Below are 115,343 nucleotides of genomic sequence, written 5' to 3'. Positions count from 1 at the left end.
TCAACGCCACGGTGACGGCCTGATGCTCGCTTGGGCTCAGGTGCAGTGGGGTGGGCCAGAGCAGGTTATCCACCGCCGGGGTCGCGCGCGGTACAGTACAAATACTTTCTTTTAATACAGTACAGGCGGCGTTCGGATTCCGAACGGTGCCGGAAACGCTGGTGTTCAAGCCTGGTTCGGATTCCGAACGAAGGTCTGCACGATTCCGAACGCGGTGATCGCCACCCCGTTCGGAGTCGCGTAACGCGTCAGCGGTTGCCCGATCCAATCCTTGCTGTGTCCAATGTTCGCCCCAACTGTCGAGCCGCGTCGGTAACCGATCCCGATCGATATTCGTGTCCTGGCGGACCTCCTCCACTACGTGCTGGGCGACAATACGCACCGCTTTGGTGGCATGAGCGAGGGCATGTCCGACCAGCTCCAGGTAATCCTGATCCAGTTCCATGGCCTCTGCGGGGGTTAACGGCTCATCGTGTAGAACATACAGAGAACCTTGATGACGTCCGCTGATCTGATCGCGGGCGCGACTCACCAAGCTGAGCCAGCGGGTCAGTCTGAGCATCGTCAAGACGCGGGCGATGGTTTCACGGGAAGCTGATGCACCGTAGGGCACGCTCGAAAGGTACGGCTGCAAATCTTCATAGCGCGGCGTGACCACGCCCTGGCCTTGCAACATGAGTCGAAATACTTGCCAGGCATTACGTTCCAACGGCGTCAACCGACTATCCAGCAGCAGTCGACGCGGCACGACTTCGTGTGATTGACCACTGAACAGAAAACCAGCTTGCAGAGCCTGGTAAGAGGGCTGTTCAGTGGTAGGGCGTGCTGGCCAGCGTTCACTCAGCTGTTGGGTGCATTGCTGCAGGACACGCTGCCAGCGACTGGAAGGGGCGGTGTTCATATTTCGTTGATGTAATGGTCGATCTGCTGCCACACGATGGTCAAGCTGATCTGTTGTTCTTCGGCCAGCATCATCATGGCGTCGAGCTGATCCTCGATACCGTCCTGCGCGCGTAGCTGGCACCATCGCTGCCAGAGCGCATGTTCCTGGGCTTCGCTCAAATGCTGAGGACGGCCCTTACGGGTTTCTATCTTGAGCAGGCGTCGACGCAGGGCGGTTTCCGAATGCGCCAAGCCGAAGCAGCGATACATGATGGTGCTGCTGGCGCCCAGCTTGAGCGCTCGATTGATCAGCCGTTCGTTCTGCTCGTCGCGTTCGGCTTGCTCGATCAACCGATGTAGCACCGGCGAGTCAATCTTGACCTCAACCCAAGGTACGGTGGCATGGGCCAGGCGCGACAGCGTGGTGGGCGGTAAGGATTGCAACAGGTAGATGTCGTCCTCACCCAAGCCGAGTGCTTTGCAGCGTTGCAGGTTACCCAGGCGCAACTCGTGAAGGACCTGGGTCAGCATGGCCTGGTTGAGCACATTGAAGGATAAGCTCATGGCAATTCCTTCGGTGAGTTGACTTCATGGGGAAGCGTTAAGTCGATCAGGCGACGGGCTAGGCGGATCAGGCGATACAGTTTGATGAGCAAGCCGTCGGGCAGTCGCTCCAGTCCCACATCCACGGCGGGACGATCTGTCAGCGGGAGTTGGTAGACCCCCAACAACAACTGGCCGAACAGGGCTGAGGGCAGTTGCTTGCGGTCCTCCCAGTTAACGTCGTCTTGAGCGCGTAGCAGGGCCAGGAGCAGTAGGTGAACGCCGGTCGCGCGAGGCGCTGCAAGATCAAGTGGCTCGATGTTGAGGGCAAAACCCAAGCCATGCGTCTGATCGATGATGCTCTCGGGATGTCCGGCATAGGTCGCCATTTCCCGCGCCAGTCCGGCAATGGCTAAACGCAGTTCTTCGGGGCTATCCAGTGTGGGTGCGATGATCCAGATGTCGTCGATCGCGCATGCCTCGACGGTCGGTGCTGTATCGATTGAGATCTCGCGCTCGATCTGTTCACGAATCTGTTGAACACGTGACGGAGGGCTGACCTCTGAAACGACATTCGTTTCGTGCGGTGTGAGCCGTTCCTCTCGCGCTGTTTCGGTCAGGGACTTGGTCTCAGTTGATTTGGGATGCTGCTCGGAGGAGAGAGGTTCTGCCGCGGCTTCATTAACGCTCGGCAGAGGGGTGTTCTCTGAGGGCGTGGTGATGACAATGCCAGGCGTCGAGATGACTCGTTGGGTATCGCTCAGCTCCAGGGCCAACATACGGTAGGACTGTCCGAGTAAACGGCTCATGCGTTCAAGCAGTTCATCCTGGAGCTGCTCAAGATCGAATGACTCGGGGTCGGTGTCAAAGTCGCCCAGGGTATCGAGCCAAAACTCGGCGAACGCAACAGTGACGGTTGGATAATGGTTCCATGTTCGTTCGGCCTGGCTTCGCAGACCGATTAGTCGTTCGATCTGTGGTTTACCCAATCCGGCATACAGGGTTTGTGGAATGGCGGGCAGTACGTGTTCAAGGGTGTCCAACATACGGCTGATGTGTGATTGCGAAATCGGATAGCCTCCAGCGGCAAGACGTCGTGCCAGCTCACGTTGTGATAGCACAGCTCCCTCTCGTTCGAGCATGGCTTTGAGTTTGGCTACCGCCAGAGCCCGTTCGATGAACGTGAGTTGGCCATGTAGATCGCTTTCAGCCAGATGGCCGAGTAGGGCGGTGATTTCATTGCTCCAAGGCCGGAACAGGCAATGAATGCGAAAGAAGCGCTCGTCGCGGGTTTCCTGCCACAGCTCGCCGAGAATCGCCAATCGCGTATTACCGCCGTTGCGGATGATGAAATAGGTCTCTCCGGGGCGGCGGGTAATCGGTGGCGGTTGATCCAGCCCGCGTTCACGGATCGAAGCTTTGATATCGTCGTATAGAGGATTACGGATGAAGCGCGGGTTGTGTTCGTACGGCCGCAACTGCTCCAGCGTCACCAACATAGGCGTGTCAGCAAGTGGATCGGACAGCCGCTCCAGTTCTGAAGCTCGAGGAAAATGGTCCTGATGCAGCTTGTCGGTGACTTCCTCCTGACTGAGCTTTTTCATCTGAATAACCTCAGTTAACGGCGGTTGTGCAAATGATCACCGACCTCGAACTTGACGATCTCGGCAGTCCCTGAACCTTCGAAGTGTCGGGAAAGTTCTGCGAGGAACCAGTTCATGGCCGAACGCCCACCCTGCAGGCGAAAGACCACAGTGCAGTACTCCTCACAAGGTCGGTGGTGGGGTTGAATGGAGGGTGGAACGATGATGGGCAGTTGATCCAACATCAGAAGACTCCTAGCCAAACATGGTTGGTCTCAAGGTCGATCAAACTCAATGACGGGGTGAGAAATGCCAGTTGGGTGATTTGTCTCATTGAACATCCGCGCATCTGTTCACCGTAGATATCGCCTCGCGCCATTCCGGAAACAACTCAATGGCCAGCGCTTGCATAGTTTCCAATGCTGGTGGCGAGCGTCGTTCGCGTGACCGGCGCGTCTCGATTCGGTGGACTGGTAGGCCGAGGGAGGCGGCATTGAGATACGCCACTCGGTCTGGAACTATGGTTTCTAGAACCGAGATGTTGGTAGCCCCAGCGAAGGTCTCGCGCAGGCCTCGGATGATCATTCGCGTGTCTACTCGGATGCTATTTACCTGGTTCAGCAGCAGTCGCAACGGTGGCGGCGTAATACCCAGGTGACGAAATGATTCGAGATCACTGAACAGCCTCAAAGTGCCGCGGCGTAGTTCGCGGGCGGCTAGCATTTCCGGTGAGATGGGGGAGAGGGCGATATCGCAGGCGAGGATGGCCATCTCTACTAGCACGCTACGTGCGCCTTGGGTGTCGATCAAAAGCAGGTCATAACGGGGGCGAAAATCGTCGAGCAAATTGCGCAGCCGTAATCTCCCGTCAGGGGCGTGCAGCAGTAATGTACTCAACTGGCCCTGAGCGTCGTTGGAGATGATGAGGTCGAGCCCTGCAATCACGGTCCTGGAAATAATCTGTGCAGGCGTTGTTAACTTGAGTGCAATGAGCTCGTGAGCGCCAGCAACAGCTTTCTGGCTCAAGGCGTAATAGCTGGAGAGGGTGGGTTGGCTATCCAGATCGAGCAGTAGAACACGTAGACCAGCATCCGCCAGCAGACCGCCGAGATTGGCGGCTACTGTGGTTTTGCCTACGCCACCTTTGGTGGACACCACTGATACCACGCGCATGGCATCAGGCCTGCTGCGCCAAACGTTCATTGATCCATTGCTCGATCTCCAGCGAGTCCCAGCCAACTGCGCGCAGCCCAATGCGTTTGGCTTGAGGGAATTTACCTTCCTTCATCAAGTTGTAGATGTGCGCGCGCTTGAAGCCGGTTTTACGCTCCACCTCCTCACGCCGCATGATGTGACGTTCGAGCGGCGGTTGGAGCAAGTCTGCAATAGGTGAAAGCTGATTGGACATGATGGTCACTCCTCGCGTCGATTGGCGCGTAGTGGGAAGTGACCTGAATTGAATAGCAGAAACGGTAGAGAGTCATTGCACTGCAATTGGGATGATTGCGGTGCAATGGGACTCAGCGCTTCGAGAGACTTCGTTTGGCAGCAGCGAATTTTTCATCCAAGGTGCGCTTGGAAATGCCAGACAGGTTTTTATGGTGAGCGGTCAGCGCGTCGACAATGGCAGCTTGGGATCTGAAAACTGAATGAGGTTTTCCCGAGGGGGAGTGATCTAGGAAAAGGCTGACCATTGCACCGATGATGTGGAGGTACGCGGTTTCGCTCCGGTCGCTAACCTTACTATTGGTCTTGAGCAGGTGATGTATGTTCTCCTTTTCCAATCCGATACTTTCAAGTTCATTTAACAACTGCTGATAGGCTATTTCTATATTTTTTAACTGTAGTTGCAAGGCGTCCCGATCACATTGTAAGGTTAAATATGCACCTATACTTATAGTATTCTGCTGCTTGAGTGAGCCTTCAAAAAGAAACGCCGGTCGCTGGTCAGGATAGTATCGCGACATCCAGAACCTAAGATCAGTATGACGCACGGTTATTTGGTTGCAGTCAATGGGTGTTCCAGTTGCGACTGGCACGCCGAAGCAACCGTAGGCGAGTTCTCCATGTTGAATCCCATCCAAAATTTTTTCGGTATTTGCATGCAAACATGGCCACTGTGGGAAGGCGATTTTGAGCATGGTGGTGCAATGCCGCCCTGCCTCAAGAATTTCCCTCTCGAAGGCCATTAAGTTACACCAACGTAAGGCCGCATCAATGGGCCGATAAAAAATCTTCGCGTTGGGATGGCAGCTTCGAGTTGCGTACATAACAGTTTCTCCTCCTTGAAATCCGTTGCTCCTGAAGAGTTTATTTTTGAGTGTTTTCTTGAAAAATTTAGGCTTACTAAATTTAGGGGGCATCCAAACGAGCTTTGATGGAACCAACGGCATTAACTGCTGCGCGAGCTTAATTCAGATCGGCTGAAAAAAAATGACAAAAAGTTGATGATTTCCGCCAATTTTTTTGCTGATTGACCTTTGGAGGCTCTTACGTAGTTGATAATTTCTCTGTTGTCAAACGATCAACCTATATTTTCATGCTCTGAAAGTGAGTTGAAGCAGTTGAACACCTAGAGCAGTTATCAATCGTCATAACGGTCTTACTGCGTCCGTTTTCGCTCAGCCGCTAATAACAGCCTGACGCCGGAAGAGTTTGATATACAAACCTTTTCCTCGTTTGGCGAGGCTGCAGGTGCCAAAGTATTTGGCGGGTATTAGGGAAATGTTATCGGCGTATACTACGCCGATCGAGAAACCTAATAGTGAGGAAACCTTTTAAGGAGTCATCCAACGGCTAATATTTCTTGCATGACTGACGGCGGATCAGATCAAAGGCGGCGGGATTGGAGACTGAATATTTTTACATTTGGGACGAGAAAACTTGACTCTCACTGGTTCGCTACTTTCATACGGCGAGAGTAATAAGAAAGGCCGAATTGCTGGGCGTGATAAAAGTCTGGAGGCCTATTCAGTAAAAACTTCAGATGAACGTAAATGTTCCCTGTAGGCCGGTGCTGCGGGCAAAACTGTATTAGCCTTCTGCGTTCTACGCGTGGTCGCGTCTCTAAATCTTGAAAGGATAATTGATACAGCATTTACTTCTTCGTAGTTGCAAAAGAAAATCTGGAATGGAAGAGGTTGGGCTCCTGTTGATAGGGGCACGTATTGGGAGGCTTTGGCTTGGCAGTTCTCTTTTTCGTAGACGGAAAAATTCGTGGTTTAATCTCAGTGAGAACTTCTAAGTACCGTAACAGTGAGCGAGACCTATCGACACTGGTGCGTGAGGCTACTGGAAAGATAGAGCGTCTTTCTTCTTCGGGTATTAGAACAATCAAGTTTCTTTGTTTGGATTCAAGAATTCGCCAGCATTAGGTTTGTTTCAGCTTGCTTTAAAGAAAAATACGATATTTTATAAGCGTAAGAAAGAATTTATTATTAGACTCCTAATAATTTAGATTCATTCGTCGTGCTTAGAGTGTGTTCGGTGTTTTCGCTGCGTGTTCGGCTTTTTCTTGTTGGCAGTTGGAGGAGGGGCTGATCAGTTTGGCTGAAATCGTCAACGTTTTGTCTCTTTTTAATTTGAGCGTTCAGTTACAGTATTTCGTAAGTAGATGCGCTGCTTGACGCATTAGTTTGTTGGCTGTGGGGAATGTCTAAAAAAGGTTTTGGTTATAGGGTGTCGTCTTTATTTTTTTGACGGGTTCGGAGTTGACTATATGTCGGGCGCCATAAAAAGTGTCATGGAGTTTGAGGAGGAAATGGATGGCACTTTTAATTCTGCAGTTATAGGTTTTCTTGATCTCCTGGAATATCACCACCAGAGCTCTGCAAGGTGGGGGTTGAGGGGGCAGGAGTTACAAATGGTTGGCTGATTGAGTGTTGCTGGATTGATAAAAAGTTCAAGGATGATCATGTTCAACTAATACAATTACAGGGGCTTATGAACCATGGACCAGTCACTCAAACTCTTGCGGTATCCACTCGCGGCCTTTGCCGTGCTGGTGATGAGCGCTTGCGGTAAAGCCCCGGAAACCGCCGCCAGCATGCAGGCCGCCAAAGTCAGCGTGGCCAAGGTGCTGGAACAACCGGTGAATGAATGGGACGAATTCACCGGGCGCCTCGAAGCCCCGGAAACCGTTGAAATCCGACCACGGGTTTCCGGTCAGATCGATCAAGTGGCCTTCACCGAAGGCGCCCTGGTGAAAAAGGGCGATTTGTTGTTCCAGATCGACCCACGTCCATTCCAGGCTGAAGTGCGCCGCCTTGAAGCCCTAGTCGCCCAAGGCCGAGCCAACGCCACCCGCAGTGAAAACGAAGCTCAGCGCGGTGAGCGTCTGCGCACCAGCAACGCGATCTCCGCCGAACTGGCTGACTCGCGCACCAGTGCGTCCCAGGAAGCCCGCGCCGCCGTTGGCGCAGTCCAGGCGCAACTGGACCTGGCCAAACTCAACCTGAGCTTCACCCGCGTCACCTCGCCGATCAGTGGCCGCGTCAGCCGTGCGGAAATCACCGCCGGCAACTTGGTCACCGCCGATACCACGGCCCTGACCAGCGTGGTTTCCACCGACAAGGTCTACGCCTACTTCGATGCCGACGAGCGTGTCTTCCTCAAATACACCCAGCTCGCGCGCCAAGGCCAACGCGGTGCCACCACCCCGGTGTACCTCGGCCTGTCCAATGAAGACGGCAACCCGCACTTGGGCCAGATGAACTTTGTCGACAACCAGGTCAACCCGAAAACCGGCACCATCCGCGGCCGTGCGGTGTTCGACAACAGCGACGGCACCTACACCCCAGGTCTCTATGCTCGCCTGAAGCTAGTGGGCAGCGGCACCTACTCCGCCGTGCTGATCAACGACGAAGCCGTGGGTACCGATCTGGGCAAGAAGTTCGTGCTGGTGATGGATGCCGACAACAACTCCGTGTACCGCTCCGTCGAACTGGGGCCGAAGATCGAAGGTTTGCGCATCGTGCGCAGCGGCCTTAACAAGGGCGACACCATTATCGTCAAAGGCTTGCAGCGGGTGCGTCCAGGTTCGCCGGTCACCCCTGAAGTCATCCCCATGGCCAGCAAAGAAGCCCTTGCCGCTCTGGCACTACAACGACAAGCACTGGAAGCCAACAACTTGCCTCAGGTCAAATCCGCCAAAAGTGCGCCTGGTACAGCAGCGATACTGACCAACACTGCGACTCCACGCGGCTAAGAGACTACAACTCCGATGAATTTCTCCCAATTCTTCATTTCACGGCCGATTTTCGCCGCGGTGCTTTCGCTGCTGATTTTGATCGCCGGCGCAATTTCGCTGTTCCAACTGCCGATCAGCGAATACCCGGAAGTGGTTCCGCCCACCGTAGTGGTACGCGCCAACTTCCCTGGGGCCAACCCCAAAGTCATTGGTGAAACCGTGGCGGCTCCGCTGGAGCAGGCCATCACCGGCGTTGAGAACATGCTGTACATGTCCTCACAGTCGACCGCCGACGGCAAGCTGACCCTGACCATCACCTTCGCCCTGGGCACCGACCTGGACAACGCTCAGGTGCAGGTACAAAACCGTGTAACACGGACCCAGCCGAAACTGCCTGAGGAAGTGAGTCGCATCGGTATCACTGTGGACAAGGCCTCCCCGAACCTGACCATGGTGGTGCACTTGACCTCGCCGGACAAACGCTACGACATGCTCTACCTGTCCAACTACGCGATTCTCAACATCAAGGATGAGTTGGCCCGCCTTAGCGGTGTGGGTGATGTGCAGTTGTTCGGCATGGGCGACTACTCCCTGCGCGTCTGGTTGGACCCGAACAAGATCGCGTCGCGTAACCTGACCGCTACCGATGTGGTGACCGCCATTCGCGAGCAGAACCGTCAAGTGGCCGCTGGTGCCTTGGGCGCCCAACCAGCCCCGAACGCGACCGCCTTCCAGTTGTCGGTCAATACCCAGGGCCGTCTGGTCACTGAAGAAGAGTTTGAGAATGTCATCATTCGTTCCGGCGATAACGGTGAAATCACTCGGCTGAAGGACATTGCGCGGGTCGAGCTGGGCTCCAGCCAATACGCGTTGCGCTCCTTGCTTAACAACCAGCCGGCGGTGGGATTGCCGATCTTCCAGCGTCCTGGCTCCAATGCGATCCAGATATCAAACGACGTTCGTGAAAAAATGGCTGAGTTGAAGAAAAACTTTCCGCAAGGTATGGATTTCGCCATCGCCTACGATCCAACCGTCTTCGTGCGTGGCTCTATCGAGGCGGTGGTCCACACTCTGTTTGAAGCCTTGATTCTAGTGGTGCTGGTGGTGATCCTTTTTCTGCAAACCTGGCGCGCCTCGATCATTCCGTTGGTGGCCGTGCCGGTGTCGCTGATTGGTACCTTTGCGGTCATGCACATGTTCGGTTTCTCGCTTAACGCGCTGTCATTGTTCGGTTTGGTACTCGCTATCGGTATCGTGGTGGACGACGCCATCGTGGTGGTGGAGAACGTTGAGCGCAACATTGAGCTGGGCCTGGAGCCCCTCCCGGCCACTCAAAAGGCCATGAGCGAAGTCACTGGTCCGATCATTGCCACGGCACTGGTGCTGTGTGCGGTGTTCATTCCAGCGGCCTTTATAAGCGGCTTGACCGGGCAGTTTTACAAACAGTTCGCCCTGACCATTGCGATTTCCACGGTGATTTCGGCGTTCAACTCGCTGACCTTGTCCCCTGCTCTGGCCGCCGTGTTGCTGCGTAGCCATAACACGCCGAAGGATCGTGTCTCAAAAGCGCTCGACAAACTGTTTGGTGGCTGGTTATTCCGTCCGTTCAATCGCTTTTTCGAGAAAGCCAGCCATGGCTACGTCGGCGCCGTGGCGCGTGTAATCCGCAGCAGCGGTATTGCCTTGGTGCTGTACGCGGGGCTGATGGTCCTAACCTTCTTTGGTTTTTCCAACACCCCGACCGGTTTCGTACCTGGCCAGGACAAGCAATACCTCGTGGCCTTCGCTCAACTGCCGGATGCGGCGAGCCTTGATCGCACCGAAGACGTGATCAAGCGCATGTCCGACATTGCCTTGAAACAGCCGGGAGTGGAAAGCACCGCGGCGCTCCCAGGCTTGTCGATCAACGGCTTCACCAACAGCACGAACAACGGTGTGATATTTGTCACCTTGAAGCCGTTCGACGAGCGTAAAGACCCAAGCATGTCCGCCGGCGCGATTGCCGGTGCGTTGAACGGAAAATTCGGCGAAATCCAGGAAGCCTACATGGCGATCTTCCCGCCGCCGCCGGTACAGGGCCTGGGCACCATTGGCGGGTTCCGCCTGCAGATCGAAGACCGGGGCAACCTGGGCTACGACGAGCTGTACAAAGAAACCATGAACATCATCAACAAAAGCCACGGCGTGCCGGAACTGGCTGGGCTGTTCACCAGCTACACGGTGAACGTGCCTCAGGTCGATGCCGCCATCGACCGCGAAAAAGCCAAGACCCACGGCGTGGCCGTCAGCGACATCTTCGACACCCTGCAGATCTACCTAGGTTCGCTGTATGCCAACGACTTCAACCGCTTCGGTCGCACTTACCAGGTCAACGTCCAGGCCGAGCAACAGTTCCGCCTCGAAGCCGAACAGATCGGCCAGCTGAAAGTGCGCAACAACAAAGGCGAGATGATCCCCCTGGCGACCTTTATCAAGGTCAGCGACACCTCGGGCCCGGACCGCGTGATGCACTACAACGGCTTTATCACAGCTGAAATCAACGGCGCCGCCGCGCCCGGCTACAGCTCTGGCCAGGCCGAAAAAGCCATTGAGAAACTGCTCAAGGAGGAACTGCCCAACGGCATGACCTACGAGTGGACCGACCTGACCTACCAGCAGATTCTCTCGGGCAATACCGCGCTGTTCGTGTTCCCGCTCTGCGTATTGCTGGCGTTCCTGGTACTCGCCGCCCAGTACGAAAGCTGGAGCCTGCCACTGGCGGTGATCCTGATCGTGCCGATGACCCTGCTCTCGGCCATTACCGGGGTGATCCTGTCGGGGGGTGACAACAACATCTTCACCCAGATCGGCTTGATCGTACTGGTGGGCCTGGCGTGTAAGAACGCGATTCTGATCGTCGAGTTTGCCAAGGACAAACAAGAGGAAGGCCTCGACCCGCTGGCTGCGGTGCTGGAAGCCTGCCGCCTGCGTCTGCGGCCGATCCTGATGACCTCGTTTGCCTTCATCATGGGTGTGGTGCCCCTGGTGTTCTCCAGCGGTGCCGGTGCTGAAATGCGACACGCCATGGGTGTCGCGGTGTTCTCCGGGATGCTCGGGGTGACCTTCTTCGGCCTGCTGCTGACCCCGGTGTTCTACGTCCTGATCCGCAACTATGTGCAACGCGGTGAGGCTCGCAAAGCCGCTCGCGCCCCGAAGTTGGAGGCGCAACAATGAGCCTGAAAGTCTTCCTCCCGAGTCTGTTGGCCGTGGCGCTTAGCGCCTGCGCCGTGGGCCCGGACTACAAGCCCCAGAACCTGGAGGCGGTCCATATCACGGCCGCCACCGATGGCGCCGCCGGGCAAAAGAATTTTGACCAGGCACGCTTTGAAGGCATCTGGTGGCAGCAATTTGAGGACCCGATCCTCAACCAACTGGTGACCCAGTCGTTGCAGGGCAACCGCGAACTGCGGGTCGCCTTTGCCCGGCTGCGGGCGGCCCGGGCAATTCACGATGACGCCAGCAATGACGCCATGCCCACCATCACCAGCCGCGCCAGCAGTGACCAGGCCAAGGGCCAGATCCCAGGGCAAAGCACCCAGCGCGTGAAAAGTGAACGTTACGACCTGGGCCTGGACATGGCCTGGGAGCTGGACCTGTTTGGGCGTATCCAGCGCAACCTAGAAGCCAGCGATGCCGACCAGCAGGCTGCCGATGCCGACCTCTACCAACTGCAAGTCAGCCTGATTGCCGAACTGGTGGACGCCTACGGCCAACTGCGCGGCGCCCAACTGCGGGAAAAAATCGCCCTGGCCAACCTGAACAACCAGCAGGAGTCACGCAAGATCACCGAAAGCCTGCGTGATGCCGGGGTCGGCGATCAACTCGACGTGGTGCGCGCCGATGCGCGCCTGGCCTCGGTTGAAGCCAGTGTGCCGCAACTGCAAGCCGAACAGGCACGTCAGCGCAACCGCATTGCTACCCTGCTCGGCGAACGCCCGGACACACTCACGGTGGACCTGAGCCCGGCGCAATTGCCTGCAATTGCCAAGGCCTTACCGATTGGTGACCCGGGCGAACTGCTGCAACGGCGCCCGGACATTTTGAGCGCCGAACGCAAACTGGCCGCCGCCACTGCGCGCATCGGCGTGGCCAAGGCCGACCTGTTCCCTCGGGTCAGTCTCAGCGGCTTCCTCGGCTTTACCGCCGGGCGCGGTTCGCAGATCGGTTCCTCGGCTGCCAACGCCTGGGCGCTGGGGCCAAGCATCACTTGGGCCGCGTTTGACCTGGGCAGCGTGCGGGCCCGCTTGCGCGGCGCCGATGCTGAGGCGGATGGCGCCCTGGCGACCTACGAACAGCAAGTGCTGCTGGCCCTGGAAGAGTCAGAAAACGCCTTCAGCGACTACGGCAAACGCCAGCAACGGCTGATCTCGTTGATTCGCCAAAGTGAATCAAGCCGCGCCGCCGCCGACCTGGCCGACATTCGCTACCGCGAAGGCAGGGTGGATTTCCTGGTGCTGCTCGACGCCCAGCGCGAACGCCTGGCGGCTGAAGACTCCCAGGCCCAGGCCGAAGTCGATCTGTACCGCGGCATTGTCGCGATCTACAAGGCGCTGGGTGGCGGATGGTCACCGGAAACAGTCGCCAGCAAGTAACCAACAGAGCTCCTTTGGTTGGCCGCATCCAACCAATGTTTTGCCCCGTGCCCTATTCGGTAGCGGGGCTTTTTTTGGTTCTTCACGGAATCCCGAGAAACACAGAAACAAGAACGCCGATTTGATTGATGATGTTCGTGCGAGCAAACACATCTAAAAAACCGGCGTTCTTATGCACGATATTAATACGTTCGTTCCTTTTCGGGAGGGCTTTTCTGTTGTCACGATCAAGCCTGATGGCGACGCGATTCAGAACGACCTGATTCCCCACGCCACCCGTTTCCCTTCCTGTAGCGGCGGCCAAAAACGCTGTTCAACCACGCCTGAGTATTGCGAGCGAACTGTCCCGGATTTACCAATTCTCGGGCGGACGCTGCGCCTCAGCCTGTTACTCAGGCGTGTTGGCTGTCGTGACTGCGGTAAACGTATGGAGGCCGTCAGTTGGCTGGACCGCTATGCCCGCATGACGCGGCGTTTGGCCGAGGCGGTCATTCAAGCCTGCGAGCGCCTTCCCACACTGCACGTGGCTCAACTGTTTCGGCTGCACTGGGGCACCGTTCGGTTGCTGTAGCGTCGAGCCTTGCAAGCGGCGTTGAGCGTTTTGCCAAAGGCGACCGCGACGTCTGGTGATGGACGAATTCGCCCTGTTCAAAGGTCATCGTTACGCCAGCGTGGTCCTGGATGCGGATACACGACGCGTGCTGTGGGGCGGTGAAGGCCGCAGCCGAGCAGTGGTCAGGCCTTTCTTCGAGCAACTGGGGCAAGAGGGTTGCGCTCGAATAGAAGCGGTGGCGATGGACATGAACACCGCTTTTGACCTGGAGGTTCGTCAGCAATGTCCTAACGCGCGAGTGGCCTACGATCTGTTCCATGTGGTGGCCAAAAATATGGCCGAGAGGTGATTGATCGGGTTCGCGTCGACGAGGCTAACCGGTTGCGTCACGACAAGCCTGTCCGCAAGGTCATCAAGGAGGCGCGGTGGCTGTTGCTGCGCAATCCGCAGAACTGGAAAACGCCGAAACAACAGGTCCGACTGGAGGATCTGCTGGCGGCTAACCAAGCGTTGATGACGGTCTATTTGATGAAGGCTGAACTCAAAACACTCTGGACGCCGAGTACTGCATGCGGTTGGCGATCGGCCTTGAAGCAATGGCTGCGCCATGCGCACGAAAGCGAAATACCAGCTCTGGTCCAGTTCGCCAAATGGCTAAAGGGTTACTGGCGGAGACTGGTGAGCCGGGTTCGTTGGCCGATGCACACCGTTCAGTTGGAAGGAATAAACAATCGAATAAAGGTCATCAAGCAGATGGCGTACGGTTACCGGGATAGCGAATTCTTTTTCATGAAAATTAAGAGCGTCTTTCCCGGTAATCCTTGAAGAACCTGATATTAGGGTGGAGGCCACATCACGACTACTTTTTGCAGCGCACGCGCAGGCTTGAGCGGATGTACTGCTTGGCCACCAAACTGGGCAGTTCAGAGGCGGCTTCAAGCGCCACACTTACTTCGACATCCAGTCGATCACTGCCTTGTAATCCTCAGCAGTGCAGTTCATGCACAGGCCACGCGCCGGCATGGCGTTGAACCCTTCGGTCACATGCTTGACCAGTACATCATTGCCTTGCTCCAGGCGCTTTTTCCAGGCCACCTTATCGCCTTTTTTCGGCGCCATAGGCAGTTGGCCGCTGTGACACATCGTGCAGGAGCGATTGAAGACCGCCTCAGGATCCTGTGCAGCATGGGTAGTAGAAAATGCGAATACCAAGGCCGCAGCCAATATTTTTTTCACGGTTGACCTCAACGAGTATTTTTATAATAAGAAAGCCCGCACTCGAAGTGGCGCATGCCCTCCGTGGCGTATGAAACGTGCTGCCGCTTGCTCTCACGGCAGCCGCGATCCAAGTCTATTGAGAGGCTTTGAACAGCCAAAGTGCGACGTTCTGCCGCAGCGTGTGGATGGGGCTTGAATACCATTGAGTTTGGGCGGCGATGCTTTTATATGTGGCAGATTGTCGCAGCCTCGCCCGTCATCGGCTGCGTGCTAAATTTTAGGATGACGCGATGATTTCTCTTGGCAGGGTTAGAGTCTTGTTATCAAACGCCTGTGCCCTGAAAAGGGATAGGCGTTTTTTTGTGGTGCGCCAGGCATGGCGCATCGCGCCTTGACTGGGCTGTTGGCGCTCGCCTCTGCGAGTAGTTCCACAGCCCAGAATTCTGAAGTGCGTGCGCGACTCATTGATTGCGCTGTGCAAGCATGTCTACGTGGTGAGTCCTGATGTCCAAACCGGGAAACCCAGCGCCAGGTGCGCTGCAAGCTTTAATCAGAAGACTGCATTTTTATATTGGTTTTTTAGTCGGTCCGTTTTTGCTGGTGGCGGCGGTCAGCGGCGTGCTGTATGCCCTCACACCGCAAATCGAAAGCCGCCTTTACGACCATGCTCTTCATACCGAGTCCCAAGGGCCGTCCTTGAGCCTCGCGCAAATAGTCCAGTCAGCTCAGGTAGTGGTGGGGCCTTCAGTGGCGGTGACAGCGGTGCGCCCTGCCCCTGCTCAGGGCGATACTGCGCGCGTGTTAGTTGCGATGCCTGAGCTGGGGCCTTCCGAATACCGTGCGATATTCGTTGATCCCGTCAGTGGGCAGGTGCGTGGCGACATGAAGGTGTATGGCACCAGTGGCGTGCTGCCACTGCGGACCTGGATCGATCAGTTCCATCGTGGGCTGATGCTGGGTGATATCGGCCGCATTTATAGCGAACTGGCAGCCTCCTGGTTGTGGGTCGCCGCACTAGGCGGTTTGCTGCTGTGGTTCGCACAACACCGCAAAAAGATGCCTGCAACGAGGCCAGCGAAAAAAGGCCTGCGTCAGCTTCATGCAACGCTTGGACTTTGCCTGCTGCTGGGGCTGCTGTTCTTCTCGGCGACCGGGTTGACCTGGTCCCAGTGGGCGGGCGACAACATCGGCATACTGAGAGCCTACTGGGGTTGGTCCACTCCCAGCGTGTCTACCACGCTGGGGCAGACTCACGCGACGAACAGGCCGTCGGATGAACATGCAGGACACCACATGGCCGGCGTGACGATGCTCACATCGACCCTGGACCTCTCTCTGTTTGATACGGTGCTGGCCAAGGCGCACGCTGAGGGGATTGATGCCGCCCGAGTCGAAATACGCCCGTCCTCGGCACCGGACAAAGCCTGGACCGTCACCGAGATTGACCGCCGTTGGCCAACCCAGGTCGACGCCGTGGCGATTGACGCCGCCACCCTGGCCGTCGTCGACAAGGTTGTGTTTGCCCAGTACCCACTGGCAGCCAAGCTGACCCGCTGGGGCATCGATGCCCACATGGGCGTGTTGTTCGGGCTGGCGAATCAGTTGGTGTTGATTGTGTTCGCCACTGGGCTGGTGGTGCTGGTCGTCATGGGTTACCTGATGTGGTGGCGCCGTCGGCCTACACGAGCACTGAGCGGGGGGAGGGCTGCCACGCTGCTCAGCGCTTGGCGTACGTTGAGCCGCGGCGCGCAAGTCGCGGTAGTCAGCGTCGCGCTGTTGCTGGGTGTCGCACTGCCTGTATTGGGTTCCAGCCTGTTGGTGCTGGTCGCTTGGGATGCATGGCTGACCGTCATGCGCAGCCCGGTCGCGCTTGCTGAAGACAAGGTCTGACCGCACCGTGATCGCCTGATGGGAAACCGCCGCCGGATTGGAGCATGGCTGAGTCTGTTCGCCATGTTGAGATCTATATCGGTTCGCTGAAGAAGGTAATGATCCAGATGGCTGTAGATTTCACGAGGAGTGCAGAAACACTTGCTGGTATGACGAAAGGTTGAATCTCCAAGACTTACTGCGCGTTCCATTTCAGGGGCGCGCCGTGAGCATTCATTCACGGCGAATGTTATGAGTCAGCGTCCAGTGAACACACGTTTGCTTTCTGGCATTCGAGAGTATGGTGCCGGTCTGTGTTGAGTAGGCATTACTCCGTTCAATGTTAGGGTGCCGATGCCACCATCGAATGGCTATCTCTTCACCGCGACTACTCTGACTCAAGCGTTACAAATTTACCGGATGCGTTAAATTTTTAGGTCAGTCTTCGCATCAACTCCAGCTTTCCAGGCTGAAGACCATGAACATCAGACCCAAGGAATCAAAACGATCACTGCAATGGGAAGTGCTAGTGCTGCAAGCAAAGTTTGACTGGCAATTATCCCCGCCATGAGAGGTGCGTCTCCACCTAGCTGTCTCGCCATGATGTAGGACGACGAGGCTGTAGGCAGTGCCTGGAAGAGCAATGCCGCTATTGCTGCTTTGCCGTCTAATCCAAACACATGACATGCGCACAGCGTGGTTAGTGGCATGATCATGAACTTGACCACCGATGAATATGCGACGGGCCGAATCCAGCTGCGCACAGAGCCCAGCTCAAGTGCTGCCCCTACACACAGTAAGCCCAGTGGTAAGGATGCCTGCCCTAAAGCCTTAATCATCGGCTCAATGCCGGCAGGCAGGCCCAATCCTAGTGCCTGAAGCAGTATCCCTGCGAAACAGGCGAGTACCAGTGGGTTCAGTGCCAACTGCTTGGCAACATTGCCCGCAGACATCCTGCCACCTGTGCCATAACGCGCGAACACCAGTACGCACAGAATGTTCACGGTCGGCACTATGGCCGCATTGGCTACGGCAGCCAGAGCGATGCCCTGAGCACCGAACAAGCCGGCCACCACTGAGACGCCCACGTAGTTATTAAAACGCACCCCTCCCTGGAAGACGGAAGTGAACGCTGCGTCGTTACCCTTAATGATCCCACGGGCGCCGACCATCAGCAGTGCGACCATGATCGTCGAGAGTACAAGCGCCATGATCATCCCTTGGACTGGCACGTTGTCCAATTTGGCGGTCGCCAGACCATGCAAAAATAGCGCGGGTAGGAGAACGTAGTAGCCTAGGCGCTCTGCCTGTGCCCAGAAACTGTCTTCTAGAAACCGACTGCGCTTGAGCCAGGCGCCCATGGCAATCAGCAGGACAATAGGCGCGAGGGCAATCAAAAGTTCGGCAGTCACGAGTACGCCTCGAGCGCACGAACCAACCGTTTACACCCTTCAACTAGCGTAGCTTCGTCAGTTGCAAAAGAAAGCCGAAGGTGGCCAGGCAGCCCAAAAGCACTTCCGGGAACCGTTGCGACGCCGACTTCGAGCAGATCAAGCGCGAGAGTTTGATCGTCTACACCCGTTTTGATCTGAGGAAGTAAATAAAATGCACCCTCTGGGCACGATACCTCCAGTTTATCGCTCGACCGGAGGACATGAAGTGCAGCATCTCGGCGCTGACGATAGATCGCATTGCGCTCAGCAAGAAAGTTTCGTGGCCCTTCAAGTGCTGCGACCGCAGCGAGTTGGCTCAAGGTGCTGGTCTGCGTGCAGTTTTGAGATTGTACGGTAGTGATCGCCGAAATCAGCGACCTCGAGCCGCACCCCCAACCTACACGCCAACCTGTCATAGCATAGGCTTTAGATACGCCATCGACGATGAGGATACGTTCTGCCAGGTCTGGCGCTACCGATGCCAATGTCAGATAAGGGTCTTGGGTGAATCGAATTTCCGCGTAGATATCGTCTGACAGCACCATCACATCTGGGTAATGGCGCAGAACTTCAGCCATCGCTTGCAACTCGGTCTCAGAGTACAAAGAGCCGGAAGGATTACCAGGTGCATTGAGAACTACCCACTTTGGCAATTTAGCCAGGCGCAGACCTGCTGCCAAGTGCTCCGCTGTCAATCTGAATCCTTCCGAAGCGGTAGTCGGAAGAATGATCGGTTGCGCACCGCACATCTTGATCATGGCGGGATAGCTGGCCCAGTAAGGGGCGGGGACAATAACGTCATTACCGGGCTTAAGGGTCGCTTGGAAGGCGTTAAAGATGATCTGTTTTGCGCCACACCCAACCGCGATTTGATCATCACCGAAATCTAATCCTCGGTCTTCACGTGCCCGCATACGGATAGCCTTGCGAAGCGGCTCAATACCGTTTGATGGGGAGTAGGTTAGACGGGCGCCTAGCGCTAGGTGCGCTGCATCCAGCACGTGCTCAGGCGCATTGAAATCAGGTTCGCCAAGCGTTAAGTCAATAATATCCCGCCCCTCAGCGCGCATGGTGGTAGCGCGTTTGGCCATGAGTAGAATGGGTGACTGGAAAGCACTGGTTGGAGTTTCGTTGCCGTGCATGATGCCCTTCGAAATACGATTGGATGGGCACTACGATAAGGAATCGATACCTAAAGTAAAAACGATATAAAATTCATGTTTCGACAAGTTTTACTCATTAGTCGTTACATGGGGGCGTGCTTTTTGACAGCCTCCGCCAGGGCCGCTGCCAGCCGACCTAATGGCCTTTCTTCTTGCTCCAAAAGCACAACACAACGCGTTTTTTGCGGTGATCCGAATGGCTGGACTTCCAGGTGTTTGAGTTGTTCGAGGTTCTGGCTGGAAAGTGGAACCACTGACACCCCCAGACCACTGGCAACCATCTGGATGATCGCATCCTGACTGTCTAACTCCATACTGGTTTGCACGCGAAGGCGCAGCCGACGAAGCTCCCGGTCAATGGTACGCCCGGCCCATGCCCTGCGGTCAAAGCGGATAAACGGTAGTTGCTGAAGTAGCTGTCTAAAATCTAAACCTGCGCATGAGCCCGGAGCAATGATCCAAAAGCCTTCTTCGTAGAGTGTTGTACTAACCAAACCGTAAGGGTGCGGTTTCACAGGTTCTGTGGTGAGTGCGACATCCAACTCACCAGCCTCTACGCGCGTGGCCAATTCGGCAGACATGCCTGAGGCTACGTTTATGCGTAGATGTGGGTGCTCGGCAGCTAGCGCGGCCAGGGCCAAAGGCAACGCACTGGCCAGTGCAGTCTGGATGGCACCAATTTTCAGTCGACCCCGCAGCTCGTGATCACCTCCAATGTCCGAAGCAATGCTGTCGTAAAGTGCAACGATCTCGCGCGCCCGCTCCACCGCTAAGTGGCCTGCGTCGGTTAATACGGGCAATCGACGCGAGCGGTCAAACAACGAAGCGTTGAACTCCTCTTCAAGTGACTTTATGTGCAGGCTCACTGCTGATTGTGTGAGATGAACTGTGTCTGCGGCTCGCGCAAATGAACCGTGCTGAGCGATAGCAATTAAGGTACGAAGCGCGCGTAATGACATAGTGATCTCTCATGTGTTGCGGCCGGCAAGCACACCTCAGCGGCAGGAGCTCGTTGGTAAGCTTATTGGAGCGTTCCAAGCATGGCTGTTCGTTTTGCTACATTGTCCAGCAGGTATCATCCAGCCACCCAGCAAGTTTGCGTCCATGTGAGGTATGGGATTGAGGGCCACGTCACGAATGATGATCTAATCTGCTAGCAGTCATTCTCCTTGATCAGCGACCTGTTGTCGCATAGCACGGCAACAAGGCCAGCGTGACACCGCCAAGTACGACGGCTGATATCATCAATAGGTACTGCGATATCGGCTCGTTCAAAATTCGTACGCCTGCCAACAACACAATGATTGGAACGCTTAACTGAAGAGTGGCGGCTTGCTGGGAACTAATATGTCTGACGATGCGGTACCACAGCGCAGTGAAGATCTTCAGACGATGGGGTTTGAGGTCGGAAGCCGCCCAAAGCTGTCGAACCTGCCACGTGCTGACCCCAGCATATTTGGCCATCAAGCGAACGCTCCAATGTGTGGCCTCTTTAGGGACGCGCTTGGTCGTTAGCCTGAGAGTTTCGTTGATTTTTTCCGGCCACAAGCTTGAATGGTTGACCGCTGCGCGGCAGATTCTCCAGTCCCTCAATTCCGGCTTCCAGATAGCGCTTTCGCCACTTAAATACCGTCGGCCGTGTGACCTGCACCTGCTCGATGACGGCCTTGGGTGTCATTCCATCACCCAACAGAAGTAGGATGCGAGTCTGCTCAACAAGGGCCGTTCCCAGGGTACTCATCCTCATCCAATCTTGCAGGGTAATGAGATCGGAAGGCGTTAAAGCGAAGGGAGAATCTGGCCGAGGCATATGTATAACCAATCCATGACATTCGGCGCTTAGGATATCGTGGCTTGTAGGAAAATAAATTAACCGCTCAGGACACTAGAGTTTTAGCACATGGGTATGTGCGACATTGACGCTGGCACAGTGGACGACTATCTTTCGCTCGGCGTCATCGGTCGCATCGATGCAATGTATTCAGAGCACGGCAGTATTTAAAGTAAGACTCCATCTAGGTGATTTTATTTTTGTGTAAGCAAAGTCGCTGCCACGCAAAGTGACTTAGGGCGCTATTGGTTTTTTACGATGCACCACATCTACTCTGTGGGTATTTTGCTCAAGCGCTGGTCGAGTACTTCAAGGGCTTGTTGTTGGATTTCTCTCTGTTGTCGTATTTCGGCGACGATTTCCTGCTCACGCTTATTTTTTGTCCACAAGGGTGTTAGTGAGCGTTTAATGTTGGAGTCAACCGTTCCCAAGTAATGCCCGCCTGGTGTGTAGAATTCCAGTGATAGAAACGACTCCGGCTCTGACGCGCGGTTATTGATAAGCCGCGTTTTTATATCCAATTTTGCGATGAGTGGCGAGTCGCTGCGTGAAGCTTGTTCAATTGATTGATAGTTATGCACTTCGCCGAAGCGTTTTTTAAGTGCCCGGGTGACGCCGTTTAAACTCAAAGCAGGATCTGAGGTCTCTACATATGCTTGGCGTATGGAATCCATGTAAAAACGAGCGGTCCAGCTATTTTTATAATGGTTGTTGTAGGTGCTCAATTGTCTGATCGTTTCAGTTGCTGAATCAGAGATGATAAGGGCGATAGGGCCGTGCGGTAATTTTGTTGGGGGCGAAGATTTATGGTCAGCTTCTTCGTAATGTTGTGTTTTTGCACAGCCTGAAATAACAAAAAATAAGATTGCCGACAACATCGGCTTCAGTAGGTTGAGTGGCTTCTTTGAGCGTGGAGCGCGCAGATAGTTATATGAGATACACATGGCAGTACTCAAATATTGATATGGGGTGAAATGGCTGAAGGATGCATCTATTTGCAAGTCGCTGCCCGGAGGCTATTTTTTACGGTTACGCTGACGCAGCGCAGCTTAATGTTGCGGTATTTGAAACCTCTCCGAAAGATAGTCTGGAACACCTGGATGCTAGGAGTTTGAGAAGAACCTGCAATGACTTGGAGGAGAAATGAGCTAGCATGGAGGCTGCATCATACCAAACTAACTCTATCAACCACTCGCCGGAGCTTGGGTTCTTTTTAAATGTGCCGCCAGCACAACGAGGAGAATTCTTTTTAATGTTATTCAAGAGCAACAGTATTTCAAGATGTAGGCTCTCATCCATTTGAGTTTCAAGCTCAATGATGCTGCGTACTAATTTTGCCATGGTGAAGTTCTCTGAGGAATTACTCGCGCAGAATGAGTGTCTAACCAGATTAATGATATGACATGAGATCAACTCGGAATCTTTTGCGAGTTGTATGAAGACTTCACTCGTTGGGTGTGCATTTTTCAGGCTGTAAAATAACTATAAAATAATCTGGGTTCTTAGGAATGCCAAAACGTTGATCATTTCCGCCATTTTTGACGATTTTTATGTTTGGCCTATTCTTTGCTATGCGTAACGGTTTCGCTACTACTGATCAGTCGGCCTTCAAGGTTTTGACCTCAGAGCCTGCGACAATCTGCCTCAGTCATCGAGTTAGGCGTTGTTGCACCCTGTCATACGGGTGAATGCTTTTTGGTGTGGCAAGTTGTCGCAGTGCAGCACGTCGATAGGTGAGTGCTACCTTTGTGCATGACAGGCGATTTCTCTTGGCAGGGTTAAATCGGTGTCATCAGGCGCCAAGGCTTGAAAAAGCCTTGGCGCTTGTTCTCATGTTCGAAGTTCATGATTTGGGCTAGGTGCGCAGACTAATACCACCTGAACTGTGCGTCTTACCTTACTGTGGTGACGTCTTGCCTTATGAAAATCGCGCGCAATGAACGCTCTCTCGTCGCATGGATTCTCTATGGATGCGTCCTGTTCAGCGCGTTCACCTGCGCCATCAGTCATGGTCAGATGGCCGGGTTGCAACTCGCTGGCCTTGATGGCCCGTCTTGTTCCATGGGTGGCAACTTCGACGCGGATGCTCAGTTTGATGATTCCGGCCTAGTCACGCCGATCATCGCCACGGACTCCATTTGTGTGCTGGTTAGCCTGTTCAGTGCCATTATTCTCGCCGCGTTTTTTTGTCTATGGGACTTACTTGTTACCAACCAGACACGGCCTCTTCCCAACGTGCAACTCTCGCGACTAAATCGGTATTGCTGGCCTGCGGCAAATCCTCGCGCATCCCCTTGGGACTTCCCTCGCTCTGAAATTACCCGTCCAGTTTGGCTGTTATGCCAAGCAGCGTGCGGATTTATCGGATAAAAAATCTGGAAGTTCTCTATGTTTCGCATGACTACTCTTACGCTGCTCGTCGGTAGCAGCACCCTTGCGTGGGCGCAAGATGACGCCCTGAAACTGCCTGCCGTCAACATATCCGCTGTTGCTGCCGAGTCCAAAGAGGCAACCGCTCTTAGTCTGGACAAGACCATCGACAGCGGTTCGCGCCTCAACCTGAGTGCACGCGAGAACCCCGCATCAGTTAGCGTGGCCGGCCGTCAGACAATGGAGCGCATTGGGGCGCGCAACTTTCAGGACGCGGCCAATGCGTTGCCTGGGGTGAATGCTTCTGCACCACCCGGCTGGGGAGGTTATGTCGCCTATCGTGGTTTTAATGGTGGGCAGATCGGCCAGCTATTTAACGGTATCAATCTGCAATCTGGCGGCGCGGTCCGTCCTGTCGGCGCTTGGATCTATGATCGAGTAGAGCTGCTAGGCGGGCCCTCGTCCTTTCTCAATGGTAGCGGGGCAGTGGGCGGCAGCCTGAACTTCATTACAAGGCTGGCCAGCCGGGATAAGGATAGTGTCGAGGGGCGGATGAGCTATTCGCGTTATGACACCTGGGAAACTGCGATTGGCGTTAATCAAGCCCTCAATCAGGGAGATGGGCCTCGGCACTATGCGCGCCTTGACTACAGCCGCACTCACACCAATGGCTACATCGATCGTCAGGAGAACGGAGCCGGTAATCTCGCGTTTTCGCTGTTGAGCGACGTCAACGACCAGCTATCCCACACACTCGCCATTGAGTATCTGGAAGAGCAGGAAGACAGTCCGTATTGGGGGGCGCCGGTGTTGCAACCGCTGACTGGCAAGCTGCATATCGATAAACACAACCGCTTCAACAATTACAACGTTGATGATGGGCGTTACGAACAACGTACTCGCTGGCTGCGCTCAATCACCAACTACCGTCTGGATGATGCCACCCAACTGCGCAATACCTACTATCACTACGATGGCCAGCGCGATTATCGAAACCTGGAGGCGTATCGCTACAATAGCGACAACACTGCCGTGTCTCGTTCTGGCGCCTACCGCCAGCGACATGACCAAGAGGTAAACGGTAATCGCCTGGAATTGACGCATACAGGTGAGTTGTTCGGCCAGGCCAGTGACTGGTCCTTCGGCTTGGAATACAGCCGCAATAAACAGTTCATCTATCCGCTGTCTATCAATAGCCAGTTCGGGGCGGCTGTAGATCCGAATGGCTTCGATCCAGGTAACTTTCTCGACATTCCAGGCATGGATACCCCCCGTACCAAGAGCCGTAGTACCTGGACGGACACTTCGTCGACATTTGTGGAAAACCGCACGCGGCTGACCGATCGCCTGGCGCTGGTTACTGCGTTGCGCTACGACCATATCGATTTCGAAGTGATTGATCATACGGCTCGAAATACGCTGAATCGCCGGTGGGACGCCTTCACCGGTCGGGCCGGATTAGTCTATGACGTGAGCGATACCGCCAGCGTCTACACCCAATACAGCACGTCCGCCGAACCGCCAGGCGGAACACTGACCAGCGCCAGCATCGGCCAAGTCGGTAACTTTGACTTGAGCACAGGCCGACAGGTCGAGGTGGGTAGCAAACTCGACTTTCTCGAGGGGCGTGGATCGGCCACGGCAGCGGCCTATCGGATCGTGCGCAAGAACATCTCCGTGCCATCTTCCACCCTGCAGAACACCACGGAGCAGGCCGGTCAACAGACCTCCACCGGTATCGAGTTGGCGGCATCGTTCAAGGTAACGCCGCAGTTACTGGCTGCCGGCAACTTCGCCTGGGTGCGTGCCGAATACGACGAGTTCAATGAAACCGTTGGCGGGGTGGTGCATTCACGTAAGGGCAAGAACCCGGTGAACATTCCGGACCGTGTCGCGAACTTCTGGCTGACCTACGATTTGACTCCGGCGTGGCAAGTCGGGGCTGATGCGCGCTACGTCTCTTCGGTCTACGCCAACACGGCCAACACCATGTGGGTGCCGTCTTACACCGTTTACGGACTGTCCATCAAGCACGACCTTGACGCTCATACCGAGCTGAGCGCGCGCCTGCGCAACCTCACTGATGAGACCTACGCGCGCTTCATTCATCAGACCAACACTCAGTATTACCTGGGTGAGCCACGCAGCCTAGAAGTGGCTGTGCAGTGGCGTTACTGATGATGCTTAGTTGTGCTCCATTGCTCTCACAGAAAAACATGATGCCCGTACATCCTTGTACGGTTCGTCCTATTCGCTCTCGCGCGATGCTGTCTTGCTTGTTGTTGCTCATGCCTCTGGGTTCCCTGAAAGCGGCAGATGCCGTGGGTGGAGTGACCCCGCAAATCGAGCTCGATCCTCTGGACATAGTGGGCAACAGGGACAATGTTCAGACGGGTCAGACGGACGCTCGCGAGAGGCTGGAGGGCCGAGCTGCCAGCACTGCTGTTATCGATGCCCAGAGTTACCGTAATGGACGCGCTACTACGGTAGTTGATGTCCTGGGCTTTGCGCCGGGTGTTTTGGCTCAGAGTCGTCATGGCGATGAGGCGCGATTTTCCATGCGAGGCTCGGGGATTCAGCGTGGCTTTCTGATGCGTGGTATTCAGCTTTACCAGGATGGCATCCCACTAAACCACACCGATGGCAGCGGCGACTTCCAGTCAATAGAGCCTCTTGCAGCAAAGTACATCGAAGTATGGCGGGGCTCTAGCGGTTTGGAGTACGGCTCCAATGCCCTTGGAGGCGCGGTGAACTTCGTATCACCTACCGGACCAGATCATGGGCCTCTGCAGTTGCGTACCCAGATGGGTGCCTACGATCAACGTCGCAATCAGGTGGCAGTTGCCGGAGCCGGTGACGTCTTCGATGGTTTTCTGAGCATCACCGACAGCCATCAGGATGGTTATCGCGAGCAGTCCGCAACGGACTCCACGCGTTACTTCGGCAATATTGGTATGCAGATTTCCCAGAACCTGGAAGCGCGGCTGTTCCTGACCCACCTCGAGAGCAAGATGGAAATGCCGGGGAGCATCAGCAAAACAGCACTGCGCAACGACCCCCGTTCTGCAGGTGCCAATTACGAGCGCCTGAATGCACACAACGACTACCGCCTTGATCGAGCAGCACTGAAACTGAGCTGGAAGGCCTCTGAACACACCGAGGTCGAGACGTCGTTTTATGTCGCGGATCGCGAGCGCGATCATGCGATGACCTTTGCGGTTCTGCAGCAGGATCTTATCGATACGGGAATGAGCCTCAGGATGACCACTGAGTTCGGCCAGGCAGGTCTGACACGCAAGCTGACATTGGGCGCTTCTTACTCACGTCTTGAAGGCGAAGAGGATCGCTTCACCAATCCTAACGGTAAGCCAGGTGTTCTGACCCGCCAGAGCGATCTCGATGCTAACGAGAGCACGCTTTATGGTCAGTTTAAGTATGGACTGAGCAGCCACTGGGCCGTCGAAGTCGGCGCGCAGGTTGTGCAGGCTGAGCGCAAAACGACCTTCACGGGATTGCCCGCAATCAGCTACGACGAACGTTACGAGGGCATGAGTCCGAAGATAGGTGTGCTGTTTGAACCTGACGACGACACACAGTGGTTCATGAGCGTGAGTCGTGGCTATGAAGCGCCCCCTTTTGGCGAAATCACGGTCAACACCCAGCCCCTTGCTGAAGATCAGGAGTCGACTACCTGGGAGTTCGGATACCGCCACCGACGTGGTGATCTGCAGCTCGATGCCGTGATTTACCGATCCTGGATCGACCGAGAGTTGTTGTCACTGACCGATAGCCAGGGCAATGCACTGGGCACGGTCAACGCAGACAGGACCATTCATCAGGGCCTCGAGCTGTACGCCAATATACCCCTGGCCGAGCAATGGTCGTTGCGCATGAATTACCTCTTCAACGACTTCAGGTTCGATGGCGATTCGGTGTACGGCGATAACCACCTGGCTGGAATCCCTCGTCAGTTTATGCGCGCGGAAGTGCGCTGGTCGCCGTCCTCATGGCTTTATCTCGCGCCTGCTTTTGAGTGGTTGCCAGGCAAGACATACATCGATCACGCCAACACCTTATCAGCCAGAGGGTACAGCCTGCTCAACATGACGGTAGGTGGTGCACTGGGCAGGCAAACCAGTTGGTTCGTAGAAGGGCGAAATCTTGCTGACCGCAACTACGCCGCGACAACAGCTGTGCAGGCCAATGTGCGGGGCGTGGACGGTGCTTATTACTTCCCCGGCGATGGCCGTAGCGTCTATTTAGGCCTCGAGTGGCGTCTATGACCGCTTCATGCTGAACCGATCTACAACTCATTCATCCTCCGCAGGGCAGTAGTACTGAACGGCGCCTGCTTAAACAAATAGGTAATCCCATGTCCCTCGCAAAATCCCTGTTGGTCCTCTCATTCCTGTCGCTTGCCCAGATCGCTCATGCGCACGAATTCCAGGCCGGCGACATTGAAATCATTCACCCGTGGTCACGCGAACTCCCGCCGGTGGCCCCAACAGCTGCTGCGTATTTCATCCTCAAGAATCAGGGTAGTGAAGCTGATCGCCTAGTCACTGTCAGTACCCGCGTCGCTGGAAAAGCGGAGCTGCACGAGCATGTGCATGCTGACGGTGCTATGAAGATGCAGCAGGTGATGAGCGTAGAAGTTCCTGCTGGCGGTGAGGTGAGATTCGAGCCGATGGGTTATCACGTGATGCTGCTTGACGTGAAGCAGCAAGCCAAAGCGGGTGATCACTTCCCCCTCACGTTGACCTTCGAAAAGGCAGGCGCGGTTGAAGTCGATGTCGTCGTACAGAAGGACGCTCCGACAGAGCAGCGGTCTCACCAGGGCCATGGCGAAGGCCATCGACAGTGAGGTCCACGGCGATCAGGAGAACTCTCGTTACAGAGCTTATCTCGAGTTCGCCTTACATTGGAGGAATATTGATGCGTCGCTTGCTGATGTTTTTCACCGCTGCATGTGTAGCCGGGGCAGGGGTTGCCTATTGGGCACTCAAGGAAGTGCCATTGGATGATTCGGCACTGGCCAGTGCCGGCATCGTGCTGATGCCTAGCCCACGTGAGCTCCCGGATGTTCAATTGGCCACCGCGGATGGGCAGTCTTTCGGTCCAAAATTCTTCGCGGGGAAATGGACGATGGTGCTGTTCGGCTACACCTTTTGTCCGGACATCTGTCCTACAGCTTTGAGTGAGCTGAGACAGGTCTATCTGGCTCTACCCTCTGAGTCGCGTGAGCTCATGGGGGTGACGATGGTCAGCGTTGATCCGCATCGGGATACCCCTGAGCGTACCCAGCAATACGTGACCTATTTCGATCCGAGTTTCACCGCGATGACGGGAGAGCTCGCGGCGGTACAGCAGGCCTCGAGTGTCATCGGCTTGCCCTTCGTGCCCGGAGACACCAGTCAGCCCAACTACCCCGTTGTGCATACCGGTAACCTGGCGCTGATAGACCCAGAGGGCAGGCAGGTCGGGTTCGTCAGAGGGCCGCTCAAGGTCGATCAACTCATTAAAATACTGCCTGGGTTTTTCGAACAAAGTCTCTGAGTGCTGGCCGATCAATACGGCACGTAGTGATCAGTCGATTGTATCTAGCGGTATGAGTAATGGGGGATCGGAAAGCGCTAAGGCTTCTTAGCGACCAGAAAACCCAATGTCGCTCGGCATGTTGGTGCCAAGGCAATTCTGCGGGACCGGCCAATCGTTCAACCAGGGCGTGCTACCGCCCTGGCGCTTCAAAAGAGTGGGCGGTCAAGCAGAGATTTCGGCGAGCCACTGATCCACGGTGCGAGGCGTTAAGGCCAATTGGACTTGAGCGCTGGTGCCTGCTGTGATCGCATTCGCGGCAGCATTTGCTTGAGCTTCATAGGCGGCAACAACTCCAGCCGCAGCGTCTGTTCCGAACAGGGGCGCAATCATTTCGCCGAAGGCCTGCGGCGTCACGCTGCTGAACGCTACCGTACGTTTCAGGTACCGTTCGAAGCCTTGAGCCAGTTGCTCTCCAGTGATCGCTGGCGACTGACCTACACCGACCAAGCCTGTAACCGTTGTGTCCGTGAACAGCCTTTCCACGACCTCAGCAACATCCAGGTGTGAACACCAGGACACCGGGTACTCCGCTCGGATGGGGTAGCGAAGAACACCTTCTGATTTCACAGCACCCAAGACGAGAGGGTTGAGTAGGTTTTCAAGAAATAAACGTGGCGCAATCACTGCAAATGACACACCTGATTCTTGGACACCTCGAATCAGTTCCGCGATAGCACTGCCCGGTGGGTTTTGCAGTGGAGAGTCAGGATCATCCACCACCCAGCCACTGGTTGAGATGACTACTCTGCCAGGCTTAGTTTGTTTGATGGCTTCTACAATGTTTTGCGCATGAATGAGACGTTCTGCCTCGGCCGCTACAGGCAGATGAATGAAAACACCCGTGGCATCTTTGTAAGCCGCAATCAGGGAGGCTACTGATGCGTTGTCAACCTTAACGCTAGGCATACCGTTGACAGAGCCCGTGTTGCGAGCAGCGGCGATCGCATTATGGCCGGAGTCAATCAGGCGTTTTAGAAGCGGGGCGCCTTGTGCGCCGTTGGCGCCATGAACAATATAGCGACTCATTCACTTACCTCTTTGTGATGTGATAACGAGAACCCAAGGTCCAGCACCACGGCCGGTTACGTCAAATTCACTATTGGAAGATTCTTTGGCATGAAGCAAAAAAATAGTCCTTGCTGTGGTGTCGCTCGTTTTCTTGCCTTGCTCGAGGGGCCATGGGCCACCTTGATTGTGAGAGAGTTACTGGGCGGACCACTGCGGTTTACCCAACTAAAACAAGCGTTGCCGGGAATCAGTGCTCATACACTGACGCACCGCTTAAAAGGCTTCGAACGCCACAAATTAGTGACACGCACTGCCTACGCAGAAACGCCTCCTCGGGTCGTGTATGAGCTCACTCCCCTAGGGCAAGAGTTACGTGACGTGCTAGAAGCATTGCGCAGGTGGGGGGACTTGGTTCCTGATGAAATTCCTCTCGAAAATGATCCCGAGCATTCGCCTGCGGATACTGAGGCGATTAAACCAAGACGGTCGCTGAAGAGGTGATCACCTTCCTATTGCATCGCCCAGCAACGCTCTTTGGCAGCTGCCTGCATTCCTGCAGCCGGTGGCAATGGCGTCTGACTCAGTTTCGATTGGTGCCTTTGCACTGACGGCCTTACCACCGTTTCCGGTCGGACGTGCTCTGTGTCCATACGCGATCGCCGTTCTCCTCACCATTGCAGATATCAAAGAATGTGGAAATGGCAGCGCCAGGCCAATGCTCCCAGCAGGAGCACTGGCCGACGCGCTTCGAGCCTTGCAGGCGGTCATGAAGGTGACAAGGCGACCCTTTGGATTGCGGTGCGCATACGGTCCAGAGCGTCTTGAAGTACGAAGCGGGGGCATGCGACATTCAGTCGAATATATCCTTCACCGTTATCGACGAACATTTCTCCCCCCTCAACGATGACACCGGCGCGCTCAAGGAAGAAACGGGTCAGATTTGCCGAATCAGGGAAATAGGCGCGTACATCCAGCCATGCCAGGTAAGTCGCTTCAGGAACCACCAGGCGGGCTTCAGGAAGATGTTCTCGTACATAGTCGGCTAACAACTCGAAGTTGCCGTCCAGGTAAGCACATAAATCCTCGAGCCAGGCTTCACCATCGCGGTACGCACCGATAGCGGCAGCCAGGCTGACCGGATTGATGAAGGGATAGTGCAGATCGTTCCAAAGCGCACTTAGCGCTGGATCGGGAATGATTATGCTGGCAATCATCATGCCCGCGAGATTGAACGTCTTGCTCACTGCCATGCAGGTAATGATGTCGCGGCTTTCAGGAAACAGCTTGGCCAACGGCGTGTGCGTGCACCCATGACGCAGGAGGTCGCAGTGGATCTCATCCGAGATGATTTTTACATCATTTGCCAGACAGATCTCTGTCATCCGTACCAGTTCGGCGTCTGTCCAAAGCCGGCCGGTTGGGTTGTGCGGATGGCATAGAAAGAACACCTTGACCGCTGGATCGGATGCATTCTTTTCGAAATCTACGAAGTCCACCTCGTAACGCCCGCCCTGCGCAACGAGCGGTGACGTAATAAAGGTTCGGCCGCTTTTAACGGCTGCATGCTTGAAGTACCCATAGGAGGGGCTCAAAGTCAGAACCTTGTCATCAGGACCACACAGATAGTGAACAAGGGCAAATAACGCAGGTATGACGCCGAGCGAAACCACCATCTGCTCACGTGGAAAACTCCAGCCATAGCGCCGCTCGCACCAGCCGCTAAATGCGTCATAGAGCTGGTCGTCGAGGTTCATCGTATAGCCGAAGATCGGGTGCCTGAGCCGATCTGCCATTGCGTCCAGGGCCGCCTGCGGAACCGCAAACTGCATATCCGCGACCCACATCTGGATGATGTCTTCCGGTGCATGATCCAGTGTAAGTGGTTCGCTACCGGGGCTAAACAGATACCTTCCATAGCCGTCGACGGCCAAGGCGTTTGTCCCGTCACGTGGCAACAAAATATCGAAATTATGGCGCATCAAATTAGTCCTCTTATGTGATGCGGGATCTGAGCCTGACGGTTGTAGCCGAAGGCATCGAAACCGAGTTGCATTGCCATCTGACGCGTTGCTGAGGAACTGGCTGGGTCAAACATGACCTCACCAGAGCCTTTGCCCAGCAAATTCCTAATCCGGGTGGAAGTGCTGCAGGGCTTTCCTGCCCGATAGTGGTATAGGCACAGCTCATGATCTGTCGCGGGCGGACCTCATCAAAAGCGTCACCTGAAAGCCTTGGTAATCGCCTGGCGTTCACTTCCTGGCGTGCATTTGCCCGCTTCGGCGAGCACCCAGTCACGAAAGTCCCGTACCTTGGGCAGCTCGCCCAACTCGGTCCGATAAACGACGTAGTAGGCCTGCGTTAGCGGACACTCCAAGCCCTTTTCAGCGAAGGGACGGATCAGGCGCCCGGCAGCTAAGTCGTCTCCCACCATCACGCTGCGAGCCAGGGCAAGACCTTGACCTTCTGCAGCTGCCTGTAACACAGCAGCCGAGTTGTTGACCCTCAGTCCATGATTCGTAGGAATGTGGTTGTATCCAGAGGCATCCAGCCACATTCGCCAGGTGGGGTAATCAGGGTTATTGGCCATGGTGAGGTCGTGAATAAGCGTGCAGGCTCCCAATGACTCAGGCGCCAACATTCCCTGCTGGAGAAGGGGAAAGTCAGGCGAGCAAACAGGAAATATCACTTCATCCATCAAGTGGACGGCTGTCAGGCCATTCCATTTACCAGCCCCGTAGCGCACCCCGATATCGACATGCTCAGTCTGAAAATCGATTGCGCGCGAGTTGGTGTCCAGCAGGACATTGATAGTGGGAAAAGCCTGTTGAAATCGCTCAATGCGTGGCAGCAGCCACTTCGACGCAAAGGCGGGACTTACCGTTACGGTCAACTCAGCGTGTGCGCCTGCGTCTCTCAGGCGGTCCAGCCCCATGCTCAAGCGATCAAATCCTTCCCGTATGTCCGGCAACGCGGTGCGGGCCGCATCGGTGAGCAAGAGCCGCGTAGCGCCACTGCCTAATCGGGTGAACAGTGGCACCCCCAGCCAGGATTCCAACGCTCGTACTTGCTGTCCGACTGCTGCGGGCGTGACGTTCAGTTCGGTTGCCGCAGCAGAAAAGCTCTGATGCCTGGCTGCCGCTTCGAAAGCGCGAAGCGCGTTGAGGTGGAGAGTGGCATTCATTGATAGTTTTTCTTTCTCAAGGATAAAGGTTATCTGCGTTGATATGGCGCAATACCTAGCTAAAGATACGCACCAACAACGCCCGGCCGCAAACAGAAAGTATCAGGTTCCGATCATTTGCAAAGGGCTGCTTTCATACAACATCTTTAGCACTCGGCCAGAGCCGGGGAGAGGGAATGAAAAATTTTTCCAACAAGGTAGCGATCATTACTGGTGGCAGTTCCGGTATCGGAAAAGAGGTTGCCAAGCGTCTGGTCGATGCGGGGGCAGCAGTCGTCATCGGAGGTCGTGACCCTGCAAAGCTTCTCGACGCAGGTCGTGAGATCGACCCGTCTGGAAAGCGGGTGCGCATGTTAGCCGCAGATATCGCCGAACCCGCTAGTGCACAGGCCCTCGTCGAGTTGGCGGTAGAGGATTTCGGCGGGCTGGACATCCTTGTCAGCAACGCCGGTGTTTTCAATCCCAAGCCGTTTCTGGACGTTAGCCCTCAAGAGTACGACTGGTTTCTCGACACGATCTTGAAGGGCAAATTTTTCATGGCGCAGGCCGCTGCCAAGGCCATGCTGACGCGCGGGGGCGGTGCCATCGTACAGACCGGTTCGTTATGGGCAATCCAGGCCATCGGCGCCACGCCGTCTGCCGCGTATTCGGCTGCCAACGCCGGGGTGCATGCGTTAACTCGCAATCTCGCTATCGAGCTGGCCGGATCGAAAATTCGCATCAACACAGTCGCGCCGGCTGTGGTTGAGACCCCGGTTTACGGCACGTTCATGACCGCTGAAGAGGTCAAGGCAGTGCTGCCGACATTCAACGCTTTCCATCCACTGGGCCGCAACGGGCAGCCTTCCGATGTTGCTAAAGCGATCTTATTTCTTGCCTCTGACGAGGCAGCGTGGATTACCGGCACCGTTTTGCCGGTCGATGGCGGCGTCACTGCCGGCCGCAACTGAGAGGGGACAACCAAATGAATGACTGGAACAAGTACTCAACCGAGCTGATGCAAAACGTTGGTCAGTTTGCCAAGCTCGCACCGGACACCATGCGCGGCCTCAATACAATCGGTAGCACACCCGCCAAGCATCTGGAGCCGAAGATTCATGAGCTGATCGCCCTGTCTGTAGCGATAAGCACGCGTTGTGACGGCTGCATTGCCGTACATGTGCAGGCTGCGCTGAAACACGGCGCGACCCGTGAGGAAATCGCCGAGGCACTGAGCGTGGCCATCGCGCTGAATGCTGGCGCCGCTCTGGTCTATACGGCGCGCGTCTTTGATGCGGTTTCGGCCTTCGAAAAGCCATGATCAGAGTGCGTTGAGGGCGAGACCCTCAGCGGGCTTTCCGTTACCGAGGTCGAGACGATCAACCTGACAAGCTGTGTTGGTCGTCCCGTCCATGTCTGCAAATGAACAACGGTCAGTCCTTGCGATTAGCCAAAGGCGAGAACGCTGCGATTCACTGGCTCGTAACTAAAGCAATCCCTGCTCGGCAAGAGGCGCCGTGCCTTTGCCTGTCACGAAAGTGGTCCAGCGAGCAGGCATTGATGAGTGCCAAGGTTTTTCAGGTCACAGCTGTCCGAGCGTTCTCGGATAGCCAGGACGTAACGTCCCAAATCGAAGTGAAATCAGGCCGCCATTTCTGCTTGGCGCGAGCCATCACGTGGTCAGCAGAGTCGATGAATTTGCATGGAAGCGGCAACGACGCCGTCTCGAAATCGCATGGAGCACGGGCTGGCCCTAAGAATAAATCTCCAGCTTTCTGACCCTTAACAGCAGTTGGAGCAACGTATGAATACATGGTTCGGCAATATCAGTATCACCAAAAAACTGGCGTTGGGGTTTGGCCTCGTGTTGCTGTTGACTTCCGCTCTGGCCATCGTTGGGTGGACCAGTTTGGGCAGCGTCGTGCAGCGCAGTGAGCGTATGACAGACGTCGCTAAACTGACGGCGGCCCTGACCAACTTGCGCGTCGCGCGTCTGGAATTCCTCGTTGCCGAAGGCGCAGCAGCAGAGGGCGAGGTACTACAGCAGCGGATCAGGCAACTCATCCAGGGCCAGCAGGACATGCTGCCCCAATTTCGCAACCCTGAGAACCAGCGTTTGCTCAAGCAGCAGATTGAACGGGTCGAGAATTATCAGCAGTTGTTCGACAGGACTACGACGGCCTATGCCGCCGCTCATGACACGCGTACCGAGATGGTCGAGCTGGCAGGTCGCGCAGGTGAACTGATTGACCGCATCCGGGACGAGTTATCGCGCAGTGCCGTTGGCGACGAGACAGGCTTTGCCCGTTATCAGGCCATTTCGCGCATCAAGGACGACGTGCAGACCCTTCGTTTCCGTGTGGTCAATTACACAAACGGCGCCAACGAGCGTACGGAGCTGGCGCTCAACCAGCAGATTCAACGCGTCGATCAGGCGCTCGATGGCCTGACAACCGTTTTTGCCAGCGCTTACCGCGAGCAGATCCAGCAACTCGAGAGCAGCGTTGCGACCTATCGCAGTTTGTTGACTACGTTCCGGTCAAACACGGGAGAGCTGGCAACGTTGCGTGAGGCGATGACCGTCCAGGCGAGGGAGCTTGATAAAGTCGGTGACTCAATGCTGAAAATGCAGCAGGCGCTGCGTGATGAAGACAGCAGCTACGCCATGCGGATGATGATCGCCGCTACCTTTCTGGCGCTGCTGGTCGGCGTTCTCGCCGCCTGGTTAATCACCCGCCAGATCGCTCGTCCGCTGAAGGAAACCCTAGAGGCGGTGGAGCGCATCGCCAATGGTGATCTCACCCAAACGCTGCAGGTCAACCGCCGTGACGAACTTGGTGTGATGCAGCAGGGCATACAGCGTATGGGCAGCACATTGCGCGAGCTAATCGGTGGCATCCGTGATGGCGTCACGCAAATCGCCAGCGCAGCTGAAGAGCTCTCGGCCGTGACCGAGCAGACCAGCGCAGGGGTCAACGGACAGAAGGTGGAGACTGATCAGGTGGCCACTGCCATGCAGGAAATGTCCGCCACGGTTCAGGAGGTGGCGCGCAACGCCTCTGATGCATCTCAAGCGGCGTCCGATGCAGATCGAGAAGCCGGCCAGGGTGATCGCGTCGTAGCCGAAGCGATTGCGCAGATCGAGCGCCTGGCGGCAGAAGTCATGCGTTCTACCGAAGCGATGACCGAGCTGCAAAATGAAAGCAACAAGATCGGCGGCGTAATGGATGTGATCAAGGCCGTCGCTGAGCAGACCAACTTGCTGGCGCTCAACGCGGCCATTGAGGCGGCGCGCGCCGGTGAGGCAGGTCGTGGTTTCGCCGTGGTGGCAGACGAAGTGCGCGGATTGGCCCAGCGTACGCAGAAGTCGACCGAGGAAATCGAAGTGCTTGTGGCCGGCTTGCAGAAGGGCACTCAGCAGGTGGCCACCATCCTGCACGGCAGTCGCGAGCTGACTGACAGCAGCGTGGCGCTGACCCGCAAGGCCGGCGATGCGCTGGGGGTGATCACCCGCAAGGTATCCAACATCCAGGCGATGAACCTGCAGATCGCCGCTGCTGCTGAGCAGCAGGGTGCGGTTGCAGAGGAAATCAGCCGTAGTGTGGTGCATGTACGGGACATTTCCGAGCAGACCGCTGAGGCGAGTGAAGAGACCGCAGCGTCGAGCATCGAGCTGGCGCGTCTCGGCAACCAGCTGCAGATGATGGTCAGTCACTTTCGCGTGTAATGCCTAGCGGGTGCGTTTTGGCCTTTCTCGGGCTCATACCGGAGCGAGTAACCTGCGGCCCGCTCTAGCCCCAACTGTGCATGTCACACCGTCAGCAAAAAAGGGGGGCGAAGTCACCAGCCATCGTCCTCTGCCGCCAAAACAAACACGGCCTCATTCACCACAGCCGATGATCACTTGGGCATTGAGCAAGGACTGTAAATCTCGAGCACATCGACTTCATCCTTGAGGACTCGAGTGGCATAACCCGCCAGAATTACAGTCGTCTTCTCGACCTTTTCACCGGTTGGACGCTGGAAATTCACGTCAGGGCCATCGAAGCTTTGTTGACCGTTGCTGTGTAGGTATTCGAAAAGACGCGCTTTGAAACGGGTATTAATTTCGTCTCGGTCGGCCTGCAGCGGACCCAGCATTAAAGCTTCGTTCTTGGTGAAAGCGAAGAAAATGCCGTCCGCAGCTCCGCCTCCCGGGACGGTCGAACAGACCACATCGTCAGACTTGAGGGTGCGCGCTGCGACGTATCTTCCCTCGACCAAGTGAGCCATTACCAAGCCGTCAGGGGTCACGACGCCAACTCCTTTTTCAGGCTGGCAACCAGGGACGCTACCGTAGGGGTGGACACACCAGTTCATGCGGGAAGAGTCCACGATAGTCGTCAGCTTCAAGTCCTGCCTGATCTTTTCCTGTGCCTCCGGCGTATCGTGACGCACGCTGGCGCAAGCAGTTACGAGCGTGGCAACCATCAGCGAAATCAATGCTCGCATCATGGCTTGCCCTCAGAGCATGGACTAAACACTTCTCGCACTTCCGTGCCTACCACGATGGGAATCGGGCCGCTCGGAGCGGAGATGTTATGAACGCTGTAATCCTTCTTGCCGGTTTCCCGGGTGAAGGTGGCAGCGTCACCGGTCAGGTAGGGTTGGCCGTTGCTCAGCAGCATTTTGAGAGCCTTGGCCCGGTACCCGGGATTGTTCACTGGCAGCGATCTGTGCACTTCGGTGTAGGGGATCACGGACACGGCCAACTGATCTTTGAAGATGTAGAAGTTCTGCCCGTCGTGATCACCGATGCATCTGACATCCTCGGTTTTGATGATGTCCTTTTGCACGTAGGCACCTTTTTCATAGTCCACGAGAATCAGGCTGTCGCTTGCACAACATTTCGGCTGAAGGCACTCGAACAACCTCCACTTGCTGAATGGTCTCAACTGTCCCGTCCAAAAATATGTAATCGATAGCACGGTGCTTCGGCGTCCCCTCATACCGCTATCTATCCTAGGGAAGTTCCGCTGCGAACATCCGGGAAGTCCGCGAGCTTCCTAACCATTTAAGCTGATCTGCCTAAACAACAGTATGAGCGAAGAGGGTTTGAGCCTCTCTTGCCGCACCCAGCCTGATCTATGATTAGATCGGCATCATGGCTCCTGCTGATTCAAGGCGATTGATCATATCCAGAAAAACCTACCGAAGGGTAGGCTTCTATAAAAAATCTCCATTTAACAACATGATAGATGCAGGTTAAAATCAAAGCTTGCAAGGCTACCATGTGGATGGTAGGTTTTTGGCATGGCAGCTTTTATCTAATTTCTTGCCTTAAAAGCGGTGATTTATCGTGCCATGAGATTGAGCGTGAAAGTTTTTAAAGAAAAAGGTCTCGGCTTTCCGATGTTTTCTAAAAGCGGAAAATCCTCGATTTTAATAAATAAAAACAATAATGGAGAAGCTCATGTTTGATCTACTAAATGATCTCCTGTGGAGCAAAGTGCTGCTGGTGTTGCTAGTCACAGTCGGCATCGGTTTCACTATCGCTTCGCGATTTGTCCAGTTCCGCTATTTTGGTCGGATGTTCCGGATACTTGGTCAGGCCTTCAAGCGCGAAAAGCACGACCATCTCAGCTCCATCCAAGCGCTGCTGCTTTCCGTAGCCGGCCGGGTCGGTGCCGGCAATATCGCCGGCGTCGCTGTGGCTATCACTTTGGGTGGGCCGGGCGCGATCTTTTGGATGTGGGTGGTTGGTCTGATGGGTATGGCCACCAGTCTTTTGGAGTGCACTCTGGCTCAGACTTATAAGCAGGCAGAAGGCAATGGCATCTATGTTGGTGGGCCTGCTTACTATATAACCAAGGGGCTGGGGCCTCGTTGGCGCTGGTTGGCGAGCTCGTTTGCCGCTCTGCTGTTGGTAACATTCGGACTTGCTTTCAACGGCCTGCAGTCATACGCAGCTGCAACCTCTATCGAAGATGCTTTCGGCGTACCTGCATTAGTTTCTGGTGTGGCTCTAGCTGCGATGGCCGGCTTGATTCTCTTTGGGGGCATCAAGCGTATAGTGCGAACTTCCGAAGTGCTGGTCCCCATCATGGCCCTTAGTTACCTGCTGGTTACTCTAGTTGTGATAGGTATGAATTTCGAAAAGGTCCCCGGGACAATCTCACTGATCTTCTACAGCGCTTTCGGTCTTGAGCCTGCAGTTGGCGGCGGCATAGGTGCGGCTATTATGATGGGCCTTAAGCGCGGCCTCTTTTCCAATGAGGCGGGCCTGGGTAGCGGCCCCAACGTAGCGGCATTGGCCTACGTGCCGCACCCGGTCACTCAGGGCATCGTGCAGGCTTTCTCGGTTTTTATCGACACCTTGGTCATCTGCTCGTGCACTGCCTTCCTGATCCTGCTCAGTGATGTTTATGTGCCGGGCGTTGAAAGTGGCGTCGATGCCGCAGCCCTTACCCAGGCGGCCATGGCGACTCATGTCGGGGAATGGGGGAGAACCTTCGTTAGCTTGGTTTTGCTAATGTTTGTCTTCAGTTCCATTCCTTATAATTATTACTTGGGTGAAACCAGCCTCCATTATTTCTTCCGCAACAACCGTAAGTTGGTCAATGCATATCGCGTGGTAGTGGTGGTTTTGGTGTTCTGGGGAGCGACTAACGATTTGGCTACGGTGTTTGGCTTTGCTGATATGACCATGGCTCTGCTGGCGCTTGCGAACCTAATCGCGCTTATCCTTCTGTTTAAGCCTGGCCTGCGCATCTTGAAGGACTATGACGCTCAGGTTCGCCAAGGTGTTGACTCGCCGGTCTTCGATGCAAGGCAGCATCCCGAGCTTGATCTAGATCTTCATGCGTGGGAGCTAGAGCCCGAGGATCGTGAGCGCCTGATTATCCGCCGTACAGATGAAATTAGGCCCACGTGTTGATGGTTATGTCACGGATCGTTCAGTTTCTATTTTGGCTGTGCTTTTCGTTACGTGCCGTGCTGTCTCTGCGGCTTTCTAATGTTCCGGTGGAACTAACACTGTGCATTTTTTACCGCCAGTCACTGGAGCATGGAGACAATTTGTGTCGAAGGCTGTCCATGCGAAGGTATTAGGTTTGCGCAAAATAAAAAGTGATTCTGGTAAGGTCGGAAGGGCTAGCTTATAGATGGGGGGTTATTTTGCCGTGGTCTATCATCTCGGAGTTGAACTGTTGCCTTAGGAAGACTAATATGGAGTCACTAAAAATTCCAGGTAAGCTTTATGAGTACGCGCTCCGACCTTTTAAGCTCTGCTGAATTACTGTTGTGCACCAAGGGCTATGCAGCGTTTAGCTATGCCGATCTGGCTGATGAAATTGGCATAAAGAAAGCGAGTATTCATCATCACTTCCCTACAAAGGAAAGGCTTGGGGTCGCTGTTGTTGAGACTTACCTATTCAGATTTGATAAGAATTTGGAGTTGATAAACGAGAAAAATCTTGATGTAGTGGCTCGTCTGAAAGCATTTGCCGAGCTTTTTGTCGATAGCTCGGTAAATGGAAGGCTACCACTTTGCGGTGCACTCGCAGCTGAGTTATCTGCCCTACCAGACAGTCTTAGAGAGCTAACCAAAAAGTTTTTCCAGATGCATATTTCATGGTTAGAAGCTAACTTGGTAATCGGTCAGTCTCAAAGAGTTGTCCGGGAAGATCTTAACCCGCAAGAGGTTTCGAGAGCGATCTTGAGCTCGCTTGAGGGCGGCAGTTTTGTCTCTTGGGCGCTTAGCGACAAGGTAGTTGATCAGTCTGGGTTTAGTTTGATTTTGCAAAATATCATCGTTTCTTAATTTACACTTAGTATTTCAGCTGCCAGGCGTGCATTTCACTTGTTTGGCCGCTTCACGCATGGCTGATTTTTGAGTGGATATTTATACCCGCACACATGCAGTGAGCGATTTTTTTAAATCCACCTGCTGGTGTTAAGGCAGGCGCCTCCCAGCGAGGTGAGTACGGCGCTTGCCAAGATTTGTTGATTCCACGCCATGTTTTATGGCCTGTCCGCTTCACTAAACCTGTCCCCAAATCAAGCGACGTATCTCCGATCCGGCTAGCCACATTTGGGCGGTCTTTACGTGCGGATGGGGGGCGGGCACCGTTTCTACTGCGATGTCGTCATCGGCTTGCCTACGTGTTCACGCATCGCTCTCGTGATGTACGCGTACAGAGCCAAGACTCAACAGCATCGCTGTTAATATTGCGCACATGCGTGGTTGCAATTGACCAATACAGGGCCTGCGATGGTGCTTCTGCGCTTCAGTAGGTTGCGGAGGGGGGATGCCGCTATCTGTGATGGAAGCCAGCGTCGATAACTCTGCTTTTGATGAGCTTTTCTTTACAGTCTCAGCCGGCTAATAAAATTCCCAGTGGAAATTATTCCGCCGCTTTGTTCGCGTAGGCGGTAGCTGCCTCAATTGTGAGTGCGTACGTACCTGTTTCGATGCGGGAAAGTGATTTTCGGAAACCTGTTGCACGCAAACCTACTAGTTGGTAGGATTCTGCATGGTTTCTATTCACGCCCCATGCTAATCAACAGAGGATCTTCATGATGACTGATAAACTGAATGGTATTGATGTAGTCGCCCTGCGGCAGTTTGCCGAAGTTGTTGGCAGTGACGCGAGCAAGCGTCACGCGAGCTTTAATGTCAAAACCCAGTGGCAAGGCCAGACTCGCTCCGTGACGAAAGTCAATCGCTACAATCTGGCAGGTGAAACCTACTCCCGTGATTTCGAAATTGTCGCCGATGAGCCAAATGAGTTGCTGGGCCAAAACTCGGCACCGAACCCCCAAGAGCTTCTAATGGCTGCGCTCAATGCCTGTCTGTCGGTTGGATATGCGGCTAATGCCTCCTTGATGGGTATTAAGATCCACAGTCTGGAAATTGAGACAGACGGTACTCTCGATCTGCGTGGTTTCTTGGGGCTCGATGAGAGCGTCAACCCAGGTTACGACAAGGTAAGCTTTGTCGTCCGCTTACACACCGACGCTACTCGTGAACGTGTTGAGGAATTGCACAGCAATGTGCTCAAGACCTCGGTGAACTTTGCCAACTTTTCGAAAGCCATCCGTATGGTGCCAACCCTCGAGGTTCGTGCGGACTGATTTTCGTTAGGTTAATCCACGCCCCCCTCAAGAGCGCCAGTTGATATGATCTCTGGCGCTGCTGCTTTCTCAAATCCAGCTGATTGGAATATGAGACGGCGATTATTTAAAAGGACAGTCGCTTTCAGACTTCTTGCGTCAGCGGCGCAGTTTTTTGCGTCCTATTAACACAGAGTGATTTATGCGCAGTAATCCGAAAGAATTTGTAGTTGATATTTGGTCTGACTACGTTTGCCCGTGGTGTTGGGTCGCTAAGCGTCGTTTTGAAAGTGCACTTGAGAGCTTCCCTTACAAAGACAGTGTTCGAGTTAATATTAGAGCGTACCGTCTTGCCCCTAATCATGCTCCTGAGCCTATGATAGACGCTCTCAAGCGTAAATTGGGCAGTCCAACCTCTGCTGTAAACATGATGAATACAGTGCAGCAATATGGCCAGTCTTTTGGGCTTGATTACTGTTTTGAAACCATGTTGTTTGGCGATACTGCAGATGCGCACATATTGGTCAAAGCGGTTGATGATGGGGAGGTAAAGAATAGCTTGGTAGAAGCGCTCTATCAGCAAAGCACCACGCGAGGCAAGTCTCTATTTAATCGAGATAGCTTAGAGTCCATAGCAAAATCCGCAGGGGTATCTGACGAGTCGATTCGATTCGCCTGGTCATCCACGCAGTTGAGACTGCTGGTGCAAGAAGACGAGCGTTCAGTCGCCCAAACCGGTTCGGGTGTTCCATTTTTTGTATTCAACAAGGAGTTTTCTATGTCGGGTGCTCAGCGTTCTGAGGATTTCCTCGAAGCACTGAATAAAATGTATTTTGGAAAAAAAGGTGAGGAGCAACTCCTCACTGGCCAAGCTTGCGGTATTGATGGACGTAGTTGACGGCGACCGGCTGCTCTCAGCCCAGGGTGTGGGGAGGGATGCGGTCGCTAATTGTTTCCAGATGTGGCTAAAGTTTCCTGCGGCGGGTCGATAGCTACGGTACCACGTCGGTCATCTGCCAAATCTGGAAGCTCTTATGCGCCTTGGAAACCTCAATCTCGCTCCACGGGCTGCCCTGTTTTTTCGCGCTGATCATCGGGCTTGTTTTCGTTCTCGGTGCAGTCGCCGTGGTGCAGATGGATAAACTGCGAGATATCGAAAAGGATGTTGAACTCAACTGGATGGTCAGCATTCGCCAGACGGCCATGATGAATTCAGGTGCGCTTCGGCTAAGGCTTGAGACCCAGCGCGCGCTTGCCGACCCGCAAAGTGTCCAGAGAACCATTGAGAGTTTCCCTGGTTACCGTAAGACATTTACCGACGCCGTTGCGGATTACGAGTCCTTTGTTGCGAATGAGCAGGATCGCAAGCTGTACACAGCCGTTAGAGCCAGCGCTGATGCGTACTCCAAACAGTTGGATCTTTTGGAGCCCATGATGAGGGCTGGCGAGATATCTTCAGCGATCAGCCTTGTTAAGTACCGGCATTCGTCCACTGACGAATCAGATGGAAGCACAGATCAACGAACTTGCTGATTTCAATAATCAGGGTGCAGCTCAGGCAGGAGATATGGCGACCAACATTTACTCCTCAGGAATGTGGCTGATTTTTGGGATCATTGCCGGTGTGTTCGTGCTGACAATCGGCTTGGCAACGCTTCTGACAAAAAGCATTACCTCACCCATAAGCGACGCGCTGTCCGTTGCCGAGCGGATCGCCGGTAGCGACCTGTCTAAAGAAGTCAGGGTGAGCGGTACGGATGAAGCAGGCCGACTGCTCAAAGCGCTTGCGCAAATGCAGCAGAATCTTCGCAGTACGATCGTGCAGATTTCCGATTCATCCACGCAGCTGGCTTCAGCTGCTGAGGAAATGACAGCGGTTACCGAAGAATCGAGCCGCGGCCTGGTTTCTCAGAACGACGAAGTCAACCAAGCCGCTACGGCGGTGACGGAAATGAGTGCGGCCGTCGACGAGGTTGCGCGTAACGCAGAATCTGCCTCAGAAGAGTCAAAACGCACACAGGGCTTCACCCAGGCCGGGCTTGAACGCGTAGCTCAGACCCTGAAAGCCATTCAGCGACTGAATGGTAACGTTGAAAATACCAGCGAACAAATCCAGGGCTTGTCGGATCGGGCACAGAGTATCTCCAAAGTGGTCGAGGTGATTCGGGCCATTGCCGAACAGACCAATCTGCTGGCGTTGAATGCCGCAATCGAGGCAGCGCGAGCAGGTGAGCAGGGGCGCGGGTTTGCCGTGGTGGCTGACGAGGTGAGGGCGCTGGCTCACCGAACTCAGGTGTCGACTCAGGAAATCGAGCAGATGATCGCGGCCATTCAGAACGATTCCGAGCAAGCCGTGCAAGCGATGAATACCAGCCGGGATTTGGCGACCCAGTCGCTCGATGTCGCACAGGAAGCCAGCAGCTCACTGGACCAGATTGCCAATGCAATCACGCAGATCAATGAACGTAATCTGCTGATCGCAACGGCCTCAGAAGAGCAATCTCATGTGGTGCGCGAAGTGGACCAAAACCTCCTGCGCATTCGCGATCTCGCGTCGCAAAGTTCTGCGGGCGCGAGCCAGACCGCCAGCGCTTGTGGCGAAATGTCGAAGCTGGCCATCAATCTCAACATGCTGGTGAATCGTTTCGTGGCCCAACCGTTTTCAGCACAGATCACAGACCTGGGTTGGGGCTGGATGGACTGCCAGTCCCTTCCTACCCCCAATCTTGCCGAGTCATTCCCACGTCTAATTATGAAGGGCTGCTGAATTGTCGCGGCACGATCTTGGCGCCGCATTTTTTTGCGGCGATGTCGAGGTAATGATCGCGGGTGGCCAGGGGAGTATGAGCAACGCGCCTTATCTGCGTCGGGGGCGCTCGAGCTCGCCTGCGTTCACACCACGCGCAATTACGCGAGACCGTGCTGCACGGATGCCGTCTTACAATGCGACACGGACATGTTGAAGCACGGTTGCCGTTCTGAACTGAGGCGGCTTTGCAGGGTCTGCCGTTGCACGCCACGCAAAGGTAAACCCTATGACCACCCTCGACGCCGACCGTCAGCGCCTGGAACGATACGACGCCCAGGCTGACCAGTACCTGCTTGCGACCATCACCGATGAATACTACGCCTCACAGGTCGAGTTGGACGACGGCCAGATCGCCTGGCGCTCCACGTTGCGGCATGACCGCCTGTACCGCGTTGTAGACAACGCGGGTCACGTGCATTATCACTTCGAAGAGATCTCGCCAGAGCAGGATGGCGAATTCCAGTTGGTCAGTTTGATAGCCGAAGGCGGGCGGGGCGCAGAGTTCTCCGAATTGGTGATGTTCGGCAAGCGCCTGCTGACGTTCGACGACCGCACCGGCCTGGTGTGCGAGATCCGTGAGCAAAACCAACTGATCCCTCGACAGATCCTCATGACCGGCAGCGGTGATGAACGCTTCAAGGGCTTCAAGAGCGAGTGGGCCACGCTATGGGGGGATCGTCTGGTCGTCGGCAGCCACGGCAAACGCCCTGAAGAGGAATGGGTCAAGGTGGTCTCTCGCGATTGTGGCGTGCAGAGCATCGACTGGCAGGATCGCTACGCAATGATCCGCGAGGCATTGGGTGTCGGCGAGCATGGGTATGTGATTCATGAGGCCGCGGAATGGCATCCCTATCGACGCCAGTGGTTGTTCTTCCCGCGCAAGGTCTCTAGCGAGCCTTTCGACGAGTGCATCGACGGACGCGAGCGGGGCAGTAATAAGCTGGTGATCGCCAGCGAGGATTTCAGCGACATTCAGGTGCTGGAAATCGGCAAGTGCGTGCCCGAAAGCGGCATTTCCTCGTTCAAACTGGTCCCCGGCCACCCGGACGAGTGCATCGGCCTCAAGAGTGTGGAAATTGGCGACCGTACCGAGAGCTACCTGTTCTGCTTCAACCTCGACGGCCAGATCCTCACGGACGATCTGTTCATCGGGAATTGCAAGTGCGAGGGGGTAGAGTTCCTCTAGCCACAACGCTCGCTAGAGGCCGCATGTAGGCGTTTCAACCTGCTCCGGTGCGCTGCTGGCTGGCCTTCGCTCGGCGCGACTCAATCCGTTTGGCGTACAGCGTGCCGGCCATGGTAGTACCGGAACCCTGTCTTAATGTGGCCTGTTTGGCCGATCCGCATTTCGTAAAAGCTTAGAAGCCTTCTTTGCTGCCGTGCCGGTTGGTCAGTGGCGCCTCGCAGACTCGACCATGGGATACTCACCTTCGGCTTCATCCCCCCGTGATTGGAAGCATTAACTACGGTTATTTCAGTGCTAAAAAAATGCTGAAATTAAAATTTCTGTTTATATAAGCATCTGAAAATAAAGGGAAATTATGAGGGTTTTTCCCGTCATCGGTGGGGCGATGCGGGCTGAGAGTTGGGTCTCTGGATGCATCGGGCCATAGCCGAGCGAGTCGATGTGCATGTCTGGTTTACGCAGGCTAATCGGGCTGCGGTCGGAAAAAACCATGGGGATCTCGGTGTATTCGACCCGCACGCTACCTTCAGGCAAGTAGCCTGCTATCGCAGGCATCCTGCAGTTGCCCGCCGTAGGTGGGCTCTGGCACCACGCCACCACGCTGTAACTGGTAGGCGTCCGTGGCGCTGGGCTTGATCGAGAGCCGGACCAACATCGATACCGCGGGGCCGTTGGCACCGGTCGGTGGGTGGCCGCGTCCATCCTAGATGTGGCAGCTCTAACAGGTGTCGGTATTGAACAGCGGGCCCAGGCCGTCACGTGCGTTCTGTTGCGTGGACGCAACCTTCCAGGGATTGCGGAAAAAGCCGTTACCGACAAAAAAATCCATTCGCCTAAGGGGCGACAGGTTGGCAGAGGGCATGGAAAACCCATTACTATCTGTTTTGGCAACACTGGTCGAACCGCCAGAGAGCTTTTCACCAGGCTCCGGGGTGGCGAACTCCTCTCACGGCTGGCAGCCGCTTAGGGCGATCCACAATGCACACGCCAGCAGGCCACCGCTGGAGGCACGCCAGGGTTTTTGAGTGGTTGGCGAAGCTGTTGGGAAAGTATGCCAAAGATGCCTTTTGAGCATTGCTTAAGACCGGGCCGCAGGAGGGGCCGTAAGTCTAACGACGCTATTTATTCTTAATAACCTGCGACATTCTGGCACACCTGTAATGTGCCGCTCGCGAGCGTTGGCTCTGTTGTCGGGGTGTGGCAGGTTGTCGCAGGATGGGTTCCCCTGATAGGGCGCCGCCCCTGATGGCCGATGCTTTGTGTAGCAGTTTACGCGACCCTAATCGCGCTTCAATCCACGTGCTGTTCGGTGTTAGAGTCGCCGCCATGAAACTGACCCGCTCAGACCGCTCGCTCATTGCATGGACGTTATATTTTTGCGTCCTGTTCAATGTGTTCGCCTGCGGGTTGGCTCATGGGCAGATGATGGGCCTGGAGCTCAATGGTGTAGGCGGGCAGTTCTGCTCGTCCCTAGGCAGCCCTGCACCGGCATCGAAAACGGATCTCACCGATCTGTCCGTCAGTGGTTGGTCAGGTAGTTTTTCCTGTCCGATCTGCTCGGCCGTGACCTTAAGCATTGCCTTGCTGTTTTGTCTTGGCTGGTTACTGCGCATTGGCCAAGTACGCCGGCCTGACCGCGAACAACGCTGCAAAGCCCCCCCTCGTTATTCCTGGCCCTCTGCCAACCCTCGTGCATCCCCTCTGATCTGACCTATGTAAACGGTTAGCTGTAATTAGCTAAACACCGCTTGTTTGCTGCCGCCCGTTTTTTACTCTTGCTATGCAGGTGTGAGCGGGCAGTCGCTATTCAATAGTGATTATTCAGAGCGTTGCCGTATGCCTTTCTTGTGTTGCCTGCTGACAGTGCGCCTTGGCGCAATGTGTTATATGAGCGGGCTGGCCTGATGCGCTGGGGTGGAATGAGTCGCGCCAGCCATCAGAATGCCTGGGTCGCAGCGTTCTTGGCGATTGTACTCAAACTCATGGCGCTGCCGATGGCCAGCGCCTTTGGCACTCTGAGCCTGGAGCAGTTGCTGACGGGCAGCTTTTGCTCGTCGGGTGGAGTGCAGCAAGTCTCGCTCACGCTGGAAAAAAAAGAGCCATCGCTCTCCGCCAAGGCGGATCAAGCCCATTGCTGTTGCTCCCAGTCCGTCGGTGCAGTACCGATTCCGGCGCAAGCGCTCGCGGTGCCAGAATTTATCGCCGCGTTCGTGTTGCGGCCGACCGAACCCTTGCGCTGGCTATCGCCCCGAAGCCGCTGGCCATCGATCAACCCTAGAGCCTCTCCAGTACCTTACGTATGACCGCGTTTATCTAAGCCCTCTCTTGCCGGTGGTAGCGCAGGCATCGTCGATGCATTCCGGGGGCTCCACGGTTAAAGGTGACATTGGAGAAGCACAAAAATGGCTCATGTATGTGAAAGTCTGAATCGCCTGTTAATGCCAGGTTTTGCAGCGCCTGATGACTTAAAACGCAATTCGACACGAACAGCGAAACCGATTAGCTGGAGGTCGCTATGCGCGTGCTAGCCGTTCCATCCGGTGTGTCTCGATTGCTTAGCAAATCTTCGCGGCTACGCACTCAGGGCGAGCTTTTACTGCCCTTTCCGGATTACCCCGGCAACGCGCGCAGCTTTGTGCACCTCGATACCAGGCTGCTGCCTTACTGGCATACCTTGTTCGATGTGTGCCCGGGCTTACTCAAGCTCGATCCGCCCGACGGCCTGAATATATTTCGCGGTTTCATGACCTGGGCCTATCGCAATCACCCACCGCTGAACTGGACCTATTACTTGAGCGTGTGTCGCTGGCTGCTGGGCTCCAAGTATCAGGCACGGATTAATGAGGAGCATATCGAGGCCTTTATGAGTGCTGCCGCGGCACGCTGGGTCAACAGCGATGACAGCCAGGCACGAGGGTTGGTACTGGCCTGGCAAGACTCGCCTGAGAGGGTGTTCGATTGGAAGTTGGCGCCGCGTCTTGTGGCCGGGTATGAATCTGATCTGGAGGAGCTTCCGCCAGTACCTTGGGACTTTGCCTGGTGCCCTTTAACCGGAAAAGGCGGTGTCGGGTTTCGCCGGTGGTTGCCGATTCCGTGATGGAACGTACCCTGGGAATCCGTCCGCCGAGACTGGTGATCTGCGACAAAACACCACGTCTGATCAGGCCTTTATACAAGCGCCGCCAGGCGCGTGGATCGGACCGAAGAGAGAGGTTTGTGCGTCCGTTTGTCGCAGTTGTTGCCTGCAGGCTGCCCACATAAAGTGTGCGGGCTTTGAGCGGAGGCAGACACTTCCACGGTAGCTTGAGGCTTCGCAATTTGACCAGTGCACGTTCTGGTTGCTCCGCCCTCTGCCCAGGGGGCTTTTTTTTTTCTGAAAAACCAGGTCATCACTCCAGGGTTAACCCTGGCTCTTATGAAATGACCGGCTTGCCTTGTGCGCATCACAAGGGCAGGTGATTGGGTCCAGCAGACAGGGGATACATGATGTTCAAGGATTCACTGAGCAAGGAAATCACCGTCATCTTGGTGATCAAGCTGTTCATAATTTTACTCATCAAGTTCATCTGGTTTGCGCACCCCACACTTCCAGCCCTCGATACCCAACCCATCGTTGACCGTGTGTTGGGCTCTGGTGAAAAACCATCTGAAGGAGAGCCTAGATGATCTCGGAAAGCGTTGTTGATCTATCGCGCTTGCAATTTGCAATGACCGCGCTCTATCACTTTCTATTTGTGCCGCTGACGCTGGGGTTATCAGTGATCCTGGCAATTATGGAGTCGGTCTACGTAATGACCGGAAAAGAAGTCTACAAAGACATGGTTAAGTTCTGGGGCAAGTTGTTTGGTATCAACTTTGCCCTCGGCGTGACCACTGGCCTGACTATGGAGTTTCAGTTCGGCACTAACTGGGCGTATTACTCACATTACGTCGGGGATATTTTCGGAGCGCCACTCGCTATTGAGGGCTTGATGGCGTTCTTTCTCGAGTCGACGTTTATCGGCTTGTTTTTCTTCGGCTGGGATCGGCTGTCGCGACGTCAACACCTGGCGGTAACTTGGTTGGTGGCACTGGGCTCAAATCTATCGGCGTTGTGGATTCTGATTGCCAACGGTTGGATGCAAAACCCAGTGGGGGCCGAATTCAACATTGAAACCATGCGCATGGAGTTAGTGAGTTTCAGCGCACTGCTGTTCAACCCTGTGGCCCAGGTCAAGTTTGTACACACCGTGGCTTCGGGTTATGTCACGGGCGCTGTGTTCGTGTTGGCCATCTCTAGCTTTTATTTGCTGAAAAAGCGCGATCAGGGTTTTGCCCGGCGTTCATTTGCAATTGCATCGGCGTTTGGCCTAGCGGCTATTGCATCGGTGATAGTGCTCGGCGATGAGTCTGGTTACGAGATCGGTGATGTGCAAAAAACCAAGCTGGCGGCCATTGAAGCCGAATGGCACACCGAACCTGCACCGGCAGCGTTCACCTTGTTCGGGCTACCCAACCGCGAAACCATGCAAACAGACTACGCGGTAAAAGTACCGTATCTGTTGGGGCTCATTGCTACCCGCTCGCTGGATAAACAGGTCACCGGTATCAGCGATTTGTTGGTGCAGCACGAGGTGCGGATTCGTAACGGCATGATCGCTTACCGATTGTTGGAACAAGTTCGTGGTGGCGACAAGTCAGCAACCACCTTGGCTGCGTTTGACGCGGTCAAGCAGGACCTGGGTTACGGCCTGCTGCTGAAGAAATACACCACCCGTGTGGTGGATGCCAATGCTGAACAGATTCGGCAGGCAGCGCAGGACACCATCCCTAATGTGTTCAGCCTGTTCTGGAGTTTTCGCCTGATGGTTCTCTCTGGCGTGCTGATGCTGGGCCTGTTTGTCTGCGCGTTCTGGGCTTCGGCGCGCAAAAACGAAGAGCGCAAACCCTGGTTGCTGAAGTGGGCCCTGTGGAGTCTGCCGCTGCCATGGGTAGCGACTCAGACCGGCTGGTTTGTGGCTGAGCACGGTCGGCAACCCTGGTCGATTGCCGAAGTGCTGCCGACCCATTTGTCCGCCTCCAGCGTGCCCAGTTCGGATGTCTGGGGCTCGCTGCTGGCGCTGGTGGCGTTCTACAGCGTGCTGCTGGTTATCGAAATGTATCTGATGATCAAGTTTGCCCGGCTTGGCCCAAGTAGTTTGCACACGGGGCGCTACCACTTTGAACAGACGCTGATCCCACAGCCTGCCCACGCTTGAGGAAATAAGCATGTTTGATTACGAAACACTGAAGCTGATCTGGTGGGTACTGATAGGCGTGCTGCTGATCGGCTTTGCCCTCACCGACGGTTTTGATCTGGGCGCTGCCGCACTCATGCCCTATGTGGGCAGGAGCGACGACGAGCGGCGCGTAATTATCAATACCATTGCACCGCATTGGGATGGCAACCAGGTGTGGTTCGTCACGGCAGGCGGGGCGTTGTTCGCCGCTTGGCCCATGGTGTACGCCACCGCATTTTCTGGTTTTTACTGGGCGTTGCTGTTGGTGTTGTTCGCTCTTTTCGTACGGCCCGTGGGGTTCGATTACCGCAGCAAGCTACAAAACCCCCGCTGGCGCGCCTGTTGGGATTGGGCCCTGTGTACAGGGGCGATCGTGCCTTCGCTGGTGTTCGGCGTGGCGTTTGGCAACCTGTTTCTGGGGGTGCCGTTTCACTTCGATGGCGACTTGCGGTTAACGTTCCAAGGCAATTTCTGGCATTTACTCAGCCCCTTTGCGTTGCTCTGCGGAGTGGTCAGCCTGAGCATGTTGTGCCTGCATGGCGGTACTTGGTTGATGATGCGTACCGAGGAGGCTTTGGCGCAGCGGGCCCGACGGGCCGTGCAATGGGTGTTGCTGGTTTATGTGGCGAGCTTTATCGCGGCCGGCATCTGGCTAGCTGTTGGCAATATTGAGGGGTTTGCCATTCGCTCAGCGCTTGATCCGGGAGCGGTTCTCAATCCCCTGGGGAAAACCGTTGAACAGAGCAATCATGGTTGGTTGGTCAATTATTCGCGGTATCCGTTGACTCAACTGGCGCCTGTTATTTCTTTGCTGGGCGCTGCGTTGGCCTTTGTTGCCGCGGCGGCGCGTCGTTCCGGGCTTGCCTTTCTCGGCTCCGCCCTGGTAGTGGTCGGCACCCTGTGCACCGCCGGTTTTGCCCTGTTCCCGTTTATCCTGCCGTCCAGCCTGGATCTAACTTCGAGCCTGACGGTATGGGATGCGGTGTCGAGTCAAAAAACACTGGGCATCATGTTGGTGGCCGCGAGCATTTTTGTGCCCTTGATCCTCTGCTACACGCTGTGGGGTTACTTCAAAATGTGGGGCACCCTCAACGCTGATGACATCAAAGCCAATGAACATGGCCTTTACTGAGCCGCAGAGGAGACGACTGTTATGTGGTATTTCGCTTGGATTCTCGGTGTATTGCTGGCCTGCAGCGCGGGAATCATCAGCGCATTGTGGTTGGAAAACTACATGGACTTGGACGCGGAGCCCGAGGCCGATGCCTGACCTGAACGGATGGACACAGCATGGCGCCTGCCGGGTTGTGTCCTTGGCGCTGGCGGCGCCGATGGGGCTGTTACTGCTGATTCATCCGGGCTCTATGGTCGGGCCCGATGGGCGTTACAGCCATGGCGTGCTTATGCTGCTGATGCTGGGGATTTGCACGGGGTTTGTGCACGGCGTAGGTTTCAGCGTCACGTCGCATTGGGCGCGCTGGCTGACCTATCCGCTACTAAGTTGGTTCTTGTTGGTCGGGGGCTACCTGATGCTGCTGCAGGTGCAATAGCTGACCGCAGCTTCCTGCCTAAACCGCCTCACACGCCTGTCCGGGGTTAATCTGCAACCGTAGGGCAGGTCTTCAGGTGAGTAGGGTAGGTGGCGTTAATGGCCCCAAATCTGGGTCGATTCAGTCAGTTGCTCCGAGAGTGGTTTTCATGCGGATATCTCGATCAATGGATAGGCTTGGCCTCCAGAGTGGTAAACAACAACATTCCGGCCAGCATCGCCAACATGAACACGATTGCTTGCCAGCGGCCTGCCAGAAGTATGACCATCGCAGGGCCAGGGCAAATGCCTGCCAATCCCCGCCCGTGCCAAACAGCAGGTTGCCGCCAATCAAGCGCGGGTCCAACTTACGTTCGGTTGGTAACTGTATTGTTCTTCCCAGCAACGAACGAAATTGTTGGCGTGCCCAGGTAAACGGGCCTATGGCGACGGCAATCGCACCTATCATGACTAGCCCCAGTGAGGGGTCCCAGGCGCCAGACAAATCCAGGAATGCCAGTACTTTTCCTGGGTTGACCATGCCAGCCAAAAGCAGGCCAACGCCGAACAGCAGGCCAGCGATGAAGGAAGATACTTTGATCATGTTCATCCCTCCAGCACATGACGCAGGACGTACACCGTCATGAAGCCGCTGAGCATGAAACACGCAGTGGCAACCATTGAGCGCGGCGAAAGGCGCGATATACCGCAGACTCCATGTCCACTCGTACATCCTGAACCATACCGTGTTCCCATCCCGACCAATACGCCGGCGACGGTGAGTTCGAACCCTCCACCTTGGAACTCGATTAGTGGCAACGTGACAAACAGGCCCCATAGCAGTGGCGCGGCGAGCAGGCCAAAAAGAAACAATGCCTTCTCACTCTTTCCTTCGCTATGACGTTGCAGAAGGCTGCCAATCAGACCGCTGATGCCTGCGATCCGCCCATTGGCGACCGCCCACAGGCCGGCTGCCAGGCCAATCAAAGCGCCGCCGGCAAGGGATGACCAAGGTGTGAAGTGAACCCAGTCAATTGTCACTAGGTTGTTCCGCGCAAGACTGTTGATGCGGGTTTTGGAGCCTTATTAGGGCAGCAGGGTTGCTGATGCGAGGTATGCTCCCACTCGCGCAGACAAAACTGGTACAGGACGATCAAACGATCCGGATTGGTGAAGACCTTTCAAGAATCGGCTGGTGGTATAAAAAACAAGCGCCCCGAAGCAGTAGGGGCGCCTGTTCGGCTCACTCTCGGTGCGTTATCACACCTTCTGCCTAAGGCCCTTGGCGATGTGTCTAATCGCCTGAACATTCAGATGAAGCACAAACTGAGTCTCATGAGCTTATGCCGAGAGGTACTCGTCTACCGCTTTAACGGTGGCGTAGCCGAACTCAAATGCTGCCATCATCGTCGCATGCGCATAAGCTGCGGGCACGGTCACGCCGCCAAAGGTAAGATCCAGGGTGGCGCAAGCGTCATGCAGTACGGTTACTGGATAGCCCATGTCTGCTGCAGCGCGTACCACCGCGTCGATGCACATGTGGCTCATTGCACCTATGACGACGATTTCTTGGACATTCAAAGTATCCAACTGCTGTTTGAGATCAGTATCTCTGAATGCGTTGATGTGTTTTTTTACAATCACGGGTTCTTGAGCATCAGAGGCGACAGCTGCCTGAGTTTCTGCTCCAGTAGTTCCCTTGGCGAAGAATGGAGCCCCCTCATCATCGGATTCATGCCGTATGTGAAAAACTGGAATACCTTCATTTCGCGCGTGACTGATCACCCGGCTAGCATTCGCCACAGCCGCTTCGATGCCGGTCAAAGGCAATTTGCCAGTGGGCAGGTATTCGTTTTGCAGATCAACTACTACAAGACCTTGTTTCATGATCGATCTCCAATTAACTTATCAAAGTGATGCTGTCCTGAAGGCTGAAACGGCTTTTGGGTCAGCAGGCTGTCTTCTGCCATGGCGCAGCGGGGTTTGAATCAGAATTCCAGTGAGGCGCCGTCTTCTGGAATATCGACGCGAGTCTCTATACCTTGCTTCTTGACATAGGTGCGCAACTCTTCACGTGTCAGGGACATGTGATTGACTGCGTCCATGTGTACCGCGACGATTTTCGCGTTTTTCGCGGCCTGTGAAGCGCGTAGAACGTCTTCCTCACCCATGATGATTGCACCCTCGAACCCGTCCACTTTTGCTTTCCCTGCGTTGAGCACGATGACTTCAGGGTGATATTTCTCAATGGTCTGGTCTACTTCTTTACGCCAAATAGTGTCACCGGCAAGGTAGAGGGTCTTGTAGCCTGGAGCCTGAAACACAACGCCCATGGCTTCGCCCAGAAGCTTTGCGAGCGGGGGCGCAGCATACATTTCGTCTGTGCCATGCTGACCACCGGCTTTGGTGATTTTGACGCCACCGAATTCAGCTTCATCCGTCAGCACGTGCACATTTTTAAAACCTTGGGAGCGAATCAGCTGCGCATCCTTTTCGTGCTGAGTGAACAAAGGGATGTCTTTAGGTAGCGCTTTTTGTGCGGCATCGTCCCAATGGTCAAGATGGGTGTGAGTGACGATGACTGCGTCGACCCCTGCGATCACTTTAGTGGGCGACTCAGTTAGATCGACCAGGGGATTACGCAGGTTGCTACGGTAAGTATTTTCAAACCCTGGGTAGGTTCCCTTTTCGGCCAGCATCGGGTCGATCAGGAAGGTCGTGCCGCCGTAGGAGATTTTCACCGTTGCGTTACGAACTTGCTGCAAGTCTACTTTATGGGAGGCGTCCGCTGCGTTGGGGGTGTTTGAACCAGCACATGCTGATGTGGCTGCCATAGTGCAAGCAATGCTAAGGGCAAAAGGAAGAGTTCTAAATTTCATCGGATTAATCCATCTGATAGATCGAGGACTCTATTCTTGCCGAATGCTCTGGGGCCTGACAGTGGCCTGAATGACATATTTCGATATAATTGGGCCAAGCGACCAGGGGTTTTAAGGGATGTGGAGGAGGGTGATGTATGCCTTTCTTCGATGAGAGTTCGTACGCCTGAGCGATCGACCATAATCCCAGTAGGCGATAGATATGAGCCAAAACAGGGCTAATCCGAGGTTGCCTGATGCCATCCATACGCGTTGCTGTTCTAGCTTTTAACGGCGTAAGCCTGTTCCACCTTTCTGTGCCGGGTGTGGTGCTGGGTGCGGTTCAATCCGCACCAAGTGAACCTCAATACGAGGTCAGTTACTGCGCAGAAGTACCGGGAATGGTGAATAGCGACCAAGGCATCGGGCTTGCGGTAACTCAAGGTCTGGAGCTGATGGAGGTGTCTGACGTAATCATCATTCCCGCGTGGGGCGATCAATCGGTCGCTGCATCTGCACGACTCGTGAGCGCTTTGCAAGTCGCCAATGCCCAAGGCAAGCTCATCGTTGGCTTATGTTTAGGCGCATTTGTGCTCGGAGATGCCGGGCTACTTGATGGGAAAGAAGCAACCACTCACTGGTCGGCTCGTGATGAGTTCGCGCGACGTTTTCCTGAGGTTCGCTTCAGGCCCGAGGTGCTCTATGTCAGCGCCGACAATATTATGACCTCTGCAGGAACCGTGGCGGCAATCGATTGTTGCCTGCATCTGATCCGCCAACGACTCGGTGCGGATGTGGCGAATCGCACCGCGAAGGTGCTGGTGACCCCTCCACATAGGCAGGGAGGCCAGGCGCAGTACGTTGAGCGTCCTGTGCCGCAGCTGTCCAGCGAGACTCATTTATCTGAAGTACTGGCGTGGGCTCGAATGAACCTGAGCAATGACCTGTCGCTCGACGTGCTGGCGGACATGGCGAAAATGAGTAGACGCACGTTTACTCGGCGCTTCAGGGAAGCAACTGGCAGTACCGTCACAAAATGGTTGAACGCAGAGCGCGTTGTCAGAGCACAAGAACTGCTGGAAACGACGGACTTACCTATCGAATGTGTTGCCGATGAGGCAGGTTTTGGAACGCCCTTATCGCTAAGGCAGCAGTTCGGCATTAATCTCGGTACGTCACCTTCTGAGTATCGACGAACGTTTTTTCGCGAAATGAATCCGGGTCGGGAGGTGAACACGAGTAAATGAGGTATCGACTGCTTATCGTTGTGAGTTAAACCGTGCACGATATTCCTTGGGGGTAACAGCGAATTTTTTTATGAAACTCCTTATGAAAGTCGACTCATTGCCCAGTCCGCAGCTTTGGGCTACTTTTTTGAGCGGGCTGTTGGATGTGGCGAGTAAATGCCGTGCGGCTTCCAGGCGGAGCAGTTCAACCGTCTTGCTGGGAGTTTTCCCAGTGTTTTCACTGTATTTGCGTGTGAATGTTCTCTCGCTCATGTTCATGAAATTCGCTAGCGCAGGAATTGACAGGTCAGCATTAAGGTTGTTGTTTATCCAAGCGTGAAGATCTGAAAACTGGCTACTTTTTGATTGCAACGTCAAGGATGAACTGAATTGATTTTGATCTCCAGGACGCTTTAAAAATACTATCAGATGACGTGCGATTTCCAGTGCAGCAGAGTGTCCGAGGTCTTCTTCAACTATTGACAGCGCCAAGTCAATTCCAGAAGTGACACCGGCCGACGTCCATATGTTTCCATCATTAATAAATATAGGGCCGCGCCTGATCTTAATTAAGGGGAAGTTATGCTCAAGCTCATCATATGAAGACCAATGTGTAGTGGCTTCTCGATCATCTAGCTTTCCGGCAGCCGCTAGTGCGAACACCCCCGTACAAACTGAAACCAAGCGGGTAGCTTTGTCAGCATGGTTTACAAAATGTGAAAAAAACTTCGGATCCTTGCAAAACTTATGAATGCCGGGCCCGCCGGGCACGATCAAGGTATGCGCTGATAGCGTTTCCGGTTGTAACGTTTCGGCGCTAACTGAAAAGCTTGAAAGAATTTCATTAGTCGGGTTTAACGCATGAATAGAGATCGAATACGGCTTCTGATCAGGGGGCGAAAGATGATTAGCTGCGATAAACACATCCAATGGGCCAGCCAAATCCAATAGGCTTACCTGAGGGTACGTAATAAATTGTATGGATTTAGCAAGCATATTCGATTATCCCTAAAGACCATTGGCTGAGATTCTGATCATTTTGGCTGAAATCGTCAATGTTTTGTCGTTTCGTATTTAGCATTTCGGTTATCTTACTTTCTTAAACTCATAGCGAGTAGCGCAAGTCAGAATGTTCAGTATTGGCTTAGGTGCAAGTGCTGCCTCAGTAGAATTTTTTATGGGCCTTGCCGTCTTTTCTGCTCTCATGTATGGAGTTGACGTTATGTCAGGTCTTATAAGAAACGTGATGGAATTCGAAACCAGAATGGACCTTTTTCTTAAGGCTGAAATATCGGTATTGCTCAGCTTGATAGAGTACCAATCTCGTGGTTGTGCAAGATGTTAGTTGAGAAAGGCTGAGGGATTCAATGGCTGGATGGTTGAGTGCAATTGGTCGGATGAAGAATCAATGCGCACTCATTTTCAATCGGCGCCATCGCAAGACTTGATATGGGTTATAGCGTGCAGATCGCGCAGCATTAGATTTCAGTCATGGTTGGCGCTGTTGCCGGGGCCTATCAAGCCCCGGCAGGTGGTTTAATCAAAAATCCACGCTAACGCCTGTATATACCGCACGCCCATCACCTGGTGAGTGGAGAGAGGCTCGAGCTCCGTCCGGGTCGTACCAGGCATATTCGTAGTAACGGTTGGTGAGGTTTTTCAATTGCAGGTCAACGCTAACGGCCTCAGTCACTTGGTACGTAGCGCCGAGGTTCATCAGAACATAGCCGCCGTAAGTACCCTTGGTGTTCTCACGTTCCAGGTAATAGCTGGTCTGGCCGTTCATCCATGCCGTCAACTGCAGCGCCGGGGTAACCTTGTGGCTCACACCTGCGCTGTACAGATGATGTGGGATATGGTCGATTTCCTGGCCTTTACTGTTGGGCAGAGACGAGCTTGGCTGGAGTATTTTCGAATACTGCCAGGAGTAGGCCAGCCAGATATCTGTGCGCTCATCTGGGCGTAGGTTCAACTGCAGGTCATAACCCCAGCGCCGGGTTTCGCCGACGTTATCCGACTCGCCACTGGGGTCGTTTAGGCGCCGACTGACTTCACCGCTCGCTTCTTGTTGCCAGTAGGCTACACGGCCGTCGACCCAGTCCGCCGGTGTGAACTTAATTCCCGTTTCCCAACCTTCGTTGATGGACGGTGCAAGGTCCGTATCCCTCGGTGGAATCTTATAGGCCGCAGCACCGGTACCCACCTGGAACGTGCGCCCCCAGTTTGCGTAGATGCTGGCCACGTCCCACGGGGAATACACCACGCTGAGCTTGGGTTGTTTGATTAACCCATAGTCATTGATGTCGTAGTCTAGGCCAGTCATTTCATTGGTGAAATCGCCCTGGATCTTGTCGACGCGATACGCCGGGATGATTTTGAGCGATTCAAACGGTTTGATCTCTGCCTGGACGTAAGCACCGTAGGTGTCGAAATCAAATTGCTGGTCACGGGTTTGAGCTTGGCGTGCGCGGTCCTTGGTTCGGTAACGTTCGCTTTGGTTTTGTTGGCGTTGGATGTCTGCGCCACCTTCCAAAGCGAAGTTGTACAGCCAGCTCACTTCGGGGCGCCAAGTCAGGGAGGTGAGAGCGCCATATTGGGTTTCGTAAGCGTCACGCTCCTGTTGAGAACTGGTGCGCCAGTATTGCGTCCAGCGCCGGTCATCAAAGGTGTTGAGGTAGGTTTTTGCAGACCAAGCGAGTGTCTCGGACACTTCGGTATCGAAGTGCACGCTGACCTGGTTCATCCGCCGAGTGCCTTTGTCGGTGGCGTTATAGCTGTTGGTCATGGATGGGTGGTGGCGAGCATCCTCTTCACTGAGATAACCAGGCTCCTGCGCCTCGGTTTCATAGTGACGCGCGATCAGGCCGATGCGATAGCTGTTGTCGTCCGGGGTATAGAACCATTTTCCGGACATCGAAAATTTGTCAGCCTCGGAGTGATCGCGGTAACCGCCGGATTTTTGGTAGGCGAAGAAGTAGTTCTGTGTCCAGTTGCTGCTTTCGATGCCGGCGGCGAGCTGAGTTTCCCGCGTGTTGTAGCTGCCATAGCGAATTCGCGCCTTGCGGTAATCACCCCCTGTACGTGTGAGCATATTGACATTGCCGGCGATATTGTTAAGGCCATAGCGGGCATCGCTGGTACCGCGTACCACCTCGATACTGTCCAGCTCCATCGGAAAAATCATGTCCATAAACGGCATATTGCCGTCATTGCTGTTGCTGGGAATGCCATCGATCAACAACTTGACCGCGTTAACTTCGCCTTCACCATTAAAACCGCGAAAGGAAATTTTGCCCGAGGTGGTGCCTTGATTGAATTCGGTGAGCATCACCCCGGGAGCCCGACTGAACAGTTCCCAGCTGTAGTTGACCGGCATTTTTTCCAGCATGTCCGCGCCAAGAATATCCACTGAGCTGAGCACACTGCTGGTGCTCAGCGGACCACTGCCCGCGCTGTTGCCCTGCACTGTCACGGTGCCCAGGGTCAGTATCGAGTCTTCTGATTTTTTGGCTTCAGCCAATGCTGAGGGCAATGGATTGAGGGCGAAAAGACTAACTGACAGTAGGGGCCATATAGAGATAGAGCGGGACATGGGTTTACGCTTTGCGCTAGGCAAAATTAGGGGAGAAGGCATGACATACATTTCCTGAAACCGAAACACTTTAAGGACGTTTAACCAGCCACCCCAGTTACGTGAGATTTTCGTTAGCTCACGTACAAGGCAACTCGCTTATTAGAATGCTTTTAGGTATTAAGAATTATTGTGTTCAAGACTAAGTTAAATATAGTTCAAAAAAGTCTGCCAAGTGGATAACTATTTTGACATCCAGTTAATCACGGCTTGATAATCTTCCGCGCTGCAATCCATGCAAAGGCCACGAGGCGGCATAGCACCAAAGCCTTCTGTTACGTGTTTCACAAGTGTGTCCATGCCTTTATCCAAGCGTGGTTTCCAGGCAGTCTGATCGCCTTTTTTCGGAGCCATGGCTAATTGGCCACTGTGGCACATCATACAACTACGCTTGAATACGGCTTCGGGCTCCTGAGCGGCTTCTAAAGAACCAAGTAGGAAAAAACAGGCAGCAGCGATATTTTTTTTCATGATTCACCTATTATTTTGTATGTTTAGGTGTTGGCGGAACTAGCAAAATTTATTCATGACACCATTTCCCGAGTAGCATAATGAGCTGGCAGCTAGGCACCAAGTGCGACAGTTTGACGCAGCTTGTGGATAGAGGCGGGCGACCATCTTCAAATAAAAGCTGCAAGTGTGAGGGCGGTAGGCTGCGCTTATCCGGGCAAGCGTATGTGCGTGTCAAACTGTCGCAGTTTCGGCGTTGGAACTCAGGCTATAGAGTCTGGTCGTCTGCCTCTGGACGCCCCAATGACCGAAAAGACGCCTCTCATGACCAGCCCGTTAGGTTTCATTTGCCGTCACCCTCTGCGACACATGCCGCCTGCCTTGCCGTAGGTTTTTGCTTGCATAACAGCGCCTACGCGCAACCTGACGCAGTATGTGATCCTTCGCTTCGGTCGCGGAGCTGGACCTTTGAGTCGATCAACGTTTCCGGTAATGAGGAAAGCTATACCACGCCAAGTTCTGCTTCGGCCACGCGGACCGAAACTCCCTTGATCGAAGTTCCGCAATCGGTGCAAGTCGTTACTCGTGCGATGCTCATGGAGCAGGGCAGTCATTCGCTTGCCGACGCACTGGTAGACGTTTCGGATGTAAGAGCAACCAAGCCTCAAGAAGCACTTTTCACGCAGCCAATCGTGCGCGGTTTTCCGGCGGAGATTTACATGAATGGGCTGCCGGCTTTCGGCGGCACGGCGGCGAGCATCGATCCAACCAGCCTCATCGGCACCGAGCGTATCGAGGTGCTCAAAGGCCCAACATCAGCTTTTTATGTTGGTGGCATCGGCGCGACGTTGGGAAGCTTGATCAACGTGATTTCGAAACGTCCCGAGGCCGCGCCAAGTGCGTTTGTTTCGATGCGCACCGGCAGCTTCGGCACGGTAAACCCTTCGCTGGATCTCAACACACCTATTGGCGACAAGGTCGCGGCGCGGATAGCAGCCGACTATCAGGGAAACGACAGCTGGATTGATCACGTCAATGCCCATCAGTGGTCGGTACAACCCAGCATCGCGTTCCAACTCACGCCAGAGACTGAACTATTACTGCGTGGCCAGTACGAGGATCGCAGCCAGCTCGAATTTTCCGGACTGCCAGCCGCCCAGGCATTGAGTGGTCAGATTGATCGCAACGCGTTCCCACGCTCGACCAGAGGGCTGCCTCACACTACCATCGAGAATCGAACCACCACCGCCGAACTCAAGCATGAGCCTAGCGACGACACGCGAATGACCGTCACCGCCCAGTATAACGAAGGCAAAATGCGCGACAACGGTGCCTTCATATTTCCTGAGCTTCTTGGGGCGAATCCTGCGACACCCACGGTGTACCCAATATTCAAGCTTTACCTGCCAACAAAAATCCGGGAGAGCGTGCTGGATACCAACCTGGGCTCCAGATTCGAAGCGTTGGGTGGCACCCACGAACTGTTGGTGGGCGCCAGCTATGACCGTACCGACTTCACCTCAGGTGTTTCCAATGCCGAGCTAATCGGCGAGCTTGACCTGGCCAGTCCCATTTATGGGCTTTCTTACGGCGCGACGCCAGAAGCGATTGTGACCCAGACCAACCGCTACGAGACGAAAGCCCTCTATCTTAAGGATCAGGCGACCTATGGCCGCTTCCACCTGTTAGGGTCATTGCGTCTCACCCAGCTCAACCTTAAGCAACAAGAGCAGGGCGTTGATACCTCCTATCACCGTGTGACACCACGGCTGGAATCACCTATGACCTGACCCAAAGCCTTGCACGCTATGCCGCATATTCCACCGGTTTGAGGGGGGCGTTCAACTTCAACGGCCGGGAGACACCTAAGCCTGAGCTTTCTCGCAATTATGAGGCTGGCGTCAAACTGGCCTTCAAAGATCTTGGCCTAACCGGCACTCTCGCAGCGTTCGAGCAGAGACGCCGCAACGTTTCCACCCCTTATCCCGATCCTACAAACACGATCTTGGGGTAGTACAGAGCGGTGAGCAACGCGCTCGCGGAATAGAAGCAGACATGGTCTGGGAGCCGATTCCGGCTCTTTCACTGCTGGCCAACTACGCCTACACCCAGGCTGAAGTGACAGACGACAATTCGATTCTGGTCGGTGACGGATTGCCGCGCGTTTCTCGACACAGCGGTCGGCTCGCAGCGCGCTATCGGATACTTGATGGCGCCGCAAAGGGGCTGGGATTTGGTGCCGGCGTCACTGCGCTCAGCGCACGGAAGCTAATTCTGGCGAATACAGTCTCTGTCCCGGAGTACGCGCTGTTTGATGCACAGGCTTCCTACGATTTCGACCGTTACACGCTCTCCGTCTCGGCAGTCAATCTGACGGGTCGAAAGGTCTTTGAGACTTATCAATACCTTGGATCCCCAGTGGTATTGCCGACCCAACCACGCTCAGCTTATTTGACGCTGACCGCCAGTTTTTTAGGAATTCATCATGATCGATAATCAACGTCGCAACCTAGTCATCGGTGCGCTCCTTGCACCCCTGGCCGCAAGCATCACCCCAGAGCGTCGGCTGCCGAAAAGCCCATGCATGACGACAAGATGCCTGATATGGGCCCCGACATGGCTAATGTGCCATGGATGGAAGAAGAGCAAATCGCAATGCTGGTTTATTTAGGCATGACGGAGATGGATCTTGTCGGGCCGCACTGCATGCTTGGTTCGCTCATGGGGGCCAAGATCTACATTGTCGCTAAATCTCTGGATCCAGTAACCAGTGATGCAGGATTAACGGTTATACCGACAGACACTTCGACACATGTCCTCGCTACCTGACTGTGTTGTTCACTCCAGGCGGCACGGATGGCACCTTGGCAGCGGCTTCTGATGCTGAAACACTGGTCTTCATGGCTGATCGTGGTTCACGTGCGAAATACGTGACCAGTGTCTGCTCTGGTTCGTTGATCCTTGGTGCTCCGGGGCTACTAAAGGGCTTTAAGGCAACTTCGCACTGGTCGTGCCGGGATGCTCTGGCCGGGTTTGGTGCAATTCCAACCGAAGCGCGTGTTGTACGCGACCGTAACAGGATTACGGGCGCTGGGGTGACGGCAGAGCTGGATTTTGGTCTGAGCATGGTTGCTGAGCTGCGCGATCAGACCTATGCCGAGTGTGCTCAACTGATGAGCGAATATGACCTAGATCCTCCGTTCAACGCGGGTTCTATGAAAACTGCTCCAGCGTATGTAAAGACTGCCATGGTTGACCTGGTTGCAGATTTCACGAAAAAAGCGGGTGTACTCGCGGGCCTCACGAAGGGCTGAAGTCCACAGACTCAAAGCGCTCCATCGCATGGGTGCGCCGTCGGCGTTCATTTCACAGCATGTGTTTCGCGACGAGTCGGTACTTCAGTAAGCTTCCACGCGCAGACCAACTGGAGTTGGATTCCGGACGTAAAGGCTCAAACAATTCGTGCCAGCAATGTCGTGGCGTGCCTGATACCTTTTTCACGGAAAATACTGCCGAGGTTGAGCCCTTCGGCATGGATAAAGGTGATGTCATGTATCCCAATAAACAACAGGATCTGACGTAGGTACGGCTCTTGGTGATCCGAACTGTCATCAGCATGAATTCCGCCTCGGGCAGTTAGGACGAAGGCGCGCTTGCCGATTAATAAACCTTGAGGGCGTGCGGGAGTGTATTTGAACGTCACGCCAGCACGGATCACATGGTCTAGCCAAGCTTTAAGCGTGCTGGGGATAGTGAAGTTATACATCGGTGAGGCTATAACTAACACGTCGGCGGCCATGAGTTCGTTGGTCAGTTCGTTGGATCGTTCCAAGCAGATCTGCTCTTTTTCGCTGCGCTGTTCGGCAGGCTTCATCCAGCCACCGATCAAGTTTGCGTCCATATGGGGTATAGAATTAAGGGCCACGTCACGAATAATGATCTGATCCGTTGGATGGGCAGTTTGCCACTGGTTGATAAATTGTTGGGTCAGTTGGCGAGAAATCGACCCCTGTTGGCGGGCGCTGCTTTCGATGATTAGAACACAGGACATGATTTTTGTTCTCTATCGGCTTGAGTCGATATGGTCGAGATTAGTCGTTTCCACATCCTATAAAAGCGCAAAAAACGGCTGTTAATTATCTAGAAATTCGTTTGACAGTTGTCCAGGCTGAGCGGATCCAAGAGCCATTCACCTGGCGATTAACGACCTGTTGCCCAAGAGCTCGGCAAGAATGCTAGCGCGACACCACCCAGTACGACCCCGGATATTATCAATAGGTGCGTAAGCGTCTGCCGAACACATCTTGCACCAGCCCGTTTGGTGTAGACGGACGCTCGAAACACCCTGTCGAGACTATCGCGCTATTCGGTTTCAATGGCAGCTTGCTCCCCTATGCTCTTGACTAGTCTAGGAGCAGCAACCAGAGCGAGCCCCAGCAGCGGGTTCGAACAGTGACTCAATAATCGTACAGTCTGGAGTGTTCGAGCCTAGGCATGTTGACTCACACGTGCCTGCCATTGAGAGCAGCTCTATCCGGATCTGCTGGAGCTTAGCTACCTTAGATTCCACTTCTGCCAAGTGCTTCTTGACCACCGACAACGCATCAGCACACGGACGATCAGCATCTGCCGCGAGCGCAATGAGTTCGCGGATATCGTCGAGTGGAAAGCCCAGTTCACGATTCTGCCTGATGAAGATGAGTCGTGACCGATGCTTTTCGGTATAGATTCGATGCCGCCCTGTCGACCGTAAGGCCGGAGGGAGAAGGCCTATTTTCTCGTAGTAGCGAATCGTTTCAATGTGGCAACCCGTTGATTTCGACAGCGCTCCGATACCCCACATGCAAACTCCCCAAGCATTTTCTTGAACCTGTAGTAGCTACAGATATTAACCTGCTCAATCGAAAAATGATTTCACGCGTTTTAAGGGCATTCCGTGGACAGAGAACAGCTAGAGAAGAACCAGATTCCCGTTTACTTCGTCGCGGTCATTGTCGCGGCTATCGGAGGCCTGCTCGCACCTGATGCCTCTCAAGCGTTAGGTGCGTTGGTGACACCAGCCATCGCTGTGCTGATGTACGCCATGTTTCTACAGATCCCATTCCTGGATCTTCGCAAAGGGCTTGCAAACAAGCGTTTCATGACCGCGCTGCTGACCGCCAATTTCGTCGCCATCCCCCTGTTGGTTTGGGCGTTGACGATGGGCCTAGCCGACCACCCGGCGATATTGGTGGGCGCACTATTGGTCTTGCTGACGCCTTGTATCGATTATGTTGTTGTGTTTACCCATATCGGTAAGGGCGACTCCAAACTGACTCTGGCGGCAACACCATTACTACTCGTGCTTCAGCTTGTGCTACTACCCTTCTATCTAGCCTTCATGGTGAGTAATGACTCGGCGGTGGTTATATCGGTCGGCCCATTTGTTGAGGCCTTCGTAGTGCTGATCGCTTTACCCTTGGTCTTGGCAGTAGCAACAGCTGCCGGGGCAAAGGGGTCACGCGTCGTTGAGGGCTGGAACAATGTATGGGCTTGGATGCCTGTGCCAGCTATGGCGGCTGTATTGGTCGTAGTGATCGGCTCTCAGATTTCAACGGTGGTCAGAGACATGGACAAACTGCTGCCTGTTATTCCCGTCTACATTGGTTTCATGCTCTTGGCACCCGTGGTGGGTGCGCTGGTGGCTCGGGCGTTTAAGTTACCGGCTAGCACGGCAAGATCAGTCGCTTTCAGCAGCTCGACACGAAACTCATTGGTAGTTCTACCATTGGCATTGGCCTTGCCCGAGGAAATCAGAGGGCTCGCTGCGGCAGCAGTCATTACTCAAACTCTGATTGAGTTGGTCAGCGAACTAATTTACATCCGAGCAATTCCTGCTTTGGTGTGGCGCAAAATGTAGATGCCAGGGAAGACATAGGCACAAAACACCCTGCGCGATTAAACAGGTGCCCACCTGTGCGGCAGCAGCTTATTAAGCTCACTCGCGCGCTGCGTCGGCAGGCGCGTGAGAACATCCTTTAGATAGGTGTACGGATCATGGCCATTCAGCCGCGCTGACTGGATCAAGCTCATGATCGCCGCAGCCCGTTTTCCGCTGCGTAGCGACCCGGCGAAGAGCCAGTTCTTGCGCCCAAGAGCCCATGGCCGCATCTGGTTCTCCGCCCAATTATTAGCAATGGGAACCGCCCCGTCATCGAGGTAGCTCGACAGCGCTGCCCAGCGTTTAAGGCTGTAATCGAGTGCTCTGCTGATAGCCGAACCTTCGGGCACAAGATCACGCTGCGCATTCATCCAAGCATGCAGCCTATCCATCACCGGTACGGCTTTTTCTTGCCGTATTCGACGGCGTAAATCCGGCTCCAGGTCTCTAACTTCTCTTTCGATTTCGTACAACAACTGGATATAGCGCAGGGCTTGCTCGGCGAGCGTGCTTTTATTCGTAGCGTGCAGTTCAAAGAACTTACGCCGTGCATGGGCCATGCAGCCGATCTCGGTCACGCCGAGTTCAAAGCTAGCCTTGTAGCCGCCAAAATCGTCGCAGACCAACTTGCCATTCCAGTCCTGAAGGAAGTTGCGAGCATGCTCTCCGGCGCGACTGGGGCTGAGGTCATAAACCACCGCTGCCACATCCGAGAACTGGCTGGTAGCGTAGGCCCACACTTAGGAGCGGTGGGTTTTCTTTGTTCCCGGCATGAGCATCTGCACCGGTGTTTCATCTGCGTGGATGATTTGTTGCCCAAGCACTACTTCGCGCAGCGCATCGACCAGCGGCTGCAACTGAACTCCGGTCACGCCAACCCATTGAGCCAAGGTTAAACGTGGAATCGCCAGGCCCGCTCGACCGAAGATCGATTCCTGACGGTAAAGCGGCAGATGGTCAGCAAACTTGGCGATCATGACGTGTGCGAGCAGGCCCGAAGTCGGGATGCCCTTATCAATGACCTGCGCCGGAACCGGTGCCTGGGTCAGCGTTTCGCAGTTATCGCAGACCCACTTGCCACGCACATGGCGTTCGACGGTGAACACGCCGGGCGTGTAGTCCAGCTTCTCGCTGACGTCCTCACCGATGCGCTTGAGGGCGCAACCGCATGGCAGTGAGTGTTGCCCGGTTCGTAATGGATCAACGTTCGCGGAAATTCTGCCGGCAATGCCGTGCGCTTGGGCTTTTGCTTTTCCTCGGTCGCATCTGGTGCTATCTGCAACGCCTGAAGCTCGGCCTCAATCGCCGCGATATCAGTATCGATCAGGTCATCTAGCAGGCTGGCCTGTTCAGGAATCATCTGCTCGCTGCGCTTGGCAAACTTCAAATGCTTGAGCTGGACGATCTCATGGGTCAGTTTCTTAATGACTGTTTGATCACGATTGATTTTCTTGCCCATAGTGTCGACTTGCGAGAGCAACTGCGCTGCGAGGACGCGCAGTTGATTGGGCGACAGTTGGTCGAGATTGGGCGAAGAAGTCATGCGTCGGGCTTTGCCAGAGCAGGCGTTTCGCGACGATAGACCGATAGGCTAATGGCAGCCGTTAAAGCAGTGTGATCGAGCCTTCAGAATCTGCGCGTTGCCATGGCAGCCCCAGCACCAACGCTTGAAGTTGCGCGGCATCCAGTTCCATCTCAGAACCATGGCGGATGCTAGGCCAGTGGAACTTGCCTTGGTTTAACCGGCGCGCCGCCAGCCATATTCAGAAGCCGTCATGCACCAGCACTTTCATGCGATTGGCGCGGCGGTTCGCGAACAGATAAGCGCAGTGCGGCTGCGCCGCACCGAACACCGCGATCACCTTGGCTAGCGCCGTTTCGGTGCCTGCGCGCATGTCCATCGGTTCGGTGGCCAGCCAGATGGAGTCGATGTGAATCATCGCAGAATATCTCGAAGAAAAGTCGCGCAGGCGTCGGGATTTTGGGAAGAAGCGCTGGCGGTATGAGTTTGGGCGAAATAGCCCAGGCTGTAGATTTGCCTCGCTCAACGGTGCAACGCATCGTAGGCGCGCTCGAAGAGCAGGGAATGATTCGTACTGAAGGCGCTGGAGGAATCAGCCTTGGCGTGGGTTTGTTGAGGCTTGTTGCGAACGCCCATGTCGACCGCATGACCGTCGTCCGCCCTTGGCTGCATAAGCTGAGCGAGAAGGTTCAAGAGACGGTTGTCTGTGTACCACCAAGTACCGATCCATAGATGTCTACAGCAGTCTATGAATCACCTCAAGAAGCCCGCCTCGTGCGGGCTTTTTTGTATCTGGACTTCCAAGCTGATCCACCTACATCCTTCACATCCTGTATGCCTCCATGTATGCTTCAATAAAAAATTGAACTGGAGGCATACACGAATGAGGCGCAGCGATATTAAACGCCGTCCTCTCTCCGATACCGCACTAGTCAATCTTGCTCCTGAAGCGGGGGCCTATCGCGAGCTAGACAGCTCGGGGTTGTATTTCAGAGTAAAGCCTAACGGGCAGAAATCGTGGGAGTTGCGCTATAAGAAGCCCGACGGCAAATGGTCGTGGCTTGGGCTTGGGGGGTACCCACAAGTCAGCGGCGCCCTTGCCCGGGAAAAGGCTGCCGAATTGAGATCGGATGCAGCAGAAGGCAAAAATCCAATAGCCGCCAAGAAAGCTAGAAAAGCTGCAGAAGTAGCAGCAACAAACGAAACCTTTGAAGCGTTGGCTCGTGAATGGCATACGTCTTGGCTGGGTGGCTGGGATGTCGGCACAGCTAAGAGAGTCCTTGGAGCCTTGGAACGCCACGTGTTCCCCATTGTCGGAAAACGTCCGTATGCCTCCATCATGTCGATGGAATGGATGGAGCTTTTGAGAGGGCTCGAACGTCAGGAAATCCTGGAGCAGATGAGTCGCGTAAGGGCTTACTGCAAAGACATCTACGACCTGGCTCGCATAACCGGCAGGGCGATGAACAATCCCTTAGAGGGTGTTCATAAGTTTCTATCATCGGGAAAGGCCGAGAACTACGCGCATGTTTCTCTGGAGGAACTTCCCGCACTGCTCAGAGCAATACGATCATACCCTCACGCCAAAGATGTTCAGCTTGGCCTCCAACTGCTTACTCTCATGGCTGTCCGCCCCAGCGAGCTTCGAGAGGCATACTGGGCTGAGTTCGACTTTGACAAACGACTTTGGACTGTCCCCATTGAACGCAAAGGCCGTAAAAAAGGGCGTGAACACCTTGTACCACTCTGCAAGCAGGCACTAAGCGCTCTTACTGAACTACGGAAAATCACGGGAGCGTACCCATTGCTATTCCCTGGTCGAAGCGATCGAACCAAGCCTCGCAGCGATACCGTTTTTCTGATGGCGCTAAGGCGCCTTGGTTACGAAGGACGACAGACCGGGCATGGCTTCCGTCATATTGCAAGCACCGTACTCAACGAGCACGGTTTCCCAGCGGACCACATTGAAGCCCAGCTCAGTCACAAGCCGCCAGGTGTCCGAGGGATCTATAACAAGGCTCAGTATCTGGAGCAACGTACGACGATGATGCAGTGGTACGCCGATCATCTCGACGGACTTGAAACAGGAAATATTAGAGCCGTATAAATCTACGGTCTCTTAGCTTCTTGCCCAATGAAGAGCGTCCGCAGCGCGTCCTGATAGGTTTAGCTTGAAGTCCGCCATTTAGGTTGCGGGATGCCACAGCTTGTTGAGCACTTAACCGAACGTTGATAAGCGAACGTCGTCAACATTCAAGAGCAAATTTCGCCTACAGGTGTAAACATTCATTTAGCGTGAGAACCGGATCATTGTTGAACATTGCGATAGAGCATCAGTCGAGCAGTTTCATGTAGCCCCTGGGTCAACCCACTCAAGCGACGAAACACCTCAGGATGTTGCGCGGCCACATCCTCTCGCGGCGTCTTTGAGACCAGGTCATGCAGAGTCGGTGAGCTGCCGTCGTGTTGCATCTGCAACAGGAAGTGTTGGGTTACGCCGCCGATGATCGGGAACGTCCCCTCACGCAAGACCAGAGGCACTACGCGTTCGCCTTCCGGAGCAGGCTGCTGGATATCCCGGCCCATGGCGCCATTCGTGAACGGCACACCTGCCATACCCGCAACGGTCGGCAACAGATCCGCCAGGCCCACTGCCTGTTCGATCACCCTAGGTGCCAGGCCCGGCGCGTGGATCAACAACGGCACGTTGTTGCTTTCCAGCCCCAGCTGTTCAAAGGCAGGCGCCATGTGCGGGATCTGGCTGATGCGCGTGTTGTGGTCGCCGAAGAACACAAAAATGCTGTTGTCGTAGTAACCACCGGCCTTGGCGATTTCCATCAAACGGCCGATGTTGTAGTCGAGCAGGCGCACTGCGTTGTATTGCTCGACACTGCGCGAACCGGCTGCCTGGACTTGCTCCAGGGTCACGTTCGCCACCTGGAAACCGTCGTTGTCTTTGGGAATCGTGAAGGGTCGATGGTTGCCGGAGGTTTGCAGGTAGGCGAAGAACGGCTGGTCCTTGGGCATCCTGCTCAACAGTTCGTCACCTTCCTTGAACAGGTCCAAGTCTGAAATGCCCCACACATCCACCCGTGGCGATTGCCAGTCGCTTTCTTCAAACAGCTGCACGTCGTCGATGCTCTGGCGGATCAGCGCGTTGATGTTCGCCCAGCCGGCGTTGCCGCCGATCATGTAGAACTTCTGATAGCCTTCGAATGCGTTGATCAGCGTGTGTTGCCGGGTGATCAGCGGATTGCGCGTGGCAGTCTCCTGGCGGGTGACGTCGGGCACGCCGGTGATGCTGGCCCAGACAGTCTTGGCGGTGCCGGTGACCGGTACGTAGAAGTGCTTGAAGAACCAGCTTTGGCTGGCCAGTTTATCCAGGTTCGGCGTGGGATTGAGCGGGTTGCCGTAGGCCCCGACGGCGCTCGTGCCAAGGGATTCGAGCATCACGAAGATCACGTTCAGCGGGCGCTCGCCTGCCAGGCGATAGGGCTGCACACCCTGGTGGCGGGTGAAATTCAGTTGCTGGGCGTCCGGTTGATCCACCCCCAAGTACTGGGCGACTTGCGGGTAATGCTTACGCACCTGGGCTACATCGAACTGCGATTGGCCGACCTTGAGGGTGTCGTACAAAAACAGCACCGGGTTCAGGCCCACGGCGGCCACCTGGCTGTTTCCGGAAAAGAACGCATCGCTCCAGCGTAGCGGCACCGGGTTTTCCAGGTTGAGGTTGGCCACGCGCCCCAGCAGGGCGAGCAGCACGGCGACCACGCCAACCACTGAGACTGACGTCACCGCCCATCGATTAATGGGGGTTGGCGCACGGTCTAGGGTCATGCGCTCCAGGCAGATCAACGCCCATACCCACAACCCTACTGCCGCCAGCCAGCAGGCGGTTATCCAAAGCACTGGATACGTTTCCCACACCATCTGTTGTGAAATCTGTGCGTCTTGCAGGTAGCGCAGCACCGTCGCATTGATGCGTACGCCGAGGTAGGCGTAATGGCCGAAGTCGATGATGTACACCAGGCCGATCATCGCCAGTGCGACCACCAGGTAGGCACGTGCCAGCCAGCGCAGGACTGGCAGCGTGGTGAGGTTCCAGCGCGGCAGCCATGCCAGCACGGCCAGCGGCAGCAGCAGCAACACCGCCAGGCGCAGGTCGAAACGCAGGCCGATGCCGAGGGTTTCCAGCAGCGCCGGGGTTGTCACATCAAGGCCGGAAAAACCCAGCACAAACACCAGTCGCAACGCAGCCAGCAGCACAAACACCAACCCGATCGCGCCCATGCCGTAGCGCAGGCGACGTGATTGCAACGCACTCATCAAATTTTCCATTCTTTAAAGCAGTACAGTTTGAGTTGAATTAATCCAGCGACGACGCAGTAGCTTGCCAAGAGCGGATCAACCAGATAATCCCAATAGTTCTCTGAGGCCTTGAGCCGCAATGCGAACGCCAGCGTGCCGATCACCAACATCCACACCGCCAGCGCATTGCGCAGCCACAGCATCAACAGCGCCACCACCGCGACCAGCACAATCAACGGTCGAGGGTTGAAGCCCAAGCGGTACGGGTCGAAATAGGTCAGGCCTAACGTGGCCGGGTATAGCACCAGGCTCAGCAGGCCAAACAGCAGCAACATCTGCACCTGATGTGGTCGAACCAGCGGCTGCACCACGCCCAGACGGCTCAGCGCAACCCACCCCAACAACACCAGCGTGCTGATCGCCAAATCATCGGTAAAACTGCGGACATAGGCCGCCAATGGCAACTCATTGATCGGGATAACGCTCACCACCACCAGGACTGGTAGCAACCACGGTCGCCATCGGGCGGTAAATCGAAACGTGCTTAACAGCACAAACCCCAACAGAACAAAACTCAAATGCGCCTGCCATAGCAACACCATCACAGACGCTCCGCGAGCCAGGCTTCGTTGAAGCTGACATGTTTGATAAACGTGTTATTCCATGAGTACACCAGGTGGTACATACCGTCCGGGCTGCGGCTGAAGTACGGGTACTCGTACTCGAAATCGCAGCCACGGGGTTTGCACACGCGGTAGTCGAGGCTGCGGAGAAAACGTTGCTCCAGCGGTAAACGCTGCGCGCCGCTGGAGGCGCGAAAGCCTTCGCCGATGATCTCTTTATAAGCTTCGGGGGCGAACGGTTGGCCGAGCGGGTCCGGTGATTCGTCCAGTTGCACCACAGTGCGCCACTGGCTGAGCTGGGCGTCGGTGCCATAGAGGCTGAGCTTGAAGCGGCCGTCCTGCAGGTCATTGAGCGCCACCAGCAACCCATCGTCCACCGTGCCCACCGCCGCCAGCGACGAGTTAGGGTTGGCCGGTTCCAGCGGGTACGGCTGGCTCCAGGTTTGCCCGGCGTCTTCAGTGCGGCTGGCCAGCACGCGGTGATGGGTGTCGCCGGCATAGCGCAACATCGCCACGGCGCGTTGGCCGTCCAGGGGTACGATGGTCGGTTGCAGGGAATTCTTGCCGCGGCTGATACGGAATTTGTCGATCACTGCTCCGTCTGCGCTCAGGTACAGGTACTCGGCAAACTTGCCCATGAACTCGTGGTACACCGGCAGGCCGATGGAGCCGTCGGCGTGGAACACCGGCGCGGCGCGGACCAGGGTGCTGATATTGAAGAACGGCGAGGTCACCAGTTGCCGAGGCGCCGTCCAACTGGCCCCCAGGTCATCCGACACCATCACGTTGATCGCACTGGTGGCCCAGCCGCCGACTGACACCGACACATAAAACATCCACAGGCGTTTATCCGGCGCCAGGGCAATCACCGGGTTGCCGAGCTTGCGGATATAACGCTGGATTCCGTCGCGGGTGCTTTCCCGCGTGGCCAGCACCTGTTCGGCGCCCCATTCGCCGGTACGTGCATCAAAGCGCGCGGTGCGCACCTGCACATCAGCGGCGCCTTCGCGTGAGCCGGCGAACCACACCGCCATCAAGTCGCCGCCGGGCAGGGCGGTCACGGATGAGGAGTGCACAAAGTCGGTGAGCTGGGTGGATACGAACCGGCTGCTGTACTGCGCCGGCGCCGCCACTTTTGCGGTGTTCGGGCTGGTCTGGGCAAACGGCGCCAGCACATGGGGCGGATGGCTTTGCCAGGCAGCGAAAAACACTGCCAGCAGGCTGCATATCAATAAGGCGGAGCGCATAGGGAACCTGTGGGTAAAAGGATTACTGCGCACGTTCATCCGGCAGGCGCTTCCTGCGACCGGTGAGCATGGATAACGGCAGGTTGTCCCGCACCTGGATACTTTCAAACACGGCAGCCAGCACATGCAGGCAAACCAAGCCAAGCAGCGCATTGGCGGCGGTCTCGTGGACTTGCAGCGGCCAATCGGCGCCCCAGAGGGCATCGACTTCCTGCATCAAAAAGCCACTCACGCCGACGGTGAGTAACGCCAGCAACATCAACAGCATCACCAGCGCGCCAATCGGCGAATGCCCCAAGCGGTGTTGCGGCTTACCCTTGAGCAACGAGCGCGCGTGGGCATTCAGCCTTTTTGGCGTAGGCCAAAAGTCTGCCCACCGTGCGCTGCGCGGTCCGACAAATCCCCACACCGTTCGCACCAGCAGCCAGGCCATGGCGTAATAACCCAGCCAGACATGCCAGTCGTCGCCGGCTTCGTTGAAGAAGTAATTGGCGACGAAGACCCCGGCGATGGAGGCATGGAACAGCCTCACCAGCGGGTCCCACAGGCGTAGGGATTCGCCTGGCATCAGCCTTTGATCTCAGTCTTCACGGCCTTGCCGGTGACCGGGTCGTGGTAGATCTCAACTTTGCGCTTGTCCTTGTCGAACCCGTAGATCTCATAGCAGTTGCCATCAGTGACCTTGAACTTGCTGATGGTGTAGCCCTCGGCCTTGAGCTTGTCCTGGAAGGCTTTTTCGTCTTGCCATTGCGAGCGCTCGGCGGTGGTGCATTGCGGGCCGGCGAAGGCCAGTGGGCTGGCGAGGATCAGGGACAGCAGGAGAATTTTGCGCATGGAAAAGCTCTCAGCAAATGTGGGAGATTTCACAGTGCAAAACCAACCTTAGGGCAACCTTAGTTGGCAACGAGCCGTAACATCTTTGCTGAAATAGCCCCGGCCATAACCCGGCATGATGCCGCCGATTCCTACAGAGATTTTGCTATGCGCCTACTCCTTGTCGAAGATGACCGTGCCCTCGGCCAAGGGATTCGTGTGGCCTTGGGCGCCGAGGGCTACACCCTGGATTGGCTGCAGGATGGCGTTGCAGCGCTGCATGCGTTGCGCACGGAGAGCTTCGATCTACTGCTGCTGGACCTCGGCCTGCCCCGCCTCCACGGCCTCGACCTGTTGCAGCAACTGCGCGCCGAGCAACATGATCTTCCGGTGCTGATCCTCACCGCCCGCGACGGCACCGCCGAACGCATCGCCGGATTGGACGCTGGCGCCGACGACTACTTGGTCAAACCCTTCGACGTCGAAGAGCTCAAGGCACGCGTGCGCGCGCTGTTGCGCCGCAGCCAGGGCCGCGCGCAACCGATGCTCGAACACGCTGGCGTCAACCTCGACCCCGCTACCCAGCAGGTGCGTTACCTGGATGAGGACATCATCGTCACCCCCATGGAATACCAACTGCTGCACCAACTGATGGTGCGCCCCGGCAAAGTGGTGACCCGCGAGCGCTTGTCGCGCGCGTTGTACGGCTGGCAGGACCGCGTCGAAAGCAACACCTTGGAAGTGTTGATCCACAACCTGCGTAAAAAGTTATCCACCGAGCTCATACGCACCGTGCGCGGCGTTGGCTATGTGCTGGTACTCAAGCCATGACCTCCGTGCGTGCGCGCATCCTCGTGCCGGTGCTGGTGTTGATCCTGCTCGGCGATGCCCTGATCAGTTGGCTGGTGCTGCGCGACAGTCACCACGAAATCGAAGAAGTCTACGACGCCCAACTCGCCCAAAGCGCGCGCCTGCTGCAAGGCGTACTGCGCCAGCGCGACCCCGGCGAAGCGGATTGGGACCGCTTGTACCAGGCGTTTGATCAGGCCATGAGCCGCGTGGGCGAAGAGGGCGTGGCTCATCCCTATGAAACTCGCCTGACCTTCCAGGTGTGGCGCAGCGACGGCCAGCTACTTGTACGCTCAGCCGAAGCGCCGGTGCTGGCAGCACCGCCCGCGACCCTTGGTTCCCACGACATCATGGACAACGGCAACGACTGGTGTGCCTTCCTCCTCGCCGACCCGCAACAGGGCCTGTTGATTTGGGTGGGCGAGCGCGACGACATCCGCCAAGACGTGATCCAACGCATCATGCGTCACACCCTCTGGCCGACCCTCATCGGCGTGCCGCTGCTGACGGTGTTGATCTGGCTGCTAATCGGTTGGGGTCTCAAACCTCTGCGCGCCATGGCACTGTCGATTCGTGGACGCAATTCCGACACCTTGCAACCGCTGCACCTCAAACCGCTGCCCTCCGACCTGGAACCCATGCAAACCGCGCTCAACCGGCTGTTGGTGCAGGTGGACGAGTTGTTGGAACGCGAACGCCGGTTCATCGCCGACGCCGCCCACGAACTGCGCACACCCCTGGCGATCCTGCGTATCCATGCGCAAAACGCCCAAAGCGCGGAGACAGTGGAGCAACGACGCGAGGCGTTGGAGTTTCTGGTAAGCGGTGTCGACCGCGCCACCCGCATCGGCAGCCAGTTGCTGACCATGGCGCGTATCGAACCGCAACTTAATAACTCTGTGCGCAGCCGCGTGCAACTTACCGAATTGGTACGGGAAGAATTGGCCGAATTGACGCCACTGGCGATGGAAAAAGGGGTGGAACTGGTGTTGGAAGGGGACGAAGAGTGCTGGGTAGAAACCGAGCCGGTAGCGTTAGCTATTGCACTACAGAACTTGGTGACCAATGCCCTCAATTTTTCTTCCTCAGGGAAAGAGGTAACTGTAAAGGTGCTTAAGGGCGAGAGGGGCATGGCCTGCTTGAGGGTTGAAGACGCTGGACCGGGAATAGAGGAAGGGGAAATGGCAAGATTGTTTGAGCGATTTTATAGCCGAGGCAATGCCAATGGCGCGGGCTTAGGGCTAGCCATCGTACAGATGGTAACTCGTAAAATTGGCGGTACCTTGCACATCCATAATCTAGCAAGCGGTGGCGTATGTGCAGAACTCAGTTTAAACCAGACCAGTAGCACCCTATAACTCCCTCACAAATCCGAGCAACACATCTGTCATAACGAAAACCTAAGGTCCGAACGTCAGAATCTGTATGCCCACCTGTATGCCAAACAAAAAATCAGCCAAAAATACTCAATAAATAGAATAGCTTGTTCTACCAGTTCAAATGTCTGTTTTCTAGACCCGCCGGCATCCAACTGATCGTTGAGGATCGTTTTGTTGCTGGTCGTGAGTTGCAGGTGATGCCACGTCTTGGCCAACTGGACACGCCGCTCTCTGGCACATCTGCTGGACGGGCTATTCTGGCTTAAGACCAAGATGAGGATGTAAGGGCGTTGTTTGCGGCTGAAAGCGCTACCAAGGAGAACACGACGGTATCCCTGGCTCTGTTGAATCAGCTCGACGATATTCGCAAAGCCGGGGTTTCAAGCGATCATGGTGAACTCATCGAGGGCATCACTACAACGGCCGCCGCTCTGGATACGGTGTTAGGCCGTTTCGCGATCTCAATGCCCATTCCTACATTGCGTTTCGAAAAGAATCGCGATGCGTACATTGAGGAGCTATTGGTTTGCAAGGCCGGACTGCTCAAAGAAATCGGTATAGACGGCTAACGCTCAAGCCAGTAGTTCTGAGAGTTCGCTTTGTTGACTCTGACGCGATGGAAGCTTGGTACGTTGCCTAACGGTAGCGAGCAGTGCTTGCAGCGGATGTAAAACGGTCACTCCGTCCTGTCGTTTCACCTAATTACGGCGAGAATATCCGTCGGCCAATAACCGGCCAGAAGTATTGAATTTTGCCACGAGCGGTGCCCAGGACTGTTTGTAGATCACCACAGAGATGCTGGTTTTTTTGTCTCATGTCGATAGGTGCCGGACATGCCGCAGCATCCGCTGGCTTGAACGCTCAGTTTAAGCCCCATTCGCTCAAAGACTTTTTGCCAAAGCCCAATGTTGCTCGGCTCGTTTGTTTTTTCAGTGCAGTGGGGAAGGAAGTAGTACGGAGCAGCATCTTCGACGCGTTGAGCCTGTGGAAGTACACCTGCAAGCCACTCCTGAGGCAGCAGAACGGAGGGGGCCTTGTCGCTGCCCAGCGTCTTCGCATATCCCTGTCTATGCACCAGTGTCATCGCGGAATCAAGCCCCACCAACGGTATCCCGTATTTCTGAAGGTGGCGCAACGCTTCACCGTTGAAATGCGCGGCTTTTTCAAAGGCTTTGATGAAGCCTTGCACCTGAAGCGGTTTCCCGTTGGGCCCGAGCGGGGCGATGTAGACCTGGTAGCCAAGCCTTGAAATTAGTTCGATCCAGTCCGAAAGCACGGGGGGGCGAAGTAACGGGTAAAGGCATCCTGGATGTTGATTACGCCTCTAGCACGCTACTGCGTATCCAATGTCGACAGAAGCTCAGGCGTGGCGATCTGAACTTTCCAACGACGGCATATGGCGTCGAAGTCCGTGGTGCTGAGCAATGGGCTGTCGAGCATTCCGCCAACATATTCAAGCATGAATCGTTGTCTCGCTGATGCAGATGGGAGCCGCTCACCTATCTCGATATCGCAGTAATTAGCGCCGATTAAGGCCTCTTTATCATCATATCGAAGGTGGAAGGATACTGAATGACCTCGTACAACTGGCGCCGGCCATCTCTCCAAAAGCGGCACGCGACGATCGGCGCAATTAATGAGGTTGACAGTCTTCGTCTACTTCAGAGAAAAATCTTCCAATGTTCCTATTGTTGGCACCTCAAGCACATTTTAAAAACTCGAGAAGCAATCGAACGGATCAACGGACGATCAATTGACTATGCCTGTCTGTACAAGTATGTATTAACGAGTTAAAGTCGACCAGGCGTCTCAACACGGTTATCCGCAAATTGGGGTCTGTGTGTGCTCTGCGTAACGCCACGCGCGCTCCATAACTGTACTCGTGCGCTCCAAGCGCTTCTGTTGGTTATTAGGAATAAAAACAATGAAAAAATCTATTTTGACCCTTTCAGTATTGGCTCTGTGTGCGGCTGCTGGCTCTGTCGTGGCCAAGGAGTACAAGGAGTTGCGTTTTGGAGTCGACCCATCTTATGCACCCTTCGAATCAAAGGCGGCCGACGGCAGCCTTGTGGGCTTTGATATTGATCTGGGTAACGCGATTTGCGCTGAACTGAAGGTCAAGTGCAGATGGGTTGAAAGCGATTTCGACGGCATGATTCCCGGCCTCAGGGCCAACAAATTCGACGGCGTGATTTCTGCAATGACCGTGACGTCTTCGCGGGAAAAAGTCATCGATTTCTCGAACGAATTGTTTTCCGTGCCTACTTCCTTCGTCTTTAAGAAGGGTTCTGGCCTGAGCGAAGACATCACGACGCTGGCTGGAAAAACCGTGGGCTATGAACAAGGCACCACCGAGGAAGCCTATGCCAAGGCGGTACTGAACAAGGCCGGGGTAAAAACCCAGGCCTACGCCAATCAGGATCAAGTTTACGCTGACCTGGTCACAGGTCGCCTAGATGCCTCGATTCAGAACATGCTGCAAGCTGAAATGGGTTTCCTGAAGTCCCCGCAAGGCGCTGACTTTGAAGTGAGCGAGCCAGTCCATCACGAACTGCTGCCAGCAAAAACGGCGATCGGTCTGCTCAAAGGCAATGCCGAACTTAAAGCCCTAGTGAACAAAGGTATACAGGCGCTTCACGACGATGGCACTTACGTGGACATCCAAAAGAAACACTTCGGTGATCAGAATATTTACAGCGGTAAATAACGACGCTGCGCCCATTCACGGATGGGCGTTTTCCTGATTGACGAAGGGCTTCCCCATGTTAGAAAACCTATTGCAGATGCTGGGGCTGTCGGGCTTCAGTCTCAAGGGCTTTGGCCCACTGTTGCTGCAAGGGACCTGGATGACGATCAAGTTATCTTTCCTTTGCTTGCTGCTAAGCGTGGTCTTGGGCCTGGTCGGCGCCAGTGCCAAGCTTTCAAGGTCGGCGCTGTTGCGCGTCCCCGCACAGGCGTACACCACGCTGATTCGTGGAGTGCCGGATCTGGTTCTGATGCTGCTGATCTTCTACAGCTTGCAGACCTGGCTCACCCAGCTGACCTCAGCCTTAGGGTGGGATTACATCGAGATCAATCCATTCAGTGCCGGCGTGATCACCTTGGGCTTTATCTATGGTGCGTATTTCACTGAGACTTTCAGAGGCGCCATCCTCGCCGTGCCGCGTGGCCAGATGGAAGCGGCCACTGCTTACGGCCTTACCCGCGCGCAGCGTTTCCGCCTCGTACTGTTCCCGCAGATGATGCGTTTTGCCTTACCGGGTATCGGCAATAACTGGATGGTCATCCTCAAGGCTACCGCGTTGGTCTCGATTATTGGGCTGGCCGACCTAGTGAAAGTGGCTCAAGACGCCGGCAAGACCACCTATCAACTGTTCTTTTTCCTAGTGCTGGCAGCCTTGATCTATCTGGTCATCACCACTGCATCGAACTACGTCTTGCGCCGGTTGGAAATCCTCTATGCCGCAGGCACACGGGAGGCCGTGCGATGATGGAACTTCTGCAGGAATACTGGAAGCCTTTCCTCTACAGCGATGGCTATCACATCACCGGGTTGGCGATGACCCTATGGCTGTTAAGTGCTTCGCTTTTCCTGGGCTTTTTGATGGCGCTCCCGCTGTCGATTGCCAGGGTCTCCAGCAATATATGGGTGCGCTGGCCAGTGCAGTTCTACACTTATCTGTTTCGCGGTACGCCGCTGTATATACAGCTGCTGATCTGCTACACAGGTATCTACAGCCTTGCAGCGGTGCGTTCGCAACCCATGCTCGATGCATTCTTCCGGGATGCAATCAACTGCACCATTCTTGCCTTCGCTTTGAGCACTTGCGCCTACACCACGGAAATTTTCGCCGGGGCGATCCGTAACATGAATCACGGCGAGGTCGAAGCGGCTAAGGCATTCGGACTGCGCGGCTGGAAGTTGTATGCCTACATCATCATGCCGTCTGCGCTGCGCCGATCGCTGCCGAACTACAGCAACGAAGTCATACTGATGCTGCACTCGACCACAGTCGCGTTCACTGCGACTGTGCCGGACATTCTCAAGGTCGCCCGGGATGCCAATTCGGCAACGTTCCTGACATTCCAGTCGTTCGGTATCGCCGCCGCGATTTACCTCGCAGTCACTTTCTCTCTGGTTGGCCTGTTCCGTCTGGCTGAACGCCGCTGGCTGTCTTTCCTCGGCCCGGCTCATTAATTCAGGGTGTTTGAACATGTACAAATTGACCGTTGAAAACCTGCATAAAAGCTATGGCAGCCACGAAGTACTCAAAGGCGTTTCCCTAAACGCCAAGACCGGCGATGTAATTAGTCTGATTGGCGCCAGCGGGTCGGGCAAGAGCACCTTCTTGCGTTGTATCAACTTTTTGGAAACGCCCAACGATGGCGCCATGGGCCTGGATAACCAGCCGATTCGCATGATGCATGACCGCCACGGCATGCATGTGGCCGACGCTTCTGAACTGCAGCGGCTGCGCACACGGCTTGCGATGGTGTTCCAGCACTTCAACCTTTGGAGCCACATGACCGTGCTGGACAACATCACGATGGCTCCACGCCGCGTCCTGGGTATCAGCAAGAAAGATGCTGAGGAGCGTGCTCGGCGGTATCTGGACAAGGTAGGTTTGCCGTCTCGCGTTGCCGACCAGTATCCGGCTTTTCTCTCTGGCGGGCAGCAGCAGCGGGTCGCTATCGCTCGGGCTTTGGCCATGGAGCCTGAGATCATGCTGTTCGACGAGCCGACTTCGGCGCTTGATCCAGAATTGGTGGGCGAGGTGCTCAAGGTTATCCAGGGTCTGGCCGAAGAAGGTCGAACTATGATCATGGTGACTCATGAGATGAGCTTTGCGCGCAAGGTGTCGAGTCAGGTGTTGTTCCTCCACCAAGGACTCGTGGAAGAACAGGGCTTACCTGAAGATGTCTTGGGCAACCCCAAGAGCGAGCGCCTGCAGCAGTTTCTTAGCGGCAACCTCAAGTAACCGCTATGCCTTCGAGCGACTCTTTGGTCGCTCATTAGCTCCAAATTACCTTGCCCTTCGTCAGTGACCATACTCGAGTAAAAATCCGCTTGATTATGGTTGTATATACATGATTGTATTTATGCTTGATCTGTAGCGTTAAACCAATAGATAGGCTGAGAAAGTCATTTCGAGAGGATTACCGGTGAACAAACCATCCCATTTCCGTAATGTCGAAATCCGCGCCGCGCGTGGTAACACGCTGACCGCCAAAAGCTGGCTGACCGAAGCGCCACTGCGCATGTTAATGAACAACCTCGACCCGGAAGTGGCCGAGAACCCAAAAGAACTGGTGGTGTATGGTGGCATCGGTCGTGCGGCGCGTAATTGGGGATGCTACGACAAGATCGTCGAAAGCCTCACCAATCTAAACGACGACGAGACCCTGCTGGTGCAATCCGGCAAGCCGGTCGGCGTGTTCAAGACCCACAGCAGCGCCCCGCGCGTGCTGATTGCCAGCTCCAACCTGGTGCCGCACTGGGCCACTTGGGAGCACTTCAACGAACTCGACGCCAAAGGCCTGGCCATGTATGGCCAGATGACCGCCGGCAGCTGGATCTACATCGGCAGTCAGGGCATCGTCCAGGGCACCTACGAAACCTTCGTAGAAGCAGGTCGCCAGCATTACAACGATAATCTGAAGGGTCGTTGGGTACTGACCGCAGGCCTCGGCGGTATGGGGGGCGCCCAGCCACTGGCGGCAACCCTGGCCGGCGCCTGCTCGCTGAATATCGAATGCCAGCAAGTCAGTATCGACTTCCGCCTGAACAGCCGTTACGTCGACGAGCAAGCCACAGACCTCGATGATGCACTTGCCCGCATCGCCCAATACACCAAAGAAGGCAAGGCTATCTCCATCGCCCTGCTGGGTAACGCGGCGGAAATCCTGCCTGAACTGGTCAAGCGCGGCGTACGCCCGGACATGGTCACTGACCAGACCAGCGCTCACGACCCGCTAAACGGTTACCTCCCGGCCGGCTGGACTTGGGAAGAGTATCGCGCACGCGCCAAGACCGAGCCTGCCTCTGTAGTGAAAGCCGCCAAGCAATCGATGGCCGTACACGTCAAAGCGATGCTTGAATTCCAGAAAATGGGCATTCCAACGTTCGACTACGGCAACAACATCCGTCAGATGGCTCATGAAGAAGGCGTGGAAAACGCATTCGACTTCCCGGGCTTCGTACCGGCCTACATCCGTCCGCTGTTCTGCCGTGGCATCGGCCCGTTCCGCTGGGCTGCGCTGTCGGGTAACGCTGAAGACATCTACAAAACTGATGCCAAGGTCAAAGAGCTGATTCCGGAAGACGCGCACCTGCATAACTGGCTGGACATGGCGCGCGAGCGCATCAGCTTCCAGGGCTTGCCGGCCCGAATCTGCTGGGTAGGGCTGGGTCTGCGCGCCAAGCTGGGCCTGGCATTCAACGAAATGGTGCGTAGCGGCGAATTGTCGGCGCCGATTGTCATCGGTCGCGACCATTTGGACTCCGGTTCCGTGGCCAGCCCAAACCGCGAAACGGAATCAATGCAGGACGGTTCCGACGCCGTGTCCGACTGGCCACTGCTCAACGCACTGCTGAACACCGCGAGCGGCGCGACCTGGGTTTCCCTGCACCACGGCGGCGGCGTCGGCATGGGCTTCTCTCAGCACTCGGGCATGGTGATCGTCTGCGACGGTACCGACGAAGCGGCTGAGCGCATTGCACGCGTGCTGCACAACGACCCGGCGACCGGCGTGATGCGTCACGCCGACGCGGGTTACCAGATCGCAATAGATTGTGCCAAAGAACAAGGCTTGAACCTGCCAATGATCACCTCTGTTAAAGGAGCAAAAGCATGAACACACTCAACATCATTCCTGGCCAACTGAGCATTGCCCAACTGCGCGACGTCTACCAGCATCCGGTCAACATCTCCCTCGATGACAGTGCTTCGGCCCAGATTGAAGCCAGCGTTGCTTGCGTGGAACAAATTCTCGCCGAGAACCGCACCGCCTATGGGATCAATACCGGTTTCGGCCTGCTGGCCTCGACCTGCATCGCTACCGAAGACCTGGAGAACCTCCAGCGCTCACTGGTTCTGTCTCACGCTGCCGGTGTTGGCGAACCGATCAGTGACGCGCTGGTCAGGCTGGTCATGGTGCTCAAGGTCAATAGCTTGAGCCGTGGTTTCTCCGGCATCCGCCGCACCGTCATCGAAGCACTGATCGCTTTGATCAACGCCGAGGTTTATCCGCAGATTCCGTTGAAAGGTTCGGTCGGTGCATCCGGCGACCTCGCACCCTTGGCCCACATGTCGCTGGTGCTGTTGGGTGAAGGCAAGGCTCGTTACAAGGGCGAATGGCTGGAAGCAACCGAGGCGCTGAAAGTCGCCGGCCTGACGCCACTGACACTGGCTGCCAAGGAAGGGCTGGCGTTGCTCAACGGCACGCAGGTATCCACCGCTTATGCACTGCGTGGTTTGTTCGAGGGCGAAGATCTGTTCGCTGGTGCACTGGCGATCGGTGCTCTGACTGTTGAAGCGGTTTTGGGCTCGCGCTCGCCGTTCGACGCACGCATCCACGCCGCGCGTGGCCAGAAAGGCCAGATCGACAGTGCTACCGCCTACCGAGACTTGCTCGGGGAGCGCAGTGAAGTCTCCGACTCCCACCAGAACTGCGGCAAGGTTCAGGATCCGTACTCCCTGCGTTGCCAGCCGCAAGTCATGGGCGCGTGCCTGACCCAGTTCCGTCAAGCCGCGGAGGTATTGGTCGTCGAAGCTAATGCCGTCTCCGATAACCCATTGGTCTTCGCTGTCGAAGGCGATGTGATCTCCGGTGGCAACTTCCACGCCGAGCCCGTGGCCATGGCTGCTGACAACATGGCATTAGCGATAGCGGAAATCGGCTCGCTAAGCGAGCGACGTATTTCCCTGATGATGGACAAGCACATGTCGCAATTGCCGCCATTCCTGGTGGCCAACGGCGGTGTGAATTCCGGCTTCATGATTTCCCAAGTTACCGCAGCAGCGCTGGCCAGTGAAAACAAGGCGCTGGCTCACCCCCATTCCGTAGACAGCCTGCCCACATCCGCGAACCAGGAAGACCACGTGTCGATGGCTCCTGCAGCGGGCAAGCGTCTATGGGAAATGGCTGAAAACACTCGCGGCGTCCTCGCTGTTGAGTGGCTCGCTGCGTGTCAGGGCCTTGACTTGCGCGAAGGGTTGAAGACCTCGACGAAGCTGGAGCTTGCCCGCACCAGCCTGCGCAGCAAAGTGGCTTACTACGACAAAGATCGCTTCTTTGCGCCGGATATCAACGCAGCAAGCGAGCTGTTGGCTTCCCGGTGCTTGAACGAACTGGTGTTGCCAAAGTTGCTGCCTAGCTTGTAATCGGGGTGAAGGGGCGTTTGGCTCCCGTGTGAGCAAGCTGAATTGCTCGAGTCATCCCGCACGAGAGCTACAGTGTTTATGCAGTTTTTTGGCTCTACAGCTATCGGCGACAGGCAGTTGTCGTAGCTGTGGAGCTTTTTTACTTTTGTAGTACAAGAAACTCACTGGTGAGATTCTGCGCAAGAGGTTGGCCGGAAAGTAGAAGCAGCAATGGAATTTCGATCCCGGTTTATGATGGATCAGTTCATCGGATGCCTTCAGGCATCAACTGTCTCTATGCGCCCCGTTTACCGGCAGGCGACTGCCGAGTCGATAGCGTGAGGAGGGGTGAACCAAGCGCACGTAAGTCACAATTTTGCTTTGGCTCCAGGTGCGGCGGATGAGCGCTAAGCAAGGTTCGTTAGCGTCGATCTGCATATGTTTGCTTTCGTCAACGCTTGGGTGACAGGCTTCGACGATATGCTCCATTTCATCGGGTTTGACGACGCGCAACAGGTATTTGGCGGGTTGCAAGTGCTCCCCGAAATCTTGCTGCAGAAACTCTGGCACCAGCTCGGGATTGACGTAACGATCCTCAAGTTGTACCGGCACGCCTTCTTCGCTGTGAACGCAGACCAGATGAAAAACTGAAGAGCCAGTGGTCAGGCCCAAAGCGGACGCCACCGACATTGAGGCCGATTCACGACCCAGGTGTAGGACGCGGCAGGTGTAGCTGTGGCCTCGGGCCAGGATCTCGTCGGCAATGTTGGTGATGCGCAGCAAGTTTGATTGCGGTTTGCTTTCGGCTACGAACGTGCCGACGCCTGAAATCCTGACCAGGTGGCCCTCTTCAGTCAGTTCGCGCAAAGCCCGATTGACGGTCATGCGCGAAATGCCCAGTTCTTGCACCAGCTGGTTTTCTGAAGAAATCAGGTCACCAGGTTTCCAAACGCCCGCCCGAAGTTGGTCTTGCACATAATCCTTTGCACGCCGGTAGAGCGCTTGTGGTGCATTTTTGATCATTAGTCAGTCCGTGTCTCGAGTGTGGCAAGGACGCTTGCCAGTGCTGTGAGGAAAAGGTCGTTATCCTCACAGCTTCCGACAGAGACGCGCAAGTACTCAGTGTAACCAACTTCGCGCCACGGTTTGATGATTACCCCTTCTCGCAGTAGAGCTTGATTGATGACTTCGGCCGGAAAAGGCGTGCTGAAAAACAAGAAGTTGGCAAGGGAGGGCGCGGTCGTGATGCCTTGCTCGTGCAGTGTCGCCTCCATTCGCCGGCGTTCGCTAGCGACATGGGACAGGCAGGCGTTCAGATGCTCATCGTCAGCCAGTGCGGCAATCGCTGCGGCCTGGGCTACGTGGTTGACGTTGAAGGGAGTACGCAGACGATTAATAAGATCGGCCAACATCGGATCGCTCACCACCCCGTAGCCTATGCGCAAACCCGCCAGGGAATAAGCCTTGGAGAACGTCCTCAGCAGGATGAACGGTCTGCCGCTGCCTTGAATCAGAGCAAGACAGTCCGGGTATTCGGCTTCCCATTGTGCATATTCGTAGTAGGCCTCGTCGAACACCAACAAACATTGCGGTGGTAATGCGTCGAGCAGTTGTTGTAGCTCGTCGGCGCTCAGGGCGCAGCCAACCGGGTTGGATGGGCAGGAAAACATCAGCACATGTGTGTGGGGAGTGAGTGCTGCGACCATCGCTGGCACATCGAATGTGCCTTGCTGGGTCATTGGCACACCAGTCACTTTGGCGCCGGCTGCCAGTGGATAGATGAAGTGCAGACCGAACGAAGGCACTACGGTCACCACTTCGTCGTTGTGATCCAAAAACACTCGACTGATGACGCTCAGTAAATCCTCCGAGCCGTTGCCGAACACTAACTGGTTTTCCGGCACACCCAGCTTTTCAGAAAGCGCAGTACGCAATGCTTGGCAGCCGGCATCGGGATACAGCGCAATTTCGCTGCAAGCTTGAGCCGTTGCGGCGCTAACGGCGGGTGCTGTGCCCATTGGGTTTTCGTTGCTCCCAAGTTTGGCTACGCGTGTAAGGCCGAATCGTTTGCGCACGGCATCCGAAGCCAGGCCAGCGTTATAGCTGGCCAACTCGCGCACTTCTGCGCGGGCAAGCAGGTTCAAGTCATTCGCATTCATACAGGGCTAACCTCAATTAGTGTCTTGCGGGAAGGCATCTCGGTTCAGTCGGTTGTGCTGGAGTTGCTGCAGACGCTACTACTTTTGGCGTTATGTCTGATCTCGGGTGGGGGATAGCTGGATGGATCTGAGCGGTGCCATTGGATTCATGATGTGACGTCCTTAGCGAAAAGCGTAACGTGGCGAATGATCTGTATCATCCTGTATATACCACAAGATAGAAATGCAAGCCAAAACCTTTGTTCGGTAATAGAGCCGCGGTTTTGGCCTGTTTTCAGAAAAGTGGATCAGATGCTCGCTCATGCAGGATTTTCAGTCTGTAAGCCAAGGTTCCGCGGTGGGGTGGGACTTTCACTCGGTGGCGTGTTTAAACGAAACATTTATTGCCGTACGCATTTGATGTGCTAACCATGAATGGACAGCTACTGGCTTTGCCTTAGGCATCTGGTGTGTTTTTGTGCGAGCGACATTGAAAATTCCTTACCCTGTATATACATGCTTTGCTTTTTAAGCTAAAACCTAGTTCAGCCCTTTCTGTCATGACTGACCAGTGAGTCAACATGAATTCGGAATGCTGTTCGCTCTGTATGCATGGCCGGCGCCCGCGAGGGGGCAGATGCTCAAGCGCATTTACGACTTGTTGCCTGGCCGTGAGCACAGATGGACTGCAGGCGATGATTCACAATTGGTGCTCGCTGATGAGCAAATCTTTGAATACCCAGGAGAGAGAACTGCCATGACCGTAAGCAATCTGCCCTTTTCCAAAGTCCGCCACAGCCAAGGCCTGGTTTTTTTGTCTGGCGAATTGCCGTTTGGTGAGGACGGCAGCTTTCCTGAAGGTATCGAGGCGCAAACGCGTTTAACCCTGACGCGTATTGCCCAGACGCTGGAAGCCGAATCGCTGTCGCTGGACGATGTTGTCAGCGTCACCGTATACCTGACCGACCGGAGTGATTTCGCCGAATTCAATCGGGCTTATGCATCATTCTTCACGACCAACCTGCCAGTGCGCGCGACCGTTTGCGCCGGCCTTGTGGTCGATGCATTGATAGAGATCAGTGTCATCGCGCAACAGCGTGCTTGATTCGGAGGCAGCGTGAGCGAAAAACAAGTGGTGGTATTGGGAGCCGGTATTGTCGGCGTCTGCACGGCGTTGCATTTGCAGCGCCGTGGCTGCGTAGTGACGCTGGTAGACAAAGGGTTGCCAGGGCGCGAAACATCGTTCGGTAACGCAGGCATTATTCAGCGCGAGGCCATTGAGCCTTACGCGTTTCCAAGGGATCTTGCCAGTTTGATAAACGTGGCAACCAAAAGTGACATCGGCGTTAATTACCATATGCGCGCGATGCCTGAATACGTGCCTGCCTTGGTCAGGTATTGGGCCAACTCCGCGCCGAAGCATTACCAGGCCATTGCGGATGCCTTTCGCACGTTGATTGAGCATTCGACTAGTGAGCACTCGGAGCTGATTGAGCAAAGCGGTTCGCAGAACCTTATCGTGCGCAAAGGGTGGATTCAGGCGTTCCGTAGCCCACAGCAATTTGATGAGGAGGTGGCGCGTGCGGTACGCGTGAGTGCACACGGCGTATTGTCCGAGCATTTGGACGGTGTCTCGCTAAGACTGGCGGAACCCGCCCTGAGCGAGGCATTGGTGGGGGGCATTCATTGGCTGCAACCCTGGACTTGTATTGAGCCTGGAGAGCTAGTGCAGCGTTATGCCGATCTGTTCGTGAGTGAAGGTGGGCAAATTTTGCGCGGCGATGCGCGATCGCTGCGTCAATTGGGAGCCAGCTGGAACGTCGATACCGATTCCGGATCGGTCGGCGCGTCGGAGGTGGTAGTAGCGCTGGGGCCTTGGGCTCATGAACTGCTGTGTGAGTTGGGCTACCGCATACCGTTGTTCGTCAAACGGGGTTACCACGCTCACTTTGCCGATGGAGCAACGTTGACCCGCCCGGTGCTGGATACCGAACAAGGCTACATGCTGGCGCCCATGAAACGCGGTATCCGCCTATCGACAGGGGCAGAATTCGCCAGTCTAAGCGCACCTCCAACACCAGTGCAGTTAGGCAAGGCCGAGCGTGCTGCACGACAAGTATTGGCGTTAGGCCCCCAAGTTGAGCGCACGCCATGGAAGGGCGCCCGACCCTGTACGGTAGACATGAAACCGGTAATCGGCGCAGCGCCCTTGCATAAAGGGCTCTGGTTCAATTTCGGCCATGCCCATCAGGGGTTTACGCTGGGCCCGGTCAGCGGTCGACTGCTCGCAGAATTGATGATGGGCGAGACGCCTATAGTCGATCCAGCACCCTTTGCTCCAGGCCGTTTTTGAGCTGAACTGAGCTGCAGTGCATGAGCCTTTCCGCCCGTCTCCGTTGGAGTAGCGGGCGAGAACCTGGGCTGTCAGGAAAATTAACACTGATATTTATCTACGGACGCTGCCCCTGCAGATTTCGTGTCAGTTGTCGTGGGCGCTGTTTTGATTCCAATGGGTGTATCCGCTCCATCGGCCCGCCCTAAATAATTATAAGTACCCGTTGGAGAAGTCATGAATATCAAACAGAAGCTGACATGGGTATTTGCGGCCATCGCCTGTCTTCCAGTGATTATGGTCGCGGTGCTCGTCGTATTGAACTTGCGGAGCGCGGCGCAAGCCAATTTCCTGGATAGCAGCGGTCGTGAAATTCGCCAGATTGATAACGGCATGAAGCAGTTCTTTGAAAGCATCCGCCAAAACGTCGAATACCTTGCCAAGGATCCTCGGATCGCCAGCATCAAGGGATTGAAAAACTATACCGCTGCCAATGCTGAGCAAACGCCTGTCACCGAAGCCGATCAGCGGCTCCAGGTTAATTTCGATCGATTTGCCGAGACCCACCCGACCACCGCATCCATTTCACTGGGGCTCAACGACGGCGGATTTGCCGGCTGGCCCGACGATCCAAAAATGGCCAGCTACGACCCCCGGGTACGTCCCTGGTACAAAACCGCCATGGCCGCCGCACCAGGCTTAACCGTGCGCACGGGCGCCTACTACTGGGCGCCGGATGACATGGTGCTGGTCAGCACGGTTCGCGCTTTCGCCGACGTAAGCGGCAACCCGGTAGGCGTCGTCGGTGTAGACGTCTCGCTAAAGCAATTAACGGAACTGGTTAAAACCATCAAGCTGGGCGACAGCGGGTACCTGATGATGGTCGAAGCCAACGGCAACGTTTTAGTTGATCCCGCCAATCCCCAAAACAGCTTCAAACCCTTGGCCGATTTGGGCCCTGGCTATTCCGATCTGGCAAAGACTGGCGATGGCGTCACCAGGATCGAAATCGATGGCGTGCCCTATATGGTCAATGTGGTCAGTTCCGAAAGCCTAGGCTGGCGCTTTATCGGTCTAATTAAGCGCGACGAAGTCATGGCTCAGGCCACCAGCCTCACATGGCTAATTGCGATGATTGCCGCCGTGTTGGCGATCGTATTCGCCATCGTAGGCGCGAGCTTCGCCGGCGTAATCGTTAGACCAATTCGCAGCGTTGCCAGTGGCTTGCAGGAAATTGCCGAAGGGGAGGGCGACCTGACATGCGAACTCGAAGTGCGGGGGAAGGACGAAACCGCCACTTTGGCTGGTTGGTTCAACCAGTTCCTTGGGATGATCGCGCAGCTGATGAGGCGCATTCGCAGCGCTTCCTCCGATTTGCAAGAGGTCGCTGCGGATACAAGTCAAGTGGCCATCAACATGAACAGCACCGCAGTGCGCCAGCGCGAAGCAGTTGAATTAGTAAGCACGGCTTTCAACGAGATGGTCGCTACCTCTAACGAAGTGGCTCGCTCATGTAGTCATGCGGCTTCCAGCGCGGACGTCGGTTATCGAGAGGTGCACGACGGGCAACGGCACATTGGTGAGGCAACGGGCAGCGTTCTTAAATTGAGTGAAAACCTGCAGCAGTCGGCAGGTTCCATGCAGATGCTCGAGCAGGACAGTAAGAGCATCAACACAATCCTGGATACCATTCGTTCGATCGCTGAACAGACCAATCTGTTGGCACTCAATGCCGCCATCGAAGCGGCGCGCGCCGGCGACCAGGGGCGTGGATTCGCGGTCGTGGCCGACGAAGTTCGCGCCTTGGCGCGACGTACTGCCGATTCAACTGGCGAGATCGACAGCCTGCTCGGCAACTTCAGGCGGCGAACCAAGGAGGTCACCCAGCAGATGCAACGCAGCTTGGAGGCGTCGCAAACCAGCGTTGAATGTATCCAGCAGGCGAGCGACAGTTTCGACAAGATCCGCGATTCAGTGGATTCGATTCGCGACCAGAATGCTCAAATCTCCACGGCTGCAGAGGAACAGCATCAGGTGGCTGAAGATATTAACCAACACATTGCACAAATCCACGCCGATGCCCAGGTGGTGGAGAGTGTTGCGCACTCGGCGTACACCGGATCAGTTCGCCTGACGGACATTTCTGTTCAACTGAAAGGGCTGGTGGGGCGTTTCAAGTTCTAGCTCGTGTTGATTTATGACGCAACCACGATAAGCAATGCAATCGGAAATACTCAGGCGACGATTTTCCGCTGCATGATTGGTCAGGGCTTGGAATGGTTAGAGTTCGAACAGCGCTTCGCAACGAAGATTTAGGGTGTATAGAAATCCGGTGCGACTCAATCTAAACCTCGATCTAAGCACCCCTGAATGTAAACGAGTTAGCTACTAAATCGAACAACCGTTGCGAGTCAGTAATTCGTCTACCCACCTCCAGTCTGACGTGCCGGCTTTGATCTGCGCCATCAACTTCACTTCATCATTGTGTTTTTTCAGCGCCAGCGCATGGACTTCCTCGACCTCGTGACGCGCCACGCTGACCACACCGTCGGCATCACCACAAACCAAATCACCAGGGAGAATAACCATTCCGTGTTGGGCGATGGGTACATTGACTTCTCCAGGCCCATCCCCGAACGGCCCTCTATGGGTCACGCCCAAGGCGAAGACTGGAAAACTACCAGCCAGCAATTTTTCTTCGCTGTCACGAATAGCACCTGATATGACAAGCCCACCGAGTTTGCGGTGTCTTGCATGGGTGATCATCAACTCACCGACCAAAGCGTTGGTCAGGTCTCCACCGGCGTCCACTATCAAGATGTCGCCTGGATCCGCGATGTCCAGTGCCTTGTTTACCACCAGATTGTCCCCCGGCCGTGTCTTGACGGTTAGAGCCGAGCCGACCATGCGTGGCCCTTTATAAAATGCCCGTAGGTTGGCGCCACCTGCAGTCATGCGCGCCATGCAATCGCTGATGTTTGGGACGGGCAGGTTACGGAACGCCTCCACCCATTGTGGCGCGACTTTTTCGCCGCTTGCTTTGATTCTGAAACTGATCATGACTCGCTCCGCCAAAATGGCTGACGCAGGGGGACTCTTCAAAAATCGTTGCGAGCGTGGTAACTCCGCAGATTGCTGTAAGCGCGGCTCTTCGCTTTCCTTGAGTACCTGCTGCGGCGTACCGAACTGAACGATGCACCCTCCGTCCAAGAACGCGACTTTGTCGGCGGCTTTGGCGGCGAAGCCCATCTCGTGTGTAACCACCACCATAGTCATGCCTTCGCTGGCGAGGTCGCGCATCACTTGGAATACTTCACCCACCAACTCCGGATCGAGTGCCGAGGTAGGTTCGTCAAATAGCATCAGGTTCGGATCCATGGACAACGCTCGCGCGATGGCGACACGCTGTTGCTGACCGCCAGACAAAGCCGTTGGATAGTTCTCGGCTTTTTGTGCCAAGCCTACTCTCTCAAGCATTCGCAGTGCCTTGGCCTTCGCGTCGGTTGCATTCATTTTCTGAACGCGCAGCAACGGTTCTGCGACATTTTCCAACGCAGTCATGTACGGCCAGAGGTTGAACTGCTGGAACACCATGCCAATGCTGCGGCGCATTTCCCTCAGTTCGCGGGCAGCCATGAGTTTGCGTTTACCGCCAGCCTCTTGATAGCCGATCAGTTTTCCGACAATCGTGATGGAGCCTTTGTCATAAGTTTCAAGAACATTGATACAGCGCAAGAGCGTGCTGTTTCCCGAACCACTCGGGCGATCAGGCAAATGAACTCGGAGCGCTGGACGTCCAAGTTGACGTTCTTCAGCACTTCAAAATCACCGTAGCTTTTGTGAACATTGACGATGCTTACCAAAAACTCACTCATGCGCTTCTCTTCATATTCAGGTGCTGATTGATATGGCGTTTGCACGTTGACCCAAGCGGGAAAAAATTTCGATCAGTACCCAGTACCCTAGCGCCAGGGTCAGGATCGACTCGAACGAGGCAAAAGTCTCTATCGCCATTTTCTGGACCTCGAATGTCAGGTCGGCCACAGTGATGATCGACAACAGCGCGGTTTTCTTGCAAACATTAATGATCATGTTTATCAAGGCAGGCGAAGCTGCGTTGAGGGCGCCGGGTAGGGTTACCCGACGTAAAATTGCGAATGACGTCATAGCCAGGCTGTGGGCGGCCTCGATCTGACCTTTGGGAACCGCGCTGAAACCACCGCGGAAAATTTCAGCGAAATAGGCGATCGCTATCCATCTGCACCCTAAGGGCATAAGCGGCAAGTAACTCTCCTGCATCGCTAGGCTGCATGCCGCGCGCCGTACGCTCAAACAGCAGAGTGTCCAGGCTGGCTTCCAGTTTTGCGATCTGCCGACTAATGGCTGACGACGCTACATTTAGCCGTGAGGCCGCTTCGCTGATGGAACCGGATCTGACGACTTCTAGAAAATAACGGGCGGCGGGTTCTTGAAGGATTTTTTTAGAGCTCATCATAATCACTCAAAATGTTCTATCTCAATTTAGCATTGCCGATTCGGCACAGGCATATGAGATTGTTCAACTCGCTTGATGATTGAGCCATTTCGACCCCGAGTTTTCGTTGTCTTCGGAGTAACGCAAGACCTTGCCGATACCGATACCGATGCATTACAGCGGCGGACGTCGGTCGATGCGCGGGTACATGCGCAGGTTGTATTGGGAGTCGATCTTGTGAAAATAGACGATGCGGCCTTCGTCGAGAATGCCCAAATGCACAATCTCGCCAGTCAATTCGTTGATGCGCCGCATGCCGGTTTTCGCCTCGCGGAGGACGTCCACGTCGGGCAGGGCTGGTCTGCCCAGCCGAGCCAACGACCTTGGCATCCTGCACCATATAGCCGCGGGCACGATCTCAAGCTTCAGCCGGACCTTTGGCGGCGACCCACTCAATGCCGAGGTCTGTCCCGATTGAATCCACCCATCAGATTGTCGTGGATTATGTCATCGCCATCGGCGCTGATAGCTTCAGCGACGCCATGCATTAGTTGCGGTGCGACGAGGGCGTCGGCAGCCAGTATGTGCGTGATTGACGCATCTGCAGGAGGCACTCTCACGCCGCAGCTTTGACATCAGCCTCGATAGCTGATTTGCGGGTGCGTCAGCTCCAGCCGCGGCAGTGGGAGCAGCTGCTTTTTGGGCAGAGCAAAACGTGGGTCGCTGGCCTCTAAAATCAAGAGCGCTTTTCACATTAGGAGGAAAGGCAGTTGTGCTGAGATCTGATTAGCAAGGTTATCCACCATGCTGCCTTCGCAGAAGATCGATCTGATCTGCAGATACTAGCGTACGTAAGGTATTGTAAAGCGCTCGTGTTTCCAGCAGGTTCCACACTCGCAACATGGTTTCCAGGGCATCCAGAGGTTTGCTGATGAAATCCTTGGCTCCCAGCGCCAGGGCGCGCAAGCGCGTGTCGCGCGTGGCGTCGGCGGTGAGCACGAGGATCGGCAGGTATTCACCGCTGGGGATGCGCCGGTTGAGTTGCTCCAATACTGCAAACCCGTCGAACTCCGGCATGTGCAAATCGAGAATGACCAGATCAGGCTCGAAGCTGTTGAATAGATCCAGAGTGCGCAAGGGCTGTGTACTGCTCAAGACGTTGGTCAAGCCTTCGCGCGCAAGCAACTGCTCCACCAGGTCCAGATTCGGACGTTGATCGTCGATGATCAAAATGCGCAGATCAATGTTCACATGGGCTCCGGAAAGCATTTGTCGAGGTGGGCGAGAAACACGGGTACGTTGATTGGTTTGGTCAATACGGCCGTCGCTCCGGCTTCTTGCAAGGTCTGACGGGTGAGGTCGCTGGCGTCGGCGGTAATCATCAATACCGGTGTATTTTGAGTGATCGCAGACCGGCGCAGGCGCTGCAGCACCTTCAGCCCGTCGAGGTCCGGCAGTGAAACATCCAGCAGAATCAGCTGTGGTGCATGCTGTGCGGCCAGGTCCAGCCCCAATTGGCCTTGCATGCTCGAAAGCAATTTTATCCCCGGCCTGCGCTGCAGCAACGTCTCGATCAGCGCCAGGCTGGATAGATTGTCTTCAATGCACAACACGTTGCCCTGAATCTCGGGGGCGACGATGTCAGGAGCTAGCGATAGGGTGTGGGCGACTGCTGCGGCGGCGCTGGGAGGTTCCAGCAAGCGCACGAATGGCAGCTCTATCGTGAATCGGGAGCCTGAGCCGTATTGGCTCTGCGCCGTCAAACTGCCCTTCATCATTTCCAGCAGGCTTTTACTTAGCGCCAGGCCAAGCCCACTACCTTCCACGCTCGGATCGGCGTTCAGTCGCTCAAATGGCTTGAACAGTTGACCCAAGTGATCCGCCGCAATGCCGTTGCCGGTATCGCAGACTGCCACAGTGATTCGCTGCTGCGTCACGTTGATCTCAATACTCACGTGTCCTTGAGGGCGGTTGTACTTTATGGCATTTGACAGCAGGTTCAGCAGCACTTGGGTCAGGCGCTGTCGATCAGCGACGATCCCGATGTCGGCGGCCAGCGTTGGCAGCGGCGTCAATTGGATGCCGGCATCGGTGGCCATGGGGGACACCAGCGACAGTGCTTCTTGCAGTGCGATGGCCAATGCGATTGGCTCGATATTCAACGGCAATCGTCCCGCTTCGATCTTGGCAATGTCCAGAACCTCGTTGATCAGCGTCAGCAGGTGTTGGCCTGCGCGTAGGATGTGCCCGACCTGCGCCGTTTGCCCAGCAGGCAAGTCCATGTCCAGCAGTTGTGCAAAGCCCAGAATAGAATTGAGTGGGGTACGCAGTTCGTGGCTCATGCGCGACAGGAACTCGCTTTTGGCACGGCTGGCGCGTTCGGCTTCCTCGCGGGCTGTGCTCAAGGCAATTTCGGCCGCACGGCGGTCGGTAATGTCGCGTGTGATTTTCGAAAAGCCTCGCAAGGCGCCGGCGCCATCGTACTGCGCGGTAATCACAACACTGGCCCAGAAGCGCGTGCCGTCCTGGCGGCAGCGCCAGCCTTCTTCCATATAATGGCCATTGCGGGTGGCCTCGCTCAGTGCCATATCAGGGTGTTGTGGGCACTCATGCGGCAGGTAGAACACCGAGAAGTGCTGGCCGATGATTTCCTGTTCGGTGTAGCCCTTGATCCGTTCGGCACCGGCGTTCCAACTGGTGACGTGACCCGCTGTATCTAGGGCGAAAATCCCGTAGTCCTTCACCCCATCGATAATCAGCCTCAGTCGCTCTTCGTTTTCGCGCAACGCGCGTTCGCGCTCGGCCAGCAGGGCCCCGGCTTCTACCAGGCGCGTGCCCAGTTGACCAATCTCGTCTTTTTCCGGCGGCTGCCGCCGCAGGGGTTGGCCGAGGGCCAGACGCTGCGCATTGCCTTGGACGTTCTGCACCCGCGCAACAATGCCCTTGGACAGAAACAGCACCGCGACGATTGCACCGAATAGTCCGCAGATGGCGGCCAACCAGGTGGACAGTAACAACCGTTGGCGAGTCTCTGATGCCGCGGCCGTACGCTCGGCCAGCAACGAGTCCTCGAGCGTGAGCATGGCGCTGATGTGTCGACGCAACTCATCAAGGATGTGTTTGTTGCTGACCAAGATGTTGGTAATCGACTCAGGGCTCGTCGCCGGGTCGCCAAGCATGTCCTCCAGCCCATCGATTTTGTTGGTGATCAGCGGCCTGATTGCCGTCAGTTGCTCACGCACTCGCTGATCGCGCACGTTGCGGTCGAGCCGGCGCAGGGCTGATTCAATCTGGGGCTTGGCGTTCAAGTATCCAGGTAGGAAATCCTCACTGCGTGTCAACAGGTAACCGCGCACACTGGCGGCGGCTTCGGCGAGCAGGGTGTGCACGGCCTGTATGTCACCTTGTACCCGCAGTACCCTGCGTACGTCTTCTTCCGCGCGAGCGGTCTGTCGTTCGGTGTTGTAGATGAGCACCAGGGACAAAAGCAGCACCACCAGGGGTAGGGAAATCACCACCAGCGCCTTGCCGCGCAAGGGTAGGTCAGTCCAACGCCTGGCGTAGAACACGTTCACGATTGTGTCACCAGGCCTAATGCGATGCCACGGACGGCGGCTTGGGTTCGATCGGCCGCACCGAGCTTGCCGATGACCCGTTCAACGTGGGCCTTGGCCGTACCGGTGGTGATCCCCAGGTTTTCTCCGATTTTGCGGTTGCTCATGCCGTTCGCCACCAGTGTGAGCACTTGGCGCTCCCGTGGGGTGAGGTTTTCAGTTGGAACAGCGCCGCTGGCGTTGCGCTCGGTCATGCGTCGTAACAGTCGGGCGCTGACTGCACTATTGAGGACCTCTTCACCGGCAGCTATCCGTTGCAACGCGTCGATCACCTCGTCACGGCTGGCATCTTTGAGCAGGTAACCCACCGCGCCGGCATTCATGGCCGCTTCCAGATGATCGGGGCTGTCGTCCATGGTGAAAACCACTACTTTGAGTGCTGGCAGACGCTGTTGCAGCAGGCGTGCCGCTTCCAGGCCATTGAGAATCGGCATTCGAATATCGAGAATGACGATATCTGGCAGTAACTGCTCGCACAATTCAACCGCTTGCTGGCCATCGCGGGCCTGGCCGACCACGTCGAATTGCGGTTGGCCGGCCAGCAAGGCGACGAAACCGGTGCGCGTGACTTCATGATCGTCCGCCAGCACCAGACGCAAGATATGGCTCATTGAGAGGCTCCATCAAGGTCCGCAGGCACGCGGGCGTGCAGTTGTGTACCGCCGTCGATCGCGCTGACGCAGGTGAGGCGGCCGCCGAGCAGGCTGGCGCGTTCGTGCATGGTGGCAAGGCCCAAATGCTGAGCATCATGGCCATCGCGCATTTGGCCTGCACAGAAGCCTTTACCATTGTCCTCTACTTGCAGTGAGGCCAGGCCGTTGTGCAGTTCCAGCGTCAGTCCGACGTGGCTGGCCTGTGCATGCTTGAGAATGTTGTTGATCGCCTCCTGGCCAATCCTGAACAAGGCGATTTCTACCTGGCTGGGCATCCGCGCTTCGCTGCGCCTGCTCCACTGTACGCTGACTCCAGCTTCGCGCAGGCGATCGGCTTCTTTGTCGAGCGCCTTGGATAAACCGAAATCATCCAGCACCGTTGGGCGTAGGCCTGCGATCAGCTGTCGACCTTCACGCACAGAGTGCTGGGCCAAGGTCAGAATCGCCTGCAAGTCCGTTGCCAGTGTGTCAGACAGCGTCGGGCAGCGTCCGGCAAAACCCTGCAGGCGCTGATGCAATCCGGCCAGGTTTTGAGCCAGGCCATCATGAAGGTCGTAGGCTACGCGTTTGCGTTCGTCTTCCTGTGCGCGAAACAACCGATTGACCAAGTCCGACAGCGTGCGATCTCTCGCCATGAGCGTCTTCAATAGCCGATCATTCTCAAGGTGCGCGGCCAGCAGCGTGGCGAGCAACTGCAGTGATTCGCTGTCATCATCAGCCGGCGCGCGCAGTGACACGCTGTTGGCCAGGAGCAGAGCGCCAAAGGCAGCGCCGTCGCTGCCGCGCAACGGTACCTGCAACATACTGGGCAGGCCATCCGCTGCAAGCTCTTGCCAGCACGGCGCTTTCAAGCTGCGGTTGACGACAGCGGCCAGGTTGAGCAGCCGGGCAGGATGGCCATGCCGGGCGGTGGTACTGATGCCTCCCTCGTTGTCCCATTCCAGCAGCACCCCATTGTCCATCGCAAGGAAGGCGCATGCCCGCACCAGCACGCGTTCGCGCATCGCATCCGGGGTTAGTTGGGTTAACTCTTGGCCGGTATCAACCAAAAGCCGCAGACGCGCTGAACGGCTCTCCGATTGGCGATAGTGAGCGCGGATGGCCAAGGCACTACCGGGATCGTGGGGTGGGTTTTGCATGCTTCAGCTCCGGTGTTACAGGCCCGCGGGCGTAGGGGGCTTATTAAACCTTGCCGGACATGTCGAGCGCCATCTGTCAAATGGCATAGGCAAATAACGCCGGTTGGCCGATGTCGGGTGGCAGGCAAGTTGGCAAAGTGGGCTCAACGAACACCACTGGAGTATCGCAATGAAATTTAAAACCGCATCGATCGCCCTGATTTTCGCCTTGAGCGGACCGTTTGTTCAGGCTGCCGAGACGGCACCCTATGTCTACCGTGATACTGCGCAAGCGCCTGCGAATGTGAAAGACCGAGAGATTGCCGGTTTGTTTGACCGTTGGAACAGCACATTGCAGACTGGTAACGTGCAAAAAGTGGTCGACTTGTATGCGCCGGGCGCCGTGTTGCAGCCAACCGTGTCCAACCAGGTACGCACTACGCCAGCGCAGATCAAAGACTACTTTGAACATTTCATGGCGCTCAAGCCTGTTGGGCAGATCAACTACCGCGAGATCCGCCAGTTGGGCAGCAACGTGGCCATGGACAGTGGTGTGTACACGTTCACCCTGACCGAGGCGGACGGTAAGATCCGTCACGTGCAGGCACGCTACACTTTCGTCTACGAGCAGGTCGGGGGGCAGTGGAAGATTCTCAACCATCACTCTTCGGCCATGCCGGAAGTACGGGTGAAACACGCCAAGCATTAAAGCTTTATAAAAGTGTCCACTACCCTCGCGGGGGTGGACATTGATTCACAAGAGTTCGAACACTTGCGGCAACCGTTCCGCCGCGACCGCAATGCGCAACGCTATTGCGCCGAAGAATAGGGTATGGAGTTCGGCATTTTCGACAACACCGTCGCGCGGTTTGACGGCCGGGGCAAACACGTTCTGTTGGTAGATCACGTCTAGCAGAACAGCGAACGGCTTTGGTTCTAGTTCAACGTGCGTGGTCTGCCCGTACCGAGCTCATGAACGCCTGCGTGGCCGACGACTGGATTCGATGCCGACGAGTGATCAAACCGTACGGTGGCAAGCGAGCTTCGAACTTGATCGGCAAAACAGCTAACAAGTCCCGACCGGGATAATCCTCAACCACCGAAACCGGCGTCACACCGAGCATGTCGGTTTTTTGGATCAATGAAAGCAAGGTCATGATTGATGTGGTTTCGACGATGCTGCTGGGGATGTCGACCCGGGCGTAGTGGAACACCTGATTGTGATTGCGTGCATCGGGCTCGGATGTTGTTGCAACACCCAGGAAATGCTCTGCAATTCGGCCCAACTCAGGTGCGTCGCTTTCGCCAAAGGATGCTGTGCCCCCGAAATCACGCACAAAGCCTCTTCGCCGAGGTTGTCGAAGAGCAATTCTTCGGCGCGGGCACCGGCTGGAATTGTCTCAGCACGATGTCCAACTGATCCTGCAACAGCGCCTGCACGAGCACGTCGCTGGTGTCGACCTGAATGCTCATGGACAACCGTGGGTGGCTTTGTTTCAACGTAGCGATGGTGCGGGTCAGCAGGCCCGAAGCCAGCGCCGGGATAGTGCCGACTGCCACCCGGCCGATGTTGCCGGATTCGAGCGCCACCAGTTCTTCGCGCATACCGCTGAGTTCAGTGAAGACCACGCACGCGGAGTAAATGACGGTTTCTCCGAACCGGGTGGAGGTGTGCGAGGCGATGGCACACGGCGGACCGTATCCAGCGACGTCCGATTCGCGGGGGACGTCGGTGGGTTCGCTGGCCGTTGATCGCTTTCTGGCGTCGGTGTGTTTTCAGAATTATTCCGGATGCGTTGTTGCCTCAGGCATTGCAGAACACTAATCCGCTTGGGATTCGACGGTTAGCGGATGGAGAGATGAGTGACTAAGCCTGCTCATAAAGACGGGTTTGGGTTACGGAGGCTTAAAAGTCGTTTATGTCTTGAATGACAAGGTGCCGTTTGCTGTTTGCTGGAGAGCTTCCAACTACTCGTTTTCTGGAGGGAAGCGCCCACGCTTCGCCAGTATTCGCGAACTGGAACTCCGTTCCCGCGTTGTTGCTGCTTGACGAGTCTATCTCGGCACTGGACGGTGCTTGGGCCGAAATTCAATATTCCCAGTCGCTACGCCGTGACCCCGGACCCACGCCTGTCAAGGAGACTTCACTGCTCGGCAAAAAGACTGATATTTCAGATAGAATTCAGGATTTAAGCCTGAAGCTACTGAGTTCCGTTCACTCGCCATGCGACATCAGTGACGCCGTTCTTTTCAGCATGAGGCTTTGAAACCATCTTCATTGGTGAACGGTCTGGCTGCGGATTGGGGGCAATGCCTACATTGCAGTCGGTCCTGTGCCGCGCTTGTCGCACATTGCCGCCAGTTGACACGTTACCTCAAACCTATCGCTTGCTTAATGCGCCTGGACGATAGTGTCCAGGCGCTGGCGATAGATCACGTTGAGGTCATCGATTGCGTGTGAGGCCGGCACACCTGCTAATGGACTTTCAAACAGTTGGACATACAGTCGATCGCTTTGCTGTCAGGCCTGTCATCGATGAAAAAGCCATCTCGATTTGGCATTTTTATGGCGGCCAAGGTTGCTGCATCGACAGTCGCATTAGCGTCAAGCAGTTTGTTGACGTGCAAGACGTAACCGGTTACCGCGTACACTTGGTCATTGGTTAGCGACTGGGGAGACTGGAAAGGCATTGCCCTACGGATGTAGTCAAAGAGGGTCGTCGCATAAGGCCAATAACTGCCTACCGTCTTAAGTGGTTTGTCAGTGGTGAGGGACCCATTACCTCCTGCCAATGCCGGGCCAATGCCGCCTTCGAGTTTTAGACCATGACAGGCGAGGCAGTTATTCATATAAACCTTTTCACCGTCCGCTACCGTGGCGCTTCCCGGGGGCAACGCTTTCCCGTCGGGTGCCACGTCGATGTTCCAACTGGCGATCTGTGCGTCCGTAGCGCTTGTGCCTAACCCGTACTTGGGTTGGGCGGCGACACAGGTTAATGTGCAGGCGCAAAACAATCCCAGCAGGAACGAACCCTTTTTAAGCCCGTCCATTGGTCACCTCCCCACTGCTGGACACGCGCCACGGCTGCACCGAGTTGTTGTGATAGAAAGAGACCTTGCCGCGTTCATCGATCAACTGTTCCAGCATCGGTTGCACATACCCGGTCTCGTCGATGGCGCGGCTCATGATCATCAACTCTTGGCCTTTCCATTCGAAAGGGGCCCTGAAGGCGGTCAGTGCCTTGGTCAGAATAGGCTCCTGTAACCTGGCTTGCGTCCAGTTGTCGCCGCCATCGATGGAAACGTCAACGCGGGTAATTTTGCCGTGTCCGCTCCAGGCGATGCCACGCATCTCATGCAGACCCTTGCGCGTCAGTTTCTGGGTGCCTGAGGGGTAGGTGACCAGCGATTTGCATTCCATAACAAAGGAAAACTTCCGGGCTTTGCCATCGGCCATCAAGTCGGTGTATTTGGCGGTTTCTTCCCGGCTGTAGGCGGGCGCGTCGGTGACGTGAAGTCGGCGCAGCCATTTGATGTGAGTATTGCCCTCGTAGCCGGGTACAAACAGGCGCAGCGGGTAGCCCTGTTCCGGCCTTAGGCGCTCGCCGTTCTGGCTGTAGACGACCATCACATCGTCTAGGCATTTTTCGATGGGAATGCTGCGAGTCATTGCCGCGCCGTCCGCCCCTTCGGCGATGATCCACTTGGCTTGGGGCTTCAGCCCGGCTTCATCCAGCAAAGTTTTCAGAGTAACACCCGTCCACTCAGCGCAACTCACCAGGCCGCTCACTTCGGCTGCGGTTTTACCCCAGGGAGGTAAAAACGATGGATTTCCCGAACACTCCATGAAGTGCACCCGTGACACGGCGGGGAATTGGCGTATCTCATCCACGGTAAAGATCAAGGCTGTTTCGGTGATGCCATGGATCACCAACCGGTGTTCCGCCGGATCGATTTGCGGGACGCCCGCGTGGTGGCGCTCATAGAACAGGCCGTTCGGCGTAATGATGCCGTCCAGTTCTTGAAGTGGGGAGGTGCTGTAGGCGGACATCGTGTCCTTCAGGCCGGGATATAGATTCCTGACGGCTTTGGTTTCGAAAGTTGAAGGTTTGCCGTAAGGGCTCGCCGTGGGAGCGCCAAGACTGCGGGTCCATTGCGGGACTTTAAGGGGCAGGTTCGAATCAAGAGGGACGTTATTGGTCGTCTCGGCGTTGATGATGGCGCTATCACCCAGAGCAAAAGCGGCAGTGCCGATAACGGCCCCGCTTTTTATCAGGAAATCCCTGCGAGCCAAAGATGTCCGAAGCGCGTCTTGCTTGGTGGGGACCATGGATTTTTTTGTCATTGTTGTTCCCTCTGGTTCTTTGTCGGGCTGGACCCAACGGCAAGTCAGTAGACTGATCGGTCGGTCTGTAGCTAGCCTAGAACGAAAAACGCGCGTGGTCCAGTCACAAGGACAACCATCGGTGATTGGCCGTGAATGAGGAGGAGGTCGAAGGATGCGGCGCATTTGAAGCGCCGCTGATGACAGTTAAGCCAGGTGTGGCTCAACCTTCAGTCCGGGCAGGAGGGTGTCGCAAAAGAACGTAGCTATGGATTCCGGAGAGCGCGGGCCACCGGGCTTGATCCACAGATAGCTGTAGTGGTGGATGCCAAGAATAGCCTTCACGGCCAACGATTCGGACGTACGGAAGGTTTTCTCGCTCACGCCGGCCTTGAGGATTTGCGACCAGAGCTTTTCATACTGCCGGTGCAGGTCGAGCAACTCGGTCTGGCGCTCGCCAATGACCGAATACACTTCTCGAAAACACACCGTCATTTCCGCCAGGTGGGTAACAATCGTGCGCATCACGATGGCCGAGAACTGGCGAAATTTATCTTCCGCAGGCAGATCGCTCTCGCACAGGGGCGTACCTTCTGCGATGAGCACCCGTAAATATCGGCTGGTGATTTCGAACAGTAACTCTTCCTTGCTGCCGATGTGGTAATACAGCGCACCTCGAGCAAGGCCGGTGGCTTTTTCCAACTCAGCCATGCCGGTCGCATGAAAACCGCGCGTCGAAAACAACTGCGCAGCAATTTTCAGGATTCGCTCCTTGGTGCTGGTTTCAGCAGGTTCGGCAGCGACGACGGCGTTCTTTCTTCCCATGAGTCAATTCCAACCGGTTGAGCGCCAATCATACCCATGCGTGCGCGATGAATGATACAGATGGGAGAAGCTCATCCCTTGGTTGCAGGAAGATAACTGTATTGACCGATCGGTACAGAGGCGTTTATAAGCCCACCGTAGTTGAACGTGTTTCATAGGACGCGATGGCGTCGAGCGTTCTGAGAGTCTACCCAGGCATTGGGATCGATCATGACAATGAGCAAACACTTCACTCGGACGCTCAAATCGTCAGCATCGGCGAGATTGATAGCGATGACCTGTTTCGCCATGTTCGCTTTTGCCGCGAACTCGCTGCTGTGCCGCCTGGCGTTTAAACACACCAACGTCGACGCCGCGAGTTTCAGTATTGTCCGACTGGCCAGCGGAGCCGTGGTGTTATGGCTCATGTGTGCCTTGAGACGGTCCTCAACCACGATCAAAGGAAGTTGGAAGGGGGCCGCAGTTTTGTTCGTTTACGTCTTCGCTTTTTCCTTCGCATACCGTCATTTGGAGACCGGGACGGGGGCGTTGCTGCTGTTTGGGGCGGTTCAACTGAGCATGGTTCTGTACGGCATGTTCAAAGGCGAGCGGATGCACAGGCAGGCAATCGTTGGTTTTGTGTTGGCAATTGTTGGCCTAGTCAGTCTTCTGCTTCCAGGTGCGGCTGCCCCTGACTCCGTTAGCGCATTCACGATGCTGTTATCGGGGGTGGCATGGGGGATCTATTCAATGCTTGGCAAAATTGTCGCCGATCCGCTGGCAACCACAGCCGGCAATTTCCTGCGCTCGATTCCCCTGGTTTTGATCGCAAGTTTGCCGTTTCTTTCAGAACTGCGTTGGGATCTACTGGGGATACTTTATGCGGTTCTTTCCGGCGCGCTGGCGTCGGGCGTGGGCTACGCGGTCTGGTATGTCGCGGTGCGTAATCTTGCAGCGTTTCAAGCCGCGACGGTGCAATTGAGCGTGCCCATCCTGGCTTCGCTGGCTGGTATCATTTTTCTGGGAGAAAGCCTAAGCGTAAGGATGGTGTTGGCATCCGTCGCTGTGCTGGGGGGGATTGCGTTGGTGCTGAGCGGCAAACAGCACGGCTAGTTGTCACCGGATGACGATGCTGAGGAAAATCACTGCTGCTTTTAACCTAATGAGTAGTTGTTCGATTGGCTATGGGCCGAGCTCATGAGGTTGGATCATTCTCTTGGCCCTTGATGCCCTTCAAAGACAAGTCCAGAATTAAGCCTTTTCCTGCTTTGGTAAGAAAAGAAATTCTTTAGATTTAAATGGGGCGGTAGCAAGCGATATGATTATTGGGGGCCGGATCGGAAAGCGCTAAGGCTTCTCAGCAGACAGAAGACCCCAACGCCGCTCAGTATTTTGGTACCAAGGCAGTACTGCGGGACTAGCCAATCGCTTAACCAGGGCGTATTACCGCCCTAGCGCTTCAAAAGACTGGGCGGTCAAGCAGAGATTTCGGCTAGCCACTGATCCACGGTGCGAGGCGTTAAGGCCAATTGGACTTGAGCGCTGGTGCCTGCTGTGATCGCATTCGCGGCAGCATTTGCTTGAGCTTCATAGGCGGCAACAACTCCAGCCGCAGCGTCTGTTCCGAACAGGGGCGCAATCATTTCGCCGAAGGCCTGCGGCGTCACGCTGCTGAACGCTACCGTACGTTTCAGGTACCGTTCGAAGCCTTGAGCCAGTTGCTCTCCAGTGATCGCTGGCGACTGACCTACACCGACCAAGCCTGTAACCGTTGTGTCCGTGAACAGCCTTTCCGCGACCTCAGCAACATCCAGGTGTGAACACCAGGACACCGGGTACTCCGCTCGGATGGGGTAGCGAAGAACACCTTCTGATTTCACAGCACCCAAGACGAGAGGGTTGAGTAGGTTTTCAAGAAATAAACGTGGCGCAATCACTGCAAATGACACACCTGATTCTTGGACACCTCGAATCAGTTCCGCGATAGCACTGCCCGGTGGGTTTTGCAGTGGAGAGTCAGGATCATCCACCACCCAGCCACTGTTTGAGATGACTACTCTGCCAGGCTTAGTTTGTTTGATGGCTTCTACAATGTTTTGCGCATGAATGAGACGTTCTGCCTCGGCCGCTACAGGCAGATGAATGAAAACACCCGTGGCATCTTTGTAAGCCGCAATCAGGGAGGCTACTGATGCGTTGTCAACCTTAACGCTAGGCATACCGTTGACAGAGCCCGTGTTGCGAGCAGCGGCGATCGCATTATGGCCGGAGTCAATCAGGCGTTTTAGAAGCGGGGCACCTTGTGCTCCGTTGGCGCCATGGACAATATAGCGACTCATTTTACTTACCTCGTTGCGATTTGATAGCGAGAAACCAAGGTTTATTACCACGGTTGGTTACGTCAAATGCACTATTGGAAGATTCTTTAGCATGAAGCAAAAAAATAGTCCTTGCTGTGGTGTCGCTCGTTTTCTTGCCCTGCTTGAGGGGCCATGGGCCACCTTGATCGTGAGAGAGTTACTGGGCGGACCATTGCGTTTTACCCAACTAAAACAAGCGTTGCCGGGTATTAGTGCTCATACATTGACGCACCGTTTAAAAGGCTTCGAACGCCACAAATTAGTAACACGTACTGCCTACGCAGAAACGCCTCCTCGGGTCATGTATGAGCTCACTCCTCTGGGGCAAGAGTTACGTGATGTGTTAGAGGCAATGTGCAAGTGGGGGGACTTGGTTCCGGATGAAGTTTCTCTCGAAAATGATCCTGAGCACGCGCCTGCTGATACTGAGACTGCGATACCAAGGCGGTCGCTGGAGAGGTGATAAGCAAATATGGTGGCCGTCGTGACTTCTTTGGATCTCAGCGTTTGCTCTGCCCCTTAAACTGTTCGCGAACAGGGCTCGGCCCAAACGCTACCGTTATTCATGTATAATCCGGTTGGCCGGATTCACTCATTATTCAAAATATGAGGCGGTGTAAGTGCCACTATGGCTAGGTCCTTGCGCACAGGGCATTTGTCAATATCTACATCCCAGAATCCCTTTTTGGACGAGCTCAGGTGGCGTTCTCCCGCAGATCCTTATATCTGTCTTGTGGAGGTGGGGGCCGGACAGCCTTAGCAATACGTCAAGGCAAAAGTCTAGGGCTTGTTTGAAGAGCCTGCCCACAAACATCTTTCAATGCAGGCCAGTGTGACCATGACCTTAACGCTGCTTCAAGCTAGCTGTTTCCTCGGCTGACCGATTCGGTGAGGTCATTCCATTCCAGTTAAACGAGTTTTTAAGTGTAAAGTATTTCGGAAATCGTAGTTTTTCCTAATGCTCACTGTTTGCGTCTTCTGAATTTCAGTTGGATTCGCCTCCAGTCATGGTACGGATTGATACAATGGCCCACCACCGCAGGTGTGGGGCCATTATTATTGCTCATCAGATAGGGAAGGCACGCTCACCCAGTTGTAAAGTCACCCACTTAAGCTCGGTCATGTCGTGAATTGAGTAACGACCATTTTCCTTATCATGACCGCTATCCTTGAAACCTCCGAACGGGGCGATTTGGCTGTAGCACGCTTGCGCTATAGCTTAGATGCGAAGCTACATTCTAAACTGCGGATAGCCCCCCGGTACTTCTTGTTAAGTTGCCGCGGTGTGTGGTGACTAGGGTGTTTATCCAAGGTTTCATGGTCACTACATCCACTATTACAATCGGCAAAGCATTTGATTCCTGCAAATTGAAGACTCCTTAGTCAGACGTTAGGAATTGATGCATGCCTCGTTTCCCATTCCATCTCCTAATTCCTCGCGCTGTATCCTCAATCTGAGGTCACGTGCGCAGCATTTTGCCGCAACTGGTCTAAGCAGTTCGCCCATTGTTGAGCCGCCTCCCGGCGTTGCACTAGTAATTGCACGCGGGTATACACAGCCCCCAACGCACCTGGCATCCGGTGGGATAAGGACAGTTCGAGCACGATTGGATCGATACCTAAGTGCTCGTGGGCAATGGTCCGGTAGGTGGCGCGACAGCCGTGGGCGGTGATGTTGTACTCCGGCCAGATGCGCTGAAAGGGCTTGAGCATGGAGGTCGGGTTTATGGGGCGTCCCCGATAGACCGGTGAGACGAAAACCCAGCCTTTGCCTTCTTCATCCACCACGCGGGTTTTTTGCCGAGGCCGTCAGCAAGGCTCAGGAGCTGGGTTACGCCGAAGCCGACCCGACGGCGGATGTCGAGGGCCATGACGTACGCCTCAAAGTGGTGATCCTGGCGAATGAACTGCTGGACGCGAAGCTGACGGTCAGCAACGTCACGTGCAGTGGCATTTCCTCCCTCAGCCTTGGCGACATCGAAAAAAACCGGCAGGACGGCGCTCGCTGGAAGCTGATCGGGTCGGCGATGCGTCATGCCGATGGCTCGATCAGTGCCAGTGTCGTACCGCGGCTGTTGAACAACGACTATCCGCTGGCCAGTGTTGGCGGCGCAGGTCCTGGATATCGTGGAGCCGCCCATTGAGGTCTTTAACGCCTATGACGGTTACCTCATAGGTAGCGTAACGAATGTCTGTGCGTCGCAAGTTCCGCAGTTGTTGGAGACAGGACGCAGTGGTGCACGAGCGTGCGCCGCGTTAGCGCGTCATCGTCGGGCTCGCATTCTTGAGCAAGCCGCAATCAACATCGAACATGATGCCCGTGTGTTTGCCAGGCTGATCGTCGACGAGGCCGGGAAGACCCTCAAACAGGCGGAAAAGGAAGTCAAGCGTTGCGTCAACACCCTCAAGCTGTCGGCCGAGGAGGCCAGGCGCAATGCCGGGGAGTTGGTGCCGTTTGACGCTTATGAAGACTCCGAATCGCGTCAGGGCTGGTTTTCTCGCGAGCCCTTGGGCATGATCGTGGCGATCACGCCGTACAACGATCCGTTGAACATGGTGGCACACAAACTCAGTCCGGCCATTGCGGGCGGTAACGCGGTGATTCTCAAACCTTCCGAGCTCGCGCCATTGTCGGCCACTAAACTGGTCTCCTATCTGGTCGCGGCAGGCTTGCCTGAATCAGTGGTTATAGTCGCCCCCGGCGGCGCGGAACTGGGCAAAGCGTTGGTCGCCGCCCGTGAGGTGCGGATGATTTCCTTCACCGGCGGTTTCGTCACCGCAGAACAGATCGCCCGCACGGCCGGGTTGAAGAAACTGGCCATGCGCCTGGGCGGCAGTGCGCCGGTAATCGTCATGGGCGACTGAGACCTTAAGGCCGCTGTCGAGAGTTGCGTGTCCGGAGCCTTTTGGGCAGCGGGGCAGAACTGCGTAGGCACTCAGCGCTTGCTGATTCAGGCGTCTGTTTATGAAGCGTTCCGAGAGCAATTCGTCAGCCAGGCGCGTGCGCTTGTGGTCGGCGATCCATTGCTGGCCGATACCGATATAGGCCCCATGATTACTGCGCAAGCCGCGCAGAATGCCGAGCAAGTGGTCAACGAGGCCTTGCAAGAAGGCGCCACGTTGCTATGCGGCCATCGGCGTGCAAGATCGTGCTACGCCGCCACCGTGCTGGAAAATGTCGATCACGCCAGTCGACTCTGGCGCAATGAAGTCTTTGCTCCGGTGGTGGTATTGCAGCTTTTCGAAACCTTCGATGAAGCCATCGCGTTGATCAATGAGCCCGAATACAGCCTGCATGCCGGGATCTTCACCAATGATCTGGCAACCGCCATGAGCGCCGCACGGAGGATCGAAGCCGGGGGAGTGATGATCAACGACTCTTCCGACTACCGCTTCGATGCGATGCCGTTTGGCGGTTCCAAGTACGGTAGCCTGGGCCGGGAAGGTGTGCATTTTGCCTACGAGGAAATGACCCAACCCAAGGTGGTGTGCCTTAACACGTTGGGTTAGTCGATTCGCGGTAATGGATCAGCTCGTATGGTATTGGGTCGGTTTGGTCTCCGGCCCAATGCGTTTTGCTGAGGGGGAAGAAAGGAGAAGTTGAATATTTCCACTGAGCTGATAATCGCCAAGAAAGCGTCTTTTTCGATCTGAGGGGCGGTGAGATTTGAAGAATGACGACTTCTGGCCGTTTTGTGCATGTCGTGACTGACCCTTTGGGCTTAAGCGGTCGGTGACAGGCCAGTGGCAAATCGAAAGCAAGCGGGCGCGCTATCACCGAATTAACTAAATCTTATAGCGATGCCCTGACCACCAATGGACAATCAACTGGCTGGGCTCCCGATACGTCGAGGGTCTCGATCAGGTGCCGGGCAGCCTTGCGACCGATCTCGTAATACGGCAGTTGCACCGTGGTCAGCGGCGGGATGAACAGCTCAGCAATACCGATCATGTTGTCGTAGCCGAGCACGGCGACATCGTCGGGAATTTTCAGGCCACGGCCCAACAATAGTTGATAGGCACAAAAGGCAATGCGGTCGTTGCCACAGATCAGAATGTCGAATTGGGGACGACCCTCAATGATGTTCCGGTCGAGGATGGCTGCGGTTTCACCATAGGCGTCATGATCGGAAAGGTCGTATTGCAGGAGTGCGTCAGGCGACAGCCCGAATGCCTGACAGGCACGTTGCAGACCTTTTTGTCGCAGGTTCCAGGCCAGACTCTGTTTTGGCAGATTGATACACAGAGGGCGCCGATAGCCCTGGCTCAACGCGTGATGTACGGCTCGATACTGCCCCGCTTCGTCGTCTGGCACATAACTCACCAGGCGACTGTCATCGGCCAGGCAATTGGCGAGTACCAGGGGTTTGCTCTTCAATCGTTCGGGAATGCATACCTGGCGAAACCCCATGGCGCTGAAGATCAACCCCTCGGGGCGGTGCGACAACATCAGGTCGATGTTCTGGTCGGTGGGAGGGTTGCTCAACAGGTTAAGGATGAACACATTCCAGCCGGATTGCTGCGCAGTCTGTTCGATGGACAGCAGCAACTCGACTGCGAACGGTGTGGTCGCGGTGTCCAGCGCGAACACACCGATGGTTCGCGACTGGAGGTTGTCGCCGCGCATCTTGCGCGCCGACAGGCTCGGTACGAATTGCAGTTTATCAATGGCGCGACGCACCCGCAGAAGGGTTTCAGGGCTCAGTTTTTCCGGATTATTGAGCGCTCGAGAAACCGTCATCAGGGACACGCCGGCCAGCTGTGCAACGTCTTTCACTGAAGTCATGCGAGGCGAGCCCGGTAAGGTTGACGCAGAATCATGACACAGGGCCCGGGCTTCTCGCGACTCGAATGACGTTGCTCACAGCCATCCAGAGCCGAGAGGCCATGCCTTGGGAATCGAGACACGCCCGCCACTCCCGCTTGACAGAAGCTTCACGCCCAGACTGTCGGGCCGCGGATAGAGGCGACTGCTGAGGCTGAAGCGCGCGTTTTCGTCGAACACCTCGATGGACGAGCGATCGAGGAACACACGCAGTTCCAGTCGCTCTTGTGTCGGGTCTATCGACACGCTGCGCTGGCCTGTGACTTGCGCACCAGAGTGGGTGCGGTCAAGCACCAGACGCCGCAACGCCGCATCGTAGTAGAGCAGGGTTTGTTCATGGCCATCGTCGCTGCAGCGCAACGCGATTCCCAGGTGGCCATCGGTGCAGCCGAGTAAATCCAGGTGCACGTGGATTTCGAGCATATCGCCATTCACTTCCGGCACCCACCGGGTTCCTGATTCATCCCACCAGGACGTGCCTGGCAATGGCGCTTTGCGCAGAGCGGTGAGCTCACGTGCCGGATACACGCAAAGGCGATCTGCGCACAGTTCAAGTTCGCGCGGCAAACCGAGCATGCCGCACCAATGATGGGCCTGGCTCGGCATCGGGCTTTCCCACATGTCGAGCCACGCCCACACAAGGCGCCGACCGTCGGCGGCCAGTAGCGTTTGTGCGGCGTAGAAATCATGGCCGTTATCCAACTCGATAAAAGGCCCGCCGGTGAAGTGCCATTCGCTGTCGAGTCGGCCCACTCGATAACCGGTCTGGTACTTGTTGAGCCGTTCGTAACCCTCGGATTGCATGCCCTGGGGGGAGTACAGCAGCACATCGCGCCCGTTCAGTCGGAACAGATCCGGGCACTCCCACATATAGCCATCGCTCTCGCTGCCGCTGGACACATAATCAAGGAACTCCCAGGCGTGCAGATCCGTGGAACGGTATAGCGGCAGTAGCGGTTTATCACCCAGGCGCGCGCCGGCAATCAGGTACCAATAGTCATCCTCCTGCCATACCTTGGGGTCACGAAAGTGCATGATCGTGTCTTTCGGCGCGTTCTCGATGACGGCGCCATGTTTGACGAACCGGATGCCGTCGATGCTGGTGGCCAGGCACTGGACTTGACGGATCAAGTGTTCGTCACCCACGTCCCCTAGCCATGTGTGTCCGGTGTAGATCAGTGCCAAGGTATCTCCACACACCACTGCGCTACCGGAAAAACATCCATCACGGTCGAAGTCATCGCCGGGTGCCAGCGCAATGGGCAGGTGCTGCCAATGAACAAGATCGGCACTCTTGGCGTGACCCCAATACATCGGGCCCCATTTCGCGTCGAAGGGATAATGCTGATAGAAAACGTGATATTCGCCACGAAAGTACACGACCCCGTTAGGATCGTTCATCCAGCCCACTGGGGGGGCAAGATGATAACCAGGTCGATAATCCTGGATGACGCGAGACAGACCGTCACTCAGCGCACGCTGCGCAAGGTCAAGGGTGCAAGGCATTGGATCGCTCGGGGTATTCAAAGACAAGGTCATAGGGCGCGTGCTCGGACTGAGCTTAGAGAAACGTCATCCGGCAGGGTTACAATGGCTTGTGGGTGGCGACTCAAGGCATTGCCGTCGGCGTCGAACAGGTGCAGATTGCCGAACTCCAGCTGCAGCTCGACCTGATTGCCCACCTGCCACCCGGCGTTGACCTCACAACGACAGATCAGTGGCTCGTCCTGACCTGTATCGAGGTGCACATAGGTTTCACTGCCCAGGTATTCGACCCCGGTCACGACGACGCCGGTAGTTCCTTGCGCCGCCTTGAGCGACACGTGTTCCGGGCGAATCCCCAGAATCAGTGGGGCGTCCGCCGCCAGATTCGAGCTGTCGAAGGGCAGGGAGGTCATACCCAGGACGGGAGTATCGACCAGGCTGGTTTCACCCGGGGCATGCAGGCGTGCCGCCAGAAAGTTCATTCTGGGCGAACCGAGAAAACCGGCTACAAAGCGGCTCGCCGGGCGCTCATAGAGATCGCGCGGTGAGCCGACCTGCTCTACGCGACCGCCATTGAGCACAACAATTTTGTCGGCCAGGGTCATCGCTTCCACTTGATCGTGAGTGACGTAGATCATGGTCGAGCCCAGTCGATCATGCAGCCGGGCGATTTCGTTGCGCATCTGCACCCTCAAGGATGCATCCAGATTGGAGAGCGGCTCATCGAACAGCAAAATGTCCGGCTCACGCGCCATGGCTCTGCCCATTGCCACACGCTGGCGCTGCCCTCCAGACAGTTCTTTTGGCTTGCGTTGCAGCAGTTTGTCCAATTGAAGGATTTGCGCTGTTTTCAGCACGCGCTCACGCAGGCTGCTCTTTTCAGTCTTGGCCAGTTTGAGACCAAAGCTGATGTTGTCGTAGACGCTCATGTGTGGGTACAGCGCATAGGATTGAAATACCATGCCGACGCCACGCTCGCGCGGCTCCAGGTCGTTGACCCGACGCCCGTCGATCAGCAGGTCGCCGCCGCAGATCGAATCCAGTCCGGCGATCAGGCGCAGCAGGGTCGACTTGCCGCAGCCCGAAGGGCCGACGAACACCACGAATTCACCCGCCGCGA

At 55.5% G+C, this 115,343-nt stretch carries 98 protein-coding genes and 19 pseudogenes (2 of these 117 running past the window's edge); 57 read left to right on the top strand and 60 right to left on the bottom strand.

The features are described 5' to 3' along the window. The 7 genes from DNK50_RS21580 to DNK50_RS21550 form a co-directional block, all read right to left on the bottom strand. Positions 1-901 carry the 5' portion of an STY4528 family pathogenicity island replication protein gene (locus tag DNK50_RS21580; RefSeq protein ID WP_029290894.1) on the bottom strand. 290 nt of this gene lie to the left of the window's left edge, so only the first 901 of its 1,191 coding nucleotides appear in the window; it begins with the start codon at positions 899-901; its stop codon lies beyond the left edge, outside the window. Then, entirely contained in the window at positions 898-1,446 is a 549-nt protein-coding gene (locus tag DNK50_RS21575) for a DUF2857 domain-containing protein (protein ID WP_112196190.1), read from the bottom strand. Before DNK50_RS21575 ends, DNK50_RS21580 begins: the two co-directional genes overlap by 4 nt. Further along, on the bottom strand, positions 1,443-3,029 hold the full coding sequence (locus DNK50_RS21570; protein WP_104912566.1) for a ParB family protein: 1,587 nt from the start codon (positions 3,027-3,029) through the stop codon (positions 1,443-1,445). Before DNK50_RS21570 ends, DNK50_RS21575 begins: the two co-directional genes overlap by 4 nt. 14 nt (positions 3,030-3,043) lie before the next feature. After that, positions 3,044-3,253 carry a hypothetical protein gene (locus tag DNK50_RS21565; RefSeq protein ID WP_029290900.1) on the bottom strand — a complete coding sequence of 70 codons (210 nt, stop codon included), beginning with the start codon at positions 3,251-3,253 and terminating at the stop codon, positions 3,044-3,046. Between the two features lie 85 nt (positions 3,254-3,338). After that, entirely contained in the window at positions 3,339-4,181 is an 843-nt protein-coding gene (locus DNK50_RS21560) for a ParA family protein (protein ID WP_029290902.1), read from the bottom strand. 4 nt (positions 4,182-4,185) lie between these two features. Continuing rightward, on the bottom strand, positions 4,186-4,416 hold the full coding sequence (locus tag DNK50_RS21555) for an AlpA family transcriptional regulator (RefSeq protein WP_029290904.1): 231 nt from the start codon (positions 4,414-4,416) through the stop codon (positions 4,186-4,188). A gap of 112 nt (positions 4,417-4,528) precedes the next feature. Then, positions 4,529-5,278, bottom strand: a complete 750-nt coding sequence (locus DNK50_RS21550; protein ID WP_029290906.1) for a hypothetical protein — start codon at positions 5,276-5,278, stop codon at positions 4,529-4,531. A 1,679-nt stretch (positions 5,279-6,957) separates the two neighbouring features. On the opposite strand from DNK50_RS21550, the gene mexE reads away from it, so the two are divergent. The 4 genes and pseudogenes from mexE to DNK50_RS21530 all read left to right on the top strand — a co-directional run bounded on the left by mexE (position 6,958) and on the right by DNK50_RS21530 (position 14,205). Beyond that, positions 6,958-8,214, top strand: a complete 1,257-nt coding sequence (gene mexE / locus DNK50_RS21545) for a multidrug efflux RND transporter periplasmic adaptor subunit MexE (RefSeq protein WP_112196189.1) — start codon at positions 6,958-6,960, stop codon at positions 8,212-8,214. 15 nt (positions 8,215-8,229) lie between these two features. Further along, positions 8,230-11,409, top strand: a complete 3,180-nt coding sequence (locus DNK50_RS21540; RefSeq protein ID WP_112196188.1) for an efflux RND transporter permease subunit — start codon at positions 8,230-8,232, stop codon at positions 11,407-11,409. Then, positions 11,406-12,827, top strand: a complete 1,422-nt coding sequence (locus tag DNK50_RS21535) for an efflux transporter outer membrane subunit (RefSeq protein ID WP_112196187.1) — start codon at positions 11,406-11,408, stop codon at positions 12,825-12,827. The genes DNK50_RS21540 and DNK50_RS21535 overlap by 4 nt, the downstream gene beginning before the upstream one ends. A 172-nt stretch (positions 12,828-12,999) precedes the next feature. Beyond that, positions 13,000-14,205 (top strand): annotated as a pseudogene (locus DNK50_RS21530) (ISL3 family transposase). 123 nt (positions 14,206-14,328) lie between these two features. Here DNK50_RS21530 and DNK50_RS21525 read toward each other — a convergent pair. Then, the gene (locus DNK50_RS21525; protein ID WP_112196186.1) at positions 14,329-14,616 is read right to left on the bottom strand and encodes a cytochrome c5 family protein; all 288 of its coding nucleotides are present in this window, start codon (positions 14,614-14,616) and stop codon (positions 14,329-14,331) included. A gap of 486 nt (positions 14,617-15,102) precedes the next feature. Here DNK50_RS21525 and DNK50_RS21520 point away from each other — a divergent pair, with 486 nt between their 5' ends. Further along, a complete protein-coding gene (locus DNK50_RS21520; protein ID WP_112196185.1) occupies positions 15,103-16,488 on the top strand; it encodes a PepSY domain-containing protein in 1,386 nt (461 codons plus the stop codon). A gap of 464 nt (positions 16,489-16,952) precedes the next feature. Here DNK50_RS21520 and DNK50_RS21515 read toward each other — a convergent pair whose 3' ends face one another. The 7 genes and pseudogenes from DNK50_RS21515 to DNK50_RS28855 all read right to left on the bottom strand — a co-directional run bounded on the left by DNK50_RS21515 (position 16,953) and on the right by DNK50_RS28855 (position 22,235). Further along, a complete protein-coding gene (locus DNK50_RS21515) occupies positions 16,953-17,828 on the bottom strand; it encodes an AEC family transporter (RefSeq protein WP_153474728.1) in 876 nt (291 codons plus the stop codon). 47 nt (positions 17,829-17,875) lie between these two features. Continuing rightward, positions 17,876-19,042, bottom strand: a complete 1,167-nt coding sequence (locus DNK50_RS21510; protein ID WP_112196183.1) for a pyridoxal phosphate-dependent aminotransferase — start codon at positions 19,040-19,042, stop codon at positions 17,876-17,878. Between the two features lie 104 nt (positions 19,043-19,146). Next, positions 19,147-20,022, bottom strand: a complete 876-nt coding sequence (locus tag DNK50_RS21505; RefSeq protein ID WP_112196182.1) for a LysR family transcriptional regulator — start codon at positions 20,020-20,022, stop codon at positions 19,147-19,149. Between the two features lie 43 nt (positions 20,023-20,065). After that, positions 20,066-20,208, bottom strand: a pseudogene (locus tag DNK50_RS29285) (ACP phosphodiesterase); the annotation flags it as partial. 232 nt (positions 20,209-20,440) lie between these two features. Next, a pseudogene (locus DNK50_RS21490) lies at positions 20,441-20,873 on the bottom strand (helix-turn-helix domain-containing protein); the annotation flags it as partial. A gap of 290 nt (positions 20,874-21,163) precedes the next feature. After that, entirely contained in the window at positions 21,164-21,838 is a 675-nt protein-coding gene (locus DNK50_RS28860) for a hypothetical protein (RefSeq protein WP_162633393.1), read from the bottom strand. 85 nt (positions 21,839-21,923) lie between these two features. Further along, the gene (locus DNK50_RS28855) at positions 21,924-22,235 is read right to left on the bottom strand and encodes a hypothetical protein (RefSeq protein WP_135196258.1); all 312 of its coding nucleotides are present in this window, start codon (positions 22,233-22,235) and stop codon (positions 21,924-21,926) included. Positions 22,236-22,814: 579 nt separating this feature from the next. Between DNK50_RS28855 and DNK50_RS21485 the strand changes: the two genes are divergently transcribed. The 5 genes from DNK50_RS21485 to DNK50_RS21465 all read left to right on the top strand — a co-directional run bounded on the left by DNK50_RS21485 (position 22,815) and on the right by DNK50_RS21465 (position 28,820). Continuing rightward, positions 22,815-23,264, top strand: a complete 450-nt coding sequence (locus DNK50_RS21485; protein ID WP_162633392.1) for a DUF2946 family protein — start codon at positions 22,815-22,817, stop codon at positions 23,262-23,264. 18 nt (positions 23,265-23,282) lie between these two features. After that, positions 23,283-25,442 (top strand): TonB-dependent siderophore receptor, encoded by a 2,160-nt coding sequence (locus tag DNK50_RS21480; protein ID WP_112196181.1) that lies wholly within the window; start codon positions 23,283-23,285, stop codon positions 25,440-25,442. A gap of 110 nt (positions 25,443-25,552) precedes the next feature. Continuing rightward, a complete protein-coding gene (locus DNK50_RS21475; RefSeq protein WP_256595340.1) occupies positions 25,553-27,547 on the top strand; it encodes a TonB-dependent receptor domain-containing protein in 1,995 nt (664 codons plus the stop codon). A gap of 89 nt (positions 27,548-27,636) precedes the next feature. After that, complete coding sequence (locus DNK50_RS21470; RefSeq protein WP_112196180.1) at positions 27,637-28,128, top strand: copper chaperone PCu(A)C; 492 nt, start codon at positions 27,637-27,639, stop codon at positions 28,126-28,128. A 71-nt stretch (positions 28,129-28,199) separates the two neighbouring features. Then, the gene (locus tag DNK50_RS21465; RefSeq protein WP_112196179.1) at positions 28,200-28,820 is read left to right on the top strand and encodes an SCO family protein; all 621 of its coding nucleotides are present in this window, start codon (positions 28,200-28,202) and stop codon (positions 28,818-28,820) included. Between the two features lie 204 nt (positions 28,821-29,024). Here DNK50_RS21465 and DNK50_RS21460 read toward each other — a convergent pair whose 3' ends face one another. After that, positions 29,025-29,888 carry an SDR family oxidoreductase gene (locus tag DNK50_RS21460; protein ID WP_112196178.1) on the bottom strand — a complete coding sequence of 288 codons (864 nt, stop codon included), beginning with the start codon at positions 29,886-29,888 and terminating at the stop codon, positions 29,025-29,027. A 90-nt stretch (positions 29,889-29,978) separates the two neighbouring features. Here DNK50_RS21460 and DNK50_RS29635 point away from each other — a divergent pair, with 90 nt between their 5' ends. Further along, a complete protein-coding gene (locus DNK50_RS29635) occupies positions 29,979-30,371 on the top strand; it encodes a helix-turn-helix domain-containing protein (RefSeq protein ID WP_112196177.1) in 393 nt (130 codons plus the stop codon). Between the two features lie 263 nt (positions 30,372-30,634). Here DNK50_RS29635 and DNK50_RS21450 read toward each other — a convergent pair whose 3' ends face one another. Both DNK50_RS21450 and gcvA read right to left on the bottom strand, forming a co-directional pair. After that, complete coding sequence (locus DNK50_RS21450) at positions 30,635-31,849, bottom strand: MalY/PatB family protein (protein WP_112196176.1); 1,215 nt, start codon at positions 31,847-31,849, stop codon at positions 30,635-30,637. A 239-nt stretch (positions 31,850-32,088) separates the two neighbouring features. Next, positions 32,089-33,051 carry a transcriptional regulator GcvA gene (gene gcvA, locus DNK50_RS21445; RefSeq protein WP_112196175.1) on the bottom strand — a complete coding sequence of 321 codons (963 nt, stop codon included), beginning with the start codon at positions 33,049-33,051 and terminating at the stop codon, positions 32,089-32,091. Between the two features lie 176 nt (positions 33,052-33,227). On the opposite strand from gcvA, the gene DNK50_RS21440 reads away from it, so the two are divergent. From DNK50_RS21440 to DNK50_RS29625, 4 genes and pseudogenes are all read left to right on the top strand, one after another. Continuing rightward, positions 33,228-34,001, top strand: a complete 774-nt coding sequence (locus tag DNK50_RS21440; RefSeq protein WP_112196174.1) for an SDR family NAD(P)-dependent oxidoreductase — start codon at positions 33,228-33,230, stop codon at positions 33,999-34,001. A gap of 14 nt (positions 34,002-34,015) precedes the next feature. Then, positions 34,016-34,351: a carboxymuconolactone decarboxylase family protein gene (locus DNK50_RS21435; protein WP_112196173.1), complete on the top strand. Its 336-nt coding sequence runs from the start codon at positions 34,016-34,018 to the stop codon at positions 34,349-34,351. A gap of 483 nt (positions 34,352-34,834) precedes the next feature. Then, positions 34,835-35,854, top strand: a pseudogene (locus tag DNK50_RS29630) (methyl-accepting chemotaxis protein); the annotation flags it as partial. An 18-nt stretch (positions 35,855-35,872) separates the two neighbouring features. After that, complete coding sequence (locus DNK50_RS29625) at positions 35,873-36,757, top strand: methyl-accepting chemotaxis protein (RefSeq protein ID WP_371929530.1); 885 nt, start codon at positions 35,873-35,875, stop codon at positions 36,755-36,757. 173 nt (positions 36,758-36,930) lie between these two features. Here DNK50_RS29625 and DNK50_RS21425 read toward each other — a convergent pair whose 3' ends face one another. Both DNK50_RS21425 and DNK50_RS21420 read right to left on the bottom strand, forming a co-directional pair. Next, the gene (locus DNK50_RS21425) at positions 36,931-37,524 is read right to left on the bottom strand and encodes a hypothetical protein (RefSeq protein WP_112196171.1); all 594 of its coding nucleotides are present in this window, start codon (positions 37,522-37,524) and stop codon (positions 36,931-36,933) included. Next, a complete protein-coding gene (locus DNK50_RS21420) occupies positions 37,521-37,865 on the bottom strand; it encodes a hypothetical protein (protein WP_162633391.1) in 345 nt (114 codons plus the stop codon). The genes DNK50_RS21425 and DNK50_RS21420 overlap by 4 nt, the downstream gene beginning before the upstream one ends. A gap of 617 nt (positions 37,866-38,482) precedes the next feature. Here DNK50_RS21420 and DNK50_RS21415 point away from each other — a divergent pair. The 6 genes and pseudogenes from DNK50_RS21415 to DNK50_RS21390 all read left to right on the top strand — a co-directional run bounded on the left by DNK50_RS21415 (position 38,483) and on the right by DNK50_RS21390 (position 46,118). Continuing rightward, the gene (locus DNK50_RS21415; RefSeq protein WP_112196169.1) at positions 38,483-39,946 is read left to right on the top strand and encodes a sodium:alanine symporter family protein; all 1,464 of its coding nucleotides are present in this window, start codon (positions 38,483-38,485) and stop codon (positions 39,944-39,946) included. 321 nt (positions 39,947-40,267) lie between these two features. Further along, positions 40,268-40,831, top strand: a complete 564-nt coding sequence (locus DNK50_RS21410; RefSeq protein WP_112196168.1) for a TetR/AcrR family transcriptional regulator — start codon at positions 40,268-40,270, stop codon at positions 40,829-40,831. A 758-nt stretch (positions 40,832-41,589) separates the two neighbouring features. After that, positions 41,590-42,144 (top strand): OsmC family protein, encoded by a 555-nt coding sequence (locus tag DNK50_RS21405; RefSeq protein ID WP_112196167.1) that lies wholly within the window; start codon positions 41,590-41,592, stop codon positions 42,142-42,144. Between the two features lie 181 nt (positions 42,145-42,325). Continuing rightward, on the top strand, positions 42,326-43,021 hold the full coding sequence (locus DNK50_RS21400; RefSeq protein WP_112196166.1) for a DsbA family oxidoreductase: 696 nt from the start codon (positions 42,326-42,328) through the stop codon (positions 43,019-43,021). 136 nt (positions 43,022-43,157) lie between these two features. Continuing rightward, positions 43,158-44,698 (top strand): annotated as a pseudogene (locus DNK50_RS21395) (methyl-accepting chemotaxis protein); the annotation flags it as partial. Between the two features lie 460 nt (positions 44,699-45,158). After that, positions 45,159-46,118 carry a hypothetical protein gene (locus DNK50_RS21390; protein ID WP_112196165.1) on the top strand — a complete coding sequence of 320 codons (960 nt, stop codon included), beginning with the start codon at positions 45,159-45,161 and terminating at the stop codon, positions 46,116-46,118. Between the two features lie 354 nt (positions 46,119-46,472). Here DNK50_RS21390 and DNK50_RS21385 read toward each other — a convergent pair. Then, positions 46,473-47,058 (bottom strand): annotated as a pseudogene (locus tag DNK50_RS21385) (di-heme oxidoredictase family protein); the annotation flags it as partial. A gap of 386 nt (positions 47,059-47,444) precedes the next feature. Here DNK50_RS21385 and DNK50_RS21380 point away from each other — a divergent pair. The 8 genes from DNK50_RS21380 (at position 47,445) to DNK50_RS21345 (ending at position 52,926) form a co-directional block, all read left to right on the top strand. Then, positions 47,445-47,828: a DUF2946 domain-containing protein gene (locus DNK50_RS21380; RefSeq protein WP_029290944.1), complete on the top strand. Its 384-nt coding sequence runs from the start codon at positions 47,445-47,447 to the stop codon at positions 47,826-47,828. Between the two features lie 209 nt (positions 47,829-48,037). Next, entirely contained in the window at positions 48,038-48,421 is a 384-nt protein-coding gene (locus DNK50_RS21375; protein WP_228391169.1) for a DUF2946 family protein, read from the top strand. Positions 48,422-48,633: 212 nt separating this feature from the next. Continuing rightward, positions 48,634-49,215, top strand: a complete 582-nt coding sequence (locus DNK50_RS21370) for a putative natural product biosynthesis protein (RefSeq protein WP_029290948.1) — start codon at positions 48,634-48,636, stop codon at positions 49,213-49,215. Between the two features lie 386 nt (positions 49,216-49,601). Next, the gene (gene cydP / locus DNK50_RS21365) at positions 49,602-49,784 is read left to right on the top strand and encodes a cytochrome oxidase putative small subunit CydP (RefSeq protein WP_162633390.1); all 183 of its coding nucleotides are present in this window, start codon (positions 49,602-49,604) and stop codon (positions 49,782-49,784) included. Beyond that, positions 49,781-51,355, top strand: coding sequence for a cytochrome ubiquinol oxidase subunit I (locus DNK50_RS21360; protein WP_112196162.1), 1,575 nt, complete (start codon positions 49,781-49,783; stop codon positions 51,353-51,355). The genes cydP and DNK50_RS21360 overlap by 4 nt, the downstream gene beginning before the upstream one ends. A 10-nt stretch (positions 51,356-51,365) precedes the next feature. Further along, the gene (gene cydB, locus DNK50_RS21355; protein ID WP_112196161.1) at positions 51,366-52,508 is read left to right on the top strand and encodes a cytochrome d ubiquinol oxidase subunit II; all 1,143 of its coding nucleotides are present in this window, start codon (positions 51,366-51,368) and stop codon (positions 52,506-52,508) included. A gap of 21 nt (positions 52,509-52,529) precedes the next feature. Next, complete coding sequence (gene cydX, locus DNK50_RS21350; protein ID WP_112196160.1) at positions 52,530-52,646, top strand: cytochrome bd-I oxidase subunit CydX; 117 nt, start codon at positions 52,530-52,532, stop codon at positions 52,644-52,646. Continuing rightward, positions 52,639-52,926, top strand: a complete 288-nt coding sequence (locus DNK50_RS21345) for a cyd operon YbgE family protein (RefSeq protein WP_112196159.1) — start codon at positions 52,639-52,641, stop codon at positions 52,924-52,926. The genes cydX and DNK50_RS21345 overlap by 8 nt, the downstream gene beginning before the upstream one ends. Positions 52,927-53,089: 163 nt before the next feature. Here the strand turns inward: DNK50_RS21345 and DNK50_RS21340 are convergent. The 4 genes and pseudogenes from DNK50_RS21340 to DNK50_RS21325 all read right to left on the bottom strand — a co-directional run bounded on the left by DNK50_RS21340 (position 53,090) and on the right by DNK50_RS21325 (position 55,783). Continuing rightward, positions 53,090-53,508 (bottom strand): annotated as a pseudogene (locus DNK50_RS21340) (DUF6691 family protein). A 2-nt stretch (positions 53,509-53,510) separates the two neighbouring features. Continuing rightward, positions 53,511-53,945: a YeeE/YedE family protein gene (locus DNK50_RS21335; protein ID WP_112196158.1), complete on the bottom strand. Its 435-nt coding sequence runs from the start codon at positions 53,943-53,945 to the stop codon at positions 53,511-53,513. A 300-nt stretch (positions 53,946-54,245) separates the two neighbouring features. Further along, positions 54,246-54,791, bottom strand: coding sequence for a cysteine hydrolase family protein (locus tag DNK50_RS21330; RefSeq protein WP_112196157.1), 546 nt, complete (start codon positions 54,789-54,791; stop codon positions 54,246-54,248). Positions 54,792-54,892: 101 nt separating this feature from the next. Continuing rightward, positions 54,893-55,783 (bottom strand): MBL fold metallo-hydrolase, encoded by an 891-nt coding sequence (locus DNK50_RS21325; RefSeq protein WP_112196156.1) that lies wholly within the window; start codon positions 55,781-55,783, stop codon positions 54,893-54,895. Between the two features lie 236 nt (positions 55,784-56,019). On the opposite strand from DNK50_RS21325, the gene DNK50_RS21320 reads away from it, so the two are divergent. Beyond that, positions 56,020-57,009, top strand: coding sequence for a GlxA family transcriptional regulator (locus DNK50_RS21320; RefSeq protein WP_112196155.1), 990 nt, complete (start codon positions 56,020-56,022; stop codon positions 57,007-57,009). Between the two features lie 12 nt (positions 57,010-57,021). On the opposite strand, the gene DNK50_RS21315 is transcribed toward DNK50_RS21320, so the two are convergent. The 3 genes from DNK50_RS21315 to DNK50_RS21305 form a co-directional block, all read right to left on the bottom strand. Next, on the bottom strand, positions 57,022-57,984 hold the full coding sequence (locus DNK50_RS21315; RefSeq protein WP_112196154.1) for a GlxA family transcriptional regulator: 963 nt from the start codon (positions 57,982-57,984) through the stop codon (positions 57,022-57,024). 544 nt (positions 57,985-58,528) lie between these two features. Next, positions 58,529-60,580, bottom strand: coding sequence for a TonB-dependent receptor (locus tag DNK50_RS21310; RefSeq protein ID WP_228391168.1), 2,052 nt, complete (start codon positions 60,578-60,580; stop codon positions 58,529-58,531). A 222-nt stretch (positions 60,581-60,802) separates the two neighbouring features. Beyond that, positions 60,803-61,090, bottom strand: a complete 288-nt coding sequence (locus tag DNK50_RS21305; RefSeq protein WP_081041712.1) for a cytochrome c5 family protein — start codon at positions 61,088-61,090, stop codon at positions 60,803-60,805. Between the two features lie 527 nt (positions 61,091-61,617). On the opposite strand from DNK50_RS21305, the gene DNK50_RS29280 reads away from it, so the two are divergent. From DNK50_RS29280 to DNK50_RS29260, 5 genes are all read left to right on the top strand, one after another. Next, positions 61,618-62,859: a TonB-dependent siderophore receptor gene (locus DNK50_RS29280; RefSeq protein ID WP_256595337.1), complete on the top strand. Its 1,242-nt coding sequence runs from the start codon at positions 61,618-61,620 to the stop codon at positions 62,857-62,859. Between the two features lie 38 nt (positions 62,860-62,897). Beyond that, positions 62,898-63,083, top strand: a complete 186-nt coding sequence (locus DNK50_RS29275) for a TonB-dependent receptor domain-containing protein (protein WP_256595336.1) — start codon at positions 62,898-62,900, stop codon at positions 63,081-63,083. A gap of 41 nt (positions 63,084-63,124) precedes the next feature. Then, the gene (locus DNK50_RS29270; RefSeq protein WP_256595335.1) at positions 63,125-63,565 is read left to right on the top strand and encodes a TonB-dependent receptor domain-containing protein; all 441 of its coding nucleotides are present in this window, start codon (positions 63,125-63,127) and stop codon (positions 63,563-63,565) included. An 84-nt stretch (positions 63,566-63,649) separates the two neighbouring features. Further along, a complete protein-coding gene (locus DNK50_RS29265; RefSeq protein ID WP_232246106.1) occupies positions 63,650-63,898 on the top strand; it encodes a hypothetical protein in 249 nt (82 codons plus the stop codon). Positions 63,899-63,933: 35 nt separating this feature from the next. Beyond that, on the top strand, positions 63,934-64,383 hold the full coding sequence (locus DNK50_RS29260) for a DJ-1/PfpI family protein (RefSeq protein WP_232246105.1): 450 nt from the start codon (positions 63,934-63,936) through the stop codon (positions 64,381-64,383). Between the two features lie 137 nt (positions 64,384-64,520). Here DNK50_RS29260 and DNK50_RS21290 read toward each other — a convergent pair whose 3' ends face one another. Beyond that, entirely contained in the window at positions 64,521-65,120 is a 600-nt protein-coding gene (locus tag DNK50_RS21290; protein WP_112196152.1) for an FMN-dependent NADH-azoreductase, read from the bottom strand. 357 nt (positions 65,121-65,477) lie between these two features. After that, positions 65,478-65,912, bottom strand: a complete 435-nt coding sequence (locus DNK50_RS21285; protein ID WP_112196151.1) for a helix-turn-helix domain-containing protein — start codon at positions 65,910-65,912, stop codon at positions 65,478-65,480. Positions 65,913-66,005: 93 nt separating this feature from the next. Here DNK50_RS21285 and DNK50_RS21280 point away from each other — a divergent pair, with 93 nt between their 5' ends. Next, positions 66,006-66,968: an arsenic resistance protein gene (locus DNK50_RS21280; protein ID WP_112196150.1), complete on the top strand. Its 963-nt coding sequence runs from the start codon at positions 66,006-66,008 to the stop codon at positions 66,966-66,968. Positions 66,969-67,006: 38 nt separating this feature from the next. Here DNK50_RS21280 and DNK50_RS21275 read toward each other — a convergent pair. Beyond that, positions 67,007-68,532 (bottom strand): annotated as a pseudogene (locus DNK50_RS21275) (IS66 family transposase). 61 nt (positions 68,533-68,593) lie between these two features. Further along, positions 68,594-68,884, bottom strand: a pseudogene (gene tnpB, locus DNK50_RS29255) (IS66 family insertion sequence element accessory protein TnpB). Between the two features lie 107 nt (positions 68,885-68,991). Between tnpB and DNK50_RS21260 the strand changes: the two are divergent. After that, positions 68,992-69,243, top strand: coding sequence for a helix-turn-helix domain-containing protein (locus tag DNK50_RS21260; protein WP_112196148.1), 252 nt, complete (start codon positions 68,992-68,994; stop codon positions 69,241-69,243). 151 nt (positions 69,244-69,394) lie between these two features. Beyond that, a complete protein-coding gene (locus DNK50_RS21255; protein ID WP_112196147.1) occupies positions 69,395-70,618 on the top strand; it encodes a tyrosine-type recombinase/integrase in 1,224 nt (407 codons plus the stop codon). A gap of 200 nt (positions 70,619-70,818) precedes the next feature. On the opposite strand, the gene DNK50_RS21250 is transcribed toward DNK50_RS21255, so the two are convergent. The 5 genes from DNK50_RS21250 to DNK50_RS21230 are packed head-to-tail and all read right to left on the bottom strand — an operon-like array spanning position 70,819 to position 75,526. Then, entirely contained in the window at positions 70,819-72,840 is a 2,022-nt protein-coding gene (locus DNK50_RS21250; protein ID WP_112196146.1) for an LTA synthase family protein, read from the bottom strand. Further along, positions 72,840-73,424, bottom strand: coding sequence for a hypothetical protein (locus tag DNK50_RS21245; RefSeq protein WP_112196145.1), 585 nt, complete (start codon positions 73,422-73,424; stop codon positions 72,840-72,842). The genes DNK50_RS21250 and DNK50_RS21245 overlap by 1 nt, the downstream gene beginning before the upstream one ends. Further along, positions 73,424-74,692: an exo-alpha-sialidase gene (locus DNK50_RS21240; RefSeq protein ID WP_112196144.1), complete on the bottom strand. Its 1,269-nt coding sequence runs from the start codon at positions 74,690-74,692 to the stop codon at positions 73,424-73,426. Before DNK50_RS21240 ends, DNK50_RS21245 begins: the two co-directional genes overlap by 1 nt. Before the next feature lie 22 nt (positions 74,693-74,714). Next, a complete protein-coding gene (locus DNK50_RS21235; RefSeq protein WP_099602188.1) occupies positions 74,715-75,260 on the bottom strand; it encodes a cytochrome b/b6 domain-containing protein in 546 nt (181 codons plus the stop codon). After that, positions 75,260-75,526 (bottom strand): PepSY domain-containing protein, encoded by a 267-nt coding sequence (locus DNK50_RS21230; RefSeq protein ID WP_032885640.1) that lies wholly within the window; start codon positions 75,524-75,526, stop codon positions 75,260-75,262. The genes DNK50_RS21235 and DNK50_RS21230 overlap by 1 nt, the downstream gene beginning before the upstream one ends. 147 nt (positions 75,527-75,673) lie before the next feature. On the opposite strand from DNK50_RS21230, the gene DNK50_RS21225 reads away from it, so the two are divergent. From DNK50_RS21225 to DNK50_RS21215, 3 genes are all read left to right on the top strand, one after another. Continuing rightward, complete coding sequence (locus tag DNK50_RS21225; RefSeq protein ID WP_112196143.1) at positions 75,674-76,336, top strand: response regulator; 663 nt, start codon at positions 75,674-75,676, stop codon at positions 76,334-76,336. Beyond that, the gene (locus DNK50_RS21220) at positions 76,333-77,712 is read left to right on the top strand and encodes a sensor histidine kinase (RefSeq protein ID WP_112196142.1); all 1,380 of its coding nucleotides are present in this window, start codon (positions 76,333-76,335) and stop codon (positions 77,710-77,712) included. The genes DNK50_RS21225 and DNK50_RS21220 overlap by 4 nt, the downstream gene beginning before the upstream one ends. A 311-nt stretch (positions 77,713-78,023) precedes the next feature. Further along, positions 78,024-78,302, top strand: coding sequence for an IclR family transcriptional regulator C-terminal domain-containing protein (locus tag DNK50_RS21215; RefSeq protein WP_112196141.1), 279 nt, complete (start codon positions 78,024-78,026; stop codon positions 78,300-78,302). 3 nt (positions 78,303-78,305) lie between these two features. Here the strand turns inward: DNK50_RS21215 and DNK50_RS29250 are convergent. After that, a pseudogene (locus DNK50_RS29250) lies at positions 78,306-79,296 on the bottom strand (hypothetical protein); the annotation flags it as partial. 361 nt (positions 79,297-79,657) lie between these two features. Between DNK50_RS29250 and DNK50_RS21205 the strand changes: the two are divergent. The 6 genes from DNK50_RS21205 to hutH all read left to right on the top strand — a co-directional run bounded on the left by DNK50_RS21205 (position 79,658) and on the right by hutH (position 86,117). After that, complete coding sequence (locus DNK50_RS21205; protein WP_112196140.1) at positions 79,658-80,440, top strand: transporter substrate-binding domain-containing protein; 783 nt, start codon at positions 79,658-79,660, stop codon at positions 80,438-80,440. 55 nt (positions 80,441-80,495) lie between these two features. Continuing rightward, positions 80,496-81,224 (top strand): ABC transporter permease, encoded by a 729-nt coding sequence (locus DNK50_RS21200; protein ID WP_112196139.1) that lies wholly within the window; start codon positions 80,496-80,498, stop codon positions 81,222-81,224. Then, complete coding sequence (locus DNK50_RS21195) at positions 81,221-81,931, top strand: ABC transporter permease (RefSeq protein ID WP_112196138.1); 711 nt, start codon at positions 81,221-81,223, stop codon at positions 81,929-81,931. Before DNK50_RS21200 ends, DNK50_RS21195 begins: the two co-directional genes overlap by 4 nt. A gap of 16 nt (positions 81,932-81,947) precedes the next feature. After that, positions 81,948-82,712, top strand: a complete 765-nt coding sequence (locus DNK50_RS21190) for an ABC transporter ATP-binding protein (protein ID WP_029291000.1) — start codon at positions 81,948-81,950, stop codon at positions 82,710-82,712. A 184-nt stretch (positions 82,713-82,896) separates the two neighbouring features. Continuing rightward, positions 82,897-84,588, top strand: a complete 1,692-nt coding sequence (gene hutU / locus DNK50_RS21185; RefSeq protein WP_112196137.1) for a urocanate hydratase — start codon at positions 82,897-82,899, stop codon at positions 84,586-84,588. Next, positions 84,585-86,117 (top strand): histidine ammonia-lyase, encoded by a 1,533-nt coding sequence (gene hutH, locus DNK50_RS21180; RefSeq protein ID WP_112196136.1) that lies wholly within the window; start codon positions 84,585-84,587, stop codon positions 86,115-86,117. The genes hutU and hutH overlap by 4 nt, the downstream gene beginning before the upstream one ends. Before the next feature lie 264 nt (positions 86,118-86,381). Here hutH and hutC read toward each other — a convergent pair whose 3' ends face one another. Both hutC and hisC read right to left on the bottom strand, forming a co-directional pair. After that, a complete protein-coding gene (hutC, locus tag DNK50_RS21175) occupies positions 86,382-87,119 on the bottom strand; it encodes a histidine utilization repressor (protein ID WP_112196135.1) in 738 nt (245 codons plus the stop codon). Then, complete coding sequence (gene hisC / locus DNK50_RS21170) at positions 87,119-88,255, bottom strand: histidinol-phosphate transaminase (RefSeq protein WP_112196134.1); 1,137 nt, start codon at positions 88,253-88,255, stop codon at positions 87,119-87,121. Before hisC ends, hutC begins: the two co-directional genes overlap by 1 nt. A 616-nt stretch (positions 88,256-88,871) precedes the next feature. Here hisC and DNK50_RS21165 point away from each other — a divergent pair. From DNK50_RS21165 to DNK50_RS29615, 4 genes and pseudogenes are all read left to right on the top strand, one after another. Further along, a complete protein-coding gene (locus DNK50_RS21165) occupies positions 88,872-89,339 on the top strand; it encodes a RidA family protein (RefSeq protein ID WP_218565069.1) in 468 nt (155 codons plus the stop codon). 12 nt (positions 89,340-89,351) lie between these two features. Next, complete coding sequence (locus tag DNK50_RS21160) at positions 89,352-90,587, top strand: FAD-binding oxidoreductase (protein WP_112196133.1); 1,236 nt, start codon at positions 89,352-89,354, stop codon at positions 90,585-90,587. A 216-nt stretch (positions 90,588-90,803) separates the two neighbouring features. Continuing rightward, positions 90,804-91,841, top strand: a pseudogene (locus tag DNK50_RS29620) (cache domain-containing protein); the annotation flags it as partial. A 54-nt stretch (positions 91,842-91,895) separates the two neighbouring features. Then, the gene (locus tag DNK50_RS29615; RefSeq protein ID WP_371929529.1) at positions 91,896-92,750 is read left to right on the top strand and encodes a methyl-accepting chemotaxis protein; all 855 of its coding nucleotides are present in this window, start codon (positions 91,896-91,898) and stop codon (positions 92,748-92,750) included. A gap of 204 nt (positions 92,751-92,954) precedes the next feature. Here the strand turns inward: DNK50_RS29615 and DNK50_RS21150 are convergent. The 9 genes and pseudogenes from DNK50_RS21150 to DNK50_RS21110 all read right to left on the bottom strand — a co-directional run. Next, a pseudogene (locus tag DNK50_RS21150) lies at positions 92,955-93,566 on the bottom strand (RraA family protein); the annotation flags it as partial. Positions 93,567-93,701: 135 nt separating this feature from the next. Then, positions 93,702-94,441, bottom strand: a pseudogene (locus DNK50_RS21145) (amino acid ABC transporter ATP-binding protein); the annotation flags it as partial. Between the two features lie 16 nt (positions 94,442-94,457). Beyond that, a complete protein-coding gene (locus DNK50_RS21140) occupies positions 94,458-94,841 on the bottom strand; it encodes an ABC transporter permease subunit (protein WP_057400998.1) in 384 nt (127 codons plus the stop codon). Further along, positions 94,807-95,058 (bottom strand): annotated as a pseudogene (locus tag DNK50_RS21135) (LysR family transcriptional regulator); the annotation flags it as partial. The pseudogene DNK50_RS21135 and the gene DNK50_RS21140, both read right to left, overlap by 35 nt. Positions 95,059-95,214: 156 nt before the next feature. After that, positions 95,215-95,355 carry a hypothetical protein gene (locus DNK50_RS28970; RefSeq protein ID WP_177411553.1) on the bottom strand — a complete coding sequence of 47 codons (141 nt, stop codon included), beginning with the start codon at positions 95,353-95,355 and terminating at the stop codon, positions 95,215-95,217. A gap of 480 nt (positions 95,356-95,835) precedes the next feature. Beyond that, complete coding sequence (locus DNK50_RS21125; RefSeq protein WP_112196129.1) at positions 95,836-96,291, bottom strand: response regulator; 456 nt, start codon at positions 96,289-96,291, stop codon at positions 95,836-95,838. Further along, complete coding sequence (locus tag DNK50_RS21120; RefSeq protein WP_112196128.1) at positions 96,288-98,615, bottom strand: ATP-binding protein; 2,328 nt, start codon at positions 98,613-98,615, stop codon at positions 96,288-96,290. Before DNK50_RS21120 ends, DNK50_RS21125 begins: the two co-directional genes overlap by 4 nt. Next, positions 98,612-99,265 (bottom strand): response regulator transcription factor, encoded by a 654-nt coding sequence (locus DNK50_RS21115; protein WP_112196127.1) that lies wholly within the window; start codon positions 99,263-99,265, stop codon positions 98,612-98,614. The genes DNK50_RS21120 and DNK50_RS21115 overlap by 4 nt, the downstream gene beginning before the upstream one ends. Beyond that, positions 99,262-100,446: a sensor histidine kinase gene (locus tag DNK50_RS21110; protein ID WP_112196126.1), complete on the bottom strand. Its 1,185-nt coding sequence runs from the start codon at positions 100,444-100,446 to the stop codon at positions 99,262-99,264. Before DNK50_RS21110 ends, DNK50_RS21115 begins: the two co-directional genes overlap by 4 nt. 169 nt (positions 100,447-100,615) lie before the next feature. Here DNK50_RS21110 and DNK50_RS21105 point away from each other — a divergent pair, with 169 nt between their 5' ends. After that, positions 100,616-101,134, top strand: a complete 519-nt coding sequence (locus tag DNK50_RS21105) for an SgcJ/EcaC family oxidoreductase (protein WP_112196125.1) — start codon at positions 100,616-100,618, stop codon at positions 101,132-101,134. 232 nt (positions 101,135-101,366) lie between these two features. Here the strand turns inward: DNK50_RS21105 and DNK50_RS21100 are convergent. Next, a pseudogene (locus tag DNK50_RS21100) lies at positions 101,367-102,093 on the bottom strand (LysR substrate-binding domain-containing protein); the annotation flags it as partial. On the opposite strand from DNK50_RS21100, the pseudogene DNK50_RS29245 reads away from it, so the two are divergent. After that, a pseudogene (locus DNK50_RS29245) lies at positions 102,080-102,296 on the top strand (aldehyde dehydrogenase (NADP(+))); the annotation flags it as partial. The pseudogenes DNK50_RS21100 and DNK50_RS29245 sit on opposite strands and share 14 nt — an antisense overlap. Positions 102,297-102,626: 330 nt before the next feature. Here the strand turns inward: DNK50_RS29245 and DNK50_RS29610 are convergent. The 4 genes from DNK50_RS29610 to DNK50_RS21075 all read right to left on the bottom strand — a co-directional run bounded on the left by DNK50_RS29610 (position 102,627) and on the right by DNK50_RS21075 (position 105,574). Continuing rightward, a complete protein-coding gene (locus tag DNK50_RS29610; RefSeq protein WP_317617121.1) occupies positions 102,627-102,776 on the bottom strand; it encodes a DUF6555 family protein in 150 nt (49 codons plus the stop codon). A 124-nt stretch (positions 102,777-102,900) separates the two neighbouring features. Next, entirely contained in the window at positions 102,901-103,476 is a 576-nt protein-coding gene (locus tag DNK50_RS21085) for a c-type cytochrome (RefSeq protein WP_029291029.1), read from the bottom strand. Next, positions 103,463-104,770, bottom strand: coding sequence for a sulfite dehydrogenase (gene soxC, locus DNK50_RS21080; RefSeq protein WP_228391165.1), 1,308 nt, complete (start codon positions 104,768-104,770; stop codon positions 103,463-103,465). The genes DNK50_RS21085 and soxC overlap by 14 nt, the downstream gene beginning before the upstream one ends. 186 nt (positions 104,771-104,956) lie before the next feature. After that, positions 104,957-105,574 carry a TetR/AcrR family transcriptional regulator gene (locus DNK50_RS21075; protein ID WP_112196124.1) on the bottom strand — a complete coding sequence of 206 codons (618 nt, stop codon included), beginning with the start codon at positions 105,572-105,574 and terminating at the stop codon, positions 104,957-104,959. A 216-nt stretch (positions 105,575-105,790) separates the two neighbouring features. Here DNK50_RS21075 and DNK50_RS21070 point away from each other — a divergent pair, with 216 nt between their 5' ends. After that, positions 105,791-106,666: a DMT family transporter gene (locus DNK50_RS21070; protein ID WP_112196979.1), complete on the top strand. Its 876-nt coding sequence runs from the start codon at positions 105,791-105,793 to the stop codon at positions 106,664-106,666. A 362-nt stretch (positions 106,667-107,028) separates the two neighbouring features. Here the strand turns inward: DNK50_RS21070 and DNK50_RS21065 are convergent, their stop codons facing one another. Then, positions 107,029-107,892, bottom strand: coding sequence for an SDR family oxidoreductase (locus DNK50_RS21065; protein WP_112196123.1), 864 nt, complete (start codon positions 107,890-107,892; stop codon positions 107,029-107,031). Between the two features lie 91 nt (positions 107,893-107,983). Here DNK50_RS21065 and DNK50_RS21060 point away from each other — a divergent pair, with 91 nt between their 5' ends. After that, positions 107,984-108,376 (top strand): helix-turn-helix domain-containing protein, encoded by a 393-nt coding sequence (locus DNK50_RS21060; protein ID WP_112196122.1) that lies wholly within the window; start codon positions 107,984-107,986, stop codon positions 108,374-108,376. Positions 108,377-108,979: 603 nt separating this feature from the next. Here DNK50_RS21060 and DNK50_RS21055 read toward each other — a convergent pair. Continuing rightward, entirely contained in the window at positions 108,980-109,105 is a 126-nt protein-coding gene (locus tag DNK50_RS21055; protein ID WP_256595622.1) for an aldehyde dehydrogenase family protein, read from the bottom strand. A 257-nt stretch (positions 109,106-109,362) separates the two neighbouring features. Continuing rightward, a pseudogene (locus tag DNK50_RS21050) lies at positions 109,363-109,722 on the bottom strand (integrase); the annotation flags it as partial. Between DNK50_RS21050 and DNK50_RS21045 the strand changes: the two are divergent. Next, a pseudogene (locus tag DNK50_RS21045) lies at positions 109,710-110,027 on the top strand (homoserine dehydrogenase); the annotation flags it as partial. The pseudogenes DNK50_RS21050 and DNK50_RS21045 overlap by 13 nt on opposite strands. Then, positions 110,017-111,423 (top strand): annotated as a pseudogene (locus DNK50_RS21040) (aldehyde dehydrogenase family protein). The pseudogenes DNK50_RS21045 and DNK50_RS21040, both read left to right, overlap by 11 nt. Positions 111,424-111,706: 283 nt before the next feature. Here the strand turns inward: DNK50_RS21040 and DNK50_RS21035 are convergent. The 3 genes from DNK50_RS21035 to DNK50_RS21025 all read right to left on the bottom strand — a co-directional run. Then, entirely contained in the window at positions 111,707-112,699 is a 993-nt protein-coding gene (locus DNK50_RS21035; protein WP_112196121.1) for a LacI family DNA-binding transcriptional regulator, read from the bottom strand. 75 nt (positions 112,700-112,774) lie between these two features. Further along, positions 112,775-114,277: a sucrose-6-phosphate hydrolase gene (locus DNK50_RS21030; protein ID WP_112196120.1), complete on the bottom strand. Its 1,503-nt coding sequence runs from the start codon at positions 114,275-114,277 to the stop codon at positions 112,775-112,777. Beyond that, on the bottom strand, positions 114,274-115,343 hold the 3' portion of the coding sequence (locus DNK50_RS21025; protein ID WP_112196119.1) for an ABC transporter ATP-binding protein. 76 nt of this gene lie beyond the right edge of the window; the window shows 1,070 of its 1,146 coding nt (coding positions 77-1,146); its start codon lies off the right edge, out of view — the gene reads right to left on this strand; the stop codon is at positions 114,274-114,276. Before DNK50_RS21025 ends, DNK50_RS21030 begins: the two co-directional genes overlap by 4 nt.

Source organism: Pseudomonas sp. LG1E9, from assembly GCF_003290225.1.
Classification (GTDB): domain Bacteria; phylum Pseudomonadota; class Gammaproteobacteria; order Pseudomonadales; family Pseudomonadaceae; genus Aquipseudomonas; species Aquipseudomonas cyclaminis.
This window is presented reverse-complemented; position numbering and strand designations above follow the sequence as displayed.

Coding starts and splice junctions, on each gene's coding strand:
- DNK50_RS21540 (WP_112196188.1), top strand. CDS start 8,230: ATGAATTTCTCCCAATTCTTCATTTCACGGCCGATTTTCGCCGCGGTG.
- DNK50_RS21165 (WP_218565069.1), top strand. CDS start 88,872: ATGCTCAAGCGCATTTACGACTTGTTGCCTGGCCGTGAGCACAGATGG.
- DNK50_RS21535 (WP_112196187.1), top strand. CDS start 11,406: ATGAGCCTGAAAGTCTTCCTCCCGAGTCTGTTGGCCGTGGCGCTTAGC.
- DNK50_RS29625 (WP_371929530.1), top strand. CDS start 35,873: ATGCAGCAGGGCATACAGCGTATGGGCAGCACATTGCGCGAGCTAATC.
- DNK50_RS21290 (WP_112196152.1), bottom strand. CDS start 65,120: ATGTCCTGTGTTCTAATCATCGAAAGCAGCGCCCGCCAACAGGGGTCG.
- DNK50_RS21320 (WP_112196155.1), top strand. CDS start 56,020: ATGCCATCCATACGCGTTGCTGTTCTAGCTTTTAACGGCGTAAGCCTG.
- DNK50_RS21305 (WP_081041712.1), bottom strand. CDS start 61,090: ATGAAAAAAAATATCGCTGCTGCCTGTTTTTTCCTACTTGGTTCTTTA.
- DNK50_RS28855 (WP_135196258.1), bottom strand. CDS start 22,235: ATGGCAAAATTAGTACGCAGCATCATTGAGCTTGAAACTCAAATGGAT.
- DNK50_RS29615 (WP_371929529.1), top strand. CDS start 91,896: ATGATCGCGCAGCTGATGAGGCGCATTCGCAGCGCTTCCTCCGATTTG.
- DNK50_RS21220 (WP_112196142.1), top strand. CDS start 76,333: ATGACCTCCGTGCGTGCGCGCATCCTCGTGCCGGTGCTGGTGTTGATC.
- DNK50_RS21345 (WP_112196159.1), top strand. CDS start 52,639: ATGCCTGACCTGAACGGATGGACACAGCATGGCGCCTGCCGGGTTGTG.
- DNK50_RS21115 (WP_112196127.1), bottom strand. CDS start 99,265: ATGAGCCATATCTTGCGTCTGGTGCTGGCGGACGATCATGAAGTCACG.
- cydX (WP_112196160.1), top strand. CDS start 52,530: ATGTGGTATTTCGCTTGGATTCTCGGTGTATTGCTGGCCTGCAGCGCG.
- DNK50_RS21555 (WP_029290904.1), bottom strand. CDS start 4,416: ATGTCCAATCAGCTTTCACCTATTGCAGACTTGCTCCAACCGCCGCTC.
- DNK50_RS21470 (WP_112196180.1), top strand. CDS start 27,637: ATGTCCCTCGCAAAATCCCTGTTGGTCCTCTCATTCCTGTCGCTTGCC.
- DNK50_RS21405 (WP_112196167.1), top strand. CDS start 41,590: ATGACTGATAAACTGAATGGTATTGATGTAGTCGCCCTGCGGCAGTTT.
- DNK50_RS21105 (WP_112196125.1), top strand. CDS start 100,616: ATGAAATTTAAAACCGCATCGATCGCCCTGATTTTCGCCTTGAGCGGA.
- DNK50_RS21460 (WP_112196178.1), bottom strand. CDS start 29,888: ATGAGTCGCTATATTGTTCATGGCGCCAACGGCGCACAAGGCGCCCCG.
- DNK50_RS21330 (WP_112196157.1), bottom strand. CDS start 54,791: ATGAAACAAGGTCTTGTAGTAGTTGATCTGCAAAACGAATACCTGCCC.
- DNK50_RS21505 (WP_112196182.1), bottom strand. CDS start 20,022: ATGTCATTACGCGCGCTTCGTACCTTAATTGCTATCGCTCAGCACGGT.
- DNK50_RS21250 (WP_112196146.1), bottom strand. CDS start 72,840: ATGAGTGCGTTGCAATCACGTCGCCTGCGCTACGGCATGGGCGCGATC.
- DNK50_RS21065 (WP_112196123.1), bottom strand. CDS start 107,892: ATGAGTCGCTATATTGTCCATGGCGCCAACGGAGCACAAGGTGCCCCG.
- DNK50_RS21575 (WP_112196190.1), bottom strand. CDS start 1,446: ATGAGCTTATCCTTCAATGTGCTCAACCAGGCCATGCTGACCCAGGTC.
- DNK50_RS21085 (WP_029291029.1), bottom strand. CDS start 103,476: ATGGACGGGCTTAAAAAGGGTTCGTTCCTGCTGGGATTGTTTTGCGCC.
- DNK50_RS21435 (WP_112196173.1), top strand. CDS start 34,016: ATGAATGACTGGAACAAGTACTCAACCGAGCTGATGCAAAACGTTGGT.
- DNK50_RS21325 (WP_112196156.1), bottom strand. CDS start 55,783: ATGAAATTTAGAACTCTTCCTTTTGCCCTTAGCATTGCTTGCACTATG.
- DNK50_RS21550 (WP_029290906.1), bottom strand. CDS start 5,278: ATGTACGCAACTCGAAGCTGCCATCCCAACGCGAAGATTTTTTATCGG.
- DNK50_RS21060 (WP_112196122.1), top strand. CDS start 107,984: ATGAAGCAAAAAAATAGTCCTTGCTGTGGTGTCGCTCGTTTTCTTGCC.
- DNK50_RS21225 (WP_112196143.1), top strand. CDS start 75,674: ATGCGCCTACTCCTTGTCGAAGATGACCGTGCCCTCGGCCAAGGGATT.
- DNK50_RS21375 (WP_228391169.1), top strand. CDS start 48,038: ATGAGTCGCGCCAGCCATCAGAATGCCTGGGTCGCAGCGTTCTTGGCG.
- DNK50_RS21245 (WP_112196145.1), bottom strand. CDS start 73,424: ATGGTGTTGCTATGGCAGGCGCATTTGAGTTTTGTTCTGTTGGGGTTT.
- DNK50_RS21260 (WP_112196148.1), top strand. CDS start 68,992: ATGAGTTTGGGCGAAATAGCCCAGGCTGTAGATTTGCCTCGCTCAACG.
- DNK50_RS21360 (WP_112196162.1), top strand. CDS start 49,781: ATGATCTCGGAAAGCGTTGTTGATCTATCGCGCTTGCAATTTGCAATG.
- DNK50_RS21425 (WP_112196171.1), bottom strand. CDS start 37,524: ATGATGCGAGCATTGATTTCGCTGATGGTTGCCACGCTCGTAACTGCT.
- DNK50_RS29270 (WP_256595335.1), top strand. CDS start 63,125: ATGGTCTGGGAGCCGATTCCGGCTCTTTCACTGCTGGCCAACTACGCC.
- DNK50_RS21570 (WP_104912566.1), bottom strand. CDS start 3,029: ATGAAAAAGCTCAGTCAGGAGGAAGTCACCGACAAGCTGCATCAGGAC.
- DNK50_RS21255 (WP_112196147.1), top strand. CDS start 69,395: ATGAGGCGCAGCGATATTAAACGCCGTCCTCTCTCCGATACCGCACTA.
- DNK50_RS21410 (WP_112196168.1), top strand. CDS start 40,268: ATGAGTACGCGCTCCGACCTTTTAAGCTCTGCTGAATTACTGTTGTGC.
- DNK50_RS21370 (WP_029290948.1), top strand. CDS start 48,634: ATGCGCGTGCTAGCCGTTCCATCCGGTGTGTCTCGATTGCTTAGCAAA.
- DNK50_RS29635 (WP_112196177.1), top strand. CDS start 29,979: ATGAAGCAAAAAAATAGTCCTTGCTGTGGTGTCGCTCGTTTTCTTGCC.
- DNK50_RS21565 (WP_029290900.1), bottom strand. CDS start 3,253: ATGTTGGATCAACTGCCCATCATCGTTCCACCCTCCATTCAACCCCAC.
- DNK50_RS28860 (WP_162633393.1), bottom strand. CDS start 21,838: ATGTGTATCTCATATAACTATCTGCGCGCTCCACGCTCAAAGAAGCCA.
- DNK50_RS28970 (WP_177411553.1), bottom strand. CDS start 95,355: ATGCGGCGCATCAACGAATTGACTGGCGAGATTGTGCATTTGGGCATT.
- DNK50_RS21440 (WP_112196174.1), top strand. CDS start 33,228: ATGAAAAATTTTTCCAACAAGGTAGCGATCATTACTGGTGGCAGTTCC.
- soxC (WP_228391165.1), bottom strand. CDS start 104,770: ATGACAAAAAAATCCATGGTCCCCACCAAGCAAGACGCGCTTCGGACA.
- hutC (WP_112196135.1), bottom strand. CDS start 87,119: ATGATCAAAAATGCACCACAAGCGCTCTACCGGCGTGCAAAGGATTAT.
- DNK50_RS21030 (WP_112196120.1), bottom strand. CDS start 114,277: ATGACCTTGTCTTTGAATACCCCGAGCGATCCAATGCCTTGCACCCTT.
- DNK50_RS21450 (WP_112196176.1), bottom strand. CDS start 31,849: ATGCGCCATAATTTCGATATTTTGTTGCCACGTGACGGGACAAACGCC.
- DNK50_RS21510 (WP_112196183.1), bottom strand. CDS start 19,042: ATGCACGGCAACGAAACTCCAACCAGTGCTTTCCAGTCACCCATTCTA.
- DNK50_RS21205 (WP_112196140.1), top strand. CDS start 79,658: ATGAAAAAATCTATTTTGACCCTTTCAGTATTGGCTCTGTGTGCGGCT.
- DNK50_RS21400 (WP_112196166.1), top strand. CDS start 42,326: ATGCGCAGTAATCCGAAAGAATTTGTAGTTGATATTTGGTCTGACTAC.
- DNK50_RS21190 (WP_029291000.1), top strand. CDS start 81,948: ATGTACAAATTGACCGTTGAAAACCTGCATAAAAGCTATGGCAGCCAC.
- DNK50_RS21140 (WP_057400998.1), bottom strand. CDS start 94,841: ATGCCCTTAGGGTGCAGATGGATAGCGATCGCCTATTTCGCTGAAATT.
- DNK50_RS21480 (WP_112196181.1), top strand. CDS start 23,283: ATGTTTCGCATGACTACTCTTACGCTGCTCGTCGGTAGCAGCACCCTT.
- hutH (WP_112196136.1), top strand. CDS start 84,585: ATGAACACACTCAACATCATTCCTGGCCAACTGAGCATTGCCCAACTG.
- DNK50_RS21475 (WP_256595340.1), top strand. CDS start 25,553: ATGCCTCTGGGTTCCCTGAAAGCGGCAGATGCCGTGGGTGGAGTGACC.
- DNK50_RS21560 (WP_029290902.1), bottom strand. CDS start 4,181: ATGCGCGTGGTATCAGTGGTGTCCACCAAAGGTGGCGTAGGCAAAACC.
- DNK50_RS21035 (WP_112196121.1), bottom strand. CDS start 112,699: ATGACTTCAGTGAAAGACGTTGCACAGCTGGCCGGCGTGTCCCTGATG.
- mexE (WP_112196189.1), top strand. CDS start 6,958: ATGGACCAGTCACTCAAACTCTTGCGGTATCCACTCGCGGCCTTTGCC.
- DNK50_RS21415 (WP_112196169.1), top strand. CDS start 38,483: ATGTTTGATCTACTAAATGATCTCCTGTGGAGCAAAGTGCTGCTGGTG.
- DNK50_RS21235 (WP_099602188.1), bottom strand. CDS start 75,260: ATGCCAGGCGAATCCCTACGCCTGTGGGACCCGCTGGTGAGGCTGTTC.
- cydP (WP_162633390.1), top strand. CDS start 49,602: ATGATGTTCAAGGATTCACTGAGCAAGGAAATCACCGTCATCTTGGTG.
- DNK50_RS21380 (WP_029290944.1), top strand. CDS start 47,445: ATGAAACTGACCCGCTCAGACCGCTCGCTCATTGCATGGACGTTATAT.
- DNK50_RS21515 (WP_153474728.1), bottom strand. CDS start 17,828: ATGGGCGCCTGGCTCAAGCGCAGTCGGTTTCTAGAAGACAGTTTCTGG.
- DNK50_RS21485 (WP_162633392.1), top strand. CDS start 22,815: ATGAAAATCGCGCGCAATGAACGCTCTCTCGTCGCATGGATTCTCTAT.
- DNK50_RS21070 (WP_112196979.1), top strand. CDS start 105,791: ATGAGCAAACACTTCACTCGGACGCTCAAATCGTCAGCATCGGCGAGA.
- DNK50_RS21230 (WP_032885640.1), bottom strand. CDS start 75,526: ATGCGCAAAATTCTCCTGCTGTCCCTGATCCTCGCCAGCCCACTGGCC.
- DNK50_RS21285 (WP_112196151.1), bottom strand. CDS start 65,912: ATGTGGGGTATCGGAGCGCTGTCGAAATCAACGGGTTGCCACATTGAA.
- DNK50_RS21110 (WP_112196126.1), bottom strand. CDS start 100,446: ATGCAAAACCCACCCCACGATCCCGGTAGTGCCTTGGCCATCCGCGCT.
- DNK50_RS21315 (WP_112196154.1), bottom strand. CDS start 57,984: ATGCTTGCTAAATCCATACAATTTATTACGTACCCTCAGGTAAGCCTA.
- gcvA (WP_112196175.1), bottom strand. CDS start 33,051: ATGAATGCCACTCTCCACCTCAACGCGCTTCGCGCTTTCGAAGCGGCA.
- hisC (WP_112196134.1), bottom strand. CDS start 88,255: ATGAATGCGAATGACTTGAACCTGCTTGCCCGCGCAGAAGTGCGCGAG.
- DNK50_RS29265 (WP_232246106.1), top strand. CDS start 63,650: ATGCATGACGACAAGATGCCTGATATGGGCCCCGACATGGCTAATGTG.
- DNK50_RS21200 (WP_112196139.1), top strand. CDS start 80,496: ATGTTAGAAAACCTATTGCAGATGCTGGGGCTGTCGGGCTTCAGTCTC.
- DNK50_RS21390 (WP_112196165.1), top strand. CDS start 45,159: ATGACCACCCTCGACGCCGACCGTCAGCGCCTGGAACGATACGACGCC.
- cydB (WP_112196161.1), top strand. CDS start 51,366: ATGTTTGATTACGAAACACTGAAGCTGATCTGGTGGGTACTGATAGGC.
- DNK50_RS21240 (WP_112196144.1), bottom strand. CDS start 74,692: ATGCGCTCCGCCTTATTGATATGCAGCCTGCTGGCAGTGTTTTTCGCT.
- DNK50_RS21520 (WP_112196185.1), top strand. CDS start 15,103: ATGTCCAAACCGGGAAACCCAGCGCCAGGTGCGCTGCAAGCTTTAATC.
- DNK50_RS21195 (WP_112196138.1), top strand. CDS start 81,221: ATGATGGAACTTCTGCAGGAATACTGGAAGCCTTTCCTCTACAGCGAT.
- DNK50_RS21075 (WP_112196124.1), bottom strand. CDS start 105,574: ATGGGAAGAAAGAACGCCGTCGTCGCTGCCGAACCTGCTGAAACCAGC.
- DNK50_RS21310 (WP_228391168.1), bottom strand. CDS start 60,580: ATGTCCCGCTCTATCTCTATATGGCCCCTACTGTCAGTTAGTCTTTTC.
- DNK50_RS21465 (WP_112196179.1), top strand. CDS start 28,200: ATGCGTCGCTTGCTGATGTTTTTCACCGCTGCATGTGTAGCCGGGGCA.